The organism is Pseudomonas sp. N-137 (assembly GCF_034555295.1).
GTDB lineage: Bacteria > Pseudomonadota > Gammaproteobacteria > Pseudomonadales > Pseudomonadaceae > Aquipseudomonas > Aquipseudomonas rhizophila.
This window is the reverse complement of record NZ_JAXUDQ010000004.1, coordinates 256,687-369,527: the sequence shown is the minus strand read 5'-3', so window position 1 is coordinate 369,527 and position 112,841 is coordinate 256,687. Positions and strand designations below refer to the sequence as shown.

Here is a 112,841-nt window from a genome sequence, read left to right as displayed (position 1 = left end):
CGCGAGCAGGCTCGCTCCCACAGATTCAAACACTTCATCTCCAAACCGCAGGCGTTATGACTTTAATCCTTGGTATCGACCCCGGTTCGCGCATCACCGGCTACGGCGTGGTTCGTGATACCGGGCGCGGCTGCGTGTACGTCGCGTCAGGCTGTATCCGCACCGGTGCCGGTGAGTTGCACGAGCGTTTGCAGATCGTTTATCGCGGCGTGCGTGAAGTCATCCAGACCTACGGCCCGGTCACCATGGGCATTGAAAAGGTCTTCATGGCGCGTAACGCCGATTCTGCCCTGAAGCTGGGGCAGGCTCGTGGGGCGGCCATTGTGGCCGGTGCCGAGGAAAACCTGGAAATCGCCGAATACACCGCGACCCAGGTCAAGCAGGCAGTCGTTGGAACGGGCGCGGCGAACAAGGAGCAGGTGCAAATGATGGTGATGCATCTGCTGAAACTGGTCAGCAAGCCGCAGATCGACGCCTCCGACGCCCTGGCCATCGCCATTTGCCATGCCCATACCCGTTCCAGCCTGTTGCCGCATGGCCTGGGAGCCGCACGCAGTCGTGGCGGGCGCCTGCGTCTCTGATAGCATCAGCGCAATCTTTCGTGAGCCCGAGCATTTTGCGCCTGTGTCGTCGGCCTCCATGCTCCGGCCGTTACTCGCCAGCCCACGGCTGGCCTACGCCCAAGGATCTGAAACGTGATTGGACGCTTGCGCGGCACCCTGGCTGAAAAACAGCCGCCGCACCTGATTCTGGATGTAAATGGCCTGGGTTATGAGCTGGAAGTGCCCATGACCACCTTGTATCGCTTGCCGTCGGTCGGTGAACCGCTGACGCTGCACACCCATTTGGTCGTGCGCGAGGATGCCCAGTTACTCTATGGCTTCGTCGGCAAGCGCGAGCGGGATTTCTTCCGAGAGCTGATTCGTCTCAACGGCGTCGGCCCGAAACTGGCCCTGGCCTTGATGTCGAGCCTGGAAGTCGACGAACTGGTGCGCTGCGTGCAGTCCCAGGACACTTCGGCCCTGACCAAGGTGCCAGGTGTCGGCAAGAAAACCGCCGAGCGCCTGTTGGTCGAGCTCAAGGACCGTTTCAAGGCCTGGGAAGCGGTGCCGGCCATGTTCGCGCTGGTGCCTAACCAGCCGGACGCGCCAGCGCCCGCGGCCAGCGCGGAAAACGATGCGGTCACCGCACTGATCTCCCTGGGCTACAAGCCGCAGGAGGCCAGCAAGGCGATTTCCGCTATCAAGGAAAAAGGCTTGAGCACCGAAGACATGATTCGTCGTGCCCTGAAGGGAATGATTTAAGTGATTGAAGCCGATCGTCTGATCGCCGCCACGGGTGCCCCCCGTGACCGTGAAGAAGTACAAGACCGTGCGATTCGTCCCGTCAGTCTGGCCGATTACATCGGTCAGCCGGCGGTCCGCGAGCAAATGGAACTGTTTATCCAGGCGGCCCGTGGGCGCAGCGAGTCTCTGGACCATACCTTGATCTTCGGCCCACCCGGTTTGGGCAAGACCACCCTGGCCAACATCATCGCCCAGGAGATGGGCGTGTCGATCAAGAGCACGTCCGGGCCTGTCCTCGAGCGTCCGGGTGACCTGGCGGCGCTGCTGACCAATCTTGAGCCCCATGATGTGCTGTTCATCGACGAAATCCACCGGCTGTCGCCGATCGTCGAGGAAGTGCTGTACCCGGCGATGGAGGATTTCCAGCTCGACATCATGATTGGCGAGGGACCGGCGGCCCGTTCCATCAAGCTCGATCTGCCGCCGTTCACCCTGGTGGGCGCCACGACCCGCGCCGGCATGTTGACCAACCCGCTGCGGGACCGTTTCGGTATCGTCCAGCGCCTGGAGTTCTACAACAACGCCGATCTGGCGACGATCGTCGGCCGCTCGGCCGGCATTCTCGGGTTGCCGCTGGACCCGGATGGCGCTTATGAGATCGCCCGGCGGGCGCGGGGTACACCGCGGATCGCCAACCGGCTGTTGCGTCGGGTCCGGGATTTTGCCGAAGTTCGCGCCAAGGGCCACATCACCAAACCGATTGCCGACCTGGCGTTGAACCTGCTGGACATCGACGAGCGTGGTTTCGACCACCAGGACCGGCGCCTGCTGCTGACCATGATCGAGAAGTTCGACGGCGGTCCGGTGGGCGTGGACAGCCTGGCGGCGGCCATCAGCGAAGAGCGCCATACCATCGAAGATGTGCTGGAACCGTACCTGATCCAGCAGGGCTACATCATGCGCACCCCTCGCGGGCGTGTGGTGACGCGTCACGCCTATCTGCATTTCGGCTTAAACATCCCGACACGAATGGGTGAGATGCCGGTGGTAGACGAATTCCTCGATGCCGTGGACGATTGAACGACCTCTGTGCAGCGACTTTTTTCAGGTTCGTGCTGTCCCAGACGACACCCGGAGCGTCATTGCATTTCGAGAATGAAAAAACAGTTGCCTGGCCGATTGGCAACCTGAGGAGTAAGCACTAGAGTATGCGCGCGCAAAACGGGCTGGAGTCGTTCGCACATCGCTGTCGCGTTTATTACGAGGACACCGATGCCGGCGGCATCGTTTACTACGTCAATTACCTCAAGTTTATGGAACGGGCTCGAACCGAACGGCTGCGGGAACTGGGTTTTGCCCAATCCGCGCTGGTGGGAGAGGACCTGTTATTCGTCGTGCATTCCAGCGAAGCGCGCTACCACGCGCCGGCGCGACTGGACGACGAGCTTCTGGTAAGTGCCGATGTCATCGAATTGAACCGTGTCAGCCTGCGCTTCAAGCAGCAGGTCAGGCGGGCTACGGATAATGCGCTGCTCTGTGAAGGGCAGTTTCTGGTGGCCTGTGTGCGCACCCATAGTTTGAAACCCCGGGCCATTCCCGAAGCTCTACGTGCGGCCTTTGCCGGCGTGAGCGGCGCCGGTACATACTCAGAGCAGGAGATAAAGCGTGGAAGCTAACGTCGTCGACCATTCCTCCATGTGGAGCCTGGTCAGCAATGCCAGCGTTGTGGTGCAGTTGGTAATGCTGATCCTGGTAGCCGCATCGGTGACCTCATGGATCATGATCTTTCAGCGCAGCAATATGCTGCGCGCCGGTCGTCGAGCCCTGGAGAGCTTCGAGGAGCGCTTCTGGTCCGGTATCGACCTGTCCAAACTCTACCGCCAGGCCGGCAGCAACCCGGACCCGGACTCGGGGGTCGAGCAGATCTTCCGTGCCGGCTTCAAGGAGTTCTCCCGTCTGCGCCAGCAACCAGGCGTGGACCCTGAGGCGGTGATGGAAGGCGTGGCCCGTGCCATGCGCGTCGCCATCTCCCGCGAGGAAGAAAAACTCGAGCAGGGCCTGCCATTCCTGGCCACAGTCGGTTCAGTCAGCCCGTACATCGGCCTGTTCGGTACCGTGTGGGGGATCATGAACTCCTTCCGTGGCCTGGCCACTGCCCAGCAAGCGACCCTGGCCACCGTGGCCCCGGGTATTGCCGAGGCACTGATTGCCACCGCCATCGGTCTGTTCGCGGCCATCCCGGCTGTTATCGCCTACAACCGCTTTGCTGCCCGCAGCGAAACGCTGACCAGCCGTTACTACACCTTCGCCGATGAATTCCAGGCGATCCTGCACCGCAAAGTGCACACCAGCGAAGAATAAGCAGGTATTTCCCAATGGCTTTAATCGCTCGAGCCCGAAAAAAGCGCAAGCCGGTTGCCGAGATGAACGTGGTGCCCTACATCGACGTGATGTTGGTGCTGCTGGTCATCTTCATGGTGACCGCGCCGATGCTCAATCAGGGCGTGAAGGTTGATCTGCCCAAGGTTTCCAGTGAAGCCTTGCCGCAGGACAACGACACCCAGGTCCTGACCATTTCGATCAAGGCTGACAAGACCTACTACTGGAACCTTGGCAGCGAAGTCGACACCGAGAAGCAGCAGGACCGGGCCATGACCTTGCCGCAGATGACCGATGCGGTGACCAAGATCATCAACGCCGGCAACAGCAACGGCAAACGCACCCAGGTCTTCATTCGCGGCGACAAGACCGTCGACTACGGTGCGGTGATGGGCGCCATGGGCGGCCTGCAGAAAGCCGGGGTCGGTAATGTTGGCTTAATCACTGAGGCGCCCTGATGCAGCAACAGCGAGAGCCGTCCGCCTCGGAAAGCTACTTCTGGCCTAGTGTCTGGGCAATTGGCCTGCATGTGCTGGTGTTTGGCATGCTGTTCGTCAGTTTTGCCATGACTCCGGAGCTGCCGCCGGCCAAGCCGATCGTGCAGGCGACCCTGTATCAGCTCAAGTCCAAGAGCCAGGCCACCACGCAGACCAACCAGAAGCTTGCCGGTGAGGCGAAGAAATCCGCCGCGCGCCAGACCGAAGTCGAGCAGATGGAGCAAAAGAAGGTCGAGCAGGAAGAGATAAAAGCTGCGGAACAAAAGAAAGAGCAAGCGGCTCAAAAGGCCGAAGAAGCCAGGAAGGCTGACGAAGCCAAGAAGGCCGACGAGGCGAAGAAAACCGCCGAGGCCAAAAAGGCCGAAGAAAAGAAACTGGCTGATATAGCCAAGAAAAAATCCGAAGAAGAAGCCAAGAAAGCCGCTGAAGAAGAGGCCAAGAAAGCGGCCGCTGAAGAAGCGAAGAAAAAGATTGTCGAGGACGCGAAGAAAAAAGCGGCCGAAGACGCCAAGAAGAAAGCTGAAGCTGACGAGGCGAAAAAGAAAATCGCCGAAGACGCGAAGAAGAAAGCCGCCGCCGACGCCGCCAAGAAAAAGGCTCAGGACGCAGCGCGTAAATCCGCCGAAGAGAAAAAGGCCCAGGCCTTGGCAGATTTGCTTTCCGACACGCCGCAGCGCCAGCAGGCATTGGCTGATGAGCAGGGCGATGAAGTCGCCGGCAGTTTCGATGATTTGATTCGCGCCCGAGCGGCAGAAGGCTGGGCTCGTCCACCTTCGGCACGCAAAGGCATGACTGTAGTATTGCAAATCGGCATGTTGCCCGACGGTACGGTTACCTCGGTCAGCGTGGCCAAGTCCAGCGGTGATGGCCCGTTCGACGCTTCGGCGGTCGCAGCGGTCAAGAACATTGGGCGATTGACGGAAATGCAAGGAATGAAACCGAGCGATTTTGCTCCCTATCGTTCATTCAAGATGACATTCACACCTGAGGATCTAGCCTTGTGAGAAACCTTCTTCGATCAATGCTGGTCGTTATCTGCTGCCTGGCAGGGATAGCGGTAGCAGAGGAAAAGAACATTCTGGTCACCAGCGGCAGCGATCGGGCGACCCCGATCGCCGTCGTACCGTTCGGCTGGCAGGGCGGTAGCGTCCTGCCGGACGACATGTCGGAAATCATCGGTAATGACCTGCGCAACTCGGGTTACTACGCGCCGATTCCGAAGCAGAACATGATCAGCCTGCCGACCCAGGCCAGCGAAGTCATCTATCGCGACTGGAAAGCCCTGGGCGCCCAGTACCTCATGGTCGGCAACATCGTGCCGGCCGGCGGTCGCCTGCAGGTGCAGTACACCCTGTTCAACGTCGCCACCGAGCAGCAAGTGCTGACCGGTAGTGTGTCGGGCAGCGTCGATCAGCTGCGTGACATGGCGCACTACATCTCCGACCAATCGTTCGAGAAACTCACCGGCATCAAGGGTGCGTTCTCTACCCGCATGCTCTATGTGACGGCCGAACGCTTCTCTGAGAAAAACACCCGCTATACCTTGCAGCGTTCAGACTATGACGGTGCTCGTGCAGTGACCCTGCTGCAATCGCGCGAGCCGATCCTGTCGCCGCGTTTCGCCCCCGATGGCAAGCGCATCGCCTATGTTTCGTTCGAACAGAAGCGCCCGCGTATTTTCATGCAACACATTGACACCGGTCGCCGTGAGCAAATCACCAACTTCGAAGGCCTGAACGGTGCGCCAGCCTGGTCGCCGGACGGTACGCGCCTGGCATTCGTGCTGTCCAAGGACGGTAACCCGGACATCTATGTGATGAACCTGGCTTCGCGGGCGATTTCTCGCGTGACCAACGGTCCCGGCATCAACACCGAACCGTTCTGGGGCAAGGATGGCTCGACCATCTACTTCACTTCCGACCGTGGCGGCAAGCCGCAGATCTACAAGACCAGCGCCAGTGGTGGCGGTGCCGAACGCGTAACCTTCGTCGGTAACTACAACGCCAACCCTAAACTGTCGGCGGACGAAAAGACCCTGGTGATGATCCATCGCCAGGATGGCTTTACCAATTTCAAGGTGGCGGCTCAGGATTTGCAGCGAGGTAGTGTAAAGATCCTCACTGATAGCACTCTGGACGAGTCACCTACTGTTGCGCCCAACGGCACCATGGTAATCTACGCCACCCGCCAGCAGGGCCGGGGAGTCTTGATGCTCGTGTCCATTAATGGACGCGTGAGGCTCCCGCTTCCTACCGCACAAGGCGAAGTCAGAGAACCGTCCTGGTCCCCTTACCTGAACTGACGCGGCGCAATACGTTTTACTTAACACACTGGGGTTCATTAGGAGTTTCACGATGGAAATGCTGAAGTTTGGTAAATTTGCTGCGCTGGCTCTGGCCATGGCTGTAGCTGTAGGTTGCTCGTCCAAAGGCGGCGACAACGCCGGTGAAGGCGCTGTTGATCCAAACGCTGGTTACGGCGCTAACACTGGTGCAGTTGACGGCTCCCTGAGCGAAGAAGCTGCTCTGCGCGCAATCACCACCTTCTACTTCGAATACGACAGCTCGGACCTGAAGCCAGAAGCCATGCGCGCTCTGGACGTTCACGCCAAAGACCTGAAGTCGAACGGTGCTCGCATCGTTCTGGAAGGCAACACCGACGAACGTGGTACTCGTGAGTACAACATGGCACTGGGCGAGCGTCGTGCGAAAGCCGTTCAACGCTACCTGGTACTGCAAGGTGTTTCCCCAGCTCAGCTTGAACTGGTTTCCTACGGCGAAGAGCGTCCAGTTGCTACCGGCAACGACGAGCAGTCCTGGGCTCAAAACCGTCGCGTCGAACTGCGTAAGTAATTCGTCATGCGAACGTGCCGCCGTGCTGTAACTGTTCTGGCTCTCAGCCTCGCGCCGCTTGCGGCGTGGGCTGCGGTTCCCGTGGTCGATAATGATTCCGGCTATAACAATAGCGCAAGCAATTATCCGCCTGCAGGTTACGGTACGAGCGGCGCCTATGCCGGGGGAGGGGTTTCGGCCCCTGTCTCGGCACAGGGCCAGCTGTTCAACCAACTGCAGCAAATGCAAGACCAGATTTCACGCCAGCAAGGCGCGATTGAAGTTCTGCAAAATGAAGTTTCGCGCATGAAGCAGGAAAACCTGGAGCGATACCAGGATCTTGATCGGCGCATAGGAACCGGCGTTGCACCTGCCGCGACTCCTGAGAATTCTCCAGCCGGTGGCGACTTGAACGCCCCTGGCGCAGCCGCAGGCGCGGGAGCAACTGCTCCGGCACCTGCAGCCGGCGGTGAGCCGGCTGATCCGGCGAAGGAAAAGCTCTATTACGATGCGGCCTTCGATCTGATCAAAGCCAAGGATTTTGACAAGGCCAGTCTGGCCTTTGCCGCTTTCCTTCGCAAATACCCTAACAGCCAGTATGCGGGCAACGCCCAATATTGGCTGGGTGAAGTGAACCTGGCCAAGGGCGACCTGCAAGGTGCCGGTCAGGCCTTCGCCAAGGTCTCGCAGCTCTATCCCAAGCACGCCAAGGTGCCGGACTCGCTCTACAAGCTCGCTGACGTGGAGCGTCGCCTGGGCCACACCGACAAGGTCAAGGGCATTCTGGAGCAGGTGGTGGCCCAATACCCGGGTACCTCCGCCGCCCAATTGGCTCAGCGTGACTTGCAGCGTATGTGAGGCTGTTTGATCCGTTTCGAAGAAACCCGCGCTTGTCGCGGGTTTTTTCGTTAGAATTCACGCCCTTTTTATGAAACACGCTTCTTGGGATCTGCGCGTTGGCGGGGTTGCTGGAAGTGCCTGACGGAGGCGGACAGCCTGTTTAGCTGTTACGCCCGTGGCGACTATGCAAGACACATTGAGAATTACCGAAGTTTTTTACTCGTTGCAGGGTGAAACGCGAACGGCCGGGCTGCCCACAGTATTTGTGCGCCTCACCGGTTGCCCGTTGCGTTGCCAATACTGCGACAGTGCCTACGCCTTCAGTGGCGGCACCCTGCGCAGCCTCGACGACATTCTTGAGCAGGTGGCCGGTTTTCGCCCGCGCTACGTCTGCGTTACGGGCGGCGAACCACTGGCGCAACCCAACGCGATCCCCTTGCTCAAGCGGTTGTGCGATGCCGGTTACGAGGTATCGCTGGAAACCAGCGGCGCCTTGGACATCGCACCCGTTGATCCGCGAGTCAGCCGCGTCGTCGATCTGAAGACCCCAGGGTCCAAGGAAGCCCATCGCAATCGCTATGAGAACATCGAACTGTTGACGCCCAACGATCAGGTCAAGTTCGTTATCTGCTCGCGGGAAGATTATGACTGGGCCGTGTCCAAGCTGATTCAATACGGGCTCGACCAGCGGGCTGGCGAAGTGTTGTTTTCGCCAAGTCATCATGACTTGAACGCCCGGGAGCTGGCGGACTGGGTGGTGGCGGACAATTTGCCGGTGCGCCTGCAATTGCAGCTGCATAAATATCTTTGGAACGACGAGCCGGGGCGCTGATATGACTGAACACTCGAACATTGCAGAAAAACGTGCCGTCATCCTGTTGTCCGGCGGCCTCGATTCCGCGACGGTCGTGGCCATGGCGCGTGCCGAGGGCTACCGCTGCTACACCATGAGTTTCGATTACGGCCAGCGCCACCGCGCCGAACTGCACGCCGCCGAGCGGGTGGCCCGGGACCTGGGTGTCGTCGAACACAAGGTGATCGGCCTGAACCTCAATGGCATCGGCGGCTCGGCCTTGACCGACAGCTCCATCGACGTGCCTGAAACTCCCAGCGAAGGCATCCCGGTGACCTACGTGCCGGCACGCAACACGGTGTTCCTGTCCCTGGCCCTGGGCTGGGCGGAGGTGCTGGGCGCCCGTGATATCTTCATCGGCGTCAACGCCGTGGATTATTCCGGCTATCCGGACTGCCGTCCGGAGTTTGTCGAAGCGTTCGAGCGTATGGCCAACCTGGCGACCAAGGCCGGTGTAGAAGGGCAGGGCTTCCGTATTCAGGCACCACTGCAGAATCTCAGCAAGGCCGACATCGTTCGGGCGGGGGTGAAGCTTGGCATAGACTACGGGCTCACCGTTTCCTGCTATCAGGCTGACGATCAGGGGCGCGCCTGCGGCAAATGCGACAGCTGTCGCCTGCGTGCCGAAGGCTTCGCGGCGGCGGGTGTGAGCGATCCAACCCCTTATTTTTGATTTATTTCAAATTAGGTGTTGAATAGTCCTTAGAAATCAGTATTATACGCGCCACCACACAGCGGGTCGTTAGCTCAGTTGGTAGAGCAGTTGGCTTTTAACCAATTGGTCGTAGGTTCGAATCCCACACGACCCACCATTTTTAGCAGTTTTAAAAGTCTGGAAGGCCCACGAAAGTGAGGATTTCCGGATTTTTTTTTGCCTGTAGAAAACTCGCCGCTTGAAAACCGGAACCACCCGACGATTCGAGTGGTTCCCTGGGTTGTTAAAGCAAGCCGTCCTCGGCGCATACCTTCACGATCTGTTCGCGAAACCAGATGTTGGCGTTGTCCTGGCCGGGTTTCTCGCTCCACATCATATCCAGCGTAAAGTTCGGTAAGCCCACTGGTGGCCTGCGATGGCTGTATTTGCCTTCATCGCAGGTCAACGCCTGGATACGCCGAGGCAACGTCAGGATGAAGTCGGTTCCCGGAATCATATTCAGTGCTGCCACGTAGCTGTTGGCCCGAGCGACAATCTGTCGGTTGTAGCCTTGCCGGGCGAGCCAGCCGTCCACCATGTTGGTGTCGGAGGTCCAGGGCGTCGGAAAAACATGCTGGCAGGCGACGAACGCCTCCAGATCAAATTCCTCCCTGGGCAGTGAAAAGTCTTTATCGACCACGCAGACCAGTTCATCTTCCAGTAATACTTGCGAGCGCAACCCCTTCGCGCCGCGATGAAAGTTGGGGCCAAAACAAACAACCAGGTCGAATCGACCCTCCATCAATTCGTCAACCGGAATGTCTTTGTGAAATTTCGTGATGTTAATGATGACGGGGAAACGGCTGCCAATGAATCGTTTCACTAGCTGGGGAAGTATAAGAAGTTCGAAATACTCCGGGGCGCAAATATTGAATGTTATTTCTTTCTGCGTGGGGTCGAATGTTTGAATGCCGGAGTGGCATATATTTATGGTCTTGAGGATGTTGAGTACATGGCTGTACATGGCCGTGGCTTTGTTCGTGGGCCGCATGCCACTACGGGTATTGATGAATAACTCATCTTCGAAACTTGTGCGCAGCTTCTTCAGGCAGTAGCTCACGGTTGACTGGCTCACACAAAGGGTCTCGGACACCTCGGTGACGCTGCTTTGCTCATACACCGCGACAAACACCATCAGGTCCTGCATGTCCAGCTTTCTAAGCAAATTACTATTGAGCATAAGATCCTTCTCGGCGCAATCCATCAGCTAGCGTCCCTTGTTTTTATGACAAAGGGGTTTATTTATATATTAGCGGAAGGCATTTATTTTTTAAATGGCTTGTGGGAATTTTCTTAAATATGCTCGCCTCGCTTTTTATAGAAATCCTGCACAAGGACGGAGGAGGACGATATGCAAATTCGCGTCGCAGAAACTAAGACACCGTTATGGGTGCAAGCCACTGAAGTAGTGAAAGAGAAATTTCGCCGTTCTTATTCGGCGTCGGTTGAACCGAATCCACAATACTTTGCGGTCACCCAGGATCCGTCAGACCGTATTCTTGCCTGTGCCGGTATTACATTCGCGGACCACCGCACACTGTTTTCCGAGCAATACCTGGCGCAACCGATAGAAGTGATTTTGTCCCAGCGCCTGGAGAAAACCATCGACCGCTCAAACATTGTCGAGATCGGCAACCTGATCTCCCATCACCTGACGGCCGGCATGATTCTGGTCAACATGATTCCCCTGTTGTCCTGGTGCATGGGTGGGCATTACTTGTTGTGTACGGTGACACCCCGCGTTCGGCAAATGATGGAAAGTTGCCAAATCGATTTCGAGCCGCTGCTGACAGCAGACCCTGCGCGCCTGGGCGAGGAGGGTGGCAAGAACTGGGGGACTTATTACTCCAAATTGCCTGTCACCGGGTTCATCCGGGTAGACCCGCAGCGCTCGCGTTTCGCGGCCATGACGCTCAATACCTCGTTCACCCAACTGCCTGGCGATTCACTGGCGAGGGCGCAGCCATGAGCGGCGGATTTATCCATCACTTGCAAAGCGCGTTGCAAGACAATCGCCAGGCTGTCTGCGCGGTGGATTGGTCGGCGTCGGGCGGCGAGCCGGTGGCATTGACCTATGGCGAGCTGGAACATCGTGCCCTCAATCTGGCCGCCGAACTGCAACGGCGTTTTCCCAGCCCGGCCCATGGCGATCATGTGGTTTTGGGAATTGCCACGCGTAACAGCAGCGACTGGCTGGTGGCCGATCTTGCTTGCCTGTTTGCCGGGATTACCGCGTTACCGTTGCCATTGGCTTTCAGCCAGGCTCAGGCGGAGCACCTGGCCGAGCGTTGCGACGGGTTTGTAGTGGATGCCGCCGGGCAGCGGACACTGGCGCAGCGATGGAAGTTGAATTTCCCTGAAAGCCGTTTGCGCCACATCAGCGAGCCGGTCATCGAACAGCCTTTGTTGCATACGCCCGACGGTGATGAAGACTGGATCTGCAAAATCATTCACACCTCGGGCACGACCAGTCGCCCGAAGGGCGTGCAGTTGAGTACCCAGGCGGTCGGCGCCGTGCTGGCATCGCTGCGTCAACGTATGCCCGCCGATGCTCATCGCCGTTACCTGTCGCTGGTGCCCTTGAGTTTGCTGCTCGAACAGGTGACTGCCGCCTATCTACCGTTGCTGGCGGGCGGAACCGTGCATTTCTTGCCACCGAACGAAGCATTGCTCGGCGAGCCTGGAGCTTCGCCACAGCGTCTGGTCGAGTGGATCCTGCAGGTCCAGCCAACGGCCCTGACAGTGCCGCCGGTGATGGTCAACCGCTTCCTGGAACAAATGGACGAGGGCGGCGAGCAGGGCGAGAGACTGGCGCGCTATCTGCAATCGGGTGCGCATATTACCTGTGGCGGTGCGGCGGTCAGCATCGATGTACTGCGCGGACTGGAAGAACGGGGCATTGCTGTGTACCAAGGCTACGGCCTGTCCGAGAACGCCTCGGTGGTCAGCATGAACACCTTCGAACAGCAGCGCCTGGGCAGCGTGGGCAAACCCTTGCCCCATGTCCAGGTGCGTATCGGCGCCGACCAGACCATTGAGGTCAAGAGCAGCTCACTGTTCAGTGGCTATTCCGGCACGGACCCCAGTGCCTGCTCCATGTCTGCCGATGGCTGGATGGACACTGGAGACCTGGGCATGCTGGACGACGATGGCTACCTCTATGTGCACGGGCGTAAGAAGAACGTGATCTGCCTGCCCAACGGGCGCAACGTCAGCCCTGAACAGGTTGAGCTGGAGTATCGCAAATACCCCGGCGTCAACGATGCCGCAGTGTTTTTCGATGAGCACCATGGCCTGGTGGCGTTGCTGTGTGTCGAGTCGGCCCCCGCGCGCGATGAGCTGGTGGCCTGGTCCGCCCGGCGTTTTTCCGACATCGAAAGACCCAGCCGACTCTGGTTGTTGACCCAGGACGACCCGTTGATCGAGCAGCTTTACACCGTTACCGGCCGGCCAAAACGCGCCGACATCGCCACTGTTTTTTCCACTCTGCAAGGGACTGCATCCAATGACCACGCCTGCCTTTCACTTTGAAACCGCGGACATCTCTATCGTCGAGTCGCACCACTTCGCCAGCCTGGGCAAGAGCGAGCTGTATGAGCTGCTGGGCCATTACGGGGTCGTGCTGTTTCGTAACTGTATCCACAGCGCCGAAGATTTCAGCGCCTACGTCAAACAAAACAGTTCGCGGCTGAGCCTGGATCCGGCCCGCGTCATGGTGGGCGGCGCGGCACAGTTGGTGGACGCGGGACATCAGGCGGTTGGCCTGCACTGCGAAAACGGTAACTCGCCGTTCTGGCCGGACATGACCTGGTTCTATTGTCAGGAAGCACCACGCAAGGGGTCGCAAACGACGTTGTGTGACGGTGAGAAGGTGTTGGCGAAACTGTCTCCAGCCTGCCGCAGTTTTTTTGAAGAAAACCCTATCCGCTACAGCCGTACCGTTGCGGGGGAAAAGTGGCGTCGCTTGGTTTGCCACTATTCGCCAGCGTTGTCGGACCCGGCGGCCGTCGAAATCGAGGACCTGTGGCAAATCATCGGGGAGGACCCGCAGACGGCTATTTCCTTCAACCCGGCTGATGACTCCATTCACTACGCCTTCAGCACCCCGGCGATCCTCACGTCCGCGTTCAGCCAGCGTCCGGCCTTCGCCAACAGCATCCTGGGACCTTCCTTCAACTACGAAGCTCCGGTGATCGACACCGTGGGGGGGCAGCCGATTCCTGCCGGGTTTCTGCGGGAAATTGCCGAAGTGTCCGCCCAGTACACCTGCCCGGTTGGCTGGCGCGATCACGACGTGGTGATGATCGACAACCGTCGGGTCATGCACGGTCGTGAAACCATCGTCGACGAACGTCGACGCATCTTCAACGCCTTGAGCTATCGCTGAGACTCATCATGACGAACAACAACAAATACATTGTCAGCGGACAGTACGAGAGTTATCTCGATGGCGATGGCCGGCAGATTATCGACCTGAGCGGCGGGTTCGGTTTCCAGGTGCCGCCGGTGATCGAGGCGGTCAGTCGCCAAGCGGACATCATGGGGTTATCCAACCGGGTGCTGATGTCCCAACCGCTTATTGCCTTGTGCCGACGCCTGGCCGAGCTGCTGCCTGCGCCGCTCGTCAACTCTTATGTGTGCAGCTCCGGGGATGAGGCGTTCGAGGGCGCATTGAAGTTGTGCAAGGGCCTCAAGCCCAAGGGCAACACCATCGTGTTCATCCAGGGGGGTGATTATGGCGCGCTGACCTACGGACGTTGCCTCAGCGCCGCGCAAGATGATCTGGCCGTGCAGAGTTTTCTAGGGTTCAAGCGAGTGGCGATTCGGCATCTCGCTGACCTGGACACGGTGGACTGGAGCGATTGTTTCGCGGTGTGCCACAGCAACACCCGCGTGGATGCCAGCGGCCGATTGCAACTGCTCGATGCTGCACTGCTCGAGCAATTGCATGCCCGCGCAGCACAGGCTTGCGCGCCGGTCATCGCGGTCGACACCCACAGTTGCCTCGGTAGCCTGGGGACGCTGTTCGGTTTCCAGCGTTATCGTCCTGTCCCGGACATTGTCGTGCTTGGGGGCCCCTTGGGGGGCAGCGCGATTCCCATCGGCACCTATACCTGCAGCGAGCGCATGGCCTGGCAGGTCTATGGGCGCAGCAGTCCGGCCAAACACGGCAGCACCACCGCTGGTAATCCGATGGCGTGTGTAGCGGCCCTGGCAGCCCTGGATTATGTGCAGGCCCACGACTCGCCTCTGCATTGTCTGGAGAACGGTCAGCGGCTGGTGCAAACCCTGGCGCCATTCGGAGCGGTGGCTGTGGGTGGCTGGGTCAGCCTGCCGCTGGCCGATGATCTGCAGCCGTCCCTGCTGTGCGAAGCGCTTTACCAGCAAGGCGTTTATATCAGCCCACCCCGGGGCCGCGAATTGATCTTGCGCTGCCCGATCACTGCACGCCCCGAACAGATTCAACGTGCCGCCCACCTCATCAAGGAGACGCTAAGCCATGTCCTTACTCAGGCCGCATGAACAACTGCTGGATGATTGCCAGCGGCACTGGAGCGCCTCGGCGGCCAAGCTGTATCGCCTGGGCAAGACCAGCGTAGAACAGCAGACCGATGGCATCCATGTCACCGATCACACCGGCAAGCGCTTCATTGACTGCGCGTGCAGCTACGGGGTGTTTATCGTCGGGCATCGCAACCCGACGGTGCGTGAGCAGGTGCAGGCGCAATTGAATCAGTTGGCCTGGGTCCCGGAAGGCCGGCGCCATCCGCTTCAAGACAAGCTGTCCGAGCGGCTTTGCCAACTGGTGCCGGGAGAATGGGGCGACGTGCAATTCATGGTCTCGGGTGCCGAGGCCGTCGAGCAGAGTCTGCGTTATGTGCTGCGGATCCAGCCTCAGCGGCGCAGGATCGTCGTGATGAGCGGCTCTTATCATGGCAAGACTTTGGCGGCGATGAGCATTCTGGGCCAGCAACAGCACCACAGCAGTTATGGCATCGCTTGCCCCGAAGTGACCTGTGTCCCCTACGGCGATTTCGCCGCCCTGCAAAAGGCCGTGGGCGAGGGTGTCTGTGCGGTGTACGTCGAGCCGATTCTGGGCGGCGCTCATCTGCAGGTGCCCCCGGTGGGCTACATGGCCAACCTTCGCGCCTTGTGCGACGCCACGGGCACGCTGCTGGTGGCAGATGAAATCCAGACCGGTTTCGGCCGATGCGGCAAATGGTTCGCCGTGCAATATGACGACGTGGTGCCTGACATCATGATCCTCTCCAAGGGCCTGACCGGCGGCTACACCTCGTTCGCTTGCGCCATGTACAGCCGGCGCCTGGCCACCCAGTATCCACTCAGCGAAATCGAGCCCGACACGCGAACCAATGGCGGGCATCCGCTAGCGTGTGCCTCGGCGCTCGCGGCCATCGACTACATCGAGCAACACAACCTGGTGGAGCTGTCGCGGGTCAACGGTGGGTTGCTGCGCCACGGTCTGCAACGGCTGGCCTTGCGTTATCCGCACATCATCGAGGATGTGCCGGGCGTCGGCCTGATGACGGGCCTGCGCCTGCGTGGTTCGGTCTATGAGGCGCTGATGAGCATGGAGCTGGGCAAGCGTGGCGTCCACGCCGGGCATTCCATGAATGAAAAGGCCGAACGCCCGGTGTTGCGTTTTTATCCGCCGCTGAATATCACGCCCGAAGCCTTGCAGCATGTCCTGGCGATGATCGAAGAGTCCCTGCAAGCCATCGATCGGCGCCCGGCGCTGGCGGTGAAAGCGTTTTCCCTGGTGGTGCGCAACATGTATCTGTTGCCCAACAAGTGGCTGCGCAGCAAGGAGGCGTCATGAGCCTGTTCAACCCCGATACGCTGACCCTGCGGGAAATGGCCGGTCTGCTGCGCCGTGGCGTGCTGACCAGCGTCACGTTGCTGGAGTTTTACCTGCAACGCATCGCTGAGCGTAACCGGCACATCAACGCACTGATCCAGCTGGCGCCAGTCGGGGAACTGCGGCGCCAGGCTCGCGAGGCTGACGAGATGGCGCGCGTTGGCCAGATCAGTGGCCCGCTGCATGGCATTCCCATCACCATCAAGGATGTCCTGCATGTGCGTGGTTTCAAGATGTCCCGAGGGCTGGGGGAGCTGTTGGGCGAACCCAGCGAGCAGGACGCAACGGCCGTTGCCCGGCTTCGACAGGCCGGGGCGATCATTCTGGGCATCAGCAATGTGCCTGAGCTGTGCATGGCCTTCGAAACCGAAAACCTGGTCTACGGCCGGACCCTGAACCCCCACGACTTGCAACGCTCCGCCGGCGGCAGCAGCGGCGGTGAGGCAGCGGCGATCGCTGCCGGGTGTTCCCCGGCCGGGCTGGCGTCCGATGCATGTGGCAGTGTGCGGATACCGGCGCACTTCAATGGCATCTGCGGCTTGAAACTGACCCAGGGGCGGGTGCCGCTGACCGGCCAGTTTCCCAATGACCGTTCCGGGCTGTTCCACATGACCTCGGCCTTTGGCGTGATGGGCCGCTATGTCGATGACCTGGCGCTGCTCGGCCAATTGATCAGCGGTGCCGATGGGCAAGATCCGGACACCGTCGATGTACCGTTCACCGCCAGCGAGCCGCTGGCCAACCTGCGGGTGGCGCTGTTCTCGGCGTCGAGCCGCCCGCCGGTCAGCGCGGCGGTGAGCCAGGTATTGCAGCACGTCGAACGATGCCTGGGTCCGGTGGTGGCCGAGGTGAGCACGGTCGCGCCGCCGATGCTCGATGAGGCCTGTGATGTGCTGTGGCGGGTGTTCATCACCGGCGCTGACGCCGGTCGCGGTTGGCGGCAATTGTTCGAGTCCATGAACAAGCGACGTTTTACCCCGGCCATCGCTCAATTGCTGGACATGAGCGAGGCGGTGGAGTTGACCGTGGATGAGGTCAAACGCGACTGGATCATGATCGATACGTTTCGCTATGAGTTGGCGAAATTCTTCAAGCAGCATGACCTGTTCATCTGCCCGGTATTTCCGGACGTCGCGTTCCGTCACGGGGAGTCCCTGGAGGATCGCGACCGGTATGCCTTCGTGTTCCCGTTCAGCCTCAGCGGTTCCCCGGCAGTAGTGATCCGCGCCGGAACGGACCCGACTACCGGGATGCCCATCGGCATCCAGATTGTCGGGCCTCATTGGCAGGAAGAACGGTTGTTGGCAGTGGCTGCTTTCCTGGAGCGTGAGCTGGAGCGCTGGAGTCCGGTTACGCCCCGTCCGGCATCGACGTACTGACCGCCCTCAAGCCGTGACGGTTCTGGTGTTTCGGCTGCTGAGCACCAGTGCCAGCATGCCGATACCCACCAGGGCAGCACCGAGGATCTCGATCATCAGCGGTTGCTGCCTGAGCCAGAACCAGTGCAGTACGGTCACGAACAGGGTGCTGAGGTAGACATAGGAAACCACCGTGGACGGCGCGATTACCCCAATTGCCCGGTGCAACAGCCAGAAAGTGGCGAGGGTGCCGAACACGGCCAGGTACATCAGCCAGCCGATGTCCAGCGTCGACAACTGCAGAGCGCTGCGCCAGCCGCCGCTGAACAGGCAAAACACCAGCAGAAACAGCGCCCCGAACAGCATGTTCCAGAACGTCATCGTCACCGGGTCGCGGCCTTTCAGCGCGCGGACCTTGAACCGTTGGCTGAGGGGGGAATACAGCGCCATCGCCAGGCAACCGGCGCCGAAAACCAGCACGGGATAGAGCGCCGGCAATTGTCCCGGGGCCGAGCCCTTGAGGGTCAGCAACACTGCGCCGATCGCTGCGGTCGACATCGGCAGCAGGCGGGTCTTGAGGCTTGGGTTGGGCAGCAGAAATACCTCGAACAACAAGGTCATCAACGGCACCAGCGTGTACAGCGTCGCGGTATTGACCGCCGAGGTGTAGCGCAACGCTTCGAACAACGAACCGAAGTACGTTGCCAGCAACAGGCCAAGTACGGCATGGGCCAGCAGGCCTTTGCCGGAGACCGGCGAGGTGTTTTTCAGCAGTAAGAGCGGCAGGAACATCAGGGCGGAAAACAGCAGTCGCAAGCCGGTGAGCAGGATCGGATCGATTGACTGACTGACCTGCGCCGCGGCAAAGAACGACGCTGCGATCAGGATTGCCCAGATGAGCATGCCCCAGTGAGCGGCTGCGAAACCGACGTTTTTCATCAAGGTTCTATTCCTGCTTTCAAATACCGGAACGTCATGAGGGACAAATCGGCCGGCTGTCATGGTGAGTGTGAAAAACAGGGCCGCAGTCAACTGCAGCCCTTTGACGCCACTAGCTGATATGTCGCGCGTAGTGTTTGGGATTGAAGCGCAGGACCATCACGATCATCAGCGCCATGACCGCGGTGAGCGACCACCAGGCCCATTCGAAGCTGCCCAACTGATCGCGGATCATCCCGGCAATCAACGGCGAGAGGCCGGCGATCAGGTAGCCGATACCTTGCACGAACGCCGTCAGACCACCGGCCCGACGTGGGTTGTCCAAGTGATCGAGGGATACGATCAGGCTCATCGGGAACAGACCGCCAATGCCCAGCCCCAGCAGGCAAGGCCACAACAGGCTGAAGCGGTCCGGGCTGAGGATCAGGCCGCAGAACCCCGCGATGATCAGGGCCAGCAAAACCGCCAGGACCAGGCGCTTATCCTGGCTGCGGTTGGCAATCGCCGGGGTGACGAGGCCGGACAATACTTCCATCGCGGTGAGGAACCCCAGCAGCAGGCCGGCGTGCTGTTCGCTCCAGCCTTTTTCCACGTAATACGGCGCCAGCCACGCCAGCACGCAGGTGTAGGAGGCGGTGCCGAGGCCGAAGAAGATCGCTAGCAGCCAGGCCCGCGAATTGCTGAAAAACGATTCCTGGCGCTGCGCCGGGGCTGCGGGCAAAGGCGTGACGGCCGCGCGCTGGGCGTACCAGCAGCCCAGGGCGATCAACGCCAGCAGTGCCCAGATCGCCAGGCCGATACGCCAGCTGCCGGTCTGCGCCAGGACGAACGGTGAAAACGACGCCGCAAGTGCCGCGCCGCCCATGATGGACGTGACGTACAGGCCCATGAACAACGAGACATTGTCGGCGAAGCGCGATTTGATCAGTGCCGGCATCACGGCCTGGATCAGGGCGATACCGATCCCCGCCAGCACCGCACTGACAATCAGCTCGGCGGCGCTGTCCAGGTACAGGCGCGATGCCGTGGCGATGCCGATGATCAGCAGCGACAGCACAATGGTGCGGTGCTCACCGATGCGCAGGGCAATGCGCATGCCCAAGAACATCGCCAGGCCCATGGCCATGACCGGCAACATGGTCAGTAACGAAGCGGTGCTGAAACTCAGCGGCACCTCGCCGCGAATGGCTGATAACAATGGCCCGACCGCCGCCATAGAGGGGCGCAGGTTCAGTGCCACCAACACCACGCTGACCATCAGCCAGACGGCGTGGGTGCTTGAAGTTCGAACGTTTTCCATAACAGAGCCTTGCTGGATAAAGCTCCATTTAGGCTGGGATGTGAGGGGTGGGGCAAACTGAAATCTGGTGGGGGGTATTTAAAAATCAGGTGCACTCCAAACCCCTGTTCAGCGGAGTCAGTCGTGCTATTCCATCGCCGGACTCAACGTCCCGAGCCATGCCACCAACGCCAGTATTACCACCGCCACGGACAATTCCAGAGCCATGCTGCGCCGCAGGGCATTGACCGCCACGCTGTGCTCCCCGGTCTGCCGAGCCTGTTCCAGCAACGGGCTCAGATGAAAACGATTCAGCGCGGCAAACACCAGCATCGCCGCGAACAACACGACTTTAAGCGCCAGCAATTGACCATAGGTGCTATCCAGCAGCCCGTCGACGCGAGGACCGACGATGAACAGATAGTTCACCACCCCTGTCACACTGATCACCACCACAATCACCGCCCCGGCTGTTTCAAACCCGGTCAGGGTTCGCGCCAGGACCGGCAGCCGGTGTTCAGCACGGCGAAGTAGCAGGGCAAACGCAGTCAGGGCGCCCACCCAGCCGCCCGCCGCCCACAGGTGCAGAAAATCGGTGATGAAGTGCCAGTTACGGCGCAGGCCTTCGTCCATGGCGCCATGCCCGGCCCAGGCCAGTGTCGCCAGGGCCACGGCACCGCTGAGGGTGACCAGCCACAAGCTGACGGTCGGTGCCGGGTGGTTCAGGGCCACAGCAATTGTCGCCAGCAACAGCGCCGCGATCCGAACACGCCAGCTCACACCCACGTCGGTCTCGAACACCATCATTTCAATGTGCGGCAACAGCTCGTTCCAGTCGGTGACGCCGCTCATGGCCCAGGCCATGCACAGCATGGCGGCCACCGACAACAGCACGCCAAACAGCGCTGTGGTCAGCACAAGTGCTTTGAAGTGCACCACCACGCCCGAGATCCGCTCTGGACCGCGCAAGCTATACAGACCGAACGCGGCCAGGCCGAACAACACCATCAGATCCAGGTACAGGGCCAAGCGCAGAACAATGTTGAGCAGGTCAATGTTGATCGAGGCGCTCAAGTCACTTCACCTTGAACGTGACATTGCCGGTAATCGGGTGAGTATCGGACGACACCGCGCGCCACTGGACCTGGTAGGTGCCGGTGGTGAGCGGAGCGTTCGGGGTAATGACCATGGTTTTGGGGTCATCGCTGCCGGAGACCTTGGCCTTCATGGGCATGGGCGAGTGCGCCGACATGCCGGGCATCCCGGTCATGACCAGCTTGGCGCCGGAGAACTTGGTCATCAGGTTCTCGGAAAAATGCAGTTCGATCTTTGCCGGCGCCGCACCTTCAGCACCTTCGGCGGGCGTGGAGGAAAGCAGCTTTGGGTGCGCTTGGGCCAGGCCACTGATTAACAGGCCTGTGGACAGCGCGACGGTGACTACAGCGGTTCTGATAAATGACATGCAAGGACTCCTACAGCTCAGGTTTCTAGTTTTTTAGTTGACTGCGATTACAAACACCCTCAGAACCACATGCGCACGCCCAGCACCAGGCGTGCCTCGCTGCGGTCTTCGTTCTCTTCCCGGGCGTAGTCGGCAGTGTTGCCGTAGACGCGGTTCCAGGTGACGCCGATATAAGGGGCGAACTCACGGCGGATTTCGTAGCGCAGCCGCACACCCACTTCAGTGTCCGACAGCCCGGAGCCGACACCGCGATCGGGATCGTTCTTGCCGTAAAAGTTGGCTTCGGCGGTGGGTTGCAGGATCAGACGATTGGTCAGCAGGATGTCGTAGTCGCCTTCCAGGCGCACCGCACTCTGACCGCCTTCGCCGATGAACGCGGTGGCCTCGGCTTCAAAGTTATACAGCGCCATGCCCTGTACACCGAAGGCGGCCCAGGTTTGCGGGTCGCCCGGCTTGAAATCCTGGCGCACGCCGGCGACCACGTCCCACCAGGGGCTGACGGCATGCCCCCACAGGGCCTGGAGTTCGGCTTCCTCGGTCTTGCCGTTGGTGCGTTCGCCTTCGGAGCGCAGCCACAAGCGATCGATGTCGCCGCCGATCCAGCCCGAGGCGTCCCAGCTCAGGGCACTGCCATCATCGGCGTCTTGCCATTCCAATTGGTCGATGAGCAAGAATGAATGGATGGCGCTGTCATGCACGGCATGGCCGCCATGGTCTTCGTAGACGGCGGCGCGGTCGGCGTCGGTCAGCTCGGGAATCGACGTGCGGCTGCTGGTGGGGGCCGATTGCATCGGTTCCATACCCTGCATCGAGTCCATGCCTTGCATCTGGCTATGGTCCATCCCCTGCATCTGGCTGTGATCCATGCCTTGCATGGCATCGCTCGCGGCCCAGGCCGAGCCAGTGGCGCCCAGGGTGAGGCTGGCAAAAAGTGCCAGGGGGTAGTGAAAAATAGTGGTCATGGTCGGCTCCTCATTCCTGCACCCGAACTTCACGGAACATCCCCATCTCCATGTGGAACAGCAAGTGGCAGTGATATGCCCAGCGTCCGAGGGCGTCGGCGGTGACCCGGTAACTGCGTTTGGAGCCCGGCGGCACATCGATGGTGTGTTTACGCACCATGAACTGGCCATTCTCGTCCTCCAGATCGCTCCACATACCGTGCAGGTGGATGGGGTGAGTCATCATGGTGTCGTTGATCAGCACGATGCGCAGGCGCTCGCCGTACTTGAGCAGCAGCGGTGCGGCATCGGAGAACTTCACGCCATTGAACGACCAGCTGAATTTCTCCATGTGGCCGGTCAGGTGCAGTTCGAGGGTGCGGCCCGGTTCACGCCCGTCGGGGTCGGGGAACGTGCTGCGCAGGTCCGAGTAGGTGAGGACCTTGCGACCGTTGTTGCGCAGGCCCATGCCCGGGTCGTCGAGCTTGGGGCTGACGCTCATGGCCTGCATGTCCACCAGCGGATTGTCTTTTTCGGAGTCTGGATGGGACAGCCCGTCGTCCATGCCTTGCATGGAGCCGTGGTCCATCCCCGCCATCTGGCTGTGATCCATGCCCGCCATGCCCGCCATGCCTTGCATCGATCCGTGATCCATACCACCCATGCCCATGTCGTCCATGGTGACCAGTGGCCGTGGATCCAGCGGCGGCACCGTTGCCGAAAGACCGGAACGGGTCGCCAGGGTGCCGCAGGCGTAGCCGGTGCGATCCATCGATTGGGCAAACAGCGTATAGGCTTCTTCGCTTGGCTCGACGATAACGTCATAAGTTTCGGCCACGGCGATGCGCAGCTCATCGACGCTCACCGGTTTGACGTACTGTCCGTCGGACGCCACCACGGTCATTTTCAGGCCGGGGATGCGCACGTCGAAATAGGTCATGGACGAGCCATTGATCAAGCGCAGGCGAAGGCGTTCGCCGGGTTTGAACAGACCGGTCCAGTTCATGTCCGGCGTCTGGCCGTTCATGAGGTAGGTGTAGGTGGCGCCACTGATGTCGGCCAGGTCGGTGGGGTTCATCTTCATTTCGGCCCACATCTTGCGATCGGCCACGGTGGCGGCCCAGCCGTTCTTGCCGACATCGTCAATGAAATCACCGACGGTGCGTTTGTTGTAGTTGTAGTAGTCCGATTGCTTCTTGAGCTTGCGGATGACATCGGCGGGGTCTTCGTCGGTCCAGTCGGTGAGCATCACCACGTAGTCGCGCTCGTACTGGAAGGGCTCGGGCTCCTTGGCGTCGATCACCAGTGGGCCGTAGACCCCGGACTGTTCCTGGAAGCCGGAATGACTGTGGTACCAGTAAGTACCGTTTTGCCGGACCTTGAATTGATAGACGTACATGCCATCGGGCTCGATGCCCTTGAAGCTCAACCCCGGCACGCCGTCCATGTTGGCCGGCAGCAGAATGCCGTGCCAGTGGATGGAGGTTGGATCTTTCAAACGGTTGCGCACCCGCAGGGTCACGGTGTCACCCTCACGCCAGCGCAGCAGCGGGCCGGGGATGCCGCCGTTGATGGTCTGGGCGATGCGCGGATTGCCGGTGAAGTTGACCGGGCTTTCGCCGATGAACAGGTCGAACTCGGTGCCCGTCAGTACATTGGGTTGGCCGGGGCTGGTGACCGCCCAGACGGGCGCGCGCCACAAGCCCAGGCCAGCCAGGATGCCGCCGGCAGTCAGGCCTTTTACGAAGGTTCGCCGGGAAGTATTTGATTGCATGCCGTTTGAAGTCCGTCAGTCGATTTGCAGCGAGCACAGGGGCGTCCGTGTGCAGGGTTGAAAGAAAGATGACACAGGCGGGAACGCGAAGTGATTACATTTCAGTCAGGTTGACGCGGCTGTGAGAGCAAGGCTTGCTCGCGATGAAGGCCATGCGGTTTTTCAGAAATCGAGGCGCCAGCTTCGCGGGCAAGCCTTGCTCCCACAGATAGAGCGCTGGCCACAGGGCACAGGTCAGAATGATCTTTTGCAACGGCGGGTTATTCTGTAGCCTTGCCGGCTTCACGCTATACCGTGCCTGATTGATACCCACTTTCCCGGCGGTACCCGAGTGGTCCGGAGCCGGGTGTATACTCGACTTTCGCGCAAAACGCGCCTGCAGGTCTTGCGAACATGACGCAAATTTCCGAACGCCTTCTGGTTCAGGCCCATCTCGACGCCAAACAGCCCAAGCCGCTGACCGCCGAGCAAGAGGCCTGGTACCGCGCCGCCATCGCCGCCGAGCTCAAGGCTCAGGATGCGGTGCTGGTCGCGCACTTCTACTGCGACCCGATCATCCAGGCCCTGGCCGAAGAGACCGGGGGCTGTGTGTCCGACTCCCTGGAAATGGCCCGCTTCGGCAACGCCCATCCGGCCAAGACCGTGGTGGTGGCCGGGGTCAAGTTCATGGGCGAGACCGCCAAGATCCTCAACCCCGAAAAACGCGTATTGATGCCGACCCTGGAAGCCACGTGCTCCCTGGACCTGGGTTGCCCGGTGGAGGAGTTCTCGGCGTTCTGCGACCAGCATCCGGAACGCACCGTGGTGGTGTACGCCAACACGTCGGCAGCGGTCAAAGCCCGGGCCGACTGGGTGGTGACGTCCAGTTGCGCACTGGAAATCGTCGAGAGCCTGATGGACAACGGCGAGACGATCATCTGGGGCCCCGACAAGCACCTGGGCACTTATATCCAGCGCAAGACCGGCGCCGACATGCTGCTCTGGGACGGCGCCTGCATCGTTCACGAAGAGTTCAAGTCCAAGCAGTTGGAGGACATGAAGGCGCTGTACCCGGACGCCGCGATCCTGGTGCACCCTGAGTCGCCAACTTCGGTGATTGAACTGGCCGACGCGGTGGGCTCCACCAGCCAGTTGATCGCCGCGGCCCAAAGCCTGCCAAACAAAACACTGATCGTCGCCACTGACCGTGGCATCTTCTACAAGATGCAGCAGTTGTGCCCCGACAAGGTCTTCATCGAAGCCCCCACCGCCGGCAACGGCGCGGCATGCCGCAGTTGCGCGCACTGCCCGTGGATGGCGATGAATACCCTGGAGCGCACGCTCAAGAGCCTGCAGGAAGGCACCAACGAGATATTCGTCGACCCGGCGCTGATCCCCCAGGCCATTCGCCCGCTCAAGCGCATGCTGGACTTCACTCAGGCGGCGCGGATGAAGCTGGCGGGCAATGCCTGAAGGTAGCTCCAAGTTGCAAGCTGCAAGTCCAAAGCTTGCAGCTTGCGACCTATTTCTTTTTCTTGGGAATTCGCACCAGCTGCGTATCCGAGTAGATGTCATGCCAGGTGCGCTTGCGCTTGTCGAACAGCGACCAGATGAAGCCCAGTCCCACCAGCAGCAATGAGGCGATCGACACGACAAATCGCAACAGGGCCTGCCACAGACTGATCGCCGTGCCATCGGCGTTCTGCACGCGAATGCACCACACCTGCATGCCCAGGGTCTGGCCGTTGTGGGTCCAGAACTTGGCGAAGAAGCCGAACAGCACGAAAAGCAGCACGGTGGACAGTAGCGGGTCGCCGTCCAGTGCGCCGGCGTCGGTGAGGGCGCGCATTTTTTCTTCGCCGATGATCGCCATCTGAATCATCTTGTAGACGCCGCCAGTGACGATCAGCAGGGCTGTGCACAGCAAAAAGTCATAGAACATCGCGGCCAGGCGACGGCCCAGGGTGGCGGGAGGGAACTCGCCTTGGGGGATGAGCAGGTGTTTGGGCATGACGGCCTCGGACGAAAAAGAGGCCATTTTACGGATTTACGCCCATAAAAAAGCCCCTGATATCAATCAGGGGCTTTTTTAATGCGCAAAAGCTACAACCTATGGGAGGGGTTCCACTTGGTCGGCCTGCATGCCTTTTTGGCCCTGCACTGCGACGAAAGTGACTTTCTGGCCTTCCTTCAGGCTTTTGAAACCGGTGCCCTGGATGGCGCGGAAGTGCACGAACAGATCCGGACCGTTTTCAGGAGTGATAAAACCAAAACCTTTTTCGTCGTTGAACCACTTGACGGTACCGCTCTGACGATCAGACATTTTCTTATTTCCTTGACGCTAAATTAATGACAGCCTCTTCCACATGAAAGAGTACTGGGGCTGGGTTGCAGGAAAGTAAGAGACGTCGAGCGGGATGTAGCGAACTTCATAAGCTACTGCCCAGGTCACGGTTCCAAGCGACCCATGCAAACACAGTGATCAAACTCTACGCCAACTATGAACAAAAAAACAACCCCCTCTGAAGGCCCGTATTTGCTCGGCATTCTCGTATTTATAGGGGCTGCGGGCTGGGGCTTATTCGATAGGCTAGTTCAATTGTTTTCAACGTTATAGGTGCAATTTCAATATCGAGTAGATGCACCTTTTTATGGCGGTTGCGTTACACATTAGTGCACGTATAACGCAACCGCGTTACGTATAGAAACAGTCAATCAACCGCGGTAGTAGCGTTGTGGAACAAATGGCATTTTGCTTACAAGCAAAGGCACTTTTTTCCCACGCACGATGGCCCAGACTGGCGTATCCAGTGCGACATAGGCGCTGTCCAGGTAACCCATCGCCAACGGAGCGCCCAGGGTCGGGCCGAAACCGCCGCTGCACACCGTACCGATAATCTCGCCCGCTTCGTCGACGATCTCTGCACCTTCGCGCACGGGGGTGCGTTCCTGGGGCAGCAGGCCGACGCGTTTGCGCTTCACGCCGCCCTGTTGCTGGGCGAACACGGTTTCAGCGCCCGGGAAACCACCGGCCCTGACGCCATCGGCGCGGCGGGCTTTAGAGATCGCCCACAGCAGGCTGGCTTCGATCGGGGTCGTTTCGGTGTTCATGTCGTGGCCATAAAGGCACAGGCCGGCTTCCAGGCGCAGGGAGTCGCGAGCGCCCAGACCGATGGCGGCCACTTCCGGCTCTGCCAGTAGGGCGCGGGCCAGCTTTTCGGCCTCGGCGGCGGGCACCGAGATCTCGAAACCGTCTTCACCGGTGTAACCCGAACGGCTGACAAAGCAGTCCATACCCAGCAGCGTGACGCGCTGGAACTGCATGAAGGTCATCTTCGCCACGTCTGGCGCCAGTCGTGCAAGCACGGTGACGGCGGCCGGGCCTTGCAGGGCGAGCAGGGCGCGGGCTTCGAACAGTGGCTCGATGCTGCACTGGTCGCCGATATGGGCGCGCAGGTGGGCCAGGTCCTGCTCCTTGCAGGCCGCGTTGACCACCAGGAACAGCTCGTCGTTGCCCAGGTTGGCGACCATCAGGTCGTCGAGGATGCCGCCGTTTTCGTTGGTGAACATGGCATAGCGCTGCATGCCCACCGGCAGGTCGATGATGTCCACCGGCACCAGGGTTTCCAAGGCTTTGGCGGCATTTGCGCCGCTCAGGCGGATCTGGCCCATGTGGGACACGTCGAACAGCCCGGCCTGATCGCGGGTGTGCTGATGTTCTTTCATCACGCCCAATGGGTATTGCACCGGCATGTCATAGCCGGCGAACGGCACCATGCGGGCGCCGAGTTCGAGGTGCAGGGCGTGCAACGGGGTCTTCAGCAATGGTTCGGTGGACATATCAGCTCCTGGAAAAAATGTAGAAGTGAGGCAAGCGCATCAGCATTCGATGATGTTGACCGCCAGACCGCCGCGGGCGGTCTCCTTGTATTTGCTTTTCATGTCGGCGCCGGTCTGGCGCATGGTGCGGATGACTTTGTCGAGGGAAACGAAGTGATGCCCGTCGCCGCGCATGGCCATGCGCACCGCATTGATGGCTTTCACCGAGCCCATGGCGTTGCGCTCGATGCACGGCACTTGCACCAGGCCGCCGATGGGGTCGCAGGTCAGGCCGAGGTTGTGTTCCATGCCGATTTCGGCGGCGTTTTCCACTTGCTGCACGGTGCCGCCGAGCACTTCGCACAGGGCGCCGGCGGCCATGGAACAGGCCACGCCGACTTCACCCTGGCAACCGACTTCGGCGCCGGAGATGGAGGCGTTTTCCTTGTACAGGATGCCGATGGCGGCGGCGGTCAGCAGGAACCGCACGACGCCATCTTCATTGGCCCCAGGGATGAAGCGCATGTAGTAATGCAGTACGGCCGGGATGATTCCCGCCGCGCCGTTGGTCGGCGCGGTGACGACGCGGCCACCGTAGGCGTTTTCTTCGTTGACGGCCAGGGCATACAGGTTGACCCAGTCCAGCACCGACAGCGGGTCGCGCAGGGCAGCTTCCGGGTTCTTGCACAACTGACGGTGCAGCGCCGCCGCCCGGCGCTTGACCTTCAGCCCGCCCGGCAGAATGCCTTCGTTGCGGCAGCCGGCCGCCACGCAATCCTGCATCACCTGCCAGATCTTCAGCAGGCCGGCGCGGGTTTCGGCTTCGGGGCGCCAGGCACTTTCGTTGGTCAGCATCACCTGGCTGATGGACAAGCCATAGGTGGTGCAGTGGCTCAACAAGTCCTTGGCGCTTTTGAACGGGAAGGTCAGGGGGGTGGCATCTTCGACGATACGGTCGGCGCCGGCAGCGCTTTCGTCGACGACAAAACCACCGCCTACCGAGTAATACTCGCGGCTGCGCACCTGCAGGCCCGCCGCATCGAAGGCGCGGAAGATCATGCCGTTGGGATGAAAAGGCAGCGGCTTGCGAATCATCGCCAGGTGCAGTTTTTCGTTGAATTCAATGCAGTGTTCACCCAGCAGGTTCAGGCGCCCGTTGCTGCGAATCTCTCGCAAGCGGGCGTCAACCGTTTCAGTGTCCACGGTATCCGGGTGTTCGCCTTCCAGACCCAGCAGCACGGCCTTGTCACTGCCGTGGCCTTTGCCGGTGGCGCCGAGTGAGCCGTAGAGCTCGACCTTGACGCTGGCGGTGGTGTTGAGCAGGTCATCACGACGCAGCCCTTCGACGAAACGGGCAGCGGCACGCATCGGGCCGACCGTGTGGGAACTGGAGGGGCCGATGCCGATTTTGAACAGGTCGAACACGCTTAACGACATGGTGTTTCTCCGGTTTCTTTTTATGAGGATCGACGGTTTAAGGTCTGGCATAGATCCTTGTGGGAGCGAGCCTGCTCGCGATAGCGGAGTGTCAGGCAACATCTCTATTGGCTGTTACGCCGCTATCGCGAGCAGGCTCGCTCCCACAGAGGATGCGGAGGGCTGGTAGATCGCCCTCCGCTCAGGTCAAGCGTAGCTTTCGATCGACGGGCAGGCGCAGACCAGGTTGCGGTCGCCGAACACGTTGTCGACCCGGCCCACCGGCGGCCAGTATTTGCCGTCGATCAACGACGCCACCGGGTACACCGCTTGTTCGCGGCTATAGGGGTGGGTCCACTCGCCGACGATTTCCGCGGCGGTGTGGGGGGCGTTTTTCAGTGGGTTGTCGTCTTTGTCCAGGCTGCCGTTTTCCACCGCGCGGATTTCTTCGCGGATGCAGATCATGGCGTCGCAGAAGCGGTCCAGTTCTTCCTTGGATTCGCTTTCGGTCGGCTCGATCATCAGCGTACCGGCCACTGGGAACGACATGGTCGGGGCGTGGAAGCCGAAGTCGATCAGGCGCTTGGCCACGTCATCGACGCTGATGCCGCTGCTGTCCTTGAGCGGGCGCAGGTCGAGGATGCATTCGTGGGCCACCAGGCCGTTGCTGCCGGAGTAGAGCACTGGGTAGTGTTCTTCCAGACGGCGGGCAATGTAGTTGGCGTTGAGGATTGCCAACTGCGAGGCACGCTTGAGGCCCGCACCGCCCATCATGCGGATGTACATCCAGGTGATCGGCAGGATGCTTGCGCTGCCAAATGGCGCCGCGCACACCGCGCCTTCCTTGCGCGCCATGTTGGCGTGGCCCGGCAGGAACGGTGCCAGGTGGGACTTGACGCCGATCGGGCCGACACCCGGGCCGCCACCGCCGTGAGGAATGCAAAAGGTCTTGTGCAGGTTCAGGTGCGACACGTCGCCACCGAACTTGCCCGGGGCGCAGAGGCCGACCATGGCGTTCATGTTGGCGCCGTCGATGTACACCTGGCCGCCGTTGTCATGAATGATCCCGCAGATTTCGCGGATGCCTTCCTCGAACACACCGTGGGTGGACGGGTAGGTGATCATCAGCGCCGCGAGGTGTTCGCGGTGCTCGGTGGCCTTGGCCCGCAGGTCTTCGATGTCGACGTTGCCGCGAGCATCGCAGGCGGTCACGACCACACGCATGCCGGCCATGTTGGCGGTGGCCGGGTTGGTGCCGTGGGCCGACGATGGGATCAGGCAGATATCGCGACGGTCTTCGCCACGGCTCTGGTGATAGGCGCGGATCGCCAGCAGACCGGCGTATTCACCCTGGGAACCGGCGTTTGGTTGCAACGACACCGCGTCGTAACCGGTGGCAGCGCAGAGCATGGCTTCCAGTTCGTCGGTCAGTTGCTGGTAGCCGGCGCTCTGTTCGGCGGGGGCGAACGGGTGCAGGGCGCCGAACTCGGCCCAGGTCACCGGGATCATTTCGCTGGCGGCGTTGAGTTTCATGGTGCAGGAACCCAGCGGGATCATGGTGCGATCCAGGGCCAAGTCCTTGTCGGCGAGCTTGCGCAGGTAGCGCATCAGCTCGGTTTCGGAGTGATAGCGGTTGAACACCGGGTGGCTGAGGACCGCCGACTGGCGCACCAGCTCGGCCGGGATACGGCTTTGCACGGTGGCGGCCAGGGCGGCGAAGTCCGGCAGGGCCTTGCCGTCGGCCAACAGGCTCCACAACGTTTCGACGTCAGCCTGGCAGGTGGTTTCGTCCAGGGACAGGCCCAGGCGTTCAGCGTCCACCACGCGCAGGTTGATGCGCTGGGCACGCGCCTTGTCGTGCAGGGCGGTGGTTTGCGCGCCGGTGTGCAGGGTCAGGGTGTCGAAAAAGCTGTCCTGCTCGACAGCCAGGCCCAACGCGCCCAGGCCCTTGGCGAGGATCGCGGTGAGGTGGTGGATGCGGTTGGCGATTTGAGTCAGGCCTTTAGGGCCGTGATACACGGCGTACATGCTGGCGATGTTGGCCAGCAAGACCTGGGCGGTGCAAATGTTGCTCGTGGCTTTCTCGCGACGGATGTGTTGTTCGCGGGTCTGCATCGCCAGGCGCAAGGCCGGCTTGCCGAAACGGTCCACGGAAACACCCACAAGGCGGCCCGGCATATCGCGCTTGAAGGCATCCTTGGTAGAGAAATACGCCGCGTGTGGGCCGCCAAAGCCCAATGGCACGCCGAAGCGCTGGGCGCTGCCGATGGCCACGTCGGCGCCGAACTCACCCGGTGCCGTCAGCAGGGTCAGGGCCAGCAGGTCTGCGGCGACAGCGACCAGGGCGTTGGCGGCATGGAAGCGTTCGGTCAGTTCACGGTAATCGAACAGGTCACCGTTGCTGGCTGGGTATTGCAACAGCGCGCCGAAGAAACTGCCGACATCGGTCAGTTCGCGTTCGTCGCCCACGACCACGTCGATGCCCAAGGGCTCGGCACGGGTGCGCAGCACATCGAGGGTTTGCGGGTGGCAATGGCGGGAAGCGAAGAAGGCATTGCTGCCCTTGTTCTTGCTCAGGCGCTTGCAGAAGGTCATGGCCTCGGCCGCGGCGGTGGCTTCGTCCAGCAAGGATGCGTTGGCGATCGGCAGGCCGGTCAGGTCGCTGATCAAGGTCTGGAAGTTCAGCAGCGCTTCGAGACGGCCCTGGGAAATTTCCGGCTGGTAGGGGGTATAGGCGGTGTACCAGGCCGGGTTTTCCAGCAGGTTGCGCAGGATCGGCGCTGGCGTGTGGCAGTTGTAGTAGCCCTGGCCGATGTAGGTCTTGAACAGTTGGTTCTTGCCGGCGATGGCCTTGATCGAGGCCAGTGCATCGGCTTCGCTCTGGCCGTCGCCCATGTCCAGCACGCTGGTGCCCTTGATGCTTTCCGGAATGACGCTGGCGCTCAACGCTTCCAGGGAGTCGTAGCCCAGGCGCTCGAGCATGGCTTGCTCGTCGCTGGCTCGCGGGCCGATGTGGCGGGCGATGAATTCGTTGGCGGTGCCGAGATTAACGGTCATGTTGCGCTCCTCAGGCTTCGGCGTTGGCTTTGATCAGGCGGTCATAGGCGTCCTGATTCAGCAGTTGGTCAACTTGGGTGGCGTCGGCGGGCTTGAATCGGAAAAACCAGCCTTCGCCCAGCGGATCTTCGTTGACCAGTTCCGGATTGCTTTCCAGGGCCGGGTTCACTTCCAGCACTTCTCCGTCCAGCGGCATGTACACACCGCTGGCGGCTTTCACCGATTCCACGGTAGAGGCTTCGTCACCCTTGGCGTAGCTTTGCAGTTCCGGTAACTGAACATAGACCACATCGCCCAAGGCGTTCTGGGCAAACGCGGTAATACCGACGGTAACGCTGCCGTCGGCTTCAGTGCGCAGCCATTCGTGATCTTCAGTGAAACGCAACTCGCTCATGGAAACTCCTGGGGCCAGATTCGTCTGGTGGACGCGAAGAAAGGCGCGGGGCTTGGCCCGGCCGAATGGTTATATCCTTAGCAAGAATGCGGCCAATGCTGATAAATACTTATATATCAATGGCTTACTTGGTTCTGTCGAGCGCAGGCTGTATTGAGCTGTAGCGAAAACGCTACAGCTATACGCCTGGAAAAAATCGTTGTGGGATCAAAGCCTTGCGCGGCGCAGCTTAGCGCCAAGTGTATCGATATCGTTCCGCTGTAGCGCTTTCAGTACAGGTGGAGGTCGTTTTTGAGCCAGGTTCCGGATACGCCGCAGGTCCCAATGTGGGAGCGAGCCTGCTCGCGATAGCGGTGGGTCAGCCAGCACGGATATTGACTGATACATCGCTATCGCGAGCAGGCTCGCTCCCACAGAGGGCAGCAGCGTGCTTACGGCTTGCCGGAAATCCCGTATTTACGCAACCGATGGGCAATCGCTGTATGGGAGGTTTGCAGGCGGCTGGCGAGCTGGCGGGTCGAGGGGTAGTTGACGTAGAGGCTTTCGAGCAGATGTTTTTCGAAGGCTTCCACCGCTTGCTCAAGGCTCTCGACTTCCACGTCACCCTGGCGCGCCACAGACGTGCCGGCAATGTCCAGGTCGCCAATGTCCACCAGGCTGCTTTCACAAATGGCCGCGGCGCGGAAGATCACGTTCTGCAATTGCCGCACATTGCCCGGCCAGCGGTTGCCCAGCAGCGCCGGGTAGGTGCCGGGGGCCAAGCGGCAGACCGGGCGCTGGATTTGCGCACAGGCCTGCTGCATGAAGTAGCGCGCCAGCAGCAAGATGTCCTGGCCGCGTTCACGTAGCGGCGGCACTTCGACGTTGAGCACGTTCAGGCGATAGAACAGGTCTTCGCGGAACGAACCTTCGCTGACCATTTTTTCCAGGTTGCGGTGGGTCGCGCTGAGGATTCGCACGTTGACCTTGATTTCCCGGTCGCCGCCGACCCGACGGAAGCTGCCATCGTTCAAGAACCGCAGCAGCTTGGCTTGCAGGTAGGGCGACATCTCGCCGATTTCATCGAGAAATACCGTGCCCTGGTTCGCCAGTTCCATCAGCCCCGGCTTGCCACCCCGTTGCGCGCCGGTGAAGGCGCCGGGGGCGTAGCCGAACAGTTCACTTTCGGCCAGATTCTCCGGCAGCGCCGCACAGTTCAGGGCCAGGAACGGCGCGCCGTGGCGGGCACTGATGGCATGGCAGGCCCGGGCCACCAGCTCTTTGCCCGTGCCGGTTTCGCCCTGGATCAGCAACGGTGCATCCAACGCCGCTACCCGCTGGGCCCGGGCCTTGAGGGTGCGGATCGCCGGGGATTCGCCCAGCAACGCGTCAAACCCTTCGGCGTGGTCGTGGTGCAGCGCCGATAGGCGTTCGCCGATGCGGTTTGGCTGATAGAGGGTCAGCAACGCACCGGCGTTTGTAATGGGCGTGGCGTCCAGCAGTAAGGTCTGGCCGTTGAGGGTGATTTCCCGAAGCGGCAGGCGGAAACCATTCTCCAGCAGAGCGACCAACAGGGCTTCGTCACCGAACAGCTCGGCAACGCTTTCCCCGGCCGGTTCACGCCCGTACAGGGCGATCAACGCCGGGTTGGCCAGCAATACGTGGCCGGCGCTGTCGAGGGCCAGTACCGGGTCGGTCATGGCCGCGAGCAGGGCGTCGAGCTGCAAATGCCGACGCTGGCCGGGCAGGATGTCCACCACGGTGACCGCCTGCACGCCCCGCACGCTGAACAGCGCCTCGCGTAATTCGTCCAGCACCTGCGGGCTGAGGGTCGGGGCATCGATGTAGACGTTGGGCGGCACCATCTCCACCGCATCCAGATTGAGATTGCGCCCACCGAGCAGCGCCAGGACTTCCTGGGTAATGCCGACGCGGTCGATGAAACTGACGTGGATACGCATGGGGCGGTTCTGGGTTCTGGAATACGGAGGGTGGCAAGTATGCCTTGGGGCGGGCTATTGGTGAAATCCTGGTGCAGTACTTGAGAACGGCGGTGACCCCCTGTGGGAGCGAGCTTGCTCGCGATAGCGGTGTGTCAGTCAATAAAAGGGTGGCTGACACGCCGCCATCGCGAGCAAGCTCGCTCCCACAGAAGTCCCTCAGGCGGCAGCTACAACCCAATATCCCACTCCGGCCTCTCGGGAAACTTGAGCACCAAAAAATCCAGCAGGCTGCGCAGCGCCGACGGCATGTGTTTGCGTGAGGCATACACCGCGTACATGTTCATCCGGCGGGGTTCGGCGTGGGGTAACAGGCGGATCAGTTCGCCGTTCTTGATGTGGGTGCCGGCCTGGTAGCTGGGCAGCATCGCCACGCCCGCACCGGATATCGTTGCCTGCAGCAATGTGCTGGCTTCGTTGGCGCTGATGTTGCCCTGCACCGGCACCGAGACCTGCTCGCCGTCCTGCTCGAAATGCCACAGGCTCTTGCCGACGTAGGAGTGGGTCAGGCAGTTGTGCCGGCTCAAATCCTCGACCCGTTGGGGCGTTGGGTGTTCACGCAGGTAGCCGGGCGAGGCGCAGATCACCGAGCGACAGACTGTGAGGCGCCGGGCAATCAGGTTCGGGTCCAGGTCGTTGCTCATGCGGATCGCCAGGTCGATGCGTTCGTCCACCAGGTTCACGGTGCGGTCGAGCATTTGCAGGTCGACGCTGACCCCTGGGTAGCGCACGACGAACTCGGTCATGGCTGCCGCCAATTGGGCCTGGCCGAACGAGGTGCTGGCGCTGATGCGCAGCATACCCCGTGGCGCATCGTCCGACGTACTGACGGCGGCCTGCATGTCGCCGGACAGATCCAGCATCTGCCGACAGCGCGGCAGGATCTCCAAACCCGCGGCCGTCAGGCTCAATTTGCGGGTGGTGCGATGCATCAGCCGGGCACCGACCCAGTCTTCCAGTTCCGCCAGATACCGTGACACCACCGGTCGTGACAGGTCCAGGTGTTCGGCTGCTGCCGACTGACTGCCCAGTTCCACCACGGCGACGAACACTTGCATTGCTTGTAGACGATCCATGATTTGCCCGATTTCAGAAACAAACTATGTCCAAGCATCGCATTTTTTGAAACGAGTCAGGTCCCTAAGCTGCGCTCATTCCCAATCGGGCTTATGCACAACGGAGCACAACATGACCGGATCCACCTTATTCAAGCGTCTGCTGCTGACCAGCGCTTCGATGATTTTTGCGGCCAACACCTGGGCAGCCGACCTTGCCCTGGAGGTCTACAACCCTGGCGCGACGGCCGTTTTCCCGGTGACCTCGGTATTGGTCAGTGGGGAAAAAGAAGTGGTGTTGGTGGACGCCCAGTTTGGCAAGTCCCAGGCCGAACAGGTGGTGCAGAAAATCCGCGCCAGCGGCAAGCAATTGACCACGATCTACATCAGCCACGGCGATCCCGACTACTATTTTGGTCTGGAGACCCTGACCGCCGCGTTCCCGGATGCCAAGGTGCTGGCCTCTGCGCCGACCGTTGAACACATCAAGCACACCATGGACGGCAAGTTGAAATATTGGGGGCCGATCCTCAAGGCGGATGCGCCGAGCAAAGCGATCGTACCCCAGGTACTCAAGGGCGACAGCCTGACCCTGGAGGGCAAGCGCTTGCAGATCATCGGTCTTGATGGCCCGCAACCGGACCGCAGCTTCGTGTGGATCCCGTCGATCAAGGCGGTGGTCGGCGGCGTCGTGGTGGCCGAGAACATTCACGTCTGGATGGCCGACACGCAGACGCCGCAGTCCCACAAGGATTGGCTGGCGACGCTGGAGGGCATTGAAAAACTGCAACCGAACACTGTGATTCCCGGCCATTACCTGGGTGATAGTGCCCGGTCCCTGGCTCCGGTGAAATTTACCGCCGAGTACATCAAGGCCTTCGACGAAGAAACCGCCAAAGCCAAGGACTCCGCCGCCCTGATCGCCGCCATGAAGCAGCGCTACCCCGATCTGGGGGAAGACAGCTCCCTGGAGCTCAGTGCCAAGGTGGCCAAGGGTGAGATGAAGTGGTGAATACCGATCTTTGATCAGAGCACCGTTGTGGCGAGGGGATTTATCCCCGCTGGGTTGCGCAGCAACCCCAAAACAGGCGAAGCGCTCCGTCTGATAAACCTCAATGTCAGCTATAGGGCTGCTACGCAGCCCAGCGGGGATAAATCCCCTCGCCACAAGAGCCTGTATTTCAACATCGCTAACCAATGGAGAACATCATGAGCAAAATCGCAATCATCGGCGCCACCGGTCGGGCTGGCAGCCAGTTGTTGGAAGAAGCCCTGCGTCGTGGCCACAGCGTGACGGCCATTGCCCGTAACACGGCCAAGATCGGTAAGAGGGCCGGTGTGGTCAGCCAGCAGTTGGATGTATTGGACAGCGAGGCCTTAATCGCAGCGGTAGCCGGTCATGATGTGGTGATCTGCGCCGCCCATTTCGCCACCGTGCCGGCCGACAAGGTCATCGCCCCAATCAAGGCTGCCGGGGTCAAGCGCTTGCTGGTGGTGGGCGGGGCCGGTTCGTTGCTGCTGCCGGACAATAGCCGTGTGATCGACAGCGAAGGCTTCCCTGAGGAATACCTCGCCGAAGCCAGCGCCGGAGCATTGTTCCTGGACGTGCTGCTCAAGGAACAGGACCTGGACTGGACCTTCCTCTCGCCCTCGGCGGAGTTCGTCGAGACCGAGCGCACCGGTCAGTTCCGTATCGGCAAGGATCACCTGCTGTTCGACGCCGCCGGGCGCAGCTGGATCAGCTTTGCCGATTACGCCATTGCAATGATCGATGAAGTGGAGACGCCGCAGTTTTCGCGGCAGCGCTTTACCGTCGGTTATTGAGCCACTGGTTAGGACAGGCGCTCCTACGGGGTCAGCTGTGGAGTCTCATCCACACGCTGACCAGCACCGTCGCCGCCATCAGCCACGCCACCGCCGCCACGGCCAGCGAAGCCTCCAGGCGCATCCGGTCGACCATCACATACAGCGTCGCCAGGTAGACGAAGTAGGGGATGATCGACCACATGCCAAACACGATGGTGGTTTTCAGATCGTCCACCGAGCGGCCCTTGCCGACAATGTAGTGGGCGATCAGGGCGAAGGTGGGAAACAGTGGCACCAGTCCGGCGATGTAATAGTTCTTGGTCTTGGCGAGCATCGCCAGGATGACCACCACGGCGGCACCTAGCGCTGCTTTGAAAATCAGGTCCACAGGTTTACTGCCCCAGGTTAATGGCTCAGGCCATATTTTTTGACTTTGTCGAACAGCGTGGTCTTGGCCATGCCCAGTTCGAGACTGGCCTGGGTCAGATTGCCACCGCTGCGTTGCAGGGCGTCCACCAGCAGGTTGCGTTCGAAGGCTTCCACCGCTTCGGCGAAGGCCAGGCCCTGGCTGGCGCCGCTGGCCCCCGACTTCTTGAAGGCCGGCAGGCCGAGTGCATAGCGCTCGGCGACGTTGCGCAGTTCCCGCACGTTGCCCGGCCAGTCGTGGCTCATCAGGTTGGACAGCGTCTGGTTGTCCAGCTCCGGGACCGTGCGGTCGAAACGCAGGGACGACTGCTGCAGGAAATGCTCGAACAGTTGCAGAATGTCTTCGCGGCGCTCGCGCAGGGGCGGCAGTTCCAGGGTCACCACGTTGAGGCGGTAATACAAGTCGCTGCGAAACTGCCCGGCCCGGCCCAGTTCGTCCAGGTCGGACTTGGTGGCGGCGATGACCCGGCAATCCACGGCCACACTCTGGTTCGAACCCAGCCGCTCGAGGGTGCGTTCCTGCAACACCCGCAGCAACTTGATCTGCAAGGGCAGGGGCATGCTTTCCACTTCATCGAGAAACAGCGTGCCGCCGTCGGCGTGCTCGATCTTGCCGATCCGTCGTTTGCCGGCGCCGGTAAAGGCGTTGGCCTCGTGGCCGAAAATCTCGCTTTCGAACAGGTTCTCCGGCAGGCCGCCGCAGTTGAGCGCGACGAATTGTTTGCTGTGACGTCGGCTGAAGTCGTGCAGGCAGCGCGCGACCAGTTCCTTGCCGGTGCCGGTTTCACCTTCGATCAGCACGTTGGCCGAGGTGTCGGCTACGTTGGCGATCAGTTCTCGCAGGTGCTGCATGGCCGGTGAACGGCCGATGATCCGGCCTTCCAGGGAGTCGCGTTCGGCCAGTTGCCGGCGCAGCGATGAAACCTCCCGGGCCAGGCTGCGTTGCTCCAGGGCGCGGCGGGCGACGTCCACCAGGCGTTCGGGGGAGAAGGGTTTCTCCATGAAGTCATAGGCGCCTTTTTGCATGGCGCCGACGGCCATGGAGATGTCGCCGTGGCCGGTGATCAGCACCACCGGCAGGCTGCGGTCCCGGGCCTTGAGGCGGGTCAGCAGCTCCAGGCCATCGATGCCCGGCAGGCGAATGTCGCTGATGACGATGCCGGCAAAGTCATCGCCGACCCGCTCCAGGGCCTCTTCGGCGCTGCCCACGCCGATGCAGGGAATGTCTTCCAGGGACAGGGCCTGCTGGCAACCCAGCAGGACATGGGGGTCGTCTTCGACGATCAGTACGCTCAGGTCGTTATTCATGGCTGCTCGGCAGGTAAAGGGCTTACCAACGGTAAACTGAGGGCAAACGTGGTTCCACCTTCGGCCGGGTGTTCGACCTCCAGATGCCCGCCCGCGGCGGCGGCCAGGCTCGCCGAAAGGGTCAGGCCCAGGCCCAGGCCCTGTTCGCCGGGTTTGGTGGTGAAGAAGGGTTCGAACAAATGCTTGCGCGCCTCGGGATCGATGCCATGGCCGTTGTCCCGCACCCGCAGGCGATATTTGCCATCCGAGGCAGTGCCTTCAAGCCACAGCCGCGGCTCGGGTTGGCTCTGCATGGCGTCCAGGGCGTTGCCGATCAGGTTCACCAGGATTTGTTCAAGACGCGTCTGGTCGATCTGTACCTGCACGTCATCGTAACCGGCATGCACCTGGATCTTCAGGCTTTCGAGGCGGCTGCCCAGCAGTTGCAGCGCGGCTTCGACCGCCTTGCCGAGGCTGGCCCGGCCCTGGTCGTCCCCGCGCCGGGCGAAGGAGCGCAGGCTGGCGGTGATCCGGCCCATGCGGTCGATCAGGTCGTTGATGGTCTTGAGGTTGGCGCTGGCGATATCCAACTGGCCCCGCTCAAGAAAGCGCACGGTGTTGCCGGACAGGGTACGCAGCGCGGCCAGCGGCTGGTTGAGTTCATGGGCGATGCTGGTGGACATCTGGCCAATGGCGGCGAGTTTGCCGGCCTGCACCAGTTCGTCCTGGGCCCGGCGCAACGTCTCTTCGGCCTGCCGCCGTTCGCGGATCTGGCCCTTGAGCCGTTCATTGCTGGCCCGCAGGTCGGTGGTGCGTTCGGTAATCCGACGTTCGAGCTGGTTGTTGGCTTCCTGCAAGGCCTCCCGGGCAGCGAGGCGAGTGGCGATGACCTTGCGCCGCTCGTTCCAGGCGATCAGCAGGAAAGCCACCAGGGCGAAGGCCACGGCCACCAGGATGCCCTGGTTGATTGCCTGGCGACGCAGGTCTTCAAGTGGCGTCAGCAGGGTGAAATTCCAGGGTGTGTCGCTCAGGGGACGGGTCTGTGACAGATAGCTGATGGGCCGCTCGTCGGACACCAGTTCGGCGTTGGCCGGGAAGGTCAGTTTTTCCATGCCTTCGGCCAGGCGTTCCCGAGCCAGGGGAACCAGCTCGTTCAGTGGGAACCAGTAATACTGCAGGCTGCGGGCCAGGCGCTCTTTGGTTTCGTCGCTCAGCGGTCGCACGGACTTGAGCCGCCGCGCCGGATCGCTGGACAAAATGATGATGCCATTCTCGTCGCTGACGAAGGCTTCCAGGCGCGCGCGCTGCCAGCGCTCTTCCATGGCTTCCAGGCGCACTTTGACCACCGCCACGCCGATGATCTTGCCCTGCTGTTCCAGACCATGGGCCAGGTAATAACCAGGCTCGCCGCTGGTGCTACCGATGCCATAGAAGCGCCCGGGCTGACCGCGTACGGCGTTCTGGAAATAGGCGCGAAAGGACAGGTCTTCACCCAGGTAACTGTCGACGTCGCGCCAGTTGCTGGTCGCCATGACCCGGCCTGTGGTGTCCATCACATAAATGGCCCGACTGCGGCTGCGCCGGTTCAGGCCTTCGAGGTATTCGTTGACGGTCTTGCGATGCTCGGGCGTGGGGTCGTCGAGCAGTTGCGATACGCTGGATTCAAGCTCCAGCAGGCTGGGCAGGTAGGTGTATTTGCTGATCTCGCTCTCGACCGCACGGGCGTGCAGCTCCAACTGGCGCTCGCCGTTCTCGCCCAGGCTGCGAATGCCGTAGTGCTCACTGATCCAGAAGCCGAGGTAACCCAGGCCGATCATCAGGGCAATGATCAGCGGCGGCAGGAACAGATGGCGAATCAGACGAGGCTTCACGGCGAGTGATGGCGGCGCGGCGCGATAGAGAGTGGGGTCGCATTTCATCACAGAAGCCTTGGGTCAACCACAACACAAATCGACAAACCAACACTGCTCCCTTGTGGGAGCGAGCTTGCTCGCGATGACTGCTGATCAGTCGACAATAAGGTGACTGGCAGTCCGCTATCGCGAGCAAGCTCGCTCCCACAGTGGGGAGCGGTGTTGTTTAGTGCTGCAGGATTTTCTCAAGGAAATGCTGCGCACGTTCGGAGCGGGCGCTGATGTCGCCGAAGAACTCTTCCTTCTCGCAGTCTTCGATGATCTGGCCCTGGTCCATGAAGATCACCCGGTTCGCCACTTTGCGGGCGAAGCCCATTTCGTGGGTCACGCACATCATGGTCATGCCTTCGTGGGCCAGTTGCACCATCACGTCGAGCACTTCGTTGACCATTTCCGGGTCAAGGGCCGAGGTCGGTTCGTCGAACAGCATCACGATCGGGTCCATCGCCAGGGCACGGGCAATCGCCACGCGCTGCTGTTGGCCGCCGGAGAGCTGGCCCGGGTGCTTGTGGGCATGGGCCGACAGACCGACCCGCTCAAGCAGTTGCAGGCCTTTCTGGGTGGCTTCTTCCTTGCTGCGGCCCAGCACCTTGATCTGGGCGATGGTCAGGTTTTCGGTGATGGTCAGGTGCGGGAACAGCTCGAAGTGCTGGAACACCATGCCAACGCGCGAGCGCAGTTTCGGCAGGTTGGTCTTCGGGTCGGCGATGGACGTACCGTCGACCACGATGTCGCCTTTCTGGAACGGCTCCAGGGCGTTCACGCATTTGATCAGCGTGGACTTGCCCGAACCCGACGGGCCGCACACCACCACAACTTCACCCTTGCTGACCTCGGTGCTGCAATTGGTCAGTACCTGGAAGTCCCCATACCACTTGTTGATGTTCTTGATAGAGATCATACGGCGAACCTTTTTTGCAGACGCTTGACCAGCAGCGAGGCGGCAAAGCTGATTGTGAAGTACACGAGACCTGCGATGATCAGGAACTCATGGGAGCGGCCGATGATGTCGCCATTGGCCCGCGAAGCATTGAGGAAATCCACCAGACCGACGGTGTAGACCAGCGAGGTGTCCTGAAACAGGATGATGCTTTGTTGCAACAACAGCGGGGTCATCTTGCGAAACGCCTGGGGCAGGATGATCAGGCGCATGGTCTGGCCATAATTCATGCCCAGCGCCTGGGCGGCGCCCATCTGACCCTTGGGGATCGACTGCACGCCGGCCCGCACGATTTCGCAGAAGTAGGCCGCCTCGAACATCATGAACGCCACGACGCAGGAGCCAAACGCACCGATAGGGGTGTCTTCGCCGGTGATCCAGCGCAGTACGAACGGCACCGCCAGGTAGAACCAGGTGATGACCAGCAGCAGCGGGATCGAGCGGAAATAGTTGACGTAGGCCCCGGCAATGCTGGAGATCAGCTTGTTGTGGGACAGGCGCATCAGCGCCAGGATGGTTCCCAGGATGATCCCGCCGACGACGCCCAGGGCCATCAGCTTGAGCGTCATCACCATGCCGTTCCACAAACCGGGAATGGCCGGGATGATGCCAGTGAAGTCGAGTTCCATTATTTACCCCCCACGGAAATCAGGCCGGGCACCGCGACTTTCTTCTCGACCATGCGCATGAGCAGCATCAGGCTCATGTTCAGGGTGAAGTAGATCAGTGTCGCCAGGGTGAAGGCTTCGAACAGGTTGGCGGAGAACTCGGCGGTCTGTTTGGTCTGTGCAAGCAATTCCATCAGGCCGATCAGCGAGGCCACGGAGGAGTTCTTGAAGACGTTCAAGAATTCCGAGGTAAGCGGCGGAATGATGATCCGGTAGGCCTGGGGCAGCAGCACGTTCCAGTAGATTTGCGGCAGCTTGAAGCCCATGGCCCGGGCGGCGGATTCCTGGCCGCGCGGCAGCGCCTGAATACCAGTGCGAACCTGTTCGCAGACCCGCGCGGCGGTAAACAGGCCCAGGCACACGACGACGCTCAGGTAGGCCGAGGTCGTGGGGTTCAGGTCCTGCTTGTACCACTCCTGCAGGTCCGCAGGCAGCAAGTCGGGCACCAGGAAGTACCAGATGAACAGCTGAACCAGCAGCGGTACGTTACGAAAGAGCTCCACGTAGCCGGTGGCGATACCCGACACCAGCCGGTTCGGCACGGTGCGCATCACGCCCAGAACCGAACCCAGCAGTAGGGCGATGATCCAGGCCGCGACGGCGATGGCGATGGTCCAGCCCAGGCCGGCCACGTACCAGTCGAGATAAATCTCGCTGCCGATGCCGGTGGACTTGAAGAACACGCCCCAGTCCCAGTTGTAATTCATTAGGGTCTCCCCTCAGATCGATCGATATGCAAATACCCGCCTGGGGAAGCTCCATTCCCACCTGACCCTTGAAGGGCAGGCACACACGATCGGCTCGACAGCCACCGGTTCGAGTGTTTCCAGATATGCCAGCAGGGAGTGACCATCCCCTGAAAGCGCAAAAGCACTTCCAGGGGACAAGGTTAGTCAGGAATCAGGATTTCTTTTCGTCGGCCGCTTTGTCGGTCGGTTCGGCGATCAGTTTCTTGAGCTCTTCGCTCATCGGGAAGTTCAGGTTCAGGCCTTTTGGCGGAATTGGCTGCATGAACCATTTTTCGTAGATCTTGTTGATTTCGCCAGAAGCGTAGGTGGCCTTGATGGCGTCATCGACGGCTTTTTTGAACGGCTCGTCGCCCTTGCGCATCATGCAACCGTAGATTTCGAAGGACTGCGGGGTGCCGGTCACGGCCCAGTCGCCTGGTTTCTTGGCCTTGGCCATTTCACCGGCCAGCAAGGCGTCGTCCATCATGAAGGCAACGGCACGGCCGCCTTCGAGCATGTTGAACGATTCGCCGTGGTCCTTGGCCGAGATCACGTTCATGCCCATTTGCTTATCGGCGTTCATGGACTTGAGGATGCGCTCGGACGTGGTGCCGGCGGTGGTCACGACGTTCTTGCCCTTGAGGTCGTCGAAGTCCTTGTACTTGGAGTCCTTCTTGGACAGCAGCTTGGTGCCGATCTCGAAGATGCCAACAGAGAAATCAACCTGCTGTTGACGCTCGACGTTGTTGGTGGTGGAACCGCATTCCAGGTCGACGGTGCCGTTTTGCACCAGTGGGATACGGGTTTGCGAGGTCACCAGGTTGTACTTGACCTGCAGGTTCGGCACGTCCAGTTCTTTTTTCAGGGCTTCGACGACTTTCAGCTGAATGTCGTGGGAATAGCCGACCGGTTTGCCGGAGGCGTCCGCGATATAGGAAAACGGAATGGAAGCGTCGCGATGCCCGAGCGTGATGACGCCGGACTCTTTGATCTTTTTCAGCGTACCGGTCAGTTCGGCAGCGAAAACCGGGGTGCTGATCAGAGCGGCAGCAATGGCTGCGCCCAGGAGATGGGGAACGATGCGCATCGATATTTCCTCGACATTGTTTTTCTTATTCAGCCGGTTCGTCGGCCCTGAGTGCTTCGAAGTACCTGGCAGCTCCTGTTGTGTTGGCATGCAGGCATTCGTCTCGAAGGAGTGTAGAGCATGAGTCGTGCCAGACCAGTTGACTCACATTAACTGTTTGTTTTTAAACGTAATTAATCTTTTTTCTGATTTTTTCCACAGGTTGTTTATCCGGTTGGCCGAATTGACTGGTGAGTCTTGTTCGGAAAACCGAATGCATTCCGGCCTCTCCATGTCTTGTGAGAGCGAGCCTGCTCGCGATAGCGGTCTGCCTGGCGAGACTTATGTTGAAGTTGATGGCCTCATCGCGAGCAGGCTCGCTCCCACAGAGGGCGGCGGTGTATGCCAGATAGCAAAAAGCCCCTGAATCGCCTGATTCAGGGGCTTTCGTATAAGCGGTTAACCGATCAGGCCGCTTCGATCTTGCGACGGTTGTGCTCCACCTTGTCCAGGTATTGCTGCAGCTTCTGCTGTTCGGCCGCGGTGGTGAACAAGCCAAGTTTGCTGCGGCGCCACAGGATATCGTGGGCATCGATGGCCCATTCATCGCTGCACAGGTAGTCGACTTCCCGGGTGTAGAGGCCCGCGCCGATGTATTCGCCCATGTCACCGAGGTTGTGCACGCCTTCAAGCATGCGCCAGGTGCGGCTGCCATAGGTGGTGGCCCAGCGACGGGCAAGCTCGGTCGGCACCCAGTCGAATTTGTCACGAATCGCCGAGCACAGCGCTTGCGGGGTGGTCATGTTTTCGCCGCCGGGGAGGGTAGCCACGGCAGTCCAGCTGGGGCGCATCTGGGTAAAATACGGGGCCAACTGCGCCATGGCCGACTCGGCCAGTTTGCGGTAGGTGGTCAGCTTGCCGCCGAACACCGACAGCAGCGGGGCTTCGTCCGCACTGCCCGACAGCGCCAGGGTGTAGTCCCGGGTGACGGCCGATGGGTTGTCGGATTCATCGTTGCACAACGGCCGAACACCGGAATAACTGTGCAGGATATCGTCGCGGCTGATCTGCTTCTTGAAGTGCGCGTTGACCACTTTGAGCAAATAATCGGTTTCGCCCTCGGTGATCGCCACTTTGGCCGGGTCGCCGGTGTATTCGCGGTCGGTCGTGCCGATCAAGGTGAACTGGTTCAGATACGGAATGGTGAAGACGATGCGCTGGTCTTCGTTCTGAAGAATGTGCGCGTGCTCGCCTTCGTAGAGTTTCGGCACGATCAGGTGGCTGCCCTGGATCAGACGAATGCCGTAAGGCGACTCCAGCTTCAGGTCGTCGCGAATGAACTTGGCAACCCAAGGACCGGCCGCGTTGACCAGCGCCTTGGCGCGGATCGAAAACAGGCTGCCGTCGGCGCGTTCCAGATGCAAATGCCACAAGCCTTTACTGCGACGGGCGTTCACGCAACGTGTGCGAGTGTGGACATGGGCGCCTTTTTCCCGGGCGGCCATGGCGTTGAGCACCACCAGGCGCGCATCGTCGACCCAGCAGTCGGAGTATTCAAAGCCTTTAGTGATCTCGCTTTTCAGCGCGCTGTCGGCGCCGAATTTCAGGCTTTTGGAACCGGCAAGTTGTTCGCGCTTGCCCAGGTGATCGTAGAGGAACAGTCCGGCGCGAATCATCCAGGCGGGGCGCAAGTGCGGGCGGTGGGGCAAGACGAAGCGCATCTGCTTGACGATGTGCGGAGCCTTGGTCAACAGCACTTCGCGCTCGGCCAGCGCTTCGCGCACCAGACGGAATTCGTAATGTTCGAGGTAGCGCAGGCCGCCATGGATCAGCTTGCTGCTGGCCGAGGAGGTGTGGCTGGCCAGGTCGTCCTTTTCGCAAAGGAACACCGAGAGGCCGCGACCCGCTGCGTCTGCGGCAATCCCTACGCCGTTGATCCCGCCGCCAATGACGGCGACGTCGTAAACCTCAGCGAGAGGGGGCGTAGGCAAGGTAGAAGTGGGCATCGGCTGGCCTCGGGCTTTTTTTCGAAATATTTGAATTCGAACATTAATGTTCATTTGCGAAAATACTAGCCCATAAACTCGGCAACAGCCAGCAGACTTCGATTGAAAATACTGATCAAAGGAAGCTGAAAGGAAAATTTTCGAACATGAAGCGGGTCGCTGATGTGGTCGGAGATGCTTTTGTGGCGAGGGGATTTATCCCCGCTGGGCTCACAGCAGCCCTAAAACCAGGCGACTCGGTATATGAGGCAAATTGAGTTGACTGTATTGGGGCTGCTGCGCAGCCCAAGCGGGGATAAATCCCCTCGCCACAGGGTTTCGGGGGGAGCTCAGACCACTTCCAACCGAATCTTGTGCTGGCTCAGCAATTGCGCCAGGGCCGGCACGGGTTGCTGATCGGTCACCAGGCAATCGATCAGGCTGATCGGTCCCAGCCTGACCATGGCGTTGCGCCCGAATTTGCTGGAGTCCGCCGCCAGCAGCACCTGCCGGGCGTTGGCGATGATCGCCTGGGAGACCCGCACTTCCTGGTAGTCAAAATCCAGCAGGCTGCCGTCTTCATCGATCCCGCTGATGCCCACCAGGGCGAAGTCGACCTTGAACTGGTTGATGAAGTCGACGCTGGCCTGGCCTACCACGCCTCCGTCGCGTCTGACATTTCCACCTGCGATCAGGACTTCGAAGTCGTCCTTGGCGCTGAGGATCGAAGCTACGTGCAGATTGTTGGTGATGACCTTCAGGTGGTTGTGATTGAGCAGCGCCCGGGCGATGGATTCGGTGGTGGTGCCGATGTTGATGAACAGCGAGGCATGGTCAGGGATCTGGGCGGCAATGGCTTCGGCGATGCGTTGCTTCTCGTCGCGCATCTGATCGGCGCGCATGGCGTAGGCGGTGTTCTCAACGCTCGAATCATAGGCCGCGCCGCCGTGGTAGCGACGCAGCAGGTTCAGTTCCGCCAATTGATTGATGTCGCGGCGGATGGTCTGCGGGGTGACAACGAATAGCTGCGCCATTTCCTCGATGCTGACGTAGCCGCGTTCGCGGACCAGTTCGAGGATTTGCTGCTGACGGGGAGGCAGATTCATGGGGCTTCCTTTGGGCTGCCATACAAAATTTGCCCATGATGCCGCAGGAATCCCCTCCCGACCAGTTTCACGACCCTCGTCGTACCCAGCTTCGGCTTATTCAGCGTCTTCGTGAGGTTCCCAGTCGCGGGTGCGGCTGACCGCTTTCTGCCAGCCGGCGTAGAGTTTTTCCTTGGCCTGCTCGTCCAGTTGCGGTTCGAATTCGCGCTCGATCACGGCCTTGCCGCGCAGTTCTTCCAGGCTGCCCCAGAAACCACACGCCAGGCCGGCCAGATACGCGGCGCCCAAAGCCGTGGTTTCCCGCATTTTAGGGCGTTCGACCCGGGTGCCGAGAATGTCCGCCTGGAACTGCATCAGGAAGTTGTTCGCTACCGCGCCGCCGTCCACGCGCAGGGCCTTGAGGCGTTCGCCCGAATCCTGCTGCATGGCGTCGAGTACATCGCGGGTCTGGTAGGCAATCGACTCCAGCGCTGCACGAATGATGTGGTCGACCCGCACGCCGCGGGTCAGGCCGAACAGCGCGCCACGGGCATAGGGGTCCCAGTAGGGGGCGCCCAGGCCGGTGAAGGCCGGTACCAGGTACACGCCGTTGCTGTCCTTGACCTTGTTGGCGAAGTATTCGGTATCGAGGGCGTCATTGATGATTTTCAACTCATCGCGCAGCCACTGCACGGTGGAGCCGCCGTTGAATACCGCGCCTTCCAGAGCATAGGCCACTTCGCCGCGAGGACCGCAGGCGATGGTGGTGAGCATGCCATGATTGGATTTGACGGCTTTGTCGCCGGTGTTCATCAACAGGAAGCAGCCGGTGCCATAGGTGTTTTTCGCCTGGCCTGGCTCCACGCACATCTGGCCGAACAGGGCGGCCTGCTGGTCGCCGGCGATGCCACCGATGGCGATGCCGCTCTTGGTGCGGCCATAGATTTCCGAGGACGACTTCACTTGCGGCAACATTTCGCGAGGGATGTCGAGAATCTCGAGCATCTTCGCGTCCCACTCCAGCGAGTGAATATTGAAGAGCATGGTGCGCGAGGCGTTGGTGTAATCGGTGACGTGGACTTTGCCGCCGGTAAATTTCCAGATCAGCCAGCTGTCCACGGTGCCAAACAGCAGTTCGCCGTTACGTGCGCGTTCGCGGCTGCCTTCGACGTTGTCCAGGATCCACTTGAGCTTGGTGCCGGAGAAATACGGGTCGGTGACCAGGCCGGTGGTTTCGCTGATGTACGGTTCGTGGCCGTCACGCTTGAGTTGCTGGCAGATCTCGGTGCTACGTCGGCACTGCCAGACAATGGCGTTATAGATCGGCCGGCCGGTGGTCTTGTCCCAGACCACGGTGGTTTCGCGCTGGTTGGTGATGCCGATCGCGGCGACCTGGTCATGATGCAGGCCAGCCTGGGCCAAGGCTTCGACCATCACCGCGCTCTGGGTGGCGAAGATTTCCATCGGGTCGTGTTCGACCCAGCCGGCCTGGGGGTAATGCTGGGCGAATTCGCGCTGGGCGGTGCAGACCACATTGGCGTCGCGGTCGAAAATGATCGCCCGCGAGCTGGTCGTACCCTGGTCGAGGGCAATGATGTAGTTCTTGTTCTGAATGTCGGTCATGTCGATTGCCTTGGGACGTGAATAAGGGGTGAGGCCTGGCGCACGCTTGAGCGGGCAGAGTGTGCGCCGATTGTTTCAGGATGTTCTGGGTTTGCCGTCAATGGCCGGTTTTGCATCCTTTGTAACAGCCACGGCGCTGGGCAGATGGCGGGCAATCAACCCGCGATAGGCCGCAGCGCCCAGGCATGCACCCACGATCGGTGCAAAAATCGGAACCAGGAAGTACGGGATGTCGCGTCCACCCGTGAGGGAAATTTCACCCCACCCGGTGAAGAAAGTCATCAGTTTAGGGCCGAAGTCTCGCGCCGGATTCATCGCGAAGCCCGTCAGCGGTCCCATCGAGCTGCCAATTACCGCGATCAGCAGGCCGATCAGCAGTGGCGCCAGCGGGCCGCGGGGCAGGCCATTGTTGTCATCGGTCAGGGACATGATCACGCCCATCAGAATGGCGGTGATGATCACCTCCACCAGAAACGCCTGGCCAGTGGACAGCGCCGGGTGTGGATAAGTGGAGAACACCGAGGCCAGTTCAAGGCTGGCTTCTGAGCCACGAATCATTTGCCGGGACTGTTCGAAATCGAAGAATAGATTGCTGTACAGCGTGTAGACCAGCAGCGCGCCACAAAAGGCGCCGGCCACCTGGCAAATAATGTAGAAGGGCAACTTACGCTTTTCAAAGTCGGTGAAAATACACAGCGCGATGCTGACGGCGGGGTTCAGGTGTGCGCCGGAAACGCCGGCACTGAGGTAGATCGCCATGCTGACACCGACACCCCAGATGATACTGATTTCCCACAGACCGAAACTCGCACCCGCGACCTTGAGCGCTGCAACGCAGCCAGTGCCGAAGAAAATCAGCAGGGCAGTCCCCAGGAATTCGGCCAGGCATTGGCTGGAAAGGGGGGGCTGTTGTAAAGCAATTGTCATTCAAACCTCGGTTTTTGTTGTTGTCTGGCGCGTCCGGTAAAGCCCGATCGCGCGTTCAGCGCCGAGGTAGGATCCTCATCCTGAACTCGGGGTGTTGGTTGAGACCTGCATTTCTGTTTTCAGTTTCGAAAAAATATAGACAAGAAACGCTGGTGTCAAAGGTCGAAAGTGAACCATTGGTCACATTTAAACTATTCGTGGTGTGAATGACTGTTTCGCTCACGCTAAGTCACTGGGGTTGGCAGCCCAGTTCCAGCGCCTTTTGGCCGACGATGACTTAGAATCCGGCCACGCTTATTCGAATTTCCTCAGGAGCGATCATGACCCCGGCATTGGATCTGCTTAAAAAGGTGCGCGCCGAGCATCGCATTCACAGTTATGAACACGATCCCAAGGCAGCCTCCTATGGTTTGGAAGCGGCAGAAAAGCTTGGACTGGATCCGGCGCAGGTCTTCAAGACGTTGTTGGCGGCCAGCGAAAAACACGAGTTGTTGGTGGCGGTGGTGCCCGTGGTCGGCAGCCTGGATTTGAAAGCCCTGGCCCAAGCCGCCGGCGTAAAAAAAGTCGAGATGGCCGACCCCGCGGCCGCCCAGCGTTCGACCGGTTATCTGCTCGGTGGTATCAGTCCATTGGGGCAGAAAAAACGTCTTCGCACTTTTATCGACAGTTCTGCCCAGCCGTTCGCCAGCATCTTTGTCAGTGCCGGAAGGCGGGGGCTGGAGGTAGAGCTGGCGCCTGCGGTACTGGCCGAGCATACCGGGGCGGCGTTTGCGGATATCGGGCGTGCTTGAAACCGGCGCAGGGCGTGAGCAAGTACCGTTGTCATAATGGTGTCGGGCTTAGGCTTGGGTGGCTGCCGGGGCCTTCGTCCTGGGCTGTAGGGTGAAAATTCGTCGGATCTGTCACTGGAAAAGCAGTAGCTGGGCACTCATGCTCATGCATCAATAACAAGGAGAAGTGCCATGCAGCTTGCGTTTCATCAAGTCGATGCGTTCAGTGATCGGCCGTTTGGCGGCAATCCGGCGATGGTCTATCGGCTCGACGCCTGGCTGGCCGATGACTTGATGCAAAGGATCGCCGCCGAACATAACCTGGCTGAAACGGCCTTTCTGGTGCGTGAAGGCCAGCATTGGCATATTCGCTGGTTCACGCCCACCACCGAGGTACCGTTGTGCGGGCATGCCACCTTGGCCAGCGCCCATGTGCTGTTCGAGGTCTATCACGAAACCGTCGAGCGACTGGACTTCATCTGTCGATCCGGGGCGTTGAGCGTCACTCGCGAAGGTGATCGGCTATGGCTGGATTTTCCAGCCATCGTCCCCAGCGAGTTGGGTGCATCCCTGGTGGTCCAGGCTGCCCTGGGCGTGGAAGCGGTGGACGTGTTGAGCTCCAACGAACTGTTCGTCGTGCTGGAGTCGGAGCAGGCGGTGCTCGATTGCAAGCCGGACATGGCGGCCCTGGCGAAGCTGCCGTGGCCGGGCGCAATCGTGACTGCGCCGGGAAGCCGGCATGATTTTGTCTCGCGCTATTTCGCCCCGGCGATTGGCATCAATGAAGATCCGGTCACGGGCTCGACCCATTGCAGCCTGATTCCTTACTGGTCTCGGCGCTTGGGCAAGCTGGGGCTGGCGGCTTATCAGTGCTCGGCCAGGGGCGGCGAACTGTTCTGCCGACTTGAGGGAGAGCGGGTGAAGATTGGCGGGAATGCGACGTTGGTGGCCAGTGGGACGTTGATGTTGGGGGGAGCCGGTAACCTCATCTCAAATCTCTGAGGTCAAAATGTGGGAGCGAGCCTGCTCGCGATAGCGTTGGTTCAGCTTGCATCGATGCTGAATATGCCTACGCCATCGCGAGCAGGCTCGCTCCAACAATTGCTTCTAGCTGGCAGTACTGTAGCGCCGCACGCCGCTTTCCACGGGGGGTATGTGGGCCGCCGTGCTCCCTGACGCCTGGAACAACACCAAGTGTTCAGCCGCTACGCGGATGCCGACGTTGTCCCCCACCAGATGGTCGGCATGGCTCGGGAAAATGGATTCCAGCTGCGCTCCGGTCGGCAATTGCAGGCGATACAGGGTTGAAGCCCCCAGGAACGTCTTGCCGACAATCCTGCCTGTGAGCGGACTGTCCGGTGCGTAGACGATATCGTCCGGGCGCAGCAGCACATCCACCGCACCACCGATGGGCCAGGTGTAGGCCCGATTGCCGCGCAGGATACCCAGCTCGGTTTGCACCGATTCCGGGCTGTCGAGCTGGCCGCGAATGAAGTAACCCTGGCCAATGAAGCTGGCGACAAATGGCGTCAGCGGTTCATGGTACAGATTGTAGGGCGTATCCCACTGTTCCAGCCGACCCTCCTTGAATACCCCGACATGGTCGCTCACCGCGAAGGCTTCTTCCTGATCGTGGGTTACCAGAATCGCGCTGGTGCCGCGGACCTTGAGAATGTCCCGCACTTCATGGCTGAGCTTGCGTCTGAGCTCACCATCGAGATTGGAGAACGGTTCGTCGAGCAGCAGCAATTGCGGTTCCGGCGCCAGGGCGCGAGCCAGGGCCACACGTTGTTGCTGACCCCCGGACAGTTCATGGGGAAAGCGCTTGCCCAGGCTCTTCAGGTTGACCAGCTCCAGCAGTTCCTCGACCACGCGGTCCTTGTCCGGATGCTTGCGAATGCCAAACGCAATGTTCTCCGCCACGCTCAGGTGAGGGAACAGCGCATAGTCCTGAAATACCATGCCGATGCGGCGTTTTTCCGGGGCGAGGGTGAAACCGGCGCGGGAGATGGTTTCCCCCGCCAGCTGGATCTCACCTTCCTGTACCGGTTCGAAACCGGCGATGGCTCGCAGCGTCGTGGTCTTGCCACACCCGGACGAGCCGAGCAGGCAACCGATATCCCCGGCATTGAGGTGCAGGTTGAGGTTCTGGACGACGCGCTGGTTTTGATAACCGCAAGTCAGGTTCTGCAGATTCAGTAGCAGGGTATGGCTCATGCGTGGTGGTACGCCGGCTCGACCAGAAACTCGAGCAAGGCCTTTTGTGCGTGAAGGCGATTTTCTGCCTGATCCCATGCCACGGAGCGTGGATCGTCCAGCAGGTCGACGCTGATCTCCTCGCCGCGATGGGCCGGCAGGCAGTGCATGAACAGCACGTCAGCGTCCGCCAGGTCGAGCAGAGCGCGGTTGACCTGAAGTGGCGCGAACAGTTTCAGACGCTTGGCGGTTTCTTCTTCCTGGCCCATGGAGGTCCAGACATCAGTGCTCACCAGGTGCGCGCCGGCCACGGCCTGTTTCGGATCACGGACGATGGTCACCCGGCTCCCGGCCTTGGCCACCAGCTCGGCACTGGGGTCGTAGCCTTCCGGGCAGGCGATGCGCAGCTGGAAGTCGAACTGGATCGCGGCTTCTATATAGCTGTTGCACATGTTGTTGCCATCGCCGACCCAGGCCACGGTCTTGCCCTGAATGGAGCCGCGGTGTTCGAGGAACGTCTGCATGTCGGCCAGCAACTGGCAGGGGTGCAAGTCATCGGACAGACCATTGATCACCGGTACGCGCGAGTGCGCCGCAAACTCAGTCAGCGTGCTGTGGGCGAAGGTACGGATCATCACCGCATCAAGCATGCTCGACATGACGATGGCGCAGTCGCCGATCGGTTCGCCACGGCCCAGCTGGGTGTCGCGGGGCGACAGGAAGATTGCCTGGCCGCCGAGCTGGATCATGCCGGCTTCGAAAGAAATACGGGTGCGGGTCGATGACTTCTCGAAGATCATCCCCAGCACACGGTTTTTCAGGGGCTCGAACAGTACGCCGCGATTACGCAGGTCCTTGAGCTCCACGCCTCGACGGATCACGCCGAGCAACTCGTCGGGCGTGAAATCCATCAGGGAGAGAAAGTGCCTTGCGCTCATGATTGACTACCTTTTGTCACTGATCGCAGATGCTCAAAGCCTTGTTTCATGAAAAAACGGGCGAGACCTGCGGCAAAAGCCGCACGGGGCGACGAAATAGGGGAAGGCGCGATCTTATAAGGAAATGTCGCGTCTTACCAATAGGGCTACAGTTTTAGGGGATTTCAACGAGGTCATAGCAGGTTGGCGAAGACATGTATGAAGCCGGTTTCCTGACAGCAGCCACCCATTTGTACACCGGCCTTGCGCAGCTTGGCAATCAAACCGGGGCGTTATTGAATGATTTGGCCGGCCTGTTCCTGGGCGTGAATATTTCCTAATGCCAGGGCCTGGGTTATAAATGAACCTCAGACGCAGGAGCCCCGAAATGGATTCGAAAGAGCAACAACTGATGGAACTACTGGGGCTGACAGCGCGCTCCCTGACTCACCTGACTGCCTCGGTGACGTCCATGTCATTCGAGTTGCTGCGCAGCGATGACGAGGTGACCAAGGCAGCAGGTCGACGCATGATCGATCGCATGGCCACCATCAGCAGCGGGCTCGACGAGCATTGGCGATTGATCGGAGAGTTGACGGGCGTGCCCATTGCTCACGAGCAAGTGGAAACCATCGAGGAAATCCAGTTGCTGGCGCCGCCTTCCGAGCAGCCTTGAGCTCACTGCATCGGCGGGCCTGATGCACGGCAATTCACAGGACGAACGTCGCTGGCGCAGGGGGGGATCACGCGCCATAGTTTTGTTCCCGCGGCCGAAAGCGCCCGTTACGAATAAAATAGAGGCTGGCCATGACCAAGACTCTCCACCACCGTGCGTGCCATCTGTGCGAAGCCATCTGTGGCTTGACCCTTGAAACCACCGAGACCGAAGGCCAGGGCCTGGCGATCACCTCGATCAAGGGCGATCCACTGGACAGCTTCAGTCGCGGCCACATCTGCCCCAAGGCGGTAGCGCTGCAGGATATTCAGAACGATCCGGATCGCCTGCGCCAGCCCATGCGGCGGGTCGGTAGCGAGTGGCAGCCTATTGCCTGGGACGATGCCTTCGCGCTGGTGGCCGAACGTCTGGCGGGCATCCAGGAACGCCACGGTCAGAACGCGGTAGCGGTCTACCAGGGCAATCCCAGTGTGCATAACTATGGGCTGATGACCCACAGCAACTATTTTTTGGGCCTGCTGAAGACGCGCAGCCGATTTTCGGCGACTTCGGTGGACCAACTGCCTCACCACCTGACCAGTCACCTGATGTACGGTCACGGCCTGTTGTTGCCAATACCGGACATCGATCACACCGACTTCATGTTGATCCTGGGCGGCAACCCGCTGGCCTCCAATGGCAGCATCATGACCGTGCCGGACGTGGAAAAACGCCTCAAGGCGATCCAGGCCCGTGGCGGTAAAGTGGTGGTGGTCGATCCGCGTCGCAGCGAAACGGCGGCTATTGCCGACCAGCATGTGTTCGTGCGCCCGGGTGGCGATGCCGCTTTGTTGTCTGGTGTGCTCAATACCCTGTTCAGCGAGGGCTTGACCCGTGACAGTCACCTGCCGGTGGATGGCCTGGAAGACGTGCGCCAGGCCGTCGCGACCTTCACGGCTGAAGCGATGAGCCCGCTCTGTGCTGTGCCGGCTACGCAGATCCGGCAGTTGGCCCGGGACTTCGCTGCCGCGCCTTCAGCGGTCTGTTATGGGCGGATGGGCGTCTCGACCCAGGCGTTCGGCACGCTGTGCCACTGGCTGATTCAGCTGATCAACCTGGTGACCGGCAATCTTGACCGGGTCGGTGGGGCCCTGTGTACCGAGCCTGCGGTGGACCTGGTTGCGACCACCTCGGGAGGGCATTTCAATCGCTGGCAAAGCCGGGTGTCCGGGCGTCCCGAGTACGCGGGCGAGTTGCCGGTTTCGGCTCTGGCCGAGGAAATGCTCACCGAGGGCGAAGGCCAGATTCGTGCGCTGGTCACCGTGGCGGGCAACCCGGTGCTGTCCACTCCCAACGGACGGCAACTGGAGCAGGCGCTGGACGGGTTGGAGTTCATGGTCAGCGTCGATCTGTACATCAACGAAACCACGCGCTACGCCGACCTGATCCTGCCATCCACCTCGGCCCTGGAAAACGACCATTACGACACCACGTTCAACCTGTTCGCGGTGCGCAACGTGACCCGTTTCAACCGAGCGATCCTGCCCAAGCCCGAAGGGGCGCTGCACGACTGGGAAATTTTCGTCGGTCTGGCCAAGGCTTTCGCTGCCCGAACCGGCAAGGAACTCAAACCGACCATGCCGCCGGCGCAAATGATCGATTTCGGCCTTCGTGCCGGCGCCTATGGCGACGCCTCGCCGCATAAGCTGTCCCTGGCGACCTTGTTCGACCATCCCCATGGCATCGACCTGGGCGCCCTCAAGCCCAACCTGGCGCCACGCTTGAAAACCGAAAACCAGCGAGTGCAGGCTGCACCGGCGGTCATTCTTGCCGACCTCACGCGCTTTGCCGGGTTGCAGGCACCACAGGCGGATGAGTTGCTGATGATTGGCCGACGTCATGTGCGCAGCAATAACTCCTGGATGCACAATTTCCACCGCCTGGTGAAGGGCAAGCCGCGTCATCAATTGCTGATGCACCCGGAGGATCTGAGCAGTCGCGGGTTGAGCGACGGGCAGCGGGTGAAAGTCAGTTCGCGGGTGGGTATGCTTGAAGTCGAGGTGCAGGGTAGCCTGGACATGATGAAAGGCGTGGTCAGCCTGCCCCACGGTTGGGGCCATGCCCGGCCGGGCGTGCAGATGGCCATTGCCAGCGCCCAGCCCGGTTCGAGCGCCAATGACCTGACCGATGACTGTCAGCTGGATGAGTTGTCTGGCAATGCAGCGCTCAATGGGGTTCCGGTGAAGGTGGTGGCTGCGTGAATTTGTCTCTCGGGGAGACCGAGCAGCGTGCTCGGCTTTCCGTTACAATGCGCCACCGTGTCGACAACTGAAGTCGCAAAGTTTAAGCCGAGGTGCTCCGTGGATATCATCGAAACGATTAAAGACCAGATTGCCAACAACACCATCCTGCTTTACATGAAAGGCTCGCCGAATGCGCCACAGTGCGGCTTCTCGGCCAAGGCTGCTCAGGCTGTGATGGCGTGTGGCGAGAAGTTTGCCTACGTGGACATCCTGCAGAACCCGGAAATCCGCGCCAACCTGCCCAAGTACGCCAACTGGCCAACTTTCCCGCAACTGTGGGTGGCCGGTGAGCTGATCGGCGGTAGCGATATCATGACCGAGATGGCGGCCGATGGCTCTTTGCAGGCCACGATCAAGGCTGCTGCCGAGAAAGCGGCTGCGAACAAGACAGAAGCCTGATTCGCGGACAAACAATGTGGGAGCGAGCCTGCTCGCGATGAGGGCGTGTCAGTCAACGTGTTGGTGACTGATAGACCGCTATCGCGAGCAGGCTCGCTCCCACAAAGGTTTTGCGCTGTGGCCTGGAAATCCAGGCAATAAAAAGCCCCGCCTCTGGAAAGAGGGCGGGGCTTTTTATTGGCTTGCTTTTGGGGAAGTTACTCTTCGCCCATCTGCGATTGCAGGTAGTTCTCAAGACCCACTTTGTCGATCAGGCCCAGTTGGGTTTCCAGCCAGTCGATGTGTTCTTCCTCGGACTCGAGGATGTCTTCAAGCAGTTCGCGGCTGCCGAAGTCGCCAACGCTCTCGCAATGGGCGATGGCGACTTTCAGGTCGGCGTGGCCGGCACGCTCGATCGTCAGATCGCACTTGAGCATTTCCTGAGTGTGTTCGCCGATGTGCAGCTTGCCCAGGTCCTGGACGTTCGGTAGACCTTCGAGGAACAGGATGCGCTTGATCAGCTTGTCCGCGTGTTTCATCTCGTCGATGGACTCGTGGTACTCGTGCTTGCCCAGCTTGTTCAGGCCCCAATCCTCATACATGCGTGCATGCAGGAAGTATTGGTTGATCGCGACCAGCTCATTGGCGAGGATCTTGTTGAGATGCTGGATGACTGTAACGTCGCCTTTCATGGTGAGGGCCTGCCCTGTAATAGCTGTGTATAGGGCTGAGTTTGAGCCGCGCACTGACGAGTGTCAAACCTAAGTTATTGAATAATAAATGAAAATTAATCGGAATAAGAATGTTTGTGTTCCGCGTCTAGAGGCTAAGCGCTTGATTTAAAGGCATAAAAAAACCGGACATTGAGCCCGGTTCTTCAAGAAGCTGGATTTAAGCGGCAGTAAATTCTACCGGATAGGGAATCGAGGCCTGGGCCGTTTGCATTTTGGCAAGGGTTTCGCGAACCACTTCCTTGGCCAGGCACGCACATTTACCGCATTGGCTGGCTACGCCGGTGGCTTGGCGGACTTCGCGGTAGCTGCAGCAGCCTTCATAGATCGCTTCGCGGATTTGTCCGTCGGTGACGCCAGTGCAGAGGCAAACATACATAAGTAAGAACCGTCGCTGGTTGTGACTCAATTGAGACGGATCTTAATGTTAACGAGAATGATTGTCAAAGTGGTTTCTGAAACCCTTGGGCCAGAGCTGACGAACGGTTTTTTATCCAGGGCCAATGAGGGGGCATGCCAAGGGAAAGGATTTTTGGACTCGCCGAAAAACCGTTGAAGACAGGCCAAATTCGCGGTGTATGATGATCGGCCCTTGCAAGCGGGTTCGTGTCACAGGGCTGTCGCCTGAGGGTGGCAGGCTGGCCCGGACCTTGTTTTCACGTTATTCACCAGGAGATATCCAATGAGCGTACTCGTAGGCAAACAAGCCCCTGACTTCACCGTCCCGGCCGTGCTCGGCAACGGCGAAATCGTCGACAGCTTCACCCTGTCCTCGGCCATCAAAGGCAAATACGGCCTGGTGTTCTTCTACCCGCTGGACTTCACCTTCGTCTGCCCATCCGAGCTGATCGCGCTGGATCACCGCATGGACGACTTCAAGGCCCGCAACGTTGAAGTGGTTGCCGTTTCGATCGACTCGCACTTCACCCACAACGCCTGGCGCAACACGGCTATCAACGCTGGTGGTATCGGCCAGGTGAAATACACCATGGCTGCCGACATGAAGCACGAAATCGCCAAGGCCTATGACGTTGAGTCCGAAGGCGGCGTGGCCTTCCGTGGCGCGTTCCTGATCGATGACAAGGGCGTTGTCCGTTCGCAGATCATCAACGACCTGCCACTGGGCCGTAACATGGAAGAGCTGATCCGTCTGGTCGACGCGCTGCAATTCCACGAAGAGCACGGCGAAGTGTGCCCAGCCAACTGGAAAAAAGGCGACAAGGGCATGACCGCATCCCCTGAAGGCGTTGCCGCCTACCTGGGCGAGCACAGCGACAAGCTGTAAGCGCAACAGGCACAAAAAAACCGGCCCTCGATGGGCCGGTTTTTTTATGGGGAAGGATTTATCCCAATTGTTTAAAAACACCAGAAACAGCTGTGGGAGCAAAGCTTGCTCGCGATACAGGCGCCTCGGTATCTCTGGGATACCGTGTCGTTTTCATCGCGGGCAAGCCTTGCTCGCACCGTCCTGATGCTTACTCAGCACATCAGTCGTCGAAATCCTGCCAGCCACCCATTTCTTTCCAGCGATTGACGATGCCGCAGAACAGCTCGGCCGTCTTCTCGGTGTCGTAGCGGGCCGAGTGGGCTTCACGGCCATCAAAGTCGATATCGGCTGCCTGGCAGGCCTTGGCCAACACGGTCTGGCCGTATGCCAGGCCGGCAAGCGTCGCGGTGTCGAAGCTGGAAAACGGATGGAACGGGTTGCGCTTCATGTCCAGGCGCGCCACCGCCGCATTGAGAAAGCCCAGGTCGAAGCTGCTGTTGTGGCCGACCAGGATCGCCCGTTTGCAGCCGTTGGCCTTCAAAGCCTTGCGCACGCCTCGGAAAATGTCCGTCAGGGCCGTCTCTTCACTCACCGCCATGCGCAATGGGTGATCAAGCTTGATCCCGGTGAACTCCAGGGCTGCCGCCTCGATGTTGGCGCCTTCGAACGGTTCGACGCGGAAGAAATAGGTGTGATCAGGGAACACAAAACCTTTTTCGTCCATGCCAATGGTGGTCGCAGCGATTTCCAGCAGCGCATCGGTGGCAGAGTTGAAACCGCCGGTTTCTACGTCGACCACGACCGGCAGGTAGCCCCGGAAGCGGGCTGCCATGGGGTGACGGGCAGCGCCCGAACCACCGTTGCCGTCCAGCTCGTCGTCGAAATGATCTTCACTCACACACTTTCCTCCAGCAGGCGCCAGCGCAGTTTTTCACCGGCGCGCAGCGGGATAACAGTCAGCTCGCCAAAAGGCAGGCTGGCGGGGGCGGTCCACTCGTCGCGAACCAGGGTAATACGATCGGTGTTCACCGGCAGGCCATAGAAGCGCGGGCCGTGGAGGCTGGCGAAGCCTTCGAGTTTGTCCAGCGCATTGCGCTGCTCGAACGCCTCGGCATACATCTCGATGGCGGCATAGGCGGTGTAGCAGCCAGCGCAACCGCAGGCCGCTTCCTTGGCGTGCCGGGCATGGGGCGCCGAGTCCGTGCCGAGGAAGAACTTGGCGCTGCCGCTGGTGGCAGCGTCGAGCAAGGCTTCTTGATGGGTGTTGCGCTTGAGGATCGGCAGGCAATAGAAGTGCGGCCGGATCCCGCCCACCAGCATATGGTTGCGGTTGTACAGCAGGTGATGCGCGGTAATGGTCGCGCCAACGTTCGCCGGGGCTTCGTTGACGAACTGCACGGCATCACCGGTGGTGATGTGTTCGAACACCACCTTGAGCGTCGGGAAGCGCTCCACGACACGACGCATGTGCTCATCGATGAAGATTTTTTCGCGGTCGAACACGTCGACGTCGCCACGAGTGACTTCACCGTGGATCAGCAACGGCATCCCGACTTCGGCCATGGCCTCCAGCGCCGGGAATATCTTGTCGATGCTGGTGACGCCGGAGTCCGAGTTGGTGGTGGCGCCGGCGGGGTACAGCTTGGCGGCATGGACGAAGCCGCTGGCCTTGGCCTCGCGTATTTCTTCGGGCTGCGTACGGTCGGTGAGGTAAAGCACCATCAGCGGTTCGAAACGGCTGCCGGCCGGGCGTGCGGCCAGGATTCGCTGGCGATAGCCGTCGGCCTCGATGGCGTTGCGCACTGGCGGAACCAGGTTCGGCATGATGATTGCGCGCCCGAAGGTGCGCGCGACATCGGCGACGGTATGGGTCAACACAGCACCATCGCGAAGATGAATATGCCAGTCGTCGGGACGCAGCAGGGTCAGGCGGTCGGACATTGGGGGGCTTCCAGGCGGGTCAAACTCTGGGGAATGCTACCGGAAAAGACCGATTCAGGCACCCGCTATCAAGTTCTGGCGCAAGTTACCGATAGCTCCTACAGGTGTGCCACGAATCCGTAAGGCGCCCCGGACAGGCGTCATACTCTCAACGTGTGTCGATCTTTGTATAAAAGCCATTGGAGCCGCCCGTGCGCCAGCGTTATTTAGCCTTGCTCAGTGTGTTTGCCAGCCTTCCCGCCATGGCGCTCACTTTCCAGACCCGTCTGGAGAGCATTGAGTGGACGGTCGAAGGCGACAAGTTCGAGTGCCGGCTGAGTCAGCCGGTCACCGATTTCGGCAGCGGCGAATTTGTGCGCCGGGCCGGCGAGCAGGCGATCTTCCGGCTCAAGTCCCATAACCCGATGCTCGGTGGTGGTTCGGCCATCCTGCTGGCGGCCGCCGCGCCTTGGCAGCCGGGACGGGGCGACATCAACCTGGGCTCGGTCAGGCTCGGCAGCGGCGATGTGCTGTTCAACAGCTCTCAGGTCCAGGCGGGCCGCTTGATCAGCGGGCTGATGGAAGGGCGCAGCCCGGTGGTACGGCGTAACACGGGGGACGGGCGGGTTTCGGAAGTCCGGCTGCTGCCCGTGCGCTTCAACAAGGCCTTCAGTGATTACCAGGGCTGCGTGGCAAAACTGTTGCCGAAGAATTTCGAGCAGGTGAAGCAATCCCAGATCGGCTTTCCCGGCGAAGGCGTTGAGCTCGATGCCCGGGCCAAGGCTCAGTTGCAGGTGATGATCGACTTCATCAAAGCCGACCCGACCGTCAACCATGTCGAACTCGACGGTCACTCCGACAATAGCGGCAATCGATTGACCAATCGTGAGCTGTCTCGTCGCCGTGCCCTGGCGGTCCAGGACTTCTTCAAGGCCAACGGCTTTCAAGAGTCGCAGATCACCGTGCGGTTCCACGGCGAACGTTACCCCCTGGTGCCCAACACCAGTGCCGCCAATCGCGCCAAGAACCGTCGTGTGGCCGTGCGCCTGGAGCGTGTGGCGGTGCCTGAAGCGCCGGCACCGCAGGCTACACCCGCCGCGCCCCCTGCCAAGGCTCCGACGCCGACCGCGACACCGGCCCAGCCCACTGCAGCCACCGCCGCGCGGACATCCTGACCCGTGAGGATCGTCGCGCGCTCGACATAATCTGTCGCTTCGTCGTCATAAGCTGTCGCGCCCCTGTAAATTATCCGCGCTGGACGTTAAACTTCCCGGCTTTCCGTACAACCCGTGGAGTGATGGCATGGCGGACGTAAACAAGGTCGTTCTGGCGTATTCCGGCGGCCTGGACACTTCGGTGATCCTCAAGTGGCTGCAGGACACTTATAACTGTGAAGTGGTGACCTTCACCGCTGACCTGGGGCAGGGCGAAGAAGTCGAGCCTGCACGCGCCAAGGCTCAGGCCATGGGCGTCAAAGAGATCTACATCGATGACCTGCGCGAAGAGTTCGTCCGTGACTTCGTGTTCCCGATGTTCCGCGCCAACACTGTTTACGAAGGCGAGTACCTGCTGGGTACCTCTATCGCCCGTCCGTTGATCGCCAAGCGCCTGATCGAAATCGCCAACGAAACCGGTGCCGACGCCATTTCCCACGGTGCCACCGGCAAGGGCAACGATCAGGTGCGTTTCGAACTCGGTGCCTATGCCCTCAAGCCCGGCGTGAAAGTCATCGCGCCGTGGCGCGAGTGGGACTTGCTGTCCCGTGAAAAGCTGATGGACTACGCCGAGAAGCACGCCATCCCGATCGAACGCCACGGCAAGAAGAAATCCCCGTACTCGATGGATGCCAACCTGCTGCACATCTCCTATGAAGGCGGCGTGCTGGAAGACACCTGGACCGAGCACGAAGAGGACATGTGGCGCTGGACCGTCTCCCCGGAGAAGGCTCCTGACACCCCGCAATACCTGGAGCTGACCTATCGCAACGGCGATATCGTCGCGCTGGACGGCGTGGAAATGAGCCCGGCCACCGTGCTGGCGACCCTGAACCGTATCGGTGGCGAACACGGCATCGGTCGTCTGGACATCGTCGAGAACCGTTATGTCGGCATGAAGTCCCGCGGCTGCTACGAGACCCCGGGCGGCACCATCATGCTGCGTGCTCACCGCGCGATCGAGTCGATCACCCTGGACCGCGAAGTGGCTCACCTCAAAGACGAGTTGATGCCCAAGTACGCCAGCCTGATCTACACCGGTTACTGGTGGAGTCCGGAGCGCCTGATGCTGCAACAGATGATCGATGCCTCCCAGGTCAACGTGAATGGCGTCGTGCGCCTGAAACTGTACAAGGGCAATGTCATCGTCACTGGGCGCAAGTCTGACGACTCCCTGTTCGATGCCAACATCGCGACTTTCGAAGAGGACGGCGGCGCTTACAACCAGGCCGACGCTGCTGGCTTCATCAAGCTCAACGCCCTGCGCATGCGCATCGCGGCGAACAAGGGTCGCAAGCTGTTCTGATCCTGGCTCCATGAAAACGGCCTGCCATGTGCAGGCCGTTTTTTTTGGGGGACCCTTTCCCCTGTGCTGCTCGTTCGTTGTGGCGCTGTTTTGCGCGTTTGGATCGATCGGCCTCGGCCAGGCCTTCCGGTGCCCGGGGGATAACCAAAATGAACAGTCGTCGCTGTTTTTTCTGTGGATGAACAGTGATCAGCCATCCTTTGCCCTTGGGCGCCCGGCGGGAAAACCGTGCGCGCCGACAGCTCGAATCATCCATGATTTTCATGAAGTGTTTGCTCTTGCGAAAATCCGAGGGCGAATATAACGAGCGATAGTTAAAGTTCAGGGTGATAAAAAAAAGAAATAATAGATAGAACGGAAAGCTGATCAGAAACCAAAGATAGTATTCACGGTCCTGATCGTCGAGGAAAGGCAGGGAGATGGCTGCCGAAGTCTCGGACAAAGTTGCGAATATAGCGATTAGCGTCATGGGGTTGGTGATGATTTTCGAAGGTTTGTTCATGGTGGATGCTCATAACATATTCAGGCTCGGTGATTGCATTAGGAAGGTGTGAGTAATTGATGAGTTCGCGGTTAAGGTATTGATCGTGGTGTTTCCTCATGAATAGGATTGAATAAATTTCGCTTATTCCTTATGTGAATTCAATTTTATTTAAATAAAACCTTTGTGGTTGTGTTGGTAAATAATTCAGTTACTTTTTATGAGGCGAGTGTTTTTTTGCTATTGGGGGACGGGGTGGATGCAGAAAAAAGCGCTTGTTTAGAGGGGCGCGGATCCCCTGATGCATCCATTTGCCTCTGTAAACAAATTTATGGCGCATTATTTCCAAGGGGATTTGTAGGATTTTTCTGTATCGCTTGTAGGTTGCGTCTCTCGGTGCGAGCGGTCAGGGGGGGCGGCATGCCAAGGTAGAATTGACTAGGCTATTGTGCGTGCTCTAAAAATTCGAACAGCGAAGTTGGATTTGCCCATGAATAAAGTGCTGATCGTGGATGATCATCCCGTCATTCGTCTTGCTGTACGTTTGCTAATGGAGCGTCATGGATATGAAGTTATTGCCGAAACCGATAATGGCGTCGATGCGTTGCAACTTTCCCGTGAACTTATGCCTGATATCGTTATTCTGGATATCGGCATTCCGAAACTGGATGGACTGGAGGTCATCGCACGCCTGACCGCCAACCCTTCACCTTTGAAAGTTCTGGTGCTGACTTCCCAGGCACCTGGGCATTTTTCGATGCGCTGCATGCAGACGGGGGCAGCCGGTTATGTGTGCAAGCAGCAGGACCTCACCGAGTTACTCAGTGCAATCAAGGCGGTGCTGTCGGGGTACAGTTATTTCCCCAATCAGGCGCTGCATACGGTGCGTTCGAGTCTGGGTAACGCAAGCGAGTCCGATATGGTCGATCGACTGTCCGGGCGAGAGATGATGGTCTTGCAGCAACTGGCTCGCGGAAAGACCAACAAGGAAATTGCCGATGGGATGTTCTTGAGCAACAAGACCGTCAGTACATACAAGACACGCTTGTTGTTGAAGCTCAATGCCCGCTCGCTGGTTGATCTGATCGAACTGGCGCAGCGTAACGGGTTAGTGTGAGTTTTTCCGGCCGCGCGTACTCAGTAAAAAGCCTCCATTCGGGAGGCTTTTACGTGTCAGAGGTCAAAGTCGTAATCGGCCAGTTGTTTCTGCAAGCGGCGCTCTTCCAGCAGATTATCAATCGTGCGACGTTTGCTCAGATTGGTTTTCGCTGTTTCGACGACCACAGGTTCCACATCGTCGGCCTCAACGGCGATGAAATCGTCTTCTACATCCAGTTGTTCTTTGTCAGCACTCATGGGATCGACTCCAGGCTTAAACTGCCATTGGCGCTCCTTATATCGATAAACCACGGGCGGGTAAAAAAGATTTTTTCAATCGACAAATCAATAAAAGCAATAGCGCCTCAATCGTCGGAGGTCTTGTGCTTGTATTCGCATAAGTCCTCGATCCGGCAGCTGCCACAGCGGGGCTTGCGCGCCAGGCAGACGTAACGTCCGTGAAGGATGAGCCAGTGATGGGAATCGAGTAGAAATTCCTTGGGTACGAATTTCATCAGCTTTTTCTCCACCTCCACCACGTTTTTGCCCGGCGCCAGCCCGGTGCGGTTGCTGACGCGGAAAATGTGAGTGTCGACGGCCATGGTCAGTTGGCGAAATGCGGTGTTGAGCACCACATTGGCGGTTTTGCGACCGACCCCTGGAAGCGCTTCCAGCGCTTCGCGAGTCTGTGGGACTTCGCCGTTGTGGCGCTCGATCAGCAGACGGCATGTCTCGATCACGTTTTTTGCCTTGCTGTTGAACAGGCCGATGGTCTTGATGTACTCGGACAGCCCTTCGACGCCCAGCGCGTGAATCGCCTGCGGCGTGTTGGCCACCGGGAACAGCTTGGCCGTGGCCTTGTTGACGCCGACGTCGGTGGATTGGGCCGACAGAATCACCGCGATCAACAGTTCGAACGGCGAGCTGTAGGCCAGTTCGGTCTTCGGTTCCGGGTTGTCTTCGTGCAAGCGACGGAATATTTCCAGGCGTTTTGCGGCGTTCATGGGCGCGGCGTTTCCTCGATCGTTGAAGGGGGGCTGGCGTCCGTCCAGGCCTGGTGCGCTGCCAGCAACAGACCGAGCAGAATAAACCCGCCAGGGGCGAGCAAGGCCAGTGATATTGCGTTGCCAACCAGCTCGCGCAGGGCGCCCAAGCCGATCATCAGCAGGCCGAACACGCCTGCCAGCCTGAGATGTTCGGGCAGGCGTGAGCCGACGAAGATGTCGTCATGCTCCAGCGCCACGCAGCTCAAAGCGATCCAGCCAATGTAAAGGCTCAGCGGCTGATACATTTCCAGCATCCAGGCCTGCGCCATCAGGCCTGCGCAAGCCGTCAGGGTGGCGGCCAGCACAATGGAGGCGAGCAGTCGCTGAGGCGCTGTCAGGTGGGACCGTACCAGCCCCATGGCCAAGCCATGGCCGGCACTGATCAGTACCCAGGCCAGCCATAAGCCCAGCGCGTTTGCCAGCGAATCGCTGGCGCCGACCAAGGGCACGAGCAGCAGGCCGCGGGTCAGGAGCAATGGCTTATTCATCAATGATCACTCCGGTCAGTTGAGCCTGATGCTCGTCGAAGTAACGCAGTGCATCGTGAACAGCCTGCAGGACCGATCGGGAGGTGACGGTCGCGCCAGCCAGTTGATCGAACTGCCCCTGATCCTTTTTCAACGCCCAGCCGCTGTCGGTGGGCGCCTGGAGCGACTTACCGTTGAAGGATTGCAGCCAGGGATTTGGCCAGTCAGCGATGGCCGCACCCAGGCCGGGCGTTTCCGACTGGCGCAGGGTTTTCACGCCCAGCAACCGCCCTTGCGGGTCGATAGCGACCAGCAATTGGATGCTGCCTTCATAGCCCAGTACCTGACTGCGTAACAACACTGCGTTGGGCAGGCCGGCACGAGTCGCCAGGTATCCGCCCAGCAGCGTGCTATGGGCCAAGGTCACGGGGGCCGTTACGACAGGTTGTGCCAATGGCTGATTGTCGTATCGGTCGGTCGGCAGCACGTCGAGCAAGGTTCGGTTCGCAAGGTCTTGTTGCTGACCCTTGATGCGCCCTGCGGTGCTGAGCTGAGTCAGGTAAGTGGCCCCAATGCCGAGACCGATCAGCAAAGCCAGGATGGCAACGCCACGGTAGTTTTTCATAGGGGCTGCGACCTGTGTCGCGCCTCGGCGAAGCGCTCCAGTGCGGGCACGCCGAGGTTCATCAGCAGCACCGCAAACGCCACGCCGTCCGGGTAACCACCCCAAGTCCGGATCAAGTAAGTCAGCAGTCCCACGCCTGCGCCAAACAGCAGGCGAGCGAGGGGCGCTTTGGCGCCCGAGACCGGTTCGGTCACGATAAAAAACGCACCGAGCAGGGTCGCACCCGTGAGCAGATGAAACAACGGCGAGCCATTGGAGTCGGAGCCCGATCCGTTCCAGCACAACAAGCTGATGATGAACAGGCCGGCGAGCATGCCCACCGGCGCGTGCCAGCTGAACACCCGTTGGTGCAGCAGGAACAGTCCTCCGGCCAGAAACGCCAGGTTGACCCACTCGACGCCGCGCCCACCCCAGCGTCCGAACGCCGGGTTGGCGGCGAACAGCTCATCGATGGTCAGGCTTTTGTTGATTCGCAGGCTGTCCAAGGCCGTTGCTGCTGCCCATCCATCAGGCCCAGGGTGAACCGCGAACACCTGTTGCAGGCCGTCGGACAGGCTCATGCCGTGAAGTGCCGGCCATTGATTGAGTTGCTGGGGAAACGCGATCAGCACCAGGGCGTAGCCGAGCATCGCCGGGTTGAACGGGTTATTGCCGACGCCGCCCCACAGGTGCTTGCCGAACAGCAAGGCGCAAGCTGTGGCTGTGACGGTCAGCCACCAGGGGCAATACGCTGGCAAGGCCAGCGCCAACAGCGTGGCGCTTACCAGCGCGCTGCCATCGTTGAGTGCCGGTTTGAGCGGCCGGCGCCGTAAGCGCAGCGCCAGTGCTTCGACGGCCAGTGCGCTAAGGCCCGCCAGCAACAGGTTGAACACCACGCCCCAGCCATAAAACCACGTCAACGCCAGAATGCCGGGCAGTGTCGCCAGTAGCACCCGCAGCATCGCCTGCCGCAGCCGTTCGTCCATGGGCTCAGGGAGCGACATGAGCATCCACCTGGCGTTCGGCGTCTTTCACCGCTTGCTCCAGGGGCTCTATTTGTTCATCCGACGCCCCTGCGGCCCTGGCCTTGCTGAGTTCGGCGCGACGCATGGCCAATTGGATCTTGGCCCGTTTCAGCTCGGCACTTTGAGTGGGGGCGGGGGTTGAAACAGTGGGCTGGACCGTCCCTTCCAATTGCGTCAAGGTTTGTTGCGCCGCTTCGAACTGGCGCTGTAGCACGATCAATTGCGACTGTTGTTCGAAGGTCGGCGGGTGGCCGAATGCTTTCAAGGATTTGTTCAACTGCGCCCGGCTCATGGCCAGGTCGACCTTGGCTTTTTTCAAGGCCGCATCGGCGTTGGCGGCTTTTTGCGCCCGTACCCGCTCCAGTGCCGCTTGCACGGGGTCGACGGACTGGGTTTGGGGCTGTGAGGCGCGCTGTGTACGGGCCAGACGCTCGGCGAGACGCTGCTCCTCTTCGCGGCGCAGACGTGCGTTGCGCTGTTCGAAGCGCCGCCGGGCATGGTCGCGCTTGGCGGTGCGCGCTTGCTGCTCTTCGACGCTGAAGGCCAAGCCACCGACCACCGGCACCACGGTTGCCGTGGGCAATGGGTGCATTTCGATGCAGTCGACCGGGCAGGGCGCCACGCATAGATCGCAGCCTGTGCATTCGTCGACCAGGACGGTGTGCATCAACTTCGCCGCACCGACAATCGCGTCTACCGGGCAGGCCTGGATGCACTTGGTGCAGCCGATGCATTCGGCTTCGCGAATAAAGGCGATCTGCGCCGGGGCTGAACCACGGCTGGTATCGAGCTCAAGCACAGGCACTTTCATCAGCTCGGCCAAGGCGGCGATGGTTTCACGGCCACCGGGCGGACACTTGTTGATCGGTTCGCCCTGGGCGATGCCTTCGGCGTAGGGCTTGCACCCGGGGTGGCCGCACTTGCCGCATTGGGTCTGCGGCAGCAGGGCGTCAATACGTTGAATCAGACTCATGCTTTGACCAGCCCGCGCAATCCAAGAAATGCCACCGCCATGAGCCCTGCGCCGATCAACTGGATCGGCAGGCCACGAAAGGGCCTGGGGATATCGTTATCGAAGGTGCGCTGACGCAAATCATCGAACAGGCTCAACACCAGCCAGAAACCCAGGCCGGCGCCCAGGCTCGCGGCGACGGTGAGGCCCAGGCCGTGGTCATTCCGGCTGTTGATCAGCGTGATGCCCAGTATGCCGGCATTGCCCAGCAGCAGTGGCCACAAACCATCGAACGGCAGCGTCGGCAGCCAGCGCCCCAGCCAGTGCAGCAATGGTGCAATCAGCAACACACTCAAGGACAGCCATGCCAACAGGCGCAGCGAGGTCAGATTGGCCGGAACCAGCAGCCAGCGATCGATCAGATAACCCAAGGTGCCGACCATCAGCATCAGGCATGTCGTCGCCAGGCCCAGGGCGTGGACTTGCCTTCTTCCATTGGCCGCCAGCAGCGGATTGACGCCCAGCGGCCAATGCAACACAAGGTTGTTGATCAGGGCGGCGCTGAACAGTGTAAGAACGATTTCGGTCATGGGCGTGCTGGAACGAGAACCTGTCGTTAGAGGTTAGGCATTATCCGGCACACCGTCAGGGTGGGCCAGATATGAAAATCCCACAGTCGCCTGCCGGCGACTGTGGGATCGGTACCGCGCGTGGTCGCGTTATTTGATCCGCTGACCCGGCTTGGCGCCGCTATCGGGGCTCAGCAGGTAGATTTCTTCACCGCCGGGACCTGCCGCCATCACCATGCCTTCGGAGATGCCGAAACGCATTTTGCGCGGCTTGAGGTTGGCGATCATCATCGTCAGCCGGCCTTCGAGCTTGGCCGGGTCTGGATAGGCGCTCTTGATGCCGGAGAACACGTTGCGCTGCTCATCACCGATGTCCAGCGTCAGGCGCAGTAGCTTGTCGGCGCCTTCCACGGCTTCAGCCTTGACGATCAGGGCTACGCGCAGGTCGATGGCGGCAAAGGCGTCGAAATCGATCTCCGGCGACAACGGGTCCTTGGTCAGCTCGCCATTGCCGGCCGGGGCACCGGTGTCGGTCTGGCTGGCGGCCAGGTCTTCTTTCGAGGCGTCGGTCATGGCTTGCACCTTGGTGGCGTCGATGCGAGTCATCAGCGGCTTGAACTCGTTCAGTTGATGGTTGCTCAGCAGCGTCTGGTGATCGTCCCAGGTCAGCGGTGCGACGTTCAGGAAAGCTTCGGCATCGGCGGCCAGCAACGGCAGCACCGGCTTGAGGAAGATCACCAGTTGGCGGAACAGATTGATACCCAGGGCGCAGATCGCCTGGACTTCGTCCTGCTTGCCTTCCTGTTTGTTCAGTGACCACGGCGCCTTGTCGGCGATCCAGGCATTGGCGCGGTCGGCCAGGGCCATGATCTCGCGCATCGCCCGGGCAAAGTCACGGGCCTCGTAGGCTTCGGCGATGCTCGGGGCCGCCGCCAGAAAGGCCTCGGTCAGCTCCGGCGCGGCGTTACCGGCCACCAGTACACCGGCGTTGCCTTTGTGGATGAAACCGGCGCAACGGCTGGCGATGTTGACTACCTTGCCCACCAGGTCGGAGTTGACCTTCTGCACGAAGTCTTCAAGGTTCAGGTCCAGGTCGTCCACGCCACGGCCGAGCTTGGCCGCGTAGTAGTAGCGCAGGTATTCCGGCGACAGATGGTCCAGGTAGGTCCGGGCCTTGATGAAGGTGCCGCGGGACTTGGACATTTTCTGTCCGTTGACGGTCAGGTAGCCGTGGACGTTGATACCGGTCGGTTTACGGAAACCGGCGCCTTCGAGCATAGCGGGCCAGAACAGCGCGTGGAAGTTCACGATGTCCTTGCCGATGAAGTGATACACCTCGGCCGTGGAGTCCTTGCCCCAGAACGCGTCGAAGTCCAGCTCCGGCGTGCGGTCGCAAAGGTTCTTGAAGCTCGCCATGTAGCCGATGGGCGCGTCCAGCCATACGTAGAAATACTTGCCGGGCTCGCCGGGGATTTCGAAGCCGAAGTACGGCGCATCGCGGGAAATGTCCCACTCTTGCAGGCCGGAGTCGAGCCATTCGGCGAGCTTATTGGCCACCGCGTCGTGCAACGTGCCGCTGCGGGTCCAGGTTTGCAGCATCTCTTGGAAGTCCGGCAGCTTGAAGAAGAAGTGCTGGGAGTCCTTGAGCACTGGCGTCGCCCCGGAAATCGCCGATTTCGGGTCCTTCAGGTCGGTCGGTGCGTAGGTGGCGCCGCATTTTTCGCAGTTATCGCCGTACTGGTCCTCGGTGCCACATTTCGGGCAAGTGCCTTTGATGAAGCGGTCGGCCAGGAACATTTTCTTTTCCGGGTCGAAATACTGGGTGATCGAACGGGTCGCGATGTGCCCGGCGTCACGCAGCTTCAGGTAGATCTGGCTCGACAGCTCACGGTTTTCTTCGGCGTGAGTGGAGTGGAAGTTGTCGAAGTCCACCAGGAAATCGGCAAAGTCGGCGCTGTGTTCGGCCTGGACGTTGGCGATCAGTTGCTCCGGGGTGATGCCTTCCTTTTCCGCGCGCAGCATGATGGCCGAACCGTGGGCGTCGTCGGCGCAGACATAGATGCACTGGTTGCCGCGATGTTTCTGGAAGCGCGTCCACATATCGGTCTGGATGTATTCCAGCATATGGCCGAGGTGAATCGAACCATTGGCATAGGGCAGGGCGCTGGTGACGAGGATCTTGCGTGGCTCGGACATGGGGCTCGGCTACTTGATGAAACGGAGGTCGGCCACTATAAAGCGCTGGGAAATATATTTCACCCCACTGGCCTGTTTCCGGATGCATTGCTGGGGGCGGTATGGAGACAACCTGTGGCGAGGGGATTTATCCCCGCTGGACTGCGCAGCAGTCCAAAATAGAGCACTCTGACACACTGTAGCAGCAGGTTTTAGGGCCGCTGCGCGCCCCAACGGGGATAAATTCCCTCGCCACAAAGGTGTTCGCGCGACAGTAATCAAGTCGCCACGCGGCAGCGTGGGGCGTAGGATAGCGGCCTGTTTTTCAAGTCTTGCTATCGGAGTTGCCCATGAGCGCCGTCAATCGCGCAGCGGTGGAAGCCGTTCTTCGCCAGTACACCGACCCTTACCTGAACCAGGACCCGGTCAGCGCCGGATGCGTGCGCACCATCGACATCCAGGGCGATCGCGTCAGCGTCCAGCTGGAAATCGGCTACGCCGCCGATCTGTTCAAGAACGGTTGGGCGCAGATGCTGCAAATGGCGATCGAGTCCCTGGACGGTGTAGCCAGCGCCAAAGTCGACGTCACCAGCGTGATCGCTGCCCACAAGGCCCAGGCGCAAGTGCCGGGGCTGGCGAACGTCAAGAACGTGATCGCCGTGGCCTCGGGCAAGGGCGGCGTGGGTAAATCCACCACCGCCGCCAACCTGGCCCTGGCCCTGGCCCGTGAAGGCGCGAAGGTCGGGATTCTCGACGCGGACATATACGGCCCGAGTCAGGGCATCATGTTCGGTGTTGCCGAGGGCACCCGGCCACAAGTCAAGGATCAGAAGTGGTTCGTGCCGATCCAGTCCCATGGCGTGGAAGTCATGTCCATGGCCTTCCTGACCGATGACAACACGCCGATGGTCTGGCGCGGGCCGATGGTTTCCGGCGCCTTGCTGCAACTGGTGACGCAGACCGCCTGGGGCGATCTGGATTACCTGGTGATCGACATGCCGCCAGGCACCGGGGATATCCAACTGACCCTGGCGCAGAAAGTCCCGGTAGCCGGTGCGGTGATCGTCACCACGCCGCAGGATCTGGCCCTGCTGGACGCCCGCAAGGGTGTGGAGATGTTCCGCAAAGTGAACATCCCGGTACTGGGTGTGGTGGAAAACATGGCCGTGCACATCTGCTCGAACTGCGGACATGCCGAGCATCTGTTCGGTGAAGGCGGCGGAGAAAAACTGGCGAGCCAGTACGGCGTCGAACTGCTGGCCTCGCTGCCGCTGTCGATGCTGATTCGCGAGCAGGCTGACGGCGGCAAACCCACGGTCATTGCCGAGCCGGACAGCCAGATCGCCATGGTCTATCAGGAACTGGCTCGCCACGTCGGCGCGCGGATCGTGCTGCAAGAGGCTGCGTCACCGGCGATGCCGAACATCACCATGAGCGACGATTGAATAAGCCGTAACACAATCCATTGTGGGAGCGAGCCTGCTCGCGATAGCGGTGTATCAGTCACATCAAAGTTGACTGACCCGGCGCCATCGCGAGCAGGCTCGCTCCCACAGTGGTTGTGTGTCGGTTTTTAGATCCGCAACCCGCCATCCATCTCCAGGATCCGGCCGGTGTAATAGTCGTTCTCGAAGATGTACGCCGCCGAATGGGCGATCTCCTCGGGTTTGCCCATGCGCTTGAGCGGGATGCCAGAGGTCATTTTTTCCAGGGCTTCGGGTTTCATGCCCAGGGTCATTTCGGTTTCGATGAAGCCCGGCGCGATGCCTGCGACACGGATGCCGTAGCGTGCCAGTTCCTTGGCCCAGGTCACGGTGGCGGCCGCCACGCCGGCCTTGGCCGCCGAATAGTTCGTCTGGCCGACGTTGCCGGCGCGCGAGATCGACGAAATGTTGATGATCGCGCCGCTGTTCTTCAGCTCGACCATTTTCGCTGCCACTTCGCGGGTACACAGGAAGACACCCGTGAGGTTGACGTCGATCACCGCCTGCCACTGGGCCAGGCTCATTTTGCTCATTTCGCCGTCCTTGACCTTGAGCAGCAAGCCGTCGCGCAGGATCCCGGCGTTGTTGATCAAGCCGTGGATCGCGCCGAAGTCCTCGGCGACCCGGGCGACCATGTCGCTCACTTGCTCCTCATTGGCGACGTTGCACAGATAAGCCCGGGCCTCGACACCCTTGGCCACGCAGGCGGCAACCGCCTGGTCGAGTTTTTCCTGATTGAGGTCCACCAGGGCGAGCTTGGCGCCTTTGCCGGCGAAATACTCGGCCATGGAGCGGCCCAGACCCTGGCAACCGCCGGTGATAATGATTACTTTGTCGGTGAGTTGCATTGGCATGTCCAGATTGCAGAGCGGTTGGAGGATGTCCTTTTACTGGCCTCTCGATCTGCGACGGCGTAGCCCGGTTGCACACGAGAACTGCCTAAAGGCGCGCTGGTACTTTGCTCCAGTCGCCTGACCGTTTCCAGACGGATTTGATCAAAGGAGTCATAAATTGAGCGTTGAAGCTGCCAAGCATGCACGAGAATTGCTGCTCAAGGAATACCGTGGAGTGCTCTCCACCCATTCCAAATCCATGCCCGGTTTCCCGTTCGGCTCCGTGGTGCCCTATTGCCTGGACGACCAAGGCCGTCCACTGATCCTGATCAGCCGTATCGCCCAACACACCCACAACCTGCAAAAAGACCCCAAGTGTTCAATGCTCGTAGGTGAGCGGGGGGCCGAGGATGTGCAGGCCGTAGGGCGCCTGACTTATCTGGCCGAGGCGCGCAAGCTGGAAGACAACCTCGCCATCGACGCCGCCGCTGAGCGTTACTACCGTTATTTCCCGGAGTCGCAGAACTACCACAAGGCCCATGACTTCGATTTCTGGGTGCTCAACCCGGTGCGTCATCGTTACATCGGTGGCTTTGGGGCCATTCACTGGATCGACCAGATCACCCTGGCCAACCCCTTCGCCGGCAAGGCCGAAGCCAGCATGATCGATCACATGAATGCCGACCATGCCAAGGCCATCGCGCATTACGTCGAGCTGGCCGGTCTGCCCGCCACCGAACCTGCGCAACTGGCCGGTATCGACAGCGAAGGCATGCACTTGCGGATCGGTCAGGCCCTTTACTGGCTGGCGTTTCCAGCGCCTTGCAATACGCCGACACAAGTGCGCGAAGCCTTGGTTTATCTGGCTCACGCCGAGCAATGGCCAAAAAATGCTGAGGCTGACGCTTGAATTCACGAAAGGGCGACGTCATTTAGGGTTTGATAGCAAGGCATTCTTGCGTTGAGGAACCTTTTGATGCGCCCTTTTTTGTTGCTCTTTCTGCTGTTCCCGGTGTTGGAGCTGTTCGTATTCGTCAAGGTCAGCGGGGCGATCGGGTTTTTCCCGGCGCTGCTGCTGGTCATTCTCGGCTCGATGCTCGGCGTGTTCGTGCTGCGCATCGCCGGCCTCGCCACGGCTCTGCGTGCCCGTGAAAGCCTGAACCGTGGCGAGCTGCCTGCCCAGACCATGCTCGAAGGCCTGATGCTGGCCTTGGGTGGCGGTCTGTTGATCCTGCCTGGCTTCATCAGCGATGTGCTGGGCCTGGTCATGCTGCTGCCGTTCACCCGTCGGTTGCTGGCCAATAAAATGCGCCAGCGTGCCGAAGAACAGGCGATTCGCCAGCGAGCCTTCGCCGACGACCTTCAGCCCCGTGGCGGGCCGCCTCCACGAGAACCTGTGGGCCGCGAACCGGATGTGATCGAAGGCGAGTTCGAGCACCGCGATACCAAGTAAAACCAGCGACACGGCACCTTCGGGTGCCGTGTTCGTTTTCGGCTTCGTGAAGTAAAAAATTTTCTACCCGACCCTTGAAATCGGCTTGTACGCCCTTATGTATGGGTCACCGCAAGGTTTCCGGTGGCGACACTGGACAGACTTCCGCGGTTCGCTTGACGAACCGCATCCGGCTCCGCCGGCTTTTGTTAAACCCGCCGGGACTACACCGGCCGATGAAAACCAAAATTAGGAGAGATCGACAATGAAGCTTCGTCCTCTGCATGACCGCGTCGTCATCCGTCGCAGCGAAGAAGAGAAGAAAACCGCTGGCGGTATCGTCCTGCCAGGTTCGGCTGCTGAAAAAGCCAACCACGGTGAAGTTCTCGCTGTAGGCCCAGGCAAGGCTCTGGAAAACGGTGAAGTACGTGCGCTGGCCGTGAAAGTGGGTGACAAGGTTGTGTTCGGCCCTTACTCCGGCAGCAACACAGTGAAAGTCGACGGCGAAGACCTGCTGGTGATGAGCGAGAACGAAATCCTCGCTGTCCTGGAAGACTGATTCCCCCGCTCATTTTCCCGTTACTACAAAGTATTTAAGGAATATCGATCATGGCTGCTAAAGAAGTTAAATTCGGCGATTCCGCCCGCAAGAAAATGCTCGCCGGTGTCAACGTCCTGGCTGACGCAGTAAAAGCGACCCTGGGCCCTAAAGGCCGTAACGTGATCATCGAGAAGAGCTTCGGCGCTCCGACCATCACCAAGGACGGCGTTTCCGTAGCCAAGGAAATCGAGCTCAAAGACCGCTTTGAAAACATGGGCGCGCAACTGGTCAAAGACGTTGCCTCCCGTGCCAACGATGATGCTGGTGACGGCACCACCACCGCGACCGTACTGGCTCAATCGATCGTCAACGAAGGCCTCAAGGCTGTCGCTGCCGGCATGAACCCGATGGACCTCAAGCGCGGCATCGACAAGGCGACCATCGCCATCGTCAAAGAGCTTAAAGCCCTGTCCAAGCCATGCGCTGATACCAAGGCTATCGCTCAGGTCGGCACCATCTCGGCCAACTCCGACAACTCCATCGGCGACATCATTGCCGAAGCCATGGAAAAAGTCGGTAAAGAAGGCGTGATCACCGTTGAAGAAGGCTCGGGCCTGGAAAACGAACTGTCGGTTGTTGAAGGCATGCAGTTCGACCGTGGCTACCTGTCGCCGTACTTCGTCAACAAGCCGGACACCATGGTTGCCGAGCTTGAGAGCCCGCTGATCCTGCTGGTCGACAAGAAAATCTCCAACATCCGCGAAATGCTGCCAGTGCTGGAAGCCGTTGCCAAAGCCGGCCGCCCACTGCTGATCGTGGCTGAAGACGTTGAAGGCGAAGCCCTGGCGACTCTGGTTGTGAACAACATGCGCGGTATCGTTAAAGTCGCTGCCGTCAAGGCACCTGGCTTCGGCGACCGTCGCAAGGCCATGCTGCAGGACATCGCCGTACTGACCGGCGGTACCGTTATCTCCGAAGAGATCGGCCTGAGCCTGGAAAGCACCACCCTGGAGCACCTGGGTAACGCCAAGCGCGTAATCCTGTCCAAGGAAAACACCACCGTGATCGACGGTGCTGGCGTCGAGGCTGATATCCAGGCTCGCGTTACTCAGATCCGCGCACAAGTGGCCGACACTTCGTCCGACTACGACCGTGAAAAACTGCAAGAGCGTCTGGCCAAGCTGTCGGGCGGCGTTGCAGTGATCAAGGTTGGCGCCGGTTCCGAAGTTGAAATGAAAGAGAAGAAAGCCCGCGTTGAAGACGCCCTGCACGCAACCCGCGCAGCCGTCGAAGAAGGCGTGGTACCTGGCGGCGGCGTGGCACTGGTTCGTGCCCTGCAAGCCATCAGCGAGCTCAAAGGCGATAACGATGACCAGAACGTGGGCATCCAGTTGCTGCGTCGCGCTGTTGAAGCACCGCTGCGCCAGATCGTCGCCAACTCCGGTGACGAGCCAAGCGTTGTGGTCGACAAGGTCAAGCAGGGTTCGGGTAACTACGGTTACAACGCTGCGACCGGCGAATACGGCGACATGATCGAAATGGGTATCCTGGACCCAGCCAAAGTGACTCGTTCGGCTCTGCAAGCGGCTTCGTCGATTGCCAGCCTGATGATCACCACCGAGGCGATGATCGCTGAAATCAAGGAAGACGCTCCAGCTGGCGGCGGTATGCCAGACATGGGCGGCATGGGTGGCATGGGCGGCATGATGTAAGCCAGCCTTACCCCTGTACTGAAAAACCCCGTCTGCGAAAGCAGGCGGGGTTTTTTAATGCCTCGGGTTTACCCCGCTCATTGAATTTGCACCAATCCCTGTGGGAGCGAGCCTGCTCGCGATAGCGGTGTAACAGTCACCCTCAATGTTGCTGATCCGACGCTATCGCGAGCAGGCTCGCTCCCACATTCAGATTGGTGTTCAAGCATTGACGGGTTGGGTTGTCGCCGCTCGCTTCGCTGTAGAGGCCGGCCGGTACAGCACGTAGTAATAACACCCCAAGCAAATCAGCCAACAGAACACCGCTGTCCACGCATTGTGGGAAAAGAAATGCGCCCCTTGCATCATGCGGCTCACGGAGAACAGCGTTCCCAGGGAGGCAGCGAATATGAAGGCCAGGCGGGCCAGGCGAGGGCGGCGGTCGCGCAGTACGAAGAACAACGCGAACAGCGTAAACCCGGTGGCAGCGTGACCGCCGGGCCAGCATCGGCCGGGTTTGTCAGTTGCCGGGCGCGGGCTCAGCAGTTCGCTGTAGGTTTGCTTGCCTCCGAACTCCTTCAGGCTCCAGGGGCATTGCACTGCCGTTACGGCTTTCATCGGCGTGACGAAAGAAGTAGCCAGCGCCAGGGAGAGCACCAGGCAGCCCAGTTCGCGTTTGAACGGTTTGAGTCGGGTGAGGAAGAACGTGCAGATGAACCCGAGAATCGACAGCACAGAAAACGCGATGACCACCTGTTTGGCCCGGTCATGCAGAATGTCTTCCAGAAAAAAACTGTGCCGACCGATGAACCCGTCGACTGGGTCGTAGAACAGCCTGGCCAGATCCATGTCCAGCGTGGTCAGTTCCAGCAGCACCAGGATCACCGCGATTGCAGCGGGCAGGCCCAGGGCGACCCGGAAATTCAGCGGCCTGGAGACGGGACGGGTGGTGGTGGAAACCATGGCAGTACCTTTGGTGAAGTGTTCTTGAGCAGCGCGTTGCGCGCAGTCTGGTCCGGGCACCGTGGGTGAGGCGTGAATGCCGGGTGAAAAACTCGTCAATGTCCGGGCAATCCACGCGCGACCCTTGCGGGAGCGGGCTTGCTCGCTACGACCGCCGATACAACCCTAGCCGTGATTCACACTTGGCCTTAAGCTGCGCGGGCCACGATGACCGTCCACGTGCGCAGAGGAGATGCCCATGCGAATTCTGTTGGTTGAAGACAACCGTGACATCCTGGCCAATCTGGCCGATTACCTGGGGCTCAAAGGCTATACCGTCGATTGTGCCCAGGATGGTTTGTCGGGGTTACACCTGGCCGCGACCGAGCACTATGACCTGATCGTGCTCGACATCATGCTGCCGGGCATCGACGGCTACACCTTGTGTAAGCGCCTGCGCGAGGACGCCCGACGTGATACACCGGTGATCATGCTCACCGCCCGGGATCAACTGGACGATCGCCTGCAAGGGTTCAAGTCCGGCGCCGATGATTATCTGGTCAAACCTTTTGCCTTGTCGGAGCTGGCGGCGCGGATCGAAGCGGTCATGCGTCGGGCCCAGGGCGGCGGGCGGCGCGCCTTGCAGGTCGGTGACCTGAGTTACGACCTCGATACCCTGGAAGTCACCCGCGAAGGCAAACTGCTGAAGCTCAACCCTGTAGGCCTGAAGCTGCTGGCGGTCTTGATGCAGAAAAGCCCCCACGTGCTGCGCCGGGAAATCCTCGAAGAAGCCTTGTGGGGCGATGATTGCCCGGACAGCGACAGTCTGCGCAGCCATGTTCACCAATTACGTCAGGTGATCGACAAACCGTTCGACAAACCGCTGTTGCACACCGTGCATGGCGTGGGTTATCGCCTGGCCGAGGGCCGAGATGGAGTTTAAGCAAAGCCTTGCCCAACGGATCATCATCGCCTTTGCGCTGATGAGCGCGTTGGTCGCCGGTGCATTCGCCATGGGCATCGTGGCGACGGTTCACTTGGTGGAAGAAAGGCTGATTTCCGCCGGGCTTGGGGGGGACCTGCAACGCCTGCTGCTGATGGACAGCGTTTCGGACTGGAGTCATCGTCCGGAACCCGACCAGTTGTTCTATTTCAGTGGCGGCCCGGGTGACTTCGATTTGCCCAAGGATCTGCGTCACCTGGATCGCGGTTTCCACGAGGTCTTTCGCGCGCAATTGTCGTATCACGCCATGGTCGAGATTGTTGACGGTCGACACTACGTGCTACTGCAGGACCAGAGCGATTTCGAAGAGCGCGAACGGGTGCTGTTCGCCGTGGTGCTGGTGGGCTTCGTGCTCAGCCTGGCGCTGGCGGTGTTCCTGGGTTGGGTCCTGGCTCGCCGGGTGATGGCGCCGGTCGTGCGTCTGGCCCGGCAAGTGCGCCATCGCGACCAGCTCCTCGGGCTGGCCCCGCCGCTGGCCCCTGACTATGCCGCCGATGAAGTGGGTGAGCTGGCCGTGGCGTTCGACGCTACGCTGGGGCGACTGCGCCAGGCCCTGACGCGTGAACGGTTGTTCACCAGCGACGTAAGCCATGAGTTACGCACGCCGTTGATGGTCCTGGCCAGCTCCTGTGAGCTGTTGCTGGAGAACCCGGCCCTGGATCAACGCGGTCGCAAACAGGTCGAGCGGATCAGTCGGGCCAGTGAAGAAATGCGCGAGCTGGTGCAAACCTTCCTGATGCTCGCCAGGACCCAGCGCGAAGACAGCGGTATGTCGCCCCGGTTGACGCTAGGGCAGGTGGCCGAGGACCTCGTTGGGCTGTGGCGTGCGCCGATCGAAGCCAAGGGCCTGACCCTGATCTTCGAGCCGGGGCAAACCGCCGACACCCCGTATAACGCCACGTTCCTGACCGCCGTCATGGGTAACTTGCTGCGCAACGCCTTGCACTACACCGATCAGGGCTTCATTCGCCTCACGCTGTCCGCGACCGGCTTCGTGGTCGAGGACAGTGGCGTGGGCATTCCCGAAGAAAAACGCGAGGCGATGTTCGAACCGTTCGTGCGAGGTAACGAAAAGCGCGGCGAAGGGCTTGGGTTGGGGCTTTCATTGGTCCAGCGGATTTGCGAGAACCAGGGCTGGACCGTGAGCCTCAGCACCATGGAGCCCAATGGCTGTCATTTTGAGGTTGAATTGCATCCTCGTAGCTGAGCGCTCTGCTCAAGCCTGCCTGTTGGAAATATCTTGAAAACCGTCGAGTGCCTGCATGATGAAGTTTTCACAAAGGGATGACTTGGTGCGGACATGTCCATCCCTAACGTGGGAGCCATTACCTCATGGAGGCTCTCGCCAATGTCCAACCCTATCAAGCTCGACTTTTCCGAAAAATATGACGAACAGCACGCTCATCAATACCTGAATAAACATCAGGCTGGCCTGAGTCGGCGTCTTTCCCACCGCCGTGATGAACAACTGGCACGCATGGCGTTGGCGTTGGCAGGTGATCCTGGCCTGGTGCTGGACTTGCCGTGTGGTGCCGGGCGTTTATGGTCTGTGCTGGCCGAAAAACCGAACCGGGTGATCATCGGTGCGGACAATTCCGAAGCCATGCTCAAGACTGCGTTGAACGCTCAACCCGCCGATGTCGTAAAACGGGTACAACCCTTGCACGCTTCTGCGTTCGACATTGCCTTGCCTGATAACGCCGTCGACAGCATTTTTTGCATGCGCCTGCTCCACCACATCGGTGAACCTGCGCATCGACTGGCGATTCTGCGGGAATTCGAACGTGTCACTCGTGATAGCGTGATCGTTTCATTGTGGGTCGATGGAAATTTCAAGGCCTGGAGACGTAAGCGTCTGGAGCACACGCGTGGGCAGAAAGGCTACCAGAATCGATTTGTGTTACCGGCCGCTACAGTCGAGGGTGAGTTTCGACAGGCTGGTTTCCGCATTCAGGAACGACTGGACTTCCTGCCGCTCTATGCCATGTGGCGAGTTTATGTATTACGCAAGAGGTAACAGCATGGTTGTGGCAGTAGAGACAACAGCGGTCCCCCGCTGCGGCTTCGAACACTTCTGGAATCAGCAGGGTGAATGGGTGGAACAACCCAATGTGCGTCGTGGTGGTGAAAGCGGAGTGCAGCGGATCAACAACGGCGGCGATCTGCTCTATGCCAAGCGTCAGACAGGGCATATTTACCGTAGCTTGTTGCATCCGTTTGGCCGCCCAACCGTGTTACGTGAGCAAGATGCCCTGCTGGCATTGAGCCGACTCGACGTCAGCGTTCCAAAGGTCATCTTCTGTGGCGCACAGCGGGACCCGATTCACAAGTGGCGTGCGCTGCTGGTGACTCATGCGCTGGACGGTTTCGTGGAGTTGGATCACTGGTATGCCACAGGCGGGCGCGAGCGTCATGGCGAAGCGGGACATGACCGAATTCTCCAGGCATTGGCAGAGAACCTGGCTCGCATGCATAAGGGGCGTTGGCAGCATGGCTGCCTCTATACCAAGCATGTATTTGTGCGCGTGACCGGAGAGGGTGAGTCCGCTCGAGCCGAAGTGGCCCTGCTGGATTTGGAAAAGTCCCGTCAACGCCTGACTTCCCGGACCGCAGCGTCCCATGACATGAAGCAACTGCGACGCCATTCGTCGTTCAGCGATTCAGAATGGGAAAAACTCGTCTACTTTTACAAAGCGGCGTTTGGCAGCGCTATCAAAGGTTTATAGCGATGAAATTAGAAATTGCTAGAGGTTTGTTTCTCGTAGGAGCCCTGGCAGTTACCTCTATGGCGGTGGCGGTATGGGAGCAGCCCCGTTCGCAGATCCTCAGTGCTTCCCACCCGGACGCGCACTGCCCTTTGCCACGTGTGGCCAAGGCCAGCGAGGCGATCCGGCCGGACGACGATCTGTTGCTGTTCATGTTCAGTCTTTCCCAAGGCATGAGGCCCCAGAGTTGATGGACAGGAAGCCAAAATAAAGGCCTCGCGTATGCGAGGCCTTTATTTTTTGGATCGCAGCCTTCGACAGCACCTACAGGGCCAGTGGTCGCACGTTAGGGTTTGTCCGGCTTGGCCAGCAACGTATACACGCAGGGCAATACGAACAGTGTGAACAGCGTGCCAATCGACATCCCGGTGGCGATCACCAAGCCGATGTCGAAGCGGCTCACCGCCCCGGCCCCGGTAGCGAGGATCAATGGCACCATGCCAAATACCGTCGCCGCGGTGGTCATCAGTACGGGACGCAAGCGAATCGATGCGGCTTGCTCCACGGCCTCCCGTGGGGTTAGCCCCTGTTCCCTGCGCAGCTGGTTGGTGAACTCAACGATCAGGATCCCGTGCTTGCTGATCAGGCCGATCAGCGTCACCAGTCCTACCTGGGTGTAAATGTTCATGCTCGACCAGCCGAGGAACAGCGGAATCAAGGCGCCGCAAATCGACAGCGGTACCGTCACCAGAATCACCAGCGGGTCCCGGAAGCTTTCGAACTGGGCGGCCAACACCAGGAAGATGATCGCCAGCGCCAGGGCAAAGGTGACCCACAGCGCGCTACCTTCCTGGACGAACTGTCGCGACGCCCCTGCGTAGTCGAAAGCGAACCCTACCGGAGCCTCTTCTTGGGCAATCTGGCGGACCGTCTCGATGGCCTCGCCCATACTCACGATGGGAAAACCCGAAATCGTCACCGCGTTGAGTTGCTGGAACTGATTCAACTGCCGTGGTCGCGCCCGATCGCTGACTTTGATCAGCGTCGACAGCGGCAGCAATTCACCCTGGGTATTTTTTACGTAGTAGTTGTTCAACCAGTCCGGATTGTCCCGGAACGGTCGTTCGACCTGGGCGATGACCTTGTAGCTGCGCCCTTCGATGGTAAAACGGTTGATCTCGGCTTCACCCAGCAGGGTGGCGAGTGTGCCGCCCAGGTCTTGCATCGAGACGCCCATCTGGGCGGCCTTGGCACGATCGATGTCCACGACGACTTCGGGTTTGTCGAAAGCCAGGTCAACGTCCATGAAAGCGAACTTGCCGGATTCCAGTGCGCGCTTTTTGACCCGCTCGGCGATCTGCAACAGCGTTGCGTAGTCCTTGGGCGAGTTGATGACGAACGCAAATGGCAAGCCTTCGCCGGTGCCAGGCAGGGAGGGCAGGTTGAAACCGAATATTTGCAGGCCGGGGATGTTCTCCAGCTTGGCCTGGACTTCAGGCAGGATTTCCATCTGGGTGCGGCTGCGTTCGTTCCAGGGTTTGAGCAGGAAGCCGCCGATGCCCGATTGCACGCCGTTGTATCCGTTGATCTGGAACGAGGAGTAGTACTCCGGGAACTCCTTGAAGATGGTGATGAAATGATCGGTGTAGGTGTTCAGGTAGTCGAGGTTGGTCGGCTGCGGGGCACTAGCCATCATGAAGATGATGCCCTGGTCTTCATCGGGGGCCAGCTCGGACTTGGTGAACATGATCAGCACCGGAATCAGCAGCAGCACGATCACCGCGAACACCAGCACCACAGGCCGGGTATTGAGCATGCCATGAAGCATGCGCTGGTAGCGGTTTTTAAGACGTTCGAAAACCACGTCCAGTCTATGCGCCAGTCCCGAGGGGTTCTCTTCGTGACGCAACAGCAAGGCGCACATCATGGGCGAGAGGGTCAGTGCGACGATCCCGGAAATGACCACCGCGCCGGCGAGCGTCAGCGCGAACTCCTTGAACAGCGCCCCCGTGAGCCCCTCCAGCAGACCGATCGGCGCGTACACCGCCGCCAGCGTGATGGTCATCGAGATCACCGGCATAGCGATCTCCCGGGCACCTTCAATTGCAGCGTCGAATGGGCTTTTGCCTTCCTCGATGTGCCGGTGGATGTTTTCCACCACCACGATCGCGTCGTCCACCACCAGACCAATTGCCAGCACCATGGCGAGCAGGGTCAGCAGATTCATCGAGTAGCCCATCAACTGCATGAAGAACATCACGCCAATCATCGACAGCGGGATGGTCACCACCGGGATGGCCACCGAACGCAGGGCGCCCAAGAACAGGAACACCACGACGATGACAATCAGCACCGCCTCGAAGAGGGTTTTGACCACCTCGTCGATGGAAGCCTGGATGAACAGGGTGGCGTCGTAGGCGATCTCGGCCTTGAGGTTGGCCGGCAGTTGGGCCTCCAGATCCGGCATGATCCTGCGCACTTCCTTGATCACGTCCAGCGGGTTCGCGCCGGGGGTGGCCTTGATGCCGATGTACACCGAGGGCGTGCCACCGAAGGAACTGATGGTGTCGTAGTTCTCGGCGCCCATCTCCACCCGGGCCACATCGCGCAACAGCACGCGGCTGTCGCCATCGGTCTTGAGCGGAATCGCCGCGAAGGCCTCGGCGGACTTGAGTTCGGTGTTGGCGTTGATACTGGTGACTACGTATTCGCCTTTCACCTCACCAGCGGCCGAGAGGAAGTTGTACTGGCGCACGGCATCGGTCACGTCGGCGGCGGTGAGGCCGAAACCGGCAAGCTTGACTGGATCCAGCCACAGGCGCATGGCGAAGACCTGGTTGCCGAGGATCTCCGCTTCGGCCATGCCCGGCAATGTCGCCAGCTTGGGCTGGACCACCCGTGACAGGTAGTCGGTGATCTGCGGGTTGTTCAGTTCCTTACTGAAAAAACTGATGTACATCAGTGCCGAGGCATCGGCGGCCTCGCGGCTGAGCACCGGGTCTTCAGCATCTTGGGGTAGCTGGTTTTTGACTTCGTTGGCCTTGGCCAGCAGCTCGGTAAAAAGTCGGTCGCTGTTGGAACCGATGCGGGCGTAGACCGATATCACCGAGAAATTCTGACGGCTGACCGAGGTCATGTAGTCGATGCCCTCGGCGCTGGCCAGACTCTGTTGCATCGGCTGGGTGATATAGCCCTGGATGGTCTCGGCGTTGGCCCCGGGGTAGGCGGTGGTCACCGTGATCAGGGCGTTCTCCATCTGCGGGTACTGGCGCAGGGGCAGCTTGCTCCAGGCCTGGAAACCCAGTAGCACGATCAACAGGCTGACCACGGTGGCGAGCACCGGACGGCGGATGAACGGATCAGTAAAAGCCATGGGGGTTCCTTGATCAGTCCGCAGGGGGCGGGCTGTTCTGTTCGGTCAGGGTCTTGTCGTCGCTGATGGCGATGGGCGTGCCGTTATCCAGTTTGATCTGGCCGGCGATCACGACCTGTTCGCCGCTCTGCACGCCTTTGGAAACCAGCACGAGCCCGTCGCGTCGCTCACCGGTTTCGACGAATCGCCGTTCGGCGATGAGGATCGGCTGGCCCTTGTCATCTTTCTCGACGGTGCCGTCGTCGGCTTTCTTCTGCGTCACGACGTACATGGAGTTGCCGTAGAGGGTGTAGGTCACGGCGCTTTCCGGCACGACGATGGCGTTGGCCTTGTCCGGCAAGATCACCTGCAGGCTGGCGAACATGCCGGGCAACAGCCTGCCGTCGGGGTTGCCCAGGGTAGCGCGTACCAGCACGTTGCGAGTGCTGTCTTCGATCTTGGGGTTGATCGCGCTGATGGCGCCGACGAAGGTCTGGCCGGGATAGGCCGAGACACTGACGTTGACTGCCTGGCCGACCGTGAGCTTGGGTACCGCTTGCTCGGGGAGGTAGAAATCCACATACAGGCTGCTCAGGTCCTGCAGGGTGGCGATCACCGTGCCGCTGGCCAGATAGTCGCCGACGTCCACCTGGCGAATGCCGATGGTGCCGCTGAACGGCGCAACGATGTGTTTCTTGGCCAGCGAAGCCTTGAGCTGGTTGACTGTGGCCTGGTTCTTTTTCAACTGCGCCGCGAGCCGGTCGAATTCGCCCTTGGAGATCGCCTGGCTGCCCACCAGTTGCCGACCCCGGCCAAAATCCAGTTGCGACAGGTTAAGGTCGGCCACGGCGGTTTCCAGCAGCGCGCTTTCGACGTCACTGTCCAGTTGCACCAGTGGCTGGCCGGCCTTGACCTTTTGCCCCGACTGGAACTGCACCTTCTGCACCGTCCCGGCAATTTCCAGGCTCAGGTCTACGCCTTGCAGTGCGGTGAGGCTGCCGACGGTGGGCAGGCGGGTTTGCCAAGGCTGCTCGACAGCCGTGGCCACGGCGACGCTGACCGGCGGTTTGGGGGCAGAAAACATCTGGATCTGCTGGTAAACGGAGAAACCCTTGTAGCCGGCCAGTAGCAATACCACCAGCAGGACAACACCCAACATGATCAGCATGCGGCGTCGCAGCATGTTCCACTTCCTTGGAAATAAGCCGAGAGAAAATACAGACAGGCGGGCACATTACTCCGAGTACGCGACCGATTCAAAACGATGTTCATCGGTAATGTGTAAGGATTTTTCCTGAAGGCCCGCCGCCCGCTTGTCAGATCAAATGCAAATGGTTGTCCCAGAGCCCTGCGGGCAGATCCAGTGGTTTTGCAACCAGTTGTGCCTGCCGGCAATCGTAAAAGCGGCAACGGCCCTGACCCGATGTCACGACGAAACCGTCGGCCACCGCACCCACACCGGCGCAGTCTGGCAGAGGCGCATCCAGGCGTACTTCGCCGCTGTCCAGGTCCCAGATAAAAAAGCGGTTGCCACGGGGCGCTGTCAGGGCCACCAGGCGCAGGTCGCTGTGTACGGCAACGCTGGCGGTGTAATGACCCATGGCCTGCAATTGATGCTCGGCCACCGGGAATGCCTGGAACGGCTGGCCCGGACGCTTGATTGCCAACAGCTCGGAGGATTCGTGGGCATCGCCCATGAATTGCTGGCCGCAAACGATGGTGCCGTCGCTGGCGATGCCCATGTGGCGCACGCTGTTCATCGATTGGGCGAGGGTTTCCTTGCTCAGCAGTGTGCCATCGCGCTGCATCAGCACCAGGCTCGGCTCCATGGCATTGAGGTTCATCTCGACGCGGCTTTCGGCCTCGGTGCGGATGCCGCCGTTGGCGACCACCAGCGTTTCGCCGTCGGGCATCCACGACACTTGATGAGGGCCGATGCCGTGAGTCGACAGTTCGCCGCTGTGCACCAACCGTTCGCCTTCAAAACGGTACACGCCTAGCAGGCCGCGGCCTGGATAGGTCGTGTCGTTCTCGGTGGCGTACAGCCATTCGCCGCTTTTATGAATCACCGCGTGCCCATAGAAATGCCGGTTCGGCAACGAGGTGAGGGTCTGCAGCAGCGAACCGTCGCGCAGGTCGATCAGGTAGCTTTCGGTGCCTGGGCGACGAGCGACGAACAGCGCAATCGGTTTTGTCGGATGGTCAATGATGTCGTGGCAGCGCTGCTTGACCTGGGTGGCGAACACCCGGCTGCCGTCCAGTCGATAGCCCACGGCGTAGTGCTTGCCGTCGCTATCGTCCCGTGCCGAAAGCAGGAGCGGATGCTTGTCCTGTTGCTTGAACAGCGTCCAGCCGCCCAGGGTAACGGCGCCGAGCAGCAGGCTGCCCAGTGCCAGAGCCTGACGTCGAAACATGATCAGTCACCGTCGTTGGCATTGAAGCCCAATTGAATGCCCAGCGCCTTGGCCAATTCGCCTTCGTGCAGGCGATGGACAACGTTGAGGCTGTCGTACAGTTCGTTGAGTTGCTGGCGTCCGGCGTCGTCAGCGAGCATTTCGACCAGCGAGCGCTGGCTGTCGGCGAACAGTTTCAACGAGGTGTCGTAGGCCGCGTCGATCTTGTCGGCCAAGGGTTTCTGCTCGCTTGGCAACAGGCTGCGCAGGCCCTTGTTGTCCACGCCGACCCAGACGGTCCTGGCCGCGCTCAGGCTGGCTTGCAGGCCTTGCAGCGACGACTGGCTGCGCCAGGCATCGGCCTGGAAAGGTTGTGGTACGCCCTTGCTCTGGCGGCCCATCGGCGTACCGAGTTTCTTTTTCAAGGTGTCCAGGGCGGTGACCTGGACCCGCAGCAAATCGGCGATCGCTTCGTGGGAATCAGCGTAGCGCTCGTTCGGAAACTTGCTCATCTGGGCGAGCATGCCGTCGTTGGTATTCCAGCGCGACAGGATATCTTCGGCCAATTGCTTCTGACGTTCGCCAATGGCGATCAGCAGCGGGCAGTACTTGGCTTTTTGCGCGCTGTCGGCCATGTCGATCCTGGCGTCGAACAGCAGGTACTCATAGGCGGAGAGGCCTTGGACCACAACGCTGGACTTGGCCAGACCGGCAACGTCGATCTGCGGCTGGTTATTGACCAGTTGCTCGACCTGACGGCCCACCAGGTTTTTCTTGTCCGGCCAGAACTGCACCTGCCAGGCGCGATTGCCCTCGGCCAACGGGCCGATCAGCAGTGGTTGCAACTCGGCCCAGGCTTTTTGTGCCTTGAGAAAGTCGGCGCGGGCGGTCTCCAGGTTTTCCTTGCCCTGGCAGAAGGCCAGGGCGCTGGTTGCCAGTTGCCGGTCAGCCTCGACCCAGCGGCTGTAGGTGGGCAGGATCACTTGCTTGGCGATGGCCGCTGAGGTGACCGCTTGCGGATCCTGGGGCGAGCATGCGCCGAGGACGATGGCGGCGAGGCTGGTAAACAACAGCTTGGGACGGAACATGTCGGGCTCCCGTTTTTCGGAGAATGCGATTAAAGGGAATTCAGGAACGCCAGCAACGCAGCGCGTTGCTCGGCATTGAACGCTAGAACTTGTTGCTGCGCCGCTTGCGCTTCGCCGCCATGCCATAGCACGGCTTCGAGCAGGTTGCGCGCGCGACCGTCATGCAAGAACTGGGTGTGACCACCGACGGCTTCGGTCAGACCGATGCCCCACAGCGGTGGGGTCCGCCAGTCACGGCCGCTGGCCTTGAATTCGCTGCGGTTGTCGGCCAGGCCTTCACCCATGTCGTGCAACAGCAGATCGGTGTAGGGGCGAATGACCTGATTCGCCAGTTCCGGTTCGGCAGCGTTGGCGGACGTGGTGTATTTCGGGGTGTGGCACGACTGGCAGCCGGCCTGGAAAAACAGATTCTTGCCGGCCAGCACCTGGGGCGAGTTCACATCGCGACGGGCCGGTACGGCGAGGTTGCGGCTGTAGAACAGCACCAGGCGCAGAATGTTGTCGCTGACTTCCGGCTCGCCATCGGCGCCGTTGCCGTTCGGGGCGCGCTTGCAGTCGACCTGGGCCTGGGTGCAATCGTCGAAGGGGCGCAGGCTTGTCGTCAGGCCCATGTCACCGGAAAAGGCGTGGACGTTCTGCTGATTGAGGTTCGGCTGGCCGGCCTTCCAGCCGAAACGCCCCAATACGGTCTTTTGCTGGACATCGTCCCAGACCTGGTTCGGCCGGCCGACGATACCGTTGTTCTCCCGTGCCTGGGCTTGGGCATTGGCCAGGATAGCTTCATCGGGAATGGCTTCGAGCAGCCCCAGGCCGATCATCGGCGGTGCGACGCGGGCCGAAAAGCGTGTGTCGGGGTGCATCGGGCCATAGCCCAGTTGGGTGATCTGCAGTTGCGGCTTGCGCAGTTCTACGACGGTGCCGTCGTCGAAGCGCACCGGGACTGGCGTGTAATCGACCCGCACCTTGCCTTCGGGGACAACGCCGGGCACGGACATGTCCTGCAATTGCCCGCCATAGGTCGGCTCCGGCACCACCCCCAGTTGTTCAATGACCTTGGCGTAGGCCGGGGCATCGGGAATCGACAGGCGCACCAGCATCGACACCGCGCTGGCCGCGTCCGGTGCCGGCGGATGGCCGCGACCGTCCTTGACGTGACAGTTCTGGCAGGCGTTGGTATTGAACAATGGCCCCAGACCGTCCCGTGCGGTGGTGGTCGAGGGCGCGATCACCCAGGGGCTCCGGAAAAAACTGTTGCCCACGGCGAAGTCCACGCGTCGCGAAGGTGGCAGGTTGGCCGAGGGCAGGGAAAAGGCGTTCTGATCACTCTTGCGTACCGTCGCAGCGCCACCGGACCGGGCTTCGCCGGGTTCGGCCTGGGTAAAACGCGGGGCGTCATCGCAGGCACTCAGGCCCAGGGCCATGAACAGAGCGCATAAGCGAAGAGGCAACGACGGCATCGGACTTCCTGGAAGAGGAGTGAAACGAGGGCGCAAAGTCTAACAGGGCGGGGCGGTTTGAATAAGAGGGATTATCGTTTGGTTTTTGAGCATCACTTTATCCAGATTACCTGGCTGCTTTTCTAAGGCTTGGCTCCAGCGTCCAGTCGTTTTCTCCCGCCGTTCGTCGGCAATCTGCTCTGACCTGTCAATCCTGACAGTAGCCGATCTTCCTTGGCTGGAGTTTGATGGCCCAACGCCGAAAAGCCACGCTACCCTCACTCGCCAGGAAAACATGATGGATACCGAATCGTCTGTCTTGAACCATCCGTTCGAACTATTCCCTGTTTACATCCCGGGATGGAAGACGCCGGTGCTTCCGGAAGGCCTTGCGCACGGCGGCATCCCACAAAGCATTTATGACGGTCGGCCCGAGGGATTGCAATGCGTGATCTATGCATGGACCGAGCTCAAGAGCGGCTCCTGGACAATGGCGGTCCTTGATCGAGTTGACTTGTATGTCAATGGCGAGCTCTCGGGGGCAGGCTTTACCGTCCAGCCGGGAGAGGAAAGTAAGGAGTACTTTCTCCTGGACCTTCCCCAGGGAAAACTGAGAGAAGGGGTCAACAGGCTGCATTACACAATAACCCGTCTCAGCGAAAATCCCGGTATTTCCAATGATTTGAATGTGCTGTACCACTTGCGGGCCCCCGGTGAGCCGGCGCCTCAGGGCCTGGATCTGGTGATCCCGCCGGATGTGCTCGGTGATGGGGTCAGCGCCGAGCGGGCGGCGCAGGGTGTGGCGTTTGGTTTTACCTATTCCTATCCGCGAGATTACGACAGCATCAGATTTTTAGTGGGCAATGTGACCGTTCCAGTTGACGGATTTGATGCCGCCAGACCGGTGACGCATACCCTGTTTACCGAAACATTCAGACAGGCAGGGGACAACCCCAATACAGCGCTCCAGTTCACGGTGACTGACCAGTTGGGCAACTCCAACCGGTCGTTGATCAAGTACTTGGATATCCATTTGGACCGCGTGCTGATTGCTCCTACTCTTATCCATGTAAAAAATGCCGCCGGTGAGGAGATTCCCGACAAAGGCGAAACAACCAGCACCACCTTGGTGCTGTCGGGTGAGGCAAGCCATGGCAAGGAGATCGAGGTCTACGATGGCAGCGGTGCTGGTGCCGTCCCCAAGGGCACAGCAACTGCCGATGCGACAACCGGCCTATGGACCAAAGAAATTACCGTCGACGTCGGCGCTCGCCGCCTGTATGCAAAGTCGCTCTACCACCCTACGAACGTCTATTCGAACGTACGTATCCTGACTGTGATACCTGAACCCTTAAGCATCGATACCAGCGACGCGATTCTCGACCAGTTAATGTTTAGAGCCGATAAGTTTCCTGAACGTCCGCCAGTAGGGGCGTTCGTAGAGCGGATACCGTCGGGAGGTGTGCCTCCCTATATCTATACTTCCAGCGACCCAGAGGTGGCAGAGCTTTTTTCATCATCGCAACCACGGGTTGTATCGAAGCACTCAGGGACCGCTACGATAAACGTCCGAGATCAAATGGGTGCAAGCGTGTCTTACCAAGTCATTACTTCCAAGGTTTGGCTGCTGTTTGACTTAGGTAAAGACAATGAGTGGCAGACGTATTGGAATTGCTGGGGGGCTGCGTGGAACGCCGGGGGGACGATCCCTGACCTGGTGACTTGGGGAGCGCTTCGAACCATCCATGACGGCGACCCAGGTTTGGGGGACTTGCGTGCATGGTCTTCGGACCAGGGTCCCGGTGAAAGGACTGTGTATACAATCAACCCCACAACAGGAGTCCGAGAGCTACTGTCCCAGGATAGCGACTATGCAAGGGGATGGATGATCAAAGAGGTATGACCTTCCCTTGGCATGGATGCGACGAGATTGGCGACGCTGTTCATTTCAGGTCTGGGGCCTGTGGCAAGGGAGCTTGCTCCCGCTGGGCTGCGTAGCAGCCCTAATAAAGCAGTGAGCTCAATCCTCCTGGCCGAGTTGGCTGGTTTTGGGGGCCGCTTCGCAGCCCAACGGGGATAAATCCCCTCGCCACAGAGCCAAGTTCACTGCGCGACAGCGCAGCGTCGAAGACGCGGCGGGCACTCTCTTGCCACAAGTTAATGTTTGATTTTAGGGTTGCACCACGGCCCCCGGTACCAATGGCAGTTCCAGCGTCGCGATAAATCCGCCATCGGAATGGTTGGCCAGCACCAGCGCGCCGCCATGACGCTCGGCGGCGCGGCGGGCGATGGCCAGGCCCAGGCCATGACCTGCAGTGGTCTGGCCGGGGGCGCGGTAGAACGGTTCGCCCAACTGGCCCAGGTGTTCGGCCTCCACCCCCGGTCCGTGATCGCGCACGCTGACCATGATCCGCTCTCCTTGGCGCAGCGCGCGGACTTCGATCGGTTGACCGACCGGATTGAAGCGCTGGGCGTTGCGCAGCAGGTTATCCAGGGCCCGTTCAATCATGGTCGGCCAACCTTTTAGGGTCAGGTTCGGTTCAACGTCCAATTGCACGCTTTGTTCTGGAGAGGCCAGCTGTGTGTCTTTTTGCAGGGTAACCAGCAGATCGTTGAGGTCCACCTCTTCAGCGCTGGCGTTGTCGGCATCGACCCGGGCCAACACCAGGATTTCGCTGATCAGCGCTTCCAGACGATCACATTCGCGGGTCAGGCGCGGCCAGAGTTTTTCCCGCTCCTCGGGGCTGGCTCGTTCAGCCAATGCCAGGGCAATGCGCAGCCGGGCCAGGGGCGAGCGCAGTTCGTGGGATACATCGCGCAGCAGTTGGCGCTGGCTGGCGATCAGGCTTTGCAGGCGCGCGCCCATGCGGTTGAAGTCGGTGGCCAGCACACCAAATTCATCCCGGCGATTGGCCAGTTTGGCGAGGCTGTTTTGCTGGTAGGTGGTCTGCCCCAAATCATGCACTGCACCGCGCAGGCGGCTCAACGGACGGGTAATGGACAGGGTCACCAGCAGGCTGAACAACGTCAGTACCACCAACGCGATCCCCAGCGCACTCAGAGGCCAGAGCAGGCTGCCGCGGTGCCAGGCATCCAGTTCGGGGTGGGGTATGCGGTAGATGAACAGGTAAGTGTCGCCGGTTTTGGCGCTGGTGAACTCGTCGGTCAAGCGCCGCCAGGGCAGGCGTCGGTCGTTGTCGTTCTGTCGCGCCTCGAAGGCCTGTGCTCGACGCGGGAAAGTGCCGCGTACCACTGGGGCACCGCTCTCGTTAAGCACCTGGACGTTGATGTGATACTGATGCTTGCGCTGTTGCAGGATCTGTTCGGCGGCGTCTTCGCCCTGGCTTTCGAAGGTTTGCGTCCACTCTTCGGCCAGGGTGTTGAGGCCCGGATGGCGGCTGAGGATCCAGGCGTCCTGGTTCAGCATGTGGCCCAGCAGAATCGAAAGCCCTGCAACCAGGGCGATGGCCAGCCAGAAACTGGCCAGGATGCGCCAAAACAGTGAACGCACGATCAATCCTCGAAAAACAAAGAAAGCCCAACGGCGATTGGCCGTTGGGCTGGGGTGCTTCAGCGCATTATTGCGCCTTTTGCGGTTGTTGCGCTTTCCAGGCCTTGAACTCGGCCCACTCGGCCCGACGCTCGGCCTGCTTCTTCTGAATGGCGTCAAACTCTTTTTGCTGCTCAGGCTTCAACAACCCACGGATCTGGGCGTCGACTTTTTCGTGCCGGGCGGCCATTTCATCTTTCATGGCTTTCTGATCGGCTGGCGACAGTTTGGCCAGGTACTTTTCTACCAGTTCGCGGCGCTCGTGGCGCTGTTCGCCCATGATCTTGCGGATCTGCTGGCGTTGTTCGCGGCTCAGGTCCAATTGGCTGTACGGACCTTTGTCGTGCATCTGGCCGCCATGACGCGGGCCATCCATCGGGCCCATTGGTCCCATCGGGCCGGCGCCTTCAGGCATGGCCATCGCGACGGTAGGCAGGGCAGCAGCGAACATCAGAGCGATGAGGGTCTTGCGCATGGTGTATCTCCTTGTCTCGTTCCCGGTCAGTTCCGGATGAGTTCAGGTTACGCAGATCAAGGTCAGCGGCGGTCAGGGGTGGGTAAAGCTTGGGTAAAGACGTTTTGGCGCAGGCCTGACAAATCTGCAGGACCGAGCACAAAGCCCTGTGGGAGCAAGGCTTGCCCGCGATGAAAGTAACGCGATCTCTGAGGGAACCGAGGCGCCTGCATCGCGAGCGAGCTTTGCGCCCACAGCCCAGCGGCGCAGCGCTTAGGCGCAGCGCTTAAAGGCTGTAGTAATAACCCCGGCTACGCAGGGCCACGATGCGTGGGCGACCGTCGGCGTGCGGGCCGATTTTCTTGCGCAGGTTGCTTACGTGCATATCGAGGCTACGGTCGTACAGGGTCAGCTTGCGTCCCAGGGCGATCTGCGCCAGTTCCTGCTTGTCCAGTGGCTCGCCCGGCTGCTTGAGCAGCGCTTCGAGCAGGCGGCTTTCGGAAACAGTGAGGGTCTGCTCCTGCTCATCGATGCTGACCACGCCTCGCACCGGGCTGAAGGTCAGGTCGCCCAGTTCGATCTGGCTGGACACCGCCGTCGGATGACTGCGGCGCAAGACCGCGCGCAGGCGGGCGGTCAGTTCCCGTGGATCGCAGGGTTTTGCCAGGTAATCGTCGGCCCCCAGTTCCAGGCCCAGGATGCGATCCAGCGGTTCGCCACGGGCCGAGAGCATCAGCACCGGCAGCTCCGGATGATCGTTGCGCAACTGCTTGAGCAGTTCCAGGCCGCTGCCGTCGGGCAGCATCACATCCAGCACCACCGCCGCCGGGGCGGTTTCGGCCAAGGCCTTGCGGGCGCTATGGCCATCGTGGCAGGCCCGGACCAGAAAACCTTCCTGACCCAGCCAACTGCCGAGGAGCTCACACAGCTCCTGGTCATCATCAATCAGTAACAGCTCGCTCATGACTCACTCAATTTAGCCATTGCCGACGTTGTCTACGTCCACCGCTGGCAAAGATACCGCAGAGCAGGGCCAATAGCGCTACCCCGGCACCAATGACGAACCACTGCTGCTGATCGGTCAGCAGGCGTGGCAGGGGGCTGGCCTGGGCTTCCTTGAGTTGCAGCTTCAGACGCTGGTTCTCCTGGCGCAATCGACTCACCAGCGCGCTCTCGCGTTCGCTGTTGGCGTTTTGCAGTTGCTGGGTCAGTTCCTCGCGCATGCGTTCGCTGTTTTTCAAGCGTTGCTGCAATTCGGTGATCTGACTGCCTGCGCTCAAGGACAAGGGCGTCGAATGACTGCCGTCGGTGCTTTCTTCCCCATGGGCGGGAGCCCCGATCACCAACATGACCCCTAACAGGCACAGCGGACCTTTGCGCATTGCAACTCCTGAATTCCAATCGAGATTAGACAGGTTGTCGGCAGGTAAACGAGAACAATGAGCGATTGAGCGCAATGAGCCGCGAAGGCTCATCACGCATCGGGTTGTTAAGGCAGGACTTGCTTGAACGGCTTGACCACGACATTGGCGTAGACACCGGCGGCCACGAACGGATCGGCTTCGGCCCAGGCTTGCGCCGCGGCCAGGGAATCGAACTCGGCGACGATCAGGCTGCCGGAGAAACCCGCCGCGCCGGGGTCGTTGCTGTCCACTGCCGGGTGCGGGCCCGCCAGCACGATTCGGCCTTGGGCCTTGAGCTGTTGCAGGCGCTCAAGGTGTTCAGGGCGGGCGGCCAGGCGTTTTTCCAGGGAATTGGCGACGTCGGTGGCAATGATTGCGTAGAGCATGTCAGTCCTCGGTTTTTGGCGTGGTGGTATCGGCATCGTGCAGATGACGGGACAGGTAGATGCCCTGGCCAATCAGGAACAGCAGCGTCATGCCCAGGCTGCCGAAGACCTTGAAGTCGACCCAGTAGCTCTGGAAGGTGAACGCGACGAACAGGTTGGCGGCGCCGCAGAACAGGAAAAAGCCGATCCAGGCGATGTTGAGCCGGGTCCAGATGACGTCCGGCAGGTTCAAGGCGTGGCCCATGATGCGCTTGATCAGCAGGCGATCGCCGACGAAGTGACTGCCGATGAACGCCAGGGCGAACAGCCAGTTGACCACCGGGGCTTTCCACTTAAGGAAAGTTTCGCTGTGGAAGGCCAGGGTCAGGCTGCCGAAGACGAGGCAGGCGATCAGGGTCAGCCACTGGCTTTTCTCCAGCTTGCGTTGGGCCACGAACAGGGCGCCATAGACCACCAGCGAACTGATGATCAGCATCGCGGTGGCGCTGTAGATACCGCCTACAGTCAAGGAGTGACCGGCAATGTCGACGGTCCGTGGGTCAAGTTTGTAGACGATGAAAAACAGCAGAAGCGGGATGAAGTCGATGAATTGTTTCACAGTGGCAGCCAGAAGCAGGATGTGGCGGCATAATAACAAACATCCTTGGCCGCGATAGGGCCAGCTGATTTGAGGTAACAAACTCTCGTGAATGTTGATTTGCACTGCCATAGCACGGCCTCCGATGGCGCCCTGGCGCCTGCGGTTCTGGTGGCGCGGGCGTTCGAGCACGGCGTGCGAGTCCTGGCCCTGACCGATCACGACACCCTCGAAGGCCTCGACGAGGCCCGTAGCGCGGCGACGACGCTGGGCATGCAACTGGTCAACGGGGTCGAGTTGTCCTGCACCTGGGGCGGCGCGACTATTCACGTGCTGGGTTACGGTTTTGATGTAAATGCGCCGTCACTGGTCCAGGCCATTGCGCAACTGCACGACGGCCGCTGGCTGCGTGCCGAAGAGATCAGCCGCAAGCTTGCGCTAAAGGGCATGCCTGGTGCGCTTGAGGGCGCCCGGCAGATCCAGCAGGAACTGGGCGACAGTGGCAACGCCCCGGCCCGTCCGCACTTCGCGGACTGGATGGTGCGCGAAGGTTTCGTCAAGGACCGCGCCGAAGCGTTTCGCAAATGGCTGGGGGCCGGCAAGCTCGGGGACGTCAAGCAACACTGGCCGACCCTGGAAGAGACCGTCCAAACCCTGCGATCCGCCGGAGCCTGGGTCAGCCTGGCGCATCCGTGGCACTATGATTTCACCCGCAGCAAGCGCCGCCGCCTGGTGGCCGACTATATTCAAGCAGGGGGCCACGCCATCGAGGTGGTCAATGGCCATCAGCCTGCCGAGCAGGTCGGCAGCCTGGCGATTCTGGCCCGTGAGTTCGGCCTGCTGGTGACCGCCGGCAGTGATTTTCATGGCCCTGGAGGCTGGTCCGAGATAGGCGAATATCGCCCGTTGCCGGAAGATCTGCCACCACTATGGTGTAGATTCAAACATGATCCCGTTACCGCCACCGTCTGAACAGGTAGAACACGTGAGTCAATTTTTCCAGATTCATCCGGAAAACCCGCAAGCGCGCCTGATCAAACAGGCGGTGGAAATCATTCGGGGCGGTGGTGTGGTGGTCTATCCCACCGATTCTTCCTACGCCATCGGCTGTCAGATTGGCGACAAGAACGCTGTAGAGCGGGTAAGACGCCTGCGTCAGCTGGATGACAAGCACAACTTTGCGCTGATCTGCAGCGACCTGTCGCAGTTGGGCCTGTTCGCCAAGATCGACACCGGCACCTTCCGCCTGCTCAAAGCCCACCTCCCTGGGCCTTACACCTTTATTCTCAACGCCACCCGGGAAGTCCCGCGGCTGTTGCTGCACCCGAAAAAACGCACCATCGGCCTGCGGGTGCCCAGCCACCCCATTGCCCTGGCGTTGCTGGCCGAGCTGGGTGAACCGCTGATGAGCGTGACCTTGATCATGCCCGGCGAGACGGAGCCGATGAATGACCCTTACGAGATGCGCCAATTGCTCGAGCATCAGGTCGACCTGATCATCGACGGCGGTTTCGGCGGGATGAAGGCGTCCACGGTGATCAACCTGGCCGATGGCGAGCCGCAAGTGGTGCGTATCGGTTGCGGCGATCCAGCCCCGTTCCTGGTCGAGGCCTGAGTGTCCGCAGTGGAAACCGCCGTTGAGAGCGCCGACAGCCAGGCCGGCGCTCAGCAAGAGCTGCCGTTCGCCATGGTCTATGGCCAGGCGGTCATGGAAATGCCCCTGGACCTGTACATTCCGCCGGATGCGCTGGAGGTATTCCTTGAAGCCTTCGAAGGGCCGCTGGACCTGCTGCTGTACCTGATCCGCAAACAGAACATCAACATCCTCGACATCCCCGTGGCGGAAATCACCCGCCAGTACATGGGCTACGTCGAGCTGATGCAGTCGGTGCGACTGGAACTGGCGGCCGAATACCTGGTAATGGCGGCCATGCTCGCCGAGATCAAGTCGCGAATGCTGCTGCCACGCTCGGCAGAGATCGAGGAGGAGGAAGACGATCCGCGCGCCGAACTGATCCGCCGCCTGCAGGAATACGAACGCTTCAAGGTGGCGGCCGAAGGCATCGATGGCTTGAGCCGGGTCGGGCGCGATGTGGTGGTGCCCAAGCTCGATGCACCCGAGGCGCGAGCACGTAAATTGCTCCCGGATGTCAGCCTCGAAGAGTTGCTGATGTCCATGGCCGAGGTGCTGCGCCGGGGCGACATGTTTGAAAGTCACCAGGTCAGCCGCGAAGCCCTGTCCACCCGCGAGCGCATGAGCGATGTGCTGGAGCGGCTCAAGGGCGGCGGCTTTGTGCCCTTCGTCGAGCTGTTCACCGCCGAGGAAGGGCGGCTGGGCGTGGTGGTGACGTTTATGGCGGTCCTGGAATTGGTCAAGGAATCCTTGGTCGAGCTGGTGCAGAATGAGCCGTTCGCAGCGATCCACGTGCGGGCACGAGCCGAATAACGAGCAAATCAATGAATCTGACTGAACCCCGCGAGCTGGCGCCGTTGCTTGAAGCTTTCCTGTTGGCCTCGGGAAAACCGCAATCGATGGAGCGCTTGTTCGAACTCTTCGAAGAAGGCGAGCGGCCCGAGCCGGCCGTGTTCAAGAAAGCCCTGGCGCTCCTGGGTAAGTCCTGCGAGGGGCGGGCGTTCGAACTCAAGGAAGTGGCTTCCGGCTACCGCCTGCAGATCCGCGAGAAATTTTCGCCCTGGGTCGGGCGTTTGTGGGAAGAGCGGCCTCAGCGCTATTCCCGTGCCATGCTCGAAACCATGGCATTGATCGCTTATCGCCAACCGATCACCCGAGGTGAAATCGAAGATGTGCGGGGCGTGGCGGTCAACAGCCACATCGTCAAGACGCTGCTTGAGCGCGAGTGGATCCGGGTCGTCGGCTATCGCGACGTGCCGGGTAAACCGGCGATGTTTGCCACCACCAAGGCCTTTCTCGATCACTTCAACCTCAAGAACCTCGACGACCTGCCGCCGCTGGCCGAACTGCGGGAGCTGGAACCCGAGCCGATGCTGGAATTCGACGACGCCCCGGTGCCCCAAAGCTTGCAAGAGCTGGCCGACGCCAGCGCCGAGCCGGAGGAACCCAAGGAAGAAACCAGTTTCCATTCGTTGTTGCTGGAACTGGACACCATGGAGGAGGGGCTCAAGACCGATTTCGACGATCTGCTGCGTGAGGGGCCGGGGTCTGAAGGCGAAATGGATGAACCCGCGCAACCGGGCAGCGAAGTTGAACTTCAGGTCGAACCTGACCCCGAACCAGAAGAAGACATTCTTGGCGTAGCCGCGGCCCGGGAAAAACTGCTGGCCGCCGTGGCCGCGCTCGAACCACGCGAACCCGAGCCTGAGCTCAGCGATGAAGAAGCCGAAGCCCGCGCCCTGGCCGAAGCGATTGAAAACGAACGACGCCAGTTCGACGATTGATCACGGCTGACACAGCGCCGCCCCATTGTGGGAGCGAGCCTGCTCGCGATGGCGGTCTGTCAGCCAACATCATTTTTGAAGGTGAAATCGCTATCGCGAGCAGGCTCGCTCCCACATTAAGTCATGCGGTGCACCATGAGTTCCACCAAAGACCCCTGCATCAGCCTCTGCAAGTTCGACGACGACATCTGCATCGGCTGTGGCCGCAGCAAGCGCGAGATCAAGGCCTGGAAGAAACTCGACAAGGATGACAAGCGCACGGTGTTGGCCGAAGCGGCCTTGCGCCTGATCAAACTGGGCGCCACCGGTCGGCGGAAAAAGCGCTGAAGGTTCGTCGATCAGCTAGTCTCTGATGCGCAAATGCCTTAACGAGCGTATGATTCGCGACCCTTTGGCGATCCCTTCGTCATAGACCCGTTTTCAAAGTGTCAGGCCACGCCTGACCCGACCACACCGGGAGGTGCCCAGAATGAAAGACCAAGACCAGAACGACAGCCAGGAAATCGGCCCAGCAGGCGAGAAACTGCAAAAAGTCCTCGCCCGTATCGGCGTCGGCTCGCGCCGCGACGTGGAAACCTGGATCACCCAGGGCCGGATCAAGGTCAACGGCAAAGATGCCACCTTGGGCCTGCGTGTCGACATGCATGACGCCATCACCATCGATGGCAAGGTGATCAAGCGCGAAGAGGCCGCCGAAACGGTGCGCCGCGTGATCATGTACAACAAACCCGACGGCGAGATCTGCACCCGTGACGACCCGGAAGGCCGTCCGACCGTGTTCGACAAAATGCCGCGTCCGAAAGAAGGCCGCTGGATCAACATCGGTCGCCTGGACATCAACACCACCGGTTTGCTGATGTTCACCACCGACGGTGAGCTGGCCAACCGCTTGATGCACCCGTCCTACGAGATGGACCGCGAATACGCCGTGCGTGTACGTGGTGAAGTCGACGACGAAATGATCGAGCGCCTGAAGGCCGGCGTTGTGCTGGAAGATGGCCCGGCGCGTTTCACCGACATCAAGCAGGCTCCGGGCGGCGAAGGCTTCAACCATTGGTACCACTGCGTGGTGATGGAAGGCCGCAACCGTGAAGTACGGCGCCTGTGGGAATCCCAGGGGCTGGTGGTCAGCCGCCTCAAGCGCGTGCGTTTCGGTCCGGTGTTCCTCAACTCCGACCTGCCGATGGGCCGCTGGCGCGAAATGAGCCAGTACGAGGTCGACATCCTGGCCGCCGAAGTCGGCCTCAAGCCGGTAGCGATGCCGCAGATGACCGCCAAGAGCAAGGACAAGCTGGAGCGCATGCAGCGTAAATCCTCGCGTCCGATGGGCAAGACCGAGCGCGTGCGTACGCTGCGTCCTGCCGCTGATGGCCCGGCCGCAGGTCCGCGTCCGTCCCGCGAGCCGCAGATCGAAGGCGAACGCCCGGCCCGCAAGCCTGCGCCACGTCAGGACGGCGAACGCGGCCCGCGCACGCCACGTCCGGCCAACGGTCGTACCGAGCGCGGCGAAGGTCGCGGTGCTCCGGCCGGTCGTGGTACGCCGGTGGCGGATCGCCCGGCCGACACCAAGCGTCCGGCCAAACCCGCAGCGAAAAAGCGCCCGGGCATCGTCCTGGTCGACCGCGACACGCCATCGGGCAAACGTCGCGGTGCCCCAGCGGGTTCGGGGCAGCGTCCGGGGTTTGGGCGTCGTAAGCCGGAGTGAGGCAGTTGTGAGGTTCTAGCTGCAAGAAAAAACGCCAACCCCTTGTGGTTGGCGTTTTTTTGGCTTGGTTTTAGTGATGCGGTACAGATAGTCCGCCATCGCGAGCAAGCTCGCTCCCACACTGGGACGGTGTCGGTCGCAGATCTTCCATTCGCTGAAGCTCAACCGTGGGAGCGAGCTTGCTCGCGATGGCGGCATCAGCCTTACAGAAATCCCAACCTAAAGCACAAACCGCCCATCAAACATCGGCTCGTTATCCAACGCCAACACACCGCTCTCGAAAATCAGATCCAGATGATGGCTGCCCTTGGCCCCGCCACCCAGCCCCAGGTGCAGGCCGCAATGGCGCTCCTCGAAACCGGCATTGCGGGCATAGAGGCTCTTGACCCCTTCGTTGGTGCCGATGCCCAGTTCCTCGATACGCCGGTTGGACGGGTTGGCGTCCAGGTATTTATTGAAGTCGTGTTCCAGGCCCGGCACATCGCTGGCGATTTTCTGAATGGTGGAGTCTTCGATCCACAACTCCAGCGGCGATTGCAGTACGCCGTATTTGCGGGCGAACGGGATGGTGCTCAGGAAAGTGCCGACGAACTTCACCTGACCGTTAATGGTGTCGCTGTGGGTAGCGATTTCGCCGGGTGCCAGGTCGTAGTTGCCAACACCGTTGATGTCGGTCCATTTCTTGACGCTGTTGAGGGCCGTATCGAAATACGAACCGTGGTCATCCTGAAAACTCAACGTCGTTGCTTGGGACATGCGCCGGATCAGGTGACTGTTGAGCCCGGCGATGCGCTGAGGAATCACGCTGAAGGTGTCGTAGAAATAATCGCCGTAGTCCTTGAACAGCAGCGATTTCTTCCAGTTGTCCGCCATCACGCCTTGCAACGCGCGAACAAAGTCCGGGCCGTCGGGGCGTGGGTTGGGCAGGGTGGAAGAGTCGTAGAAGAAAATGTACAGATCGCTGTCGGCAATCGCCTTGGACAGTCGCTCCGTGGGTTCAAGGTCCAGGCGCATGGTGCTGAACCGGAAGGGTGAACCGCTGCCAGCCTGTTCGGCAATAGCCCCGGTCAGTGCTTCGTAGTCGGCGGTATGGCCGAGCAACACCTTGGCTGGCTGGATGCCGGCCAGGGCGGGATGATGTTCAAGGTAGTAAAGGAAATGTGAGATGGCTCGTTGTGTGTCCATGCTTATTCTTCCCTGACAGTGGTGTTTGGCTTCCCTGAAATCTGCAAAGTGGCGGAGCCGACCGGCCGGATCGCCTCCGCCGGGCGATGCTTACAGAGGCCACATCGCCGTGCCGAACGGAACAACGGCGTCGGCTTGCATCATTTCAACTGCGGCTTCGTGGGTCGGTGCTTCAAACCATTCGTCCAGTTGCAGTTCGGTTTCCAAGTCTTTGTCCAGTGCTTGCATAGTGAATCTCCTAGATGACTTTTACGGAAAATTGCGAAGTCGATTCCGCGATGGAGAACTGACCGGAAGCGGCTGCGCAAAACCTGCCGGCACGACGCCTTGGCAAGTCGCTGAAAACCTAGTCGAGGGTTTTTTGGAATGCAAAAAAATAATTTATTTTTTTCGTTTGAACTTTTTATTCCATTTTTACCGAAGAAATTAGTTATTCAAAAACAGTTGGCTGTGTAGTTTTTTGCTTAGGTAGCTAGCTACCGTCAATTTGCAGTCAGCTTACAGAAAATTCCCACACGGAAAGTTTGCGTTACGGTTTGTAAAGAAATGCTGACGATTTTTGCCTATCAAATCGGTCTATACCGGCGTTTGGCTGCGCTGTAAGAAAAAACTGCCGAGAAGGTCGGTTTGACGGGGTTTCCGACACTTTGCAGCGCTTGTTTCAAACCGGCGGGACGGGTCAGATGCGCGGCAGACCTGAAGTACGGGGTGCGCGGGTGTCTGGTCGCAGTGGGGCAGCGGTGTACAATGCGCCGCGTTTTACTGTGACCCTTCGCGTACCCACGCATTTTCAAGGTTATCCGCCTTGTTCACTCCGCCACGCCACGAGCGTGTCGGGTTCGATTTCGTCACAGATAAAAACAAATAGGTGACGCATGACCGTTGTAGAAAATACGCATTCAGGCGAGCTGAAACGCGGCCTGAAAAATCGACACATTCAACTGATCGCCCTCGGCGGCGCGATCGGTACAGGCCTGTTCCTCGGCTCGGCGGGGGTGCTGAAGTCAGCCGGCCCGTCGATGATCCTCGGTTACGCCATTTGCGGCTTCATTGCCTTCATGATCATGCGCCAGTTGGGCGAGATGATTGTCGAGGAGCCAGTGGCCGGCTCCTTCAGTCACTTTGCCCACAAGTATTGGGGCGGTTTTGCCGGCTTCCTGTCGGGCTGGAACTGCTGGATTCTCTACATCCTGGTGGGCATGTCGGAACTGACCGCGGTCGGCAAGTACATTCACTACTGGGCGCCGGACATCCCGACCTGGGCTTCGGCGGCAGCGTTTTTCGTCCTGATCAACGTCATCAACCTGGCCAACGTCAAAGTCTTTGGCGAGGCCGAGTTCTGGTTCGCGATCATCAAGGTCGTGGCAATTGTCGGCATGATTGCCCTGGGCAGCTATCTGCTGGTCAGCGGTCACGGTGGCCCACAAGCTTCGGTGACTAACCTGTGGGCCCATGGTGGATTCTTCCCCAACGGCGTGAGCGGTCTGGTGATGGCGATGGCGATCATCATGTTCTCCTTCGGTGGCCTGGAAATGCTTGGCTTCACCGCTGCCGAGGCGGACAAACCGAAAACCGTGATCCCCAAGGCCATCAACCAGGTGATCTACCGGATCCTGATTTTCTACATCGGTGCCCTGGTGGTGCTGTTGTCCCTGACCCCATGGGACAGCCTGCTGAACACACTCAATGCCTCCGGCGATGCCTACAGCGGCAGCCCGTTCGTGCAGGTGTTCTCGATGCTGGGTAGCAATACGGCGGCGCACATCCTCAACTTCGTAGTGCTGACCGCCGCGCTGTCGGTGTACAACAGCGGCACCTACTGCAACAGCCGCATGCTGCTGGGCATGGCCGAACAGGGCGATGCGCCCAAGGCCCTGGCCAAGATCGACAAGCGTGGCGTGCCGGTGCGTTCGATCCTGGCTTCTGCTGCGGTCACGCTGGTGGCGGTGCTGCTTAACTACCTGATCCCGCAGCATGCGCTGGAGTTGTTGATGTCGCTGGTGGTCGCGACCCTGGTGATCAACTGGGCGATGATCAGCTATTCGCACTTCAAGTTCCGCCAGCACATGAACCAGACCCGCCAGACACCGCTGTTCAAGGCGCTGTGGTATCCGTACGGCAACTACGTTTGCCTGGCGTTCGTGGTGTTCATTCTTGGGGTAATGCTGCTGATTCCCGGCATCCAGATATCGGTCTACGCGATTCCGGTGTGGGTGGTGTTCATGTGGGTGTGCTACCTGATCAAGAACAAGCGCAGTGCCCGGCAGGACATGGCTGTGGCCGCTGCCGCCAAGTAAGCGTCCTTGAAATACAACAAACCCGGCACTTGGCCGGGTTTGTTGTATTCAGACTCATGCTGATCCCTGTGGGAGCGAGCCTGCTCGCGATGGCGCCAGCACATTCAGCATTGATGCAAGCTGACCCACCGCTATCGCGAGCAGGCTCGCTCCCACAAGGGTTGGTCGCTGTCTTGGGGATTCGCGGTATTCTGTGGGTCCTGATACCGGACCTCTTTTTCCATGCTGGCAATTTCCAACACTGTGCACATCCCGGACGCCGAGATCGAGCTGACGGCCATCCGTGCCCAAGGCGCCGGCGGGCAGAACGTCAACAAGGTGTCCAGCGCCGTGCACTTGCGTTTCGACATTGCGGCCTCGTCCTTGCCCGATTTCTACAAGGAGCGGTTGTTGGCGCTGCGCGACAGTCGCATCACCAGCGACGGCGTGTTGATCATCAAGGCCCAGCAATACCGCACCCAGGAACAGAACCGGGCCGATGCCCTGGAACGCCTGACCGAGCTGATCCTCAACGCCACCAAGGTCGAAAAGAAGCGCCGTCCGACCAAACCGACCCTGGGCTCGAAGAAACGTCGCCTGGAATCCAAGACCAAGCGCGGTTCGATCAAAGCCGGGCGCGGCAAGGTGGATTTCTAGTTTTTCTCCCGCTCCTGGCGATACTTCGGCGCCTGGCGGTACAGGTAGAGACTCAGCAACAACCCGCCCAAGGCCGCCAGCGCGGCGAACAAAAAGATCGAAGCAAAACCGAAACCTGCGGCAATCGCACCGGCCAACGGCCCGGTAATCCCCAGGGACAAGTCAATGAACAACGAATAGGCGCCCACCGCCGCGCCACGGCTGGAGGCGGGTACCAGGTTGACCGCTTCCACCCCCAGCGCCGGGAACACCAGGGAAAAACCGAAGCCGCTCAATGCCGCGCCGGCCAAGGCCCAGTGCGCATCCGGCGCCAGCCACAGCAACAACAACCCCAGGGTTTCCACCGACAGGCAGGCAATCGCCACCCGGAAGCCGCCCAGGCGGTTGATCAAATTACCGAACAGCAAGCGCGCGCCGATGAAGCTGGCGCCGAACAGGCTCAGGCACAGCACTGCGTTGTCCCACTGCTGCGTGGCGTAATACAGGGTGATGAACGTGGCGATGGTGCCAAAACCGATGGAGCCCAGGGCCAGGCCGCAGCCATGGGGCAGGACGCGTCCGAGAACATGCATGAAAGGCAGCCGTTCGCCAGTGACAATGGGCGCCGCCGTTTTCGGCCAGGCCAGCGCCAGCCCCAGCAACGCCAGCAAAATAATGCTGACGCCCATGCTCCACAGCCCCAGGGATTTCACCAGCCACACCCCCAACGGCGCGCCAATCGCCAGCGCGCCGTAGCTGGCGATACCGTTCCAGGAAATCACCTTGGCGGTATTCGCCGCGCCGACCCGGCCGATGCCCCAGCCAATCGATCCCGAGCCTACCAGGCTTTCGGCGCTGCCCAGCACCAGGCGGCCGATCAGCAGGCTGATCAGGCTCAGCGTCGGTAGGTTTGACGTCCAGGCAGACGCCAGCATGAACACACCGCTCAGCCCGCAACCGGCGAGGCCGAACATGACCGCGCGCTTGCTCCCCAGGTTGTCGATGATCCGTCCGGCATAAGGACGACTGAGGAGGGTGGCCAGGTACTGGACGCTGATTACCAACCCGGCGATCACCGCGCCAAAACCCAGTTCGCCGTGGACGAACCCGGGCAACACGGCGAGGGGAATGCCGATATTCAGGTAGCCAATGAAAGTGAACAGAACGATGGAAACGACTTGCAGCGTGACCGCCAAGGGGCGCTGGGTATCTGGCATGGGTAAAGAGTCCACGGAGCAGCAGGATAGATAGGCTGCTTATGATAGCGGTGCCTGCGACCGTGAAGCGTGGAAAAGTAAAACTATTTGCCGGATGGCGCTGGGGTGTCGTCTTGTCCGGCCACCAGGTGTGTGGTGACCAATGCAGCGAGGGCGTTTTCTTCAGTGCCAAATCGTGCCAGCAGGGCGGCTTGTTTCTCTGGGGAAAGGCGCGTCCAGATATCGACCATCTTTTCGGCGGTGCCGATCAGGACGCTGGCTTGGGCTTCGCTGAAGGTAGGGTCATCGGTCATGGGGGGCTCAGGATTCAGGCAGTGTGGAAAGCGCATCTTAGCGCTTTCCACACGGTCTGGTCGTGCGGGTGAATCAGTCTTCGCTGTCGGCCTGGCGGCGTTCAGTGGCTTCTTTGGGCTCGGGTTGCTGGGCGTCTGGTTGCCCCCCGGCTTGTAGCGTGGTCGTCTGCTCAGTTTCGTGCAGGCTAGGGAAGGGGAGATTAGGAATCTCGTGCATATCGCGCTCCTCGCAAAGTCTGTTGGTAGATCTGGTAGATCCGCGCTTTTACAAAGCTTGGGCAGGATACAGCAGAAGAAATGACAAAAAGACTTTTAAGTTCCGTTGCGGCGACAAAAGGGCTTGTCTGGACAGGACATGTCCAATCATCAAACGCCTGCTACCGGTCGTCGCGAAGGCTCAAGAATGCGCACGGCGGGTCGATGGCTTGTACATATCCCGCATTCGGTTGCGACACTGCAAACCACGAACATGGAGGTCGGGACGTGTCGTCCGTGAGCTTGGCTCTTTCTTCTTTTCAAGAGATTTCCCTCCATGTTTCTACAAAAATCCCTGAGAGCGCAGATTCTCGCCTTGCTCAGTGGCAGCCTGCTGGCGATGTTGCTGATTGCCCTGGCGTCTTTCCATTTCCTCTCCAACGGCGTCCAGAACTATCGCAACCTGATCGATGGCCCGTTGCGTGCGTCGCAGTTGATCGATGAGGCCAACCTGCAATTCAAGGTGCAGGTCCAGGAATGGAAAAACGTTCTGCTGCGCGGCAAGCAGCCGGCAGACCTGGCTAAATACTGGAAGCAGTTCGAAGATCGCCAGCATGATGTCCAGGGTATTCTTGGCCAGTTGATCGCCCTTGAAGGGGTTGCGACACCCATCAAGACTCGGATCGAGGGTCTGCGAGACGAACACCGTCAATTGGGTGCGGCCTACCAGAAGGGCCGTGATGCGTTTGTGACGGCGGGCGGCGATGCGGCGGCGGGTGATGCGGCGGTCAAAGGTGTGGACCGCGCGGCCAGCGAGCAAATGAGTGCGCTGGTGGTGGAGTTGCGCAAACTTGCCAGCGAACAATCGGCGCAGATCAGTGCCGGTGCCGATCGCACGATTATGCTGGGCACCGTGATCATGCTGGTTTCCGGCCTGCTGATCGGGCTGTTCAGCCTGTGGCTGGTCAATCGCAACCTGGTGCAGCCGATCCGCAACCTGATCGAATACGTGACCCAACTGAGTCGCGGCCGTTTCGCCGAGCGGGTAGTCAGCAACCGGCAGGACGAATTGGGTGACCTGGCGCTGGCCGCCAATACCCTGCGCGACTTTCTCGCCGAAACCTTCTCGCGTCTGCAGCGCAGTGCCACGGAACTGGACAGTGCCAGCGGCGAGCTTAATGCCATCGCCAGCCTGATGAGCCAAGGCACCAGCGAGCAATTCGAACGCACCGACCAGGTGGCGACGGCGATGAACGAAATGTCCGCCACCGCCCAGGAAGTCGCTCGCCATGCCGCCGACGCGGCACAGGCCGCCGATGACGCCGATCACTCGGCGCAGCAGGGCGAGAAGGTCATGCAAGGGACCATTCACACCATCACCCGCATGCGCGGTGAAATCGCCAACACGGCCACGGTCATCCGCCAGTTGGAAACCGATAGCGGGCGCATTGGCAAGGTGCTGGAAGTCATCCGCGGTATCGCCGAGCAGACCAATCTGTTGGCCCTCAACGCTGCCATCGAAGCGGCCCGGGCTGGCGAGGCTGGACGCGGTTTCGCGGTGGTTGCCGATGAGGTGCGCAGTCTGGCCCAGCGCACCGCCTCGTCCATCATCGAGATCAACCAGATTATCCAGACCGTGCAAACCGGTGCGGTGGATGCAGCCCAGGCCATCGAGAGCGGTCAGTCGCGCAGTGAAGAAAGTGTGGAGCAGGTGACTCAGGCCGGTGTGATGCTCGAACGCATTACCCAGGCCGTGGAAGCGATTCGCGACATGAACCGTCAGATCGCCACTGCCGCAGAAGAGCAGACCTCGGTGGCTGAAGACATCTCGCGTAACCTGACCGAAATCACCTGCATCGCCAGCACTAACCTGGACAATGTGCAGCGCACCGAAGCCGCGAGTCGGAACCTGCACGGTTTGTCGGGGCAGTTGAATGAAGTGACGGCGCGGTTGAGTGCCTGACGGTCGTTAGCGGTAGTTGTCGATAGATGCAAAAAAGCCGCGCAACCCTGAGGTTGCGCGGCTCATTTTAGTGACCAATTAACGGTCTTGCTTGTCGCTCAGGACTTTGCCGGTAGTTGCGTCAAAGTCTACATCCCACTCTGTGCCATCGGCCATTCTCAGTTCAACTTCATATTCATAACCGTTGAAGTGGTTATCCAGGTCGGTGTCGGTGATGGTTGCGCCTGGGTGCAACTTCAGGGCTGCTTGGTTCATCTCTTCCAGCGGCTTGATTTTTCCGCTCTTGACCAACTCAGGAATCTGGTCGACTCGAACATCAGCCTGGGCCAGGCCGGCGCTGAGGGTCAGGGCTGCGGCGGTGAACAGGGCAGTCAAAGTTTTCATGTGTTCTTTCCTTGCTGTGATTAAGGGGTGTGTCGTTTAAGTGGCTTCAGATTAACTGTGGCAACTTAATTCACCCTTAATTCAGTAACCGTTGTTCTCCAGCACCTGCGCCACGCTGCCTGTTTCGGGACGCTTCAAGTATTTGAGCAGTTCGCTGGCGCGGTTGGTAAAGATGCCATCCACTCCGGCCTCCAGCACTTTTCTGAAGTCCACCGCTTCATCAACCGTATAAACGTGCACCAACAAACCCTGGTCATGGGTGTATTGGTTCATCCACGGCTGCACCAGATCCGAATAACTCTGGCTGCCGCCTTGAGTCAACGCGGCGGACGGCCCGGTGCCGATAGCGCCTTGTGCCTTGGCGAATTGAACCCATTGTTCAAACTCGGCGTTGTCCTTGGGCTGCTGTTTGGCGTAATAGGCCGCCTTGTCCGTTTCGCCGGACTCGGCAAACGTCACCTTCGACTTGGCCTCGATGTAGCCATCGCCCACCCACAACAGCAGGACTTTTGGCACGTTCGGCATTTCTTTTTGCAGCAGTTCGAGGCTGCTCTTTTCGAAGGTTTGCAACACCACCTTGCCTTTGCCCTGACCTACACCGGTGGCGCGTTTGGCGAGCTTGGAGCCCGACGGGCTCAACCAGCCGCGGTCATGCAGTTTATCCTTCAAGTCGCGCTCAATGCCGGGGAACAGCTTCGGCTCCTTGGTTTCGATGTACAGCCCCGGTTTGTGCAGCGGGTTGCCTTCGGCGATGTTGATGACTTCGTCGAGGGTGAGGATTTTCAGGCCCACGAACGACGGGCGGGCGCGGTCCGGGTAGGCGGTGTTGAACCAACTGCCGGCATCGAGGGTTTTGAGTTCCGCCATGGTGAATTCGTTGGCGGTGCTGTCCTTGCGCTCGGGGAATTTGGTCGCGACATCGGAGGTGCGCAGCAAGCTGTCGTCGTGCAGCACGAACAGTACGCCGTCCTTGCTGCGTTGCAGGTCCAGTTCCAGGTAATCGGCGCCCAGGTCGCGGGCCAGTTTGTAGGCCGCGGCGGTGGTTTCCGGCGCGTCAAACGAGGCGCCGCGGTGGGCGATCACCGCTGGGTGAGGAATGCCCTGAAGGGCCGCGAGGGACTTGGGGGGCGCGGCTTCGCCGGCCTGTGTCTGGCCGAAGCCAAGCAGCAGGCTCAGCATCAGGGCACTACGGGTGAAGGTGACAGGCATGTTCGAGATCCTTTCGTGGGTTTCGCAAAGACCTATCTTTTAACAACTGAACGTTCCTGGCGCTATCGCTATACCGACATAAAAATGCGCAAAGCAGATTTTTCCCACGCTTTTCCAGGTCGCTTTGCAGTACGCTTGGCCGCACCAGTTTCCCCGGCAGAGGGAAACCCGAAGACAGCATCCAATTGCCCTGCGTGTAAACCATCGATCAGACGTCCTGCGGGACGCATCCATGAGGTTTACCATGCGCACCACTTCGACATTCATCTGCCAGGCCGCCGACCAGCTCAAGGGTTTTGTCGGCCTGAACCGCAAAACCGGCCAGTACATCGTGCGCTTCAGCGAAGATGCCTTTGGCATGGACGTGGCCGACGACGGCATCATCCCCACCTGCGAATTTGTCTGGACTCCGGTGGCAGACGGCACCATGGCCCTGAGTCGCCAGCGCATCCAGCTGCTGCTGGACCAGAACATCGACGACCGGATCAACCTCACCGAACCGTTGCGGGTTTACATGGCTCGTAGCGACCTGCCGGAGATTGTTGCAGTGCGTCAGTTGGTGGAAGGCTAAAGCCACGCCGACTATGAATGGGCTGAAAAAAACTGTGGGAGCAAGGCTTGCCCGCGATGGCGGCGGCACATTCAGCACTGATGCAAGCTGACCCAGCGCTATCGCGAGCAGGCTCGCTCCCACAAGGGATTTGCGGTGGACACCGAATCGGTTAGCCCTGAAAAACCACTGTGGGAGCAAGGCTTGCCCGCGATGGCGGCGGCACATTCAACACTGATGCAAGCTGATCTGCCGCAATCGCGAGCAGGCTCGCTCCCACAAGGGATTTGCGGTGAACACC

The 112,841-nt window shown here is 60.2% G+C and carries 113 protein-coding genes and 1 tRNA gene; 53 read left to right on the top strand and 61 right to left on the bottom strand.

The window, feature by feature from the left end; all coding sequences use genetic code 11:
- Positions 1-56: 56 nt before the first annotated feature.
- The 13 genes from ruvC (at position 57) to T3A99_RS02095 (ending at position 9,498) form a co-directional block, all read left to right on the top strand.
- Positions 57-581, top strand: a complete 525-nt coding sequence (ruvC, locus tag T3A99_RS02155; protein ID WP_030140802.1) for a crossover junction endodeoxyribonuclease RuvC — start codon at positions 57-59, stop codon at positions 579-581.
- A 114-nt stretch (positions 582-695) separates the two neighbouring features.
- Positions 696-1,304, top strand: coding sequence for a Holliday junction branch migration protein RuvA (gene ruvA, locus T3A99_RS02150; protein WP_047227070.1), 609 nt, complete (start codon positions 696-698; stop codon positions 1,302-1,304).
- Positions 1,305-2,366, top strand: a complete 1,062-nt coding sequence (gene ruvB, locus T3A99_RS02145) for a Holliday junction branch migration DNA helicase RuvB (RefSeq protein WP_047227069.1) — start codon at positions 1,305-1,307, stop codon at positions 2,364-2,366.
- Positions 2,367-2,494: 128 nt separating this feature from the next.
- Complete coding sequence (gene ybgC, locus T3A99_RS02140; protein ID WP_047227068.1) at positions 2,495-2,962, top strand: tol-pal system-associated acyl-CoA thioesterase; 468 nt, start codon at positions 2,495-2,497, stop codon at positions 2,960-2,962.
- Positions 2,952-3,647: a protein TolQ gene (tolQ, locus tag T3A99_RS02135; protein ID WP_047227067.1), complete on the top strand. Its 696-nt coding sequence runs from the start codon at positions 2,952-2,954 to the stop codon at positions 3,645-3,647. The genes ybgC and tolQ overlap by 11 nt, the downstream gene beginning before the upstream one ends.
- 23 nt (positions 3,648-3,670) lie before the next feature.
- Positions 3,671-4,123, top strand: a complete 453-nt coding sequence (gene tolR, locus T3A99_RS02130) for a protein TolR (RefSeq protein WP_160893274.1) — start codon at positions 3,671-3,673, stop codon at positions 4,121-4,123.
- Entirely contained in the window at positions 4,123-5,166 is a 1,044-nt protein-coding gene (gene tolA, locus T3A99_RS02125; RefSeq protein ID WP_076383694.1) for a cell envelope integrity protein TolA, read from the top strand. The genes tolR and tolA overlap by 1 nt, the downstream gene beginning before the upstream one ends.
- Entirely contained in the window at positions 5,163-6,464 is a 1,302-nt protein-coding gene (tolB, locus tag T3A99_RS02120; protein WP_076383695.1) for a Tol-Pal system beta propeller repeat protein TolB, read from the top strand. Before tolA ends, tolB begins: the two co-directional genes overlap by 4 nt.
- Before the next feature lie 52 nt (positions 6,465-6,516).
- A complete protein-coding gene (gene pal / locus T3A99_RS02115) occupies positions 6,517-7,014 on the top strand; it encodes a peptidoglycan-associated lipoprotein Pal (RefSeq protein ID WP_047227063.1) in 498 nt (165 codons plus the stop codon).
- A gap of 6 nt (positions 7,015-7,020) precedes the next feature.
- Positions 7,021-7,851: a tol-pal system protein YbgF gene (ybgF, locus tag T3A99_RS02110; protein WP_047227062.1), complete on the top strand. Its 831-nt coding sequence runs from the start codon at positions 7,021-7,023 to the stop codon at positions 7,849-7,851.
- 166 nt (positions 7,852-8,017) lie between these two features.
- Positions 8,018-8,665 (top strand): 7-carboxy-7-deazaguanine synthase QueE, encoded by a 648-nt coding sequence (gene queE, locus T3A99_RS02105; protein WP_047227061.1) that lies wholly within the window; start codon positions 8,018-8,020, stop codon positions 8,663-8,665.
- Positions 8,666-8,684: 19 nt separating this feature from the next.
- A complete protein-coding gene (gene queC, locus T3A99_RS02100) occupies positions 8,685-9,359 on the top strand; it encodes a 7-cyano-7-deazaguanine synthase QueC (RefSeq protein WP_274090090.1) in 675 nt (224 codons plus the stop codon).
- A gap of 63 nt (positions 9,360-9,422) precedes the next feature.
- Positions 9,423-9,498 (top strand) — tRNA-Lys (locus T3A99_RS02095).
- 126 nt (positions 9,499-9,624) lie between these two features.
- Here T3A99_RS02095 and T3A99_RS02090 read toward each other — a convergent pair.
- Complete coding sequence (locus T3A99_RS02090; protein WP_047227126.1) at positions 9,625-10,560, bottom strand: LysR family transcriptional regulator; 936 nt, start codon at positions 10,558-10,560, stop codon at positions 9,625-9,627.
- A gap of 171 nt (positions 10,561-10,731) precedes the next feature.
- Between T3A99_RS02090 and T3A99_RS02085 the strand changes: the two genes are divergently transcribed.
- From T3A99_RS02085 to T3A99_RS02060, 6 genes are read left to right on the top strand one after another with little or no spacing between them, the layout of a single operon-like run.
- The gene (locus tag T3A99_RS02085; protein ID WP_047227059.1) at positions 10,732-11,349 is read left to right on the top strand and encodes a thermostable hemolysin; all 618 of its coding nucleotides are present in this window, start codon (positions 10,732-10,734) and stop codon (positions 11,347-11,349) included.
- Positions 11,346-12,911 carry an AMP-binding protein gene (locus tag T3A99_RS02080; RefSeq protein ID WP_274089938.1) on the top strand — a complete coding sequence of 522 codons (1,566 nt, stop codon included), beginning with the start codon at positions 11,346-11,348 and terminating at the stop codon, positions 12,909-12,911. The genes T3A99_RS02085 and T3A99_RS02080 overlap by 4 nt, the downstream gene beginning before the upstream one ends.
- On the top strand, positions 12,886-13,767 hold the full coding sequence (locus tag T3A99_RS02075; protein ID WP_322833879.1) for a TauD/TfdA family dioxygenase: 882 nt from the start codon (positions 12,886-12,888) through the stop codon (positions 13,765-13,767). Before T3A99_RS02080 ends, T3A99_RS02075 begins: the two co-directional genes overlap by 26 nt.
- 8 nt (positions 13,768-13,775) lie before the next feature.
- Positions 13,776-14,903 (top strand): aminotransferase class III-fold pyridoxal phosphate-dependent enzyme, encoded by a 1,128-nt coding sequence (locus T3A99_RS02070; RefSeq protein WP_274089936.1) that lies wholly within the window; start codon positions 13,776-13,778, stop codon positions 14,901-14,903.
- Positions 14,881-16,221 carry an aspartate aminotransferase family protein gene (locus T3A99_RS02065; RefSeq protein WP_107321977.1) on the top strand — a complete coding sequence of 447 codons (1,341 nt, stop codon included), beginning with the start codon at positions 14,881-14,883 and terminating at the stop codon, positions 16,219-16,221. Before T3A99_RS02070 ends, T3A99_RS02065 begins: the two co-directional genes overlap by 23 nt.
- Entirely contained in the window at positions 16,218-17,639 is a 1,422-nt protein-coding gene (locus T3A99_RS02060) for an amidase (RefSeq protein WP_274089935.1), read from the top strand. Before T3A99_RS02065 ends, T3A99_RS02060 begins: the two co-directional genes overlap by 4 nt.
- Positions 17,640-17,645: 6 nt before the next feature.
- Here the strand turns inward: T3A99_RS02060 and T3A99_RS02055 are convergent, their stop codons facing one another.
- The 6 genes from T3A99_RS02055 to T3A99_RS02030 form a co-directional block, all read right to left on the bottom strand.
- Positions 17,646-18,557: a DMT family transporter gene (locus T3A99_RS02055; protein WP_047227054.1), complete on the bottom strand. Its 912-nt coding sequence runs from the start codon at positions 18,555-18,557 to the stop codon at positions 17,646-17,648.
- A 112-nt stretch (positions 18,558-18,669) separates the two neighbouring features.
- Positions 18,670-19,857, bottom strand: a complete 1,188-nt coding sequence (locus T3A99_RS02050; RefSeq protein ID WP_274089934.1) for a cyanate transporter — start codon at positions 19,855-19,857, stop codon at positions 18,670-18,672.
- A gap of 126 nt (positions 19,858-19,983) precedes the next feature.
- Positions 19,984-20,910 carry a copper homeostasis membrane protein CopD gene (copD, locus tag T3A99_RS02045; protein ID WP_274089933.1) on the bottom strand — a complete coding sequence of 309 codons (927 nt, stop codon included), beginning with the start codon at positions 20,908-20,910 and terminating at the stop codon, positions 19,984-19,986.
- Position 20,911: 1 nt separating this feature from the next.
- Positions 20,912-21,298 (bottom strand): copper homeostasis periplasmic binding protein CopC, encoded by a 387-nt coding sequence (gene copC / locus T3A99_RS02040; protein WP_047227052.1) that lies wholly within the window; start codon positions 21,296-21,298, stop codon positions 20,912-20,914.
- A gap of 59 nt (positions 21,299-21,357) precedes the next feature.
- Positions 21,358-22,260, bottom strand: a complete 903-nt coding sequence (locus T3A99_RS02035; RefSeq protein ID WP_274089932.1) for a copper resistance protein B — start codon at positions 22,258-22,260, stop codon at positions 21,358-21,360.
- A 10-nt stretch (positions 22,261-22,270) separates the two neighbouring features.
- Positions 22,271-24,013, bottom strand: coding sequence for a copper resistance system multicopper oxidase (locus T3A99_RS02030; RefSeq protein ID WP_274089931.1), 1,743 nt, complete (start codon positions 24,011-24,013; stop codon positions 22,271-22,273).
- A gap of 393 nt (positions 24,014-24,406) precedes the next feature.
- On the opposite strand from T3A99_RS02030, the gene nadA reads away from it, so the two are divergent.
- On the top strand, positions 24,407-25,465 hold the full coding sequence (gene nadA, locus T3A99_RS02025; RefSeq protein WP_047227049.1) for a quinolinate synthase NadA: 1,059 nt from the start codon (positions 24,407-24,409) through the stop codon (positions 25,463-25,465).
- A gap of 49 nt (positions 25,466-25,514) precedes the next feature.
- Here the strand turns inward: nadA and T3A99_RS02020 are convergent, their stop codons facing one another.
- From T3A99_RS02020 to T3A99_RS01985, 8 genes are all read right to left on the bottom strand, one after another.
- Positions 25,515-26,003: an RDD family protein gene (locus T3A99_RS02020; protein WP_047227123.1), complete on the bottom strand. Its 489-nt coding sequence runs from the start codon at positions 26,001-26,003 to the stop codon at positions 25,515-25,517.
- A 99-nt stretch (positions 26,004-26,102) separates the two neighbouring features.
- A complete protein-coding gene (locus T3A99_RS02015) occupies positions 26,103-26,315 on the bottom strand; it encodes a cold-shock protein (protein WP_139049289.1) in 213 nt (70 codons plus the stop codon).
- Positions 26,316-26,707: 392 nt separating this feature from the next.
- Positions 26,708-27,832 (bottom strand): glycine cleavage system aminomethyltransferase GcvT, encoded by a 1,125-nt coding sequence (gene gcvT, locus T3A99_RS02010; protein ID WP_274089930.1) that lies wholly within the window; start codon positions 27,830-27,832, stop codon positions 26,708-26,710.
- Positions 27,833-27,871: 39 nt separating this feature from the next.
- The gene (locus tag T3A99_RS02005; protein WP_107321979.1) at positions 27,872-29,248 is read right to left on the bottom strand and encodes an L-serine ammonia-lyase; all 1,377 of its coding nucleotides are present in this window, start codon (positions 29,246-29,248) and stop codon (positions 27,872-27,874) included.
- Positions 29,249-29,434: 186 nt separating this feature from the next.
- A complete protein-coding gene (gene gcvP, locus T3A99_RS02000; RefSeq protein WP_047227045.1) occupies positions 29,435-32,284 on the bottom strand; it encodes an aminomethyl-transferring glycine dehydrogenase in 2,850 nt (949 codons plus the stop codon).
- 10 nt (positions 32,285-32,294) lie between these two features.
- Entirely contained in the window at positions 32,295-32,678 is a 384-nt protein-coding gene (gene gcvH / locus T3A99_RS01995; protein ID WP_047227044.1) for a glycine cleavage system protein GcvH, read from the bottom strand.
- Between the two features lie 431 nt (positions 32,679-33,109).
- On the bottom strand, positions 33,110-34,618 hold the full coding sequence (locus tag T3A99_RS01990; protein WP_047227043.1) for a sigma-54-dependent transcriptional regulator: 1,509 nt from the start codon (positions 34,616-34,618) through the stop codon (positions 33,110-33,112).
- A gap of 209 nt (positions 34,619-34,827) precedes the next feature.
- A complete protein-coding gene (locus tag T3A99_RS01985) occupies positions 34,828-35,733 on the bottom strand; it encodes a LysR family transcriptional regulator (protein WP_274089929.1) in 906 nt (301 codons plus the stop codon).
- A 112-nt stretch (positions 35,734-35,845) separates the two neighbouring features.
- On the opposite strand from T3A99_RS01985, the gene T3A99_RS01980 reads away from it, so the two are divergent.
- Both T3A99_RS01980 and T3A99_RS01975 read left to right on the top strand, forming a co-directional pair.
- The gene (locus tag T3A99_RS01980) at positions 35,846-36,724 is read left to right on the top strand and encodes an MBL fold metallo-hydrolase (RefSeq protein WP_047227041.1); all 879 of its coding nucleotides are present in this window, start codon (positions 35,846-35,848) and stop codon (positions 36,722-36,724) included.
- Positions 36,725-36,921: 197 nt separating this feature from the next.
- Positions 36,922-37,536, top strand: a complete 615-nt coding sequence (locus tag T3A99_RS01975) for an NAD(P)-dependent oxidoreductase (RefSeq protein ID WP_047227040.1) — start codon at positions 36,922-36,924, stop codon at positions 37,534-37,536.
- A gap of 31 nt (positions 37,537-37,567) precedes the next feature.
- Here the strand turns inward: T3A99_RS01975 and T3A99_RS01970 are convergent, their stop codons facing one another.
- The 11 genes from T3A99_RS01970 to T3A99_RS01920 all read right to left on the bottom strand — a co-directional run bounded on the left by T3A99_RS01970 (position 37,568) and on the right by T3A99_RS01920 (position 50,166).
- The gene (locus T3A99_RS01970) at positions 37,568-37,897 is read right to left on the bottom strand and encodes a GlpM family protein (protein ID WP_173407518.1); all 330 of its coding nucleotides are present in this window, start codon (positions 37,895-37,897) and stop codon (positions 37,568-37,570) included.
- A 26-nt stretch (positions 37,898-37,923) separates the two neighbouring features.
- Positions 37,924-39,252, bottom strand: coding sequence for a sigma-54-dependent transcriptional regulator (locus tag T3A99_RS01965; protein ID WP_047227038.1), 1,329 nt, complete (start codon positions 39,250-39,252; stop codon positions 37,924-37,926).
- The gene (locus T3A99_RS01960; protein ID WP_188252001.1) at positions 39,249-41,150 is read right to left on the bottom strand and encodes a sensor histidine kinase; all 1,902 of its coding nucleotides are present in this window, start codon (positions 41,148-41,150) and stop codon (positions 39,249-39,251) included. The genes T3A99_RS01965 and T3A99_RS01960 overlap by 4 nt, the downstream gene beginning before the upstream one ends.
- A 160-nt stretch (positions 41,151-41,310) precedes the next feature.
- Positions 41,311-42,045, bottom strand: coding sequence for an amino acid ABC transporter ATP-binding protein (locus tag T3A99_RS01955; RefSeq protein WP_047227036.1), 735 nt, complete (start codon positions 42,043-42,045; stop codon positions 41,311-41,313).
- Complete coding sequence (locus T3A99_RS01950; protein ID WP_047227035.1) at positions 42,042-42,713, bottom strand: amino acid ABC transporter permease; 672 nt, start codon at positions 42,711-42,713, stop codon at positions 42,042-42,044. The genes T3A99_RS01955 and T3A99_RS01950 overlap by 4 nt, the downstream gene beginning before the upstream one ends.
- Positions 42,713-43,459: an amino acid ABC transporter permease gene (locus T3A99_RS01945; RefSeq protein ID WP_047227034.1), complete on the bottom strand. Its 747-nt coding sequence runs from the start codon at positions 43,457-43,459 to the stop codon at positions 42,713-42,715. Before T3A99_RS01945 ends, T3A99_RS01950 begins: the two co-directional genes overlap by 1 nt.
- Positions 43,460-43,652: 193 nt before the next feature.
- Positions 43,653-44,567 carry a glutamate/aspartate ABC transporter substrate-binding protein gene (locus T3A99_RS01940; protein WP_047227033.1) on the bottom strand — a complete coding sequence of 305 codons (915 nt, stop codon included), beginning with the start codon at positions 44,565-44,567 and terminating at the stop codon, positions 43,653-43,655.
- Between the two features lie 446 nt (positions 44,568-45,013).
- Positions 45,014-46,552: a glycerol-3-phosphate dehydrogenase gene (glpD, locus tag T3A99_RS01935; RefSeq protein WP_173406630.1), complete on the bottom strand. Its 1,539-nt coding sequence runs from the start codon at positions 46,550-46,552 to the stop codon at positions 45,014-45,016.
- Positions 46,553-46,881: 329 nt separating this feature from the next.
- Entirely contained in the window at positions 46,882-47,637 is a 756-nt protein-coding gene (locus T3A99_RS01930) for a DeoR/GlpR family transcriptional regulator (protein WP_047227030.1), read from the bottom strand.
- A gap of 96 nt (positions 47,638-47,733) precedes the next feature.
- Entirely contained in the window at positions 47,734-49,239 is a 1,506-nt protein-coding gene (glpK, locus tag T3A99_RS01925; RefSeq protein WP_139049301.1) for a glycerol kinase GlpK, read from the bottom strand.
- A gap of 75 nt (positions 49,240-49,314) precedes the next feature.
- A complete protein-coding gene (locus T3A99_RS01920; RefSeq protein WP_047227028.1) occupies positions 49,315-50,166 on the bottom strand; it encodes an MIP/aquaporin family protein in 852 nt (283 codons plus the stop codon).
- Between the two features lie 320 nt (positions 50,167-50,486).
- On the opposite strand from T3A99_RS01920, the gene ybaK reads away from it, so the two are divergent.
- Positions 50,487-50,957, top strand: a complete 471-nt coding sequence (gene ybaK, locus T3A99_RS01915; RefSeq protein ID WP_274089928.1) for a Cys-tRNA(Pro) deacylase — start codon at positions 50,487-50,489, stop codon at positions 50,955-50,957.
- A 171-nt stretch (positions 50,958-51,128) separates the two neighbouring features.
- The gene (locus T3A99_RS01910) at positions 51,129-51,938 is read left to right on the top strand and encodes a PhzF family phenazine biosynthesis protein (RefSeq protein ID WP_274089927.1); all 810 of its coding nucleotides are present in this window, start codon (positions 51,129-51,131) and stop codon (positions 51,936-51,938) included.
- 105 nt (positions 51,939-52,043) lie between these two features.
- Here the strand turns inward: T3A99_RS01910 and T3A99_RS01905 are convergent, their stop codons facing one another.
- Both T3A99_RS01905 and argF read right to left on the bottom strand, forming a co-directional pair.
- Positions 52,044-53,153, bottom strand: coding sequence for an ABC transporter ATP-binding protein (locus T3A99_RS01905; protein WP_047227025.1), 1,110 nt, complete (start codon positions 53,151-53,153; stop codon positions 52,044-52,046).
- A complete protein-coding gene (argF, locus tag T3A99_RS01900) occupies positions 53,150-54,070 on the bottom strand; it encodes an ornithine carbamoyltransferase (RefSeq protein WP_047227024.1) in 921 nt (306 codons plus the stop codon). Before argF ends, T3A99_RS01905 begins: the two co-directional genes overlap by 4 nt.
- A gap of 194 nt (positions 54,071-54,264) precedes the next feature.
- On the opposite strand from argF, the gene T3A99_RS01895 reads away from it, so the two are divergent.
- From T3A99_RS01895 to grxD, 4 genes are all read left to right on the top strand, one after another.
- Positions 54,265-54,390 (top strand): hypothetical protein, encoded by a 126-nt coding sequence (locus T3A99_RS01895; protein ID WP_257220644.1) that lies wholly within the window; start codon positions 54,265-54,267, stop codon positions 54,388-54,390.
- A gap of 47 nt (positions 54,391-54,437) precedes the next feature.
- Positions 54,438-54,725 carry a hypothetical protein gene (locus T3A99_RS01890; RefSeq protein ID WP_047227023.1) on the top strand — a complete coding sequence of 96 codons (288 nt, stop codon included), beginning with the start codon at positions 54,438-54,440 and terminating at the stop codon, positions 54,723-54,725.
- Positions 54,726-54,856: 131 nt separating this feature from the next.
- The gene (locus tag T3A99_RS01885; protein WP_188251999.1) at positions 54,857-56,965 is read left to right on the top strand and encodes a molybdopterin oxidoreductase family protein; all 2,109 of its coding nucleotides are present in this window, start codon (positions 54,857-54,859) and stop codon (positions 56,963-56,965) included.
- Between the two features lie 99 nt (positions 56,966-57,064).
- A complete protein-coding gene (gene grxD / locus T3A99_RS01880) occupies positions 57,065-57,406 on the top strand; it encodes a Grx4 family monothiol glutaredoxin (RefSeq protein WP_047227021.1) in 342 nt (113 codons plus the stop codon).
- Positions 57,407-57,603: 197 nt separating this feature from the next.
- Here grxD and bfr read toward each other — a convergent pair whose 3' ends face one another.
- Positions 57,604-58,077: a bacterioferritin gene (gene bfr, locus T3A99_RS01875; protein WP_047227020.1), complete on the bottom strand. Its 474-nt coding sequence runs from the start codon at positions 58,075-58,077 to the stop codon at positions 57,604-57,606.
- Between the two features lie 199 nt (positions 58,078-58,276).
- Complete coding sequence (locus tag T3A99_RS01870; protein ID WP_047227019.1) at positions 58,277-58,495, bottom strand: bacterioferritin-associated ferredoxin; 219 nt, start codon at positions 58,493-58,495, stop codon at positions 58,277-58,279.
- A 303-nt stretch (positions 58,496-58,798) separates the two neighbouring features.
- Between T3A99_RS01870 and T3A99_RS01865 the strand changes: the two genes are divergently transcribed.
- Positions 58,799-59,401 (top strand): peroxiredoxin, encoded by a 603-nt coding sequence (locus tag T3A99_RS01865; protein WP_047227018.1) that lies wholly within the window; start codon positions 58,799-58,801, stop codon positions 59,399-59,401.
- A gap of 202 nt (positions 59,402-59,603) precedes the next feature.
- Here the strand turns inward: T3A99_RS01865 and rnt are convergent, their stop codons facing one another.
- Together rnt and pyrC are read right to left on the bottom strand one after the other, a co-directional pair.
- The gene (rnt, locus tag T3A99_RS01860) at positions 59,604-60,281 is read right to left on the bottom strand and encodes a ribonuclease T (RefSeq protein WP_047227017.1); all 678 of its coding nucleotides are present in this window, start codon (positions 60,279-60,281) and stop codon (positions 59,604-59,606) included.
- A complete protein-coding gene (gene pyrC / locus T3A99_RS01855) occupies positions 60,278-61,324 on the bottom strand; it encodes a dihydroorotase (protein ID WP_047227016.1) in 1,047 nt (348 codons plus the stop codon). The genes rnt and pyrC overlap by 4 nt, the downstream gene beginning before the upstream one ends.
- A gap of 191 nt (positions 61,325-61,515) precedes the next feature.
- On the opposite strand from pyrC, the gene T3A99_RS01850 reads away from it, so the two are divergent.
- The gene (locus tag T3A99_RS01850) at positions 61,516-62,478 is read left to right on the top strand and encodes a flagellar protein MotY (RefSeq protein ID WP_047227015.1); all 963 of its coding nucleotides are present in this window, start codon (positions 61,516-61,518) and stop codon (positions 62,476-62,478) included.
- Positions 62,479-62,605: 127 nt separating this feature from the next.
- Positions 62,606-63,823, top strand: coding sequence for an argininosuccinate synthase (locus T3A99_RS01845; RefSeq protein WP_024779511.1), 1,218 nt, complete (start codon positions 62,606-62,608; stop codon positions 63,821-63,823).
- On the opposite strand, the gene T3A99_RS01840 is transcribed toward T3A99_RS01845, so the two are convergent.
- Positions 63,771-64,325: a hypothetical protein gene (locus tag T3A99_RS01840; protein WP_240539595.1), complete on the bottom strand. Its 555-nt coding sequence runs from the start codon at positions 64,323-64,325 to the stop codon at positions 63,771-63,773. The two genes, T3A99_RS01845 and T3A99_RS01840, sit on opposite strands and share 53 nt — an antisense overlap.
- Positions 64,326-64,794: 469 nt before the next feature.
- Here T3A99_RS01840 and T3A99_RS01835 point away from each other — a divergent pair, with 469 nt between their 5' ends.
- On the top strand, positions 64,795-65,421 hold the full coding sequence (locus tag T3A99_RS01835; RefSeq protein WP_047227014.1) for a response regulator transcription factor: 627 nt from the start codon (positions 64,795-64,797) through the stop codon (positions 65,419-65,421).
- Between the two features lie 56 nt (positions 65,422-65,477).
- On the opposite strand, the gene T3A99_RS01830 is transcribed toward T3A99_RS01835, so the two are convergent.
- From T3A99_RS01830 to metG, 8 genes are all read right to left on the bottom strand, one after another.
- Complete coding sequence (locus T3A99_RS01830; RefSeq protein ID WP_047227013.1) at positions 65,478-65,660, bottom strand: PA3496 family putative envelope integrity protein; 183 nt, start codon at positions 65,658-65,660, stop codon at positions 65,478-65,480.
- Between the two features lie 107 nt (positions 65,661-65,767).
- The gene (nth, locus tag T3A99_RS01825) at positions 65,768-66,406 is read right to left on the bottom strand and encodes an endonuclease III (RefSeq protein ID WP_047227012.1); all 639 of its coding nucleotides are present in this window, start codon (positions 66,404-66,406) and stop codon (positions 65,768-65,770) included.
- Complete coding sequence (locus T3A99_RS01820; RefSeq protein ID WP_274089926.1) at positions 66,403-66,936, bottom strand: Rnf-Nqr domain containing protein; 534 nt, start codon at positions 66,934-66,936, stop codon at positions 66,403-66,405. Before T3A99_RS01820 ends, nth begins: the two co-directional genes overlap by 4 nt.
- On the bottom strand, positions 66,929-67,540 hold the full coding sequence (locus tag T3A99_RS01815) for an RnfABCDGE type electron transport complex subunit G (protein ID WP_047227010.1): 612 nt from the start codon (positions 67,538-67,540) through the stop codon (positions 66,929-66,931). The genes T3A99_RS01820 and T3A99_RS01815 overlap by 8 nt, the downstream gene beginning before the upstream one ends.
- Positions 67,537-68,523, bottom strand: coding sequence for an RnfABCDGE type electron transport complex subunit D (locus tag T3A99_RS01810; protein ID WP_076386568.1), 987 nt, complete (start codon positions 68,521-68,523; stop codon positions 67,537-67,539). The genes T3A99_RS01815 and T3A99_RS01810 overlap by 4 nt, the downstream gene beginning before the upstream one ends.
- The gene (gene rsxB, locus T3A99_RS01805; protein ID WP_107321987.1) at positions 68,510-69,517 is read right to left on the bottom strand and encodes an electron transport complex subunit RsxB; all 1,008 of its coding nucleotides are present in this window, start codon (positions 69,515-69,517) and stop codon (positions 68,510-68,512) included. The genes T3A99_RS01810 and rsxB overlap by 14 nt, the downstream gene beginning before the upstream one ends.
- Positions 69,514-70,086, bottom strand: coding sequence for an Rnf-Nqr domain containing protein (locus T3A99_RS01800; RefSeq protein ID WP_076383713.1), 573 nt, complete (start codon positions 70,084-70,086; stop codon positions 69,514-69,516). Before T3A99_RS01800 ends, rsxB begins: the two co-directional genes overlap by 4 nt.
- Before the next feature lie 129 nt (positions 70,087-70,215).
- Positions 70,216-72,261: a methionine--tRNA ligase gene (gene metG / locus T3A99_RS01795; RefSeq protein WP_047227006.1), complete on the bottom strand. Its 2,046-nt coding sequence runs from the start codon at positions 72,259-72,261 to the stop codon at positions 70,216-70,218.
- 329 nt (positions 72,262-72,590) lie between these two features.
- Here metG and apbC point away from each other — a divergent pair, with 329 nt between their 5' ends.
- On the top strand, positions 72,591-73,685 hold the full coding sequence (gene apbC / locus T3A99_RS01790; protein WP_139049323.1) for an iron-sulfur cluster carrier protein ApbC: 1,095 nt from the start codon (positions 72,591-72,593) through the stop codon (positions 73,683-73,685).
- A 128-nt stretch (positions 73,686-73,813) separates the two neighbouring features.
- Here the strand turns inward: apbC and T3A99_RS01785 are convergent, their stop codons facing one another.
- On the bottom strand, positions 73,814-74,572 hold the full coding sequence (locus T3A99_RS01785) for an SDR family oxidoreductase (RefSeq protein WP_047227004.1): 759 nt from the start codon (positions 74,570-74,572) through the stop codon (positions 73,814-73,816).
- A gap of 163 nt (positions 74,573-74,735) precedes the next feature.
- Here T3A99_RS01785 and T3A99_RS01780 point away from each other — a divergent pair, with 163 nt between their 5' ends.
- From T3A99_RS01780 to groL, 4 genes are all read left to right on the top strand, one after another.
- A complete protein-coding gene (locus T3A99_RS01780; RefSeq protein WP_076383714.1) occupies positions 74,736-75,467 on the top strand; it encodes a HugZ family protein in 732 nt (243 codons plus the stop codon).
- A gap of 66 nt (positions 75,468-75,533) precedes the next feature.
- Positions 75,534-76,010: an FxsA family protein gene (locus tag T3A99_RS01775; RefSeq protein ID WP_047227002.1), complete on the top strand. Its 477-nt coding sequence runs from the start codon at positions 75,534-75,536 to the stop codon at positions 76,008-76,010.
- A 244-nt stretch (positions 76,011-76,254) separates the two neighbouring features.
- Complete coding sequence (locus T3A99_RS01770) at positions 76,255-76,548, top strand: co-chaperone GroES (RefSeq protein ID WP_047227001.1); 294 nt, start codon at positions 76,255-76,257, stop codon at positions 76,546-76,548.
- Between the two features lie 50 nt (positions 76,549-76,598).
- The gene (groL, locus tag T3A99_RS01765; protein ID WP_047227000.1) at positions 76,599-78,242 is read left to right on the top strand and encodes a chaperonin GroEL; all 1,644 of its coding nucleotides are present in this window, start codon (positions 76,599-76,601) and stop codon (positions 78,240-78,242) included.
- A gap of 201 nt (positions 78,243-78,443) precedes the next feature.
- Here groL and T3A99_RS01760 read toward each other — a convergent pair whose 3' ends face one another.
- Positions 78,444-79,184 carry a phosphatase PAP2 family protein gene (locus T3A99_RS01760; protein WP_274089925.1) on the bottom strand — a complete coding sequence of 247 codons (741 nt, stop codon included), beginning with the start codon at positions 79,182-79,184 and terminating at the stop codon, positions 78,444-78,446.
- Positions 79,185-79,422: 238 nt separating this feature from the next.
- Here T3A99_RS01760 and colR point away from each other — a divergent pair, with 238 nt between their 5' ends.
- The 5 genes from colR to T3A99_RS01735 all read left to right on the top strand — a co-directional run bounded on the left by colR (position 79,423) and on the right by T3A99_RS01735 (position 83,122).
- Positions 79,423-80,106: a two-component system response regulator ColR gene (gene colR / locus T3A99_RS01755; RefSeq protein ID WP_047226998.1), complete on the top strand. Its 684-nt coding sequence runs from the start codon at positions 79,423-79,425 to the stop codon at positions 80,104-80,106.
- A complete protein-coding gene (locus T3A99_RS01750) occupies positions 80,096-81,373 on the top strand; it encodes a sensor histidine kinase (RefSeq protein WP_047226997.1) in 1,278 nt (425 codons plus the stop codon). The genes colR and T3A99_RS01750 overlap by 11 nt, the downstream gene beginning before the upstream one ends.
- A gap of 141 nt (positions 81,374-81,514) precedes the next feature.
- Complete coding sequence (locus T3A99_RS01745; RefSeq protein WP_076383716.1) at positions 81,515-82,183, top strand: class I SAM-dependent methyltransferase; 669 nt, start codon at positions 81,515-81,517, stop codon at positions 82,181-82,183.
- Positions 82,184-82,187: 4 nt separating this feature from the next.
- Positions 82,188-82,892 carry a lipopolysaccharide kinase InaA family protein gene (locus tag T3A99_RS01740; protein WP_047226995.1) on the top strand — a complete coding sequence of 235 codons (705 nt, stop codon included), beginning with the start codon at positions 82,188-82,190 and terminating at the stop codon, positions 82,890-82,892.
- A 2-nt stretch (positions 82,893-82,894) separates the two neighbouring features.
- Positions 82,895-83,122 (top strand): hypothetical protein, encoded by a 228-nt coding sequence (locus T3A99_RS01735; protein WP_076383717.1) that lies wholly within the window; start codon positions 82,895-82,897, stop codon positions 83,120-83,122.
- Between the two features lie 95 nt (positions 83,123-83,217).
- On the opposite strand, the gene T3A99_RS01730 is transcribed toward T3A99_RS01735, so the two are convergent.
- The 5 genes from T3A99_RS01730 to T3A99_RS01710 form a co-directional block, all read right to left on the bottom strand.
- Positions 83,218-86,244 (bottom strand): multidrug efflux RND transporter permease subunit, encoded by a 3,027-nt coding sequence (locus T3A99_RS01730; RefSeq protein WP_160893220.1) that lies wholly within the window; start codon positions 86,242-86,244, stop codon positions 83,218-83,220.
- A 13-nt stretch (positions 86,245-86,257) separates the two neighbouring features.
- Entirely contained in the window at positions 86,258-87,406 is a 1,149-nt protein-coding gene (locus T3A99_RS01725) for an efflux RND transporter periplasmic adaptor subunit (RefSeq protein ID WP_274089924.1), read from the bottom strand.
- A 133-nt stretch (positions 87,407-87,539) separates the two neighbouring features.
- Positions 87,540-88,637: a DUF1513 domain-containing protein gene (locus T3A99_RS01720; protein WP_274089923.1), complete on the bottom strand. Its 1,098-nt coding sequence runs from the start codon at positions 88,635-88,637 to the stop codon at positions 87,540-87,542.
- Between the two features lie 2 nt (positions 88,638-88,639).
- Entirely contained in the window at positions 88,640-89,704 is a 1,065-nt protein-coding gene (locus T3A99_RS01715; protein WP_047226990.1) for an imelysin family protein, read from the bottom strand.
- A gap of 29 nt (positions 89,705-89,733) precedes the next feature.
- The gene (locus T3A99_RS01710; protein WP_274089922.1) at positions 89,734-91,161 is read right to left on the bottom strand and encodes a di-heme oxidoredictase family protein; all 1,428 of its coding nucleotides are present in this window, start codon (positions 91,159-91,161) and stop codon (positions 89,734-89,736) included.
- A 277-nt stretch (positions 91,162-91,438) separates the two neighbouring features.
- Here T3A99_RS01710 and T3A99_RS01705 point away from each other — a divergent pair, with 277 nt between their 5' ends.
- Entirely contained in the window at positions 91,439-93,043 is a 1,605-nt protein-coding gene (locus T3A99_RS01705; RefSeq protein ID WP_274089921.1) for a hypothetical protein, read from the top strand.
- A 267-nt stretch (positions 93,044-93,310) separates the two neighbouring features.
- Here the strand turns inward: T3A99_RS01705 and T3A99_RS01700 are convergent, their stop codons facing one another.
- From T3A99_RS01700 to T3A99_RS01675, 6 genes are all read right to left on the bottom strand, one after another.
- Positions 93,311-94,651, bottom strand: a complete 1,341-nt coding sequence (locus T3A99_RS01700) for a sensor histidine kinase (RefSeq protein WP_076383721.1) — start codon at positions 94,649-94,651, stop codon at positions 93,311-93,313.
- A 67-nt stretch (positions 94,652-94,718) separates the two neighbouring features.
- A complete protein-coding gene (locus tag T3A99_RS01695; RefSeq protein ID WP_047226986.1) occupies positions 94,719-95,165 on the bottom strand; it encodes a Spy/CpxP family protein refolding chaperone in 447 nt (148 codons plus the stop codon).
- Between the two features lie 265 nt (positions 95,166-95,430).
- Positions 95,431-96,108 carry a response regulator transcription factor gene (locus tag T3A99_RS01690; RefSeq protein ID WP_047226985.1) on the bottom strand — a complete coding sequence of 226 codons (678 nt, stop codon included), beginning with the start codon at positions 96,106-96,108 and terminating at the stop codon, positions 95,431-95,433.
- A 7-nt stretch (positions 96,109-96,115) separates the two neighbouring features.
- Positions 96,116-96,526, bottom strand: coding sequence for a translation initiation factor 2 (locus T3A99_RS01685; RefSeq protein ID WP_047226984.1), 411 nt, complete (start codon positions 96,524-96,526; stop codon positions 96,116-96,118).
- A 107-nt stretch (positions 96,527-96,633) separates the two neighbouring features.
- Entirely contained in the window at positions 96,634-96,933 is a 300-nt protein-coding gene (locus T3A99_RS01680; RefSeq protein WP_107321994.1) for a YciI family protein, read from the bottom strand.
- A gap of 1 nt (position 96,934) precedes the next feature.
- Positions 96,935-97,531 carry a septation protein A gene (locus T3A99_RS01675; RefSeq protein ID WP_047227122.1) on the bottom strand — a complete coding sequence of 199 codons (597 nt, stop codon included), beginning with the start codon at positions 97,529-97,531 and terminating at the stop codon, positions 96,935-96,937.
- An 87-nt stretch (positions 97,532-97,618) separates the two neighbouring features.
- Between T3A99_RS01675 and T3A99_RS01670 the strand changes: the two genes are divergently transcribed.
- The 6 genes from T3A99_RS01670 to rluB all read left to right on the top strand — a co-directional run bounded on the left by T3A99_RS01670 (position 97,619) and on the right by rluB (position 102,632).
- Positions 97,619-98,482 carry a PHP domain-containing protein gene (locus T3A99_RS01670; RefSeq protein ID WP_139049332.1) on the top strand — a complete coding sequence of 288 codons (864 nt, stop codon included), beginning with the start codon at positions 97,619-97,621 and terminating at the stop codon, positions 98,480-98,482.
- A gap of 13 nt (positions 98,483-98,495) precedes the next feature.
- Positions 98,496-99,125 (top strand): L-threonylcarbamoyladenylate synthase, encoded by a 630-nt coding sequence (locus T3A99_RS01665; RefSeq protein ID WP_047226981.1) that lies wholly within the window; start codon positions 98,496-98,498, stop codon positions 99,123-99,125.
- 132 nt (positions 99,126-99,257) lie between these two features.
- On the top strand, positions 99,258-99,956 hold the full coding sequence (locus T3A99_RS01660; protein ID WP_160893268.1) for a segregation and condensation protein A: 699 nt from the start codon (positions 99,258-99,260) through the stop codon (positions 99,954-99,956).
- An 11-nt stretch (positions 99,957-99,967) separates the two neighbouring features.
- The gene (gene scpB, locus T3A99_RS01655) at positions 99,968-100,927 is read left to right on the top strand and encodes an SMC-Scp complex subunit ScpB (RefSeq protein ID WP_076383724.1); all 960 of its coding nucleotides are present in this window, start codon (positions 99,968-99,970) and stop codon (positions 100,925-100,927) included.
- A gap of 135 nt (positions 100,928-101,062) precedes the next feature.
- Complete coding sequence (locus T3A99_RS01650) at positions 101,063-101,254, top strand: DUF1289 domain-containing protein (RefSeq protein ID WP_047226978.1); 192 nt, start codon at positions 101,063-101,065, stop codon at positions 101,252-101,254.
- A gap of 142 nt (positions 101,255-101,396) precedes the next feature.
- Positions 101,397-102,632: a 23S rRNA pseudouridine(2605) synthase RluB gene (rluB, locus tag T3A99_RS01645; protein WP_047226977.1), complete on the top strand. Its 1,236-nt coding sequence runs from the start codon at positions 101,397-101,399 to the stop codon at positions 102,630-102,632.
- A 219-nt stretch (positions 102,633-102,851) separates the two neighbouring features.
- On the opposite strand, the gene T3A99_RS01640 is transcribed toward rluB, so the two are convergent.
- Positions 102,852-103,817, bottom strand: coding sequence for a leucyl aminopeptidase (locus tag T3A99_RS01640; protein ID WP_076383726.1), 966 nt, complete (start codon positions 103,815-103,817; stop codon positions 102,852-102,854).
- Positions 103,818-103,907: 90 nt separating this feature from the next.
- Positions 103,908-104,045 (bottom strand): hypothetical protein, encoded by a 138-nt coding sequence (locus tag T3A99_RS01635; RefSeq protein ID WP_003178782.1) that lies wholly within the window; start codon positions 104,043-104,045, stop codon positions 103,908-103,910.
- 647 nt (positions 104,046-104,692) lie between these two features.
- Between T3A99_RS01635 and T3A99_RS01630 the strand changes: the two genes are divergently transcribed.
- Entirely contained in the window at positions 104,693-106,114 is a 1,422-nt protein-coding gene (locus T3A99_RS01630) for an amino acid permease (protein WP_047226975.1), read from the top strand.
- A gap of 222 nt (positions 106,115-106,336) precedes the next feature.
- On the top strand, positions 106,337-106,750 hold the full coding sequence (gene arfB / locus T3A99_RS01625; protein WP_047226974.1) for an alternative ribosome rescue aminoacyl-tRNA hydrolase ArfB: 414 nt from the start codon (positions 106,337-106,339) through the stop codon (positions 106,748-106,750).
- Here the strand turns inward: arfB and T3A99_RS01620 are convergent.
- The 3 genes from T3A99_RS01620 to T3A99_RS01610 form a co-directional block, all read right to left on the bottom strand.
- Positions 106,747-107,946 carry an MFS transporter gene (locus tag T3A99_RS01620; protein WP_047226973.1) on the bottom strand — a complete coding sequence of 400 codons (1,200 nt, stop codon included), beginning with the start codon at positions 107,944-107,946 and terminating at the stop codon, positions 106,747-106,749. The genes arfB and T3A99_RS01620 overlap by 4 nt on opposite strands.
- Before the next feature lie 83 nt (positions 107,947-108,029).
- Complete coding sequence (locus T3A99_RS01615) at positions 108,030-108,275, bottom strand: hypothetical protein (RefSeq protein ID WP_076383727.1); 246 nt, start codon at positions 108,273-108,275, stop codon at positions 108,030-108,032.
- Between the two features lie 37 nt (positions 108,276-108,312).
- Complete coding sequence (locus tag T3A99_RS01610; protein ID WP_172833788.1) at positions 108,313-108,456, bottom strand: hypothetical protein; 144 nt, start codon at positions 108,454-108,456, stop codon at positions 108,313-108,315.
- A 315-nt stretch (positions 108,457-108,771) separates the two neighbouring features.
- Here T3A99_RS01610 and T3A99_RS01605 point away from each other — a divergent pair, with 315 nt between their 5' ends.
- Complete coding sequence (locus T3A99_RS01605) at positions 108,772-110,397, top strand: methyl-accepting chemotaxis protein (protein ID WP_173406640.1); 1,626 nt, start codon at positions 108,772-108,774, stop codon at positions 110,395-110,397.
- Between the two features lie 78 nt (positions 110,398-110,475).
- On the opposite strand, the gene T3A99_RS01600 is transcribed toward T3A99_RS01605, so the two are convergent.
- Complete coding sequence (locus T3A99_RS01600) at positions 110,476-110,781, bottom strand: PepSY domain-containing protein (RefSeq protein ID WP_274089920.1); 306 nt, start codon at positions 110,779-110,781, stop codon at positions 110,476-110,478.
- Positions 110,782-110,862: 81 nt separating this feature from the next.
- A complete protein-coding gene (locus T3A99_RS01595) occupies positions 110,863-111,990 on the bottom strand; it encodes a glycerophosphodiester phosphodiesterase (protein WP_274089919.1) in 1,128 nt (375 codons plus the stop codon).
- 244 nt (positions 111,991-112,234) lie between these two features.
- Here T3A99_RS01595 and T3A99_RS01590 point away from each other — a divergent pair, with 244 nt between their 5' ends.
- Positions 112,235-112,561: a DUF2025 family protein gene (locus T3A99_RS01590; protein ID WP_076383729.1), complete on the top strand. Its 327-nt coding sequence runs from the start codon at positions 112,235-112,237 to the stop codon at positions 112,559-112,561.
- The last annotated feature ends 280 nt before the right edge of the window (positions 112,562-112,841 follow it).

Coding starts and splice junctions, on each gene's coding strand:
- T3A99_RS01955 (WP_047227036.1), bottom strand. CDS start 42,045: ATGATCTCTATCAAGAACATCAACAAGTGGTATGGGGACTTCCAGGTA.
- groL (WP_047227000.1), top strand. CDS start 76,599: ATGGCTGCTAAAGAAGTTAAATTCGGCGATTCCGCCCGCAAGAAAATG.
- T3A99_RS02030 (WP_274089931.1), bottom strand. CDS start 24,013: ATGCAATCAAATACTTCCCGGCGAACCTTCGTAAAAGGCCTGACTGCC.
- T3A99_RS01835 (WP_047227014.1), top strand. CDS start 64,795: ATGAATAAAGTGCTGATCGTGGATGATCATCCCGTCATTCGTCTTGCT.
- ybaK (WP_274089928.1), top strand. CDS start 50,487: ATGACCCCGGCATTGGATCTGCTTAAAAAGGTGCGCGCCGAGCATCGC.
- argF (WP_047227024.1), bottom strand. CDS start 54,070: ATGAGCGCAAGGCACTTTCTCTCCCTGATGGATTTCACGCCCGACGAG.
- nth (WP_047227012.1), bottom strand. CDS start 66,406: ATGAACGCCGCAAAACGCCTGGAAATATTCCGTCGCTTGCACGAAGAC.
- gcvH (WP_047227044.1), bottom strand. CDS start 32,678: ATGAGCGAGTTGCGTTTCACTGAAGATCACGAATGGCTGCGCACTGAA.
- T3A99_RS01695 (WP_047226986.1), bottom strand. CDS start 95,165: ATGCGCAAGACCCTCATCGCTCTGATGTTCGCTGCTGCCCTGCCTACC.
- T3A99_RS01735 (WP_076383717.1), top strand. CDS start 82,895: ATGAAATTAGAAATTGCTAGAGGTTTGTTTCTCGTAGGAGCCCTGGCA.
- T3A99_RS01830 (WP_047227013.1), bottom strand. CDS start 65,660: ATGAGTGCTGACAAAGAACAACTGGATGTAGAAGACGATTTCATCGCC.
- T3A99_RS01785 (WP_047227004.1), bottom strand. CDS start 74,572: ATGCAACTCACCGACAAAGTAATCATTATCACCGGCGGTTGCCAGGGT.
- T3A99_RS02090 (WP_047227126.1), bottom strand. CDS start 10,560: ATGCTCAATAGTAATTTGCTTAGAAAGCTGGACATGCAGGACCTGATG.
- T3A99_RS01920 (WP_047227028.1), bottom strand. CDS start 50,166: ATGACAATTGCTTTACAACAGCCCCCCCTTTCCAGCCAATGCCTGGCC.
- T3A99_RS01590 (WP_076383729.1), top strand. CDS start 112,235: ATGCGCACCACTTCGACATTCATCTGCCAGGCCGCCGACCAGCTCAAG.
- T3A99_RS01810 (WP_076386568.1), bottom strand. CDS start 68,523: ATGTCGCTCCCTGAGCCCATGGACGAACGGCTGCGGCAGGCGATGCTG.
- T3A99_RS01595 (WP_274089919.1), bottom strand. CDS start 111,990: ATGCCTGTCACCTTCACCCGTAGTGCCCTGATGCTGAGCCTGCTGCTT.
- T3A99_RS02005 (WP_107321979.1), bottom strand. CDS start 29,248: ATGTCGTTAAGCGTGTTCGACCTGTTCAAAATCGGCATCGGCCCCTCC.
- T3A99_RS02085 (WP_047227059.1), top strand. CDS start 10,732: ATGCAAATTCGCGTCGCAGAAACTAAGACACCGTTATGGGTGCAAGCC.
- T3A99_RS01905 (WP_047227025.1), bottom strand. CDS start 53,153: ATGAGCCATACCCTGCTACTGAATCTGCAGAACCTGACTTGCGGTTAT.
- T3A99_RS01640 (WP_076383726.1), bottom strand. CDS start 103,817: ATGGACACACAACGAGCCATCTCACATTTCCTTTACTACCTTGAACAT.
- T3A99_RS01610 (WP_172833788.1), bottom strand. CDS start 108,456: ATGCACGAGATTCCTAATCTCCCCTTCCCTAGCCTGCACGAAACTGAG.
- T3A99_RS01800 (WP_076383713.1), bottom strand. CDS start 70,086: ATGACCGAAATCGTTCTTACACTGTTCAGCGCCGCCCTGATCAACAAC.
- T3A99_RS01820 (WP_274089926.1), bottom strand. CDS start 66,936: ATGAATAAGCCATTGCTCCTGACCCGCGGCCTGCTGCTCGTGCCCTTG.
- arfB (WP_047226974.1), top strand. CDS start 106,337: ATGCTGGCAATTTCCAACACTGTGCACATCCCGGACGCCGAGATCGAG.
- rsxB (WP_107321987.1), bottom strand. CDS start 69,517: ATGAGTCTGATTCAACGTATTGACGCCCTGCTGCCGCAGACCCAATGC.
- ruvC (WP_030140802.1), top strand. CDS start 57: ATGACTTTAATCCTTGGTATCGACCCCGGTTCGCGCATCACCGGCTAC.
- T3A99_RS01870 (WP_047227019.1), bottom strand. CDS start 58,495: ATGTATGTTTGCCTCTGCACTGGCGTCACCGACGGACAAATCCGCGAA.
- T3A99_RS01715 (WP_047226990.1), bottom strand. CDS start 89,704: ATGTTCCGTCCCAAGCTGTTGTTTACCAGCCTCGCCGCCATCGTCCTC.
- T3A99_RS01615 (WP_076383727.1), bottom strand. CDS start 108,275: ATGCGCTTTCCACACTGCCTGAATCCTGAGCCCCCCATGACCGATGAC.
- T3A99_RS01975 (WP_047227040.1), top strand. CDS start 36,922: ATGAGCAAAATCGCAATCATCGGCGCCACCGGTCGGGCTGGCAGCCAG.
- T3A99_RS01630 (WP_047226975.1), top strand. CDS start 104,693: ATGACCGTTGTAGAAAATACGCATTCAGGCGAGCTGAAACGCGGCCTG.
- T3A99_RS02020 (WP_047227123.1), bottom strand. CDS start 26,003: ATGCCCAAACACCTGCTCATCCCCCAAGGCGAGTTCCCTCCCGCCACC.
- pyrC (WP_047227016.1), bottom strand. CDS start 61,324: ATGTCCGACCGCCTGACCCTGCTGCGTCCCGACGACTGGCATATTCAT.
- ybgC (WP_047227068.1), top strand. CDS start 2,495: ATGCGCGCGCAAAACGGGCTGGAGTCGTTCGCACATCGCTGTCGCGTT.
- T3A99_RS02075 (WP_322833879.1), top strand. CDS start 12,886: ATGACCACGCCTGCCTTTCACTTTGAAACCGCGGACATCTCTATCGTC.
- T3A99_RS01865 (WP_047227018.1), top strand. CDS start 58,799: ATGAGCGTACTCGTAGGCAAACAAGCCCCTGACTTCACCGTCCCGGCC.
- T3A99_RS01885 (WP_188251999.1), top strand. CDS start 54,857: ATGACCAAGACTCTCCACCACCGTGCGTGCCATCTGTGCGAAGCCATC.
- T3A99_RS01930 (WP_047227030.1), bottom strand. CDS start 47,637: ATGAATCTGCCTCCCCGTCAGCAGCAAATCCTCGAACTGGTCCGCGAA.
- T3A99_RS01980 (WP_047227041.1), top strand. CDS start 35,846: ATGACCGGATCCACCTTATTCAAGCGTCTGCTGCTGACCAGCGCTTCG.
- T3A99_RS01950 (WP_047227035.1), bottom strand. CDS start 42,713: ATGGAACTCGACTTCACTGGCATCATCCCGGCCATTCCCGGTTTGTGG.
- T3A99_RS01845 (WP_024779511.1), top strand. CDS start 62,606: ATGGCGGACGTAAACAAGGTCGTTCTGGCGTATTCCGGCGGCCTGGAC.
- T3A99_RS01990 (WP_047227043.1), bottom strand. CDS start 34,618: ATGCGTATCCACGTCAGTTTCATCGACCGCGTCGGCATTACCCAGGAA.
- T3A99_RS02070 (WP_274089936.1), top strand. CDS start 13,776: ATGACGAACAACAACAAATACATTGTCAGCGGACAGTACGAGAGTTAT.
- T3A99_RS01965 (WP_047227038.1), bottom strand. CDS start 39,252: ATGAATAACGACCTGAGCGTACTGATCGTCGAAGACGACCCCCATGTC.
- T3A99_RS01720 (WP_274089923.1), bottom strand. CDS start 88,637: ATGTTTCGACGTCAGGCTCTGGCACTGGGCAGCCTGCTGCTCGGCGCC.
- gcvP (WP_047227045.1), bottom strand. CDS start 32,284: ATGACCGTTAATCTCGGCACCGCCAACGAATTCATCGCCCGCCACATC.
- scpB (WP_076383724.1), top strand. CDS start 99,968: ATGAATCTGACTGAACCCCGCGAGCTGGCGCCGTTGCTTGAAGCTTTC.
- T3A99_RS01730 (WP_160893220.1), bottom strand. CDS start 86,244: ATGGCTTTTACTGATCCGTTCATCCGCCGTCCGGTGCTCGCCACCGTG.
- apbC (WP_139049323.1), top strand. CDS start 72,591: ATGAGCGCCGTCAATCGCGCAGCGGTGGAAGCCGTTCTTCGCCAGTAC.
- T3A99_RS01740 (WP_047226995.1), top strand. CDS start 82,188: ATGGTTGTGGCAGTAGAGACAACAGCGGTCCCCCGCTGCGGCTTCGAA.
- T3A99_RS01725 (WP_274089924.1), bottom strand. CDS start 87,406: ATGCTGCGACGCCGCATGCTGATCATGTTGGGTGTTGTCCTGCTGGTG.
- T3A99_RS02015 (WP_139049289.1), bottom strand. CDS start 26,315: ATGTCTGATCGTCAGAGCGGTACCGTCAAGTGGTTCAACGACGAAAAA.
- T3A99_RS01815 (WP_047227010.1), bottom strand. CDS start 67,540: ATGAAAAACTACCGTGGCGTTGCCATCCTGGCTTTGCTGATCGGTCTC.
- T3A99_RS01770 (WP_047227001.1), top strand. CDS start 76,255: ATGAAGCTTCGTCCTCTGCATGACCGCGTCGTCATCCGTCGCAGCGAA.
- bfr (WP_047227020.1), bottom strand. CDS start 58,077: ATGAAAGGCGACGTTACAGTCATCCAGCATCTCAACAAGATCCTCGCC.
- colR (WP_047226998.1), top strand. CDS start 79,423: ATGCGAATTCTGTTGGTTGAAGACAACCGTGACATCCTGGCCAATCTG.
- T3A99_RS01985 (WP_274089929.1), bottom strand. CDS start 35,733: ATGGATCGTCTACAAGCAATGCAAGTGTTCGTCGCCGTGGTGGAACTG.
- T3A99_RS01685 (WP_047226984.1), bottom strand. CDS start 96,526: ATGCGCAAAGGTCCGCTGTGCCTGTTAGGGGTCATGTTGGTGATCGGG.
- T3A99_RS01710 (WP_274089922.1), bottom strand. CDS start 91,161: ATGCCGTCGTTGCCTCTTCGCTTATGCGCTCTGTTCATGGCCCTGGGC.
- T3A99_RS01605 (WP_173406640.1), top strand. CDS start 108,772: ATGTTTCTACAAAAATCCCTGAGAGCGCAGATTCTCGCCTTGCTCAGT.
- T3A99_RS01690 (WP_047226985.1), bottom strand. CDS start 96,108: ATGAGCGAGCTGTTACTGATTGATGATGACCAGGAGCTGTGTGAGCTC.
- T3A99_RS01945 (WP_047227034.1), bottom strand. CDS start 43,459: ATGAATTACAACTGGGACTGGGGCGTGTTCTTCAAGTCCACCGGCATC.
- tolA (WP_076383694.1), top strand. CDS start 4,123: ATGCAGCAACAGCGAGAGCCGTCCGCCTCGGAAAGCTACTTCTGGCCT.
- T3A99_RS02065 (WP_107321977.1), top strand. CDS start 14,881: ATGTCCTTACTCAGGCCGCATGAACAACTGCTGGATGATTGCCAGCGG.
- T3A99_RS01705 (WP_274089921.1), top strand. CDS start 91,439: ATGGATACCGAATCGTCTGTCTTGAACCATCCGTTCGAACTATTCCCT.
- T3A99_RS01910 (WP_274089927.1), top strand. CDS start 51,129: ATGCAGCTTGCGTTTCATCAAGTCGATGCGTTCAGTGATCGGCCGTTT.
- T3A99_RS01775 (WP_047227002.1), top strand. CDS start 75,534: ATGCGCCCTTTTTTGTTGCTCTTTCTGCTGTTCCCGGTGTTGGAGCTG.
- glpK (WP_139049301.1), bottom strand. CDS start 49,239: ATGACCGACATTCAGAACAAGAACTACATCATTGCCCTCGACCAGGGT.
- copC (WP_047227052.1), bottom strand. CDS start 21,298: ATGTCATTTATCAGAACCGCTGTAGTCACCGTCGCGCTGTCCACAGGC.
- T3A99_RS02035 (WP_274089932.1), bottom strand. CDS start 22,260: ATGACCACTATTTTTCACTACCCCCTGGCACTTTTTGCCAGCCTCACC.
- T3A99_RS01750 (WP_047226997.1), top strand. CDS start 80,096: ATGGAGTTTAAGCAAAGCCTTGCCCAACGGATCATCATCGCCTTTGCG.
- gcvT (WP_274089930.1), bottom strand. CDS start 27,832: ATGTCCACCGAACCATTGCTGAAGACCCCGTTGCACGCCCTGCACCTC.
- rluB (WP_047226977.1), top strand. CDS start 101,397: ATGAAAGACCAAGACCAGAACGACAGCCAGGAAATCGGCCCAGCAGGC.
- pal (WP_047227063.1), top strand. CDS start 6,517: ATGGAAATGCTGAAGTTTGGTAAATTTGCTGCGCTGGCTCTGGCCATG.
- T3A99_RS01840 (WP_240539595.1), bottom strand. CDS start 64,325: ATGAACAAACCTTCGAAAATCATCACCAACCCCATGACGCTAATCGCT.
- T3A99_RS01635 (WP_003178782.1), bottom strand. CDS start 104,045: ATGCAAGCACTGGACAAAGACTTGGAAACCGAACTGCAACTGGACGAA.
- T3A99_RS02080 (WP_274089938.1), top strand. CDS start 11,346: ATGAGCGGCGGATTTATCCATCACTTGCAAAGCGCGTTGCAAGACAAT.
- T3A99_RS01960 (WP_188252001.1), bottom strand. CDS start 41,150: ATGAAATGCGACCCCACTCTCTATCGCGCCGCGCCGCCATCACTCGCC.
- T3A99_RS01680 (WP_107321994.1), bottom strand. CDS start 96,933: ATGCTCTACGCAATCATTGCCACCGACGTCGCCAATTCCCTGGAAAAA.
- T3A99_RS01600 (WP_274089920.1), bottom strand. CDS start 110,781: ATGAAAACTTTGACTGCCCTGTTCACCGCCGCAGCCCTGACCCTCAGC.
- T3A99_RS02050 (WP_274089934.1), bottom strand. CDS start 19,857: ATGGAAAACGTTCGAACTTCAAGCACCCACGCCGTCTGGCTGATGGTC.
- ybgF (WP_047227062.1), top strand. CDS start 7,021: ATGCGAACGTGCCGCCGTGCTGTAACTGTTCTGGCTCTCAGCCTCGCG.
- T3A99_RS01760 (WP_274089925.1), bottom strand. CDS start 79,184: ATGGTTTCCACCACCACCCGTCCCGTCTCCAGGCCGCTGAATTTCCGG.
- T3A99_RS01895 (WP_257220644.1), top strand. CDS start 54,265: ATGTATGAAGCCGGTTTCCTGACAGCAGCCACCCATTTGTACACCGGC.
- T3A99_RS01650 (WP_047226978.1), top strand. CDS start 101,063: ATGAGTTCCACCAAAGACCCCTGCATCAGCCTCTGCAAGTTCGACGAC.
- T3A99_RS01745 (WP_076383716.1), top strand. CDS start 81,515: ATGTCCAACCCTATCAAGCTCGACTTTTCCGAAAAATATGACGAACAG.
- T3A99_RS02060 (WP_274089935.1), top strand. CDS start 16,218: ATGAGCCTGTTCAACCCCGATACGCTGACCCTGCGGGAAATGGCCGGT.
- T3A99_RS01940 (WP_047227033.1), bottom strand. CDS start 44,567: ATGCGCATCGTTCCCCATCTCCTGGGCGCAGCCATTGCTGCCGCTCTG.
- T3A99_RS02055 (WP_047227054.1), bottom strand. CDS start 18,557: ATGAAAAACGTCGGTTTCGCAGCCGCTCACTGGGGCATGCTCATCTGG.
- queE (WP_047227061.1), top strand. CDS start 8,018: ATGCAAGACACATTGAGAATTACCGAAGTTTTTTACTCGTTGCAGGGT.
- T3A99_RS01620 (WP_047226973.1), bottom strand. CDS start 107,946: ATGCCAGATACCCAGCGCCCCTTGGCGGTCACGCTGCAAGTCGTTTCC.
- nadA (WP_047227049.1), top strand. CDS start 24,407: ATGACGCAAATTTCCGAACGCCTTCTGGTTCAGGCCCATCTCGACGCC.
- metG (WP_047227006.1), bottom strand. CDS start 72,261: ATGTCCGAGCCACGCAAGATCCTCGTCACCAGCGCCCTGCCCTATGCC.
- glpD (WP_173406630.1), bottom strand. CDS start 46,552: ATGCCCACTTCTACCTTGCCTACGCCCCCTCTCGCTGAGGTTTACGAC.
- T3A99_RS01890 (WP_047227023.1), top strand. CDS start 54,438: ATGGATTCGAAAGAGCAACAACTGATGGAACTACTGGGGCTGACAGCG.